General features: G+C 45.6%; 74 protein-coding genes, 1 tRNA gene and 2 pseudogenes. 63 read left to right on the top strand and 14 right to left on the bottom strand.

Annotation, left to right across the window (positions count from 1 at the left end; all coding sequences use genetic code 11):
• Positions 1 to 136 precede the first annotated feature (136 nt).
• Positions 137 to 673, top strand: a complete 537-nt coding sequence (locus WH37_RS03545) for a ClbS/DfsB family four-helix bundle protein (protein WP_046229204.1) — start codon at positions 137 to 139, stop codon at positions 671 to 673.
• Positions 674 to 704: 31 nt separating this feature from the next.
• Here WH37_RS03545 and WH37_RS03550 read toward each other — a convergent pair whose 3' ends face one another.
• Positions 705 to 1,301 (bottom strand): TetR/AcrR family transcriptional regulator, encoded by a 597-nt coding sequence (locus WH37_RS03550; RefSeq protein ID WP_046229205.1) that lies wholly within the window; start codon positions 1,299 to 1,301, stop codon positions 705 to 707.
• Positions 1,302 to 1,398: 97 nt separating this feature from the next.
• Here WH37_RS03550 and WH37_RS03555 point away from each other — a divergent pair, with 97 nt between their 5' ends.
• The 5 genes from WH37_RS03555 (at position 1,399) to WH37_RS03575 (ending at position 5,840) form a co-directional block, all read left to right on the top strand.
• Positions 1,399 to 1,950, top strand: a complete 552-nt coding sequence (locus WH37_RS03555; protein ID WP_046229206.1) for a hypothetical protein — start codon at positions 1,399 to 1,401, stop codon at positions 1,948 to 1,950.
• 233 nt (positions 1,951 to 2,183) lie between these two features.
• Positions 2,184 to 2,864: a response regulator transcription factor gene (locus WH37_RS03560; RefSeq protein ID WP_046229301.1), complete on the top strand. Its 681-nt coding sequence runs from the start codon at positions 2,184 to 2,186 to the stop codon at positions 2,862 to 2,864.
• The gene (locus WH37_RS03565) at positions 2,861 to 4,627 is read left to right on the top strand and encodes a sensor histidine kinase (protein ID WP_046229207.1); all 1,767 of its coding nucleotides are present in this window, start codon (positions 2,861 to 2,863) and stop codon (positions 4,625 to 4,627) included. The genes WH37_RS03560 and WH37_RS03565 overlap by 4 nt, the downstream gene beginning before the upstream one ends.
• Positions 4,628 to 4,793: 166 nt before the next feature.
• Positions 4,794 to 5,198, top strand: a complete 405-nt coding sequence (locus WH37_RS03570) for an Rrf2 family transcriptional regulator (RefSeq protein WP_046229208.1) — start codon at positions 4,794 to 4,796, stop codon at positions 5,196 to 5,198.
• Between the two features lie 90 nt (positions 5,199 to 5,288).
• Complete coding sequence (locus WH37_RS03575) at positions 5,289 to 5,840, top strand: methylated-DNA--[protein]-cysteine S-methyltransferase (RefSeq protein WP_046229209.1); 552 nt, start codon at positions 5,289 to 5,291, stop codon at positions 5,838 to 5,840.
• Between the two features lie 139 nt (positions 5,841 to 5,979).
• On the opposite strand, the gene WH37_RS03580 is transcribed toward WH37_RS03575, so the two are convergent.
• The gene (locus WH37_RS03580) at positions 5,980 to 6,924 is read right to left on the bottom strand and encodes a helix-turn-helix transcriptional regulator (protein WP_046229210.1); all 945 of its coding nucleotides are present in this window, start codon (positions 6,922 to 6,924) and stop codon (positions 5,980 to 5,982) included.
• Between the two features lie 202 nt (positions 6,925 to 7,126).
• Between WH37_RS03580 and WH37_RS37210 the strand changes: the two genes are divergently transcribed.
• From WH37_RS37210 to WH37_RS03620, 9 genes are all read left to right on the top strand, one after another.
• Positions 7,127 to 7,282: a hypothetical protein gene (locus WH37_RS37210; protein WP_156182217.1), complete on the top strand. Its 156-nt coding sequence runs from the start codon at positions 7,127 to 7,129 to the stop codon at positions 7,280 to 7,282.
• On the top strand, positions 7,269 to 7,685 hold the full coding sequence (locus WH37_RS37215) for an MFS transporter (protein WP_046229211.1): 417 nt from the start codon (positions 7,269 to 7,271) through the stop codon (positions 7,683 to 7,685). The genes WH37_RS37210 and WH37_RS37215 overlap by 14 nt, the downstream gene beginning before the upstream one ends.
• A gap of 152 nt (positions 7,686 to 7,837) precedes the next feature.
• On the top strand, positions 7,838 to 10,414 hold the full coding sequence (gene uvrA, locus WH37_RS03590; protein WP_046229212.1) for an excinuclease ABC subunit UvrA: 2,577 nt from the start codon (positions 7,838 to 7,840) through the stop codon (positions 10,412 to 10,414).
• Positions 10,380 to 10,700, top strand: a complete 321-nt coding sequence (locus tag WH37_RS03595) for a hypothetical protein (RefSeq protein WP_046229213.1) — start codon at positions 10,380 to 10,382, stop codon at positions 10,698 to 10,700. Before uvrA ends, WH37_RS03595 begins: the two co-directional genes overlap by 35 nt.
• 21 nt (positions 10,701 to 10,721) lie before the next feature.
• The gene (locus WH37_RS03600; RefSeq protein ID WP_046229214.1) at positions 10,722 to 11,327 is read left to right on the top strand and encodes a pentapeptide repeat-containing protein; all 606 of its coding nucleotides are present in this window, start codon (positions 10,722 to 10,724) and stop codon (positions 11,325 to 11,327) included.
• Between the two features lie 211 nt (positions 11,328 to 11,538).
• On the top strand, positions 11,539 to 12,027 hold the full coding sequence (locus WH37_RS03605) for an EVE domain-containing protein (RefSeq protein ID WP_046229302.1): 489 nt from the start codon (positions 11,539 to 11,541) through the stop codon (positions 12,025 to 12,027).
• Between the two features lie 196 nt (positions 12,028 to 12,223).
• Positions 12,224 to 13,174, top strand: a complete 951-nt coding sequence (gene pelA, locus WH37_RS03610; protein WP_046229215.1) for a pectate lyase — start codon at positions 12,224 to 12,226, stop codon at positions 13,172 to 13,174.
• Between the two features lie 795 nt (positions 13,175 to 13,969).
• Positions 13,970 to 14,920, top strand: a complete 951-nt coding sequence (gene pelA, locus WH37_RS03615; RefSeq protein WP_177218051.1) for a pectate lyase — start codon at positions 13,970 to 13,972, stop codon at positions 14,918 to 14,920.
• Positions 14,921 to 15,135: 215 nt separating this feature from the next.
• Positions 15,136 to 16,128, top strand: coding sequence for a DMT family transporter (locus WH37_RS03620; RefSeq protein ID WP_231594109.1), 993 nt, complete (start codon positions 15,136 to 15,138; stop codon positions 16,126 to 16,128).
• Here the strand turns inward: WH37_RS03620 and WH37_RS35315 are convergent.
• The gene (locus tag WH37_RS35315; RefSeq protein ID WP_156182219.1) at positions 16,125 to 16,289 is read right to left on the bottom strand and encodes a hypothetical protein; all 165 of its coding nucleotides are present in this window, start codon (positions 16,287 to 16,289) and stop codon (positions 16,125 to 16,127) included. The genes WH37_RS03620 and WH37_RS35315 overlap by 4 nt on opposite strands.
• A 119-nt stretch (positions 16,290 to 16,408) precedes the next feature.
• Here WH37_RS35315 and WH37_RS03625 point away from each other — a divergent pair, with 119 nt between their 5' ends.
• The 11 genes and pseudogenes from WH37_RS03625 to WH37_RS37325 all read left to right on the top strand — a co-directional run.
• Complete coding sequence (locus tag WH37_RS03625; protein ID WP_046229217.1) at positions 16,409 to 17,242, top strand: histidine racemase CntK family protein; 834 nt, start codon at positions 16,409 to 16,411, stop codon at positions 17,240 to 17,242.
• A 26-nt stretch (positions 17,243 to 17,268) separates the two neighbouring features.
• On the top strand, positions 17,269 to 18,063 hold the full coding sequence (locus tag WH37_RS03630; RefSeq protein ID WP_046229218.1) for a nicotianamine synthase family protein: 795 nt from the start codon (positions 17,269 to 17,271) through the stop codon (positions 18,061 to 18,063).
• Positions 18,064 to 18,092: 29 nt separating this feature from the next.
• Positions 18,093 to 19,406 (top strand): opine metallophore biosynthesis dehydrogenase, encoded by a 1,314-nt coding sequence (locus tag WH37_RS03635; RefSeq protein ID WP_046229219.1) that lies wholly within the window; start codon positions 18,093 to 18,095, stop codon positions 19,404 to 19,406.
• Between the two features lie 31 nt (positions 19,407 to 19,437).
• The gene (gene cntA / locus WH37_RS03640) at positions 19,438 to 21,045 is read left to right on the top strand and encodes a staphylopine-dependent metal ABC transporter substrate-binding lipoprotein (RefSeq protein WP_046229220.1); all 1,608 of its coding nucleotides are present in this window, start codon (positions 19,438 to 19,440) and stop codon (positions 21,043 to 21,045) included.
• Positions 21,046 to 21,068: 23 nt separating this feature from the next.
• Entirely contained in the window at positions 21,069 to 22,001 is a 933-nt protein-coding gene (gene opp1B / locus WH37_RS03645; RefSeq protein ID WP_046229221.1) for a nickel/cobalt ABC transporter permease, read from the top strand.
• Positions 22,002 to 22,895, top strand: coding sequence for a staphylopine uptake ABC transporter permease subunit CntC (gene cntC, locus WH37_RS03650; protein ID WP_046229222.1), 894 nt, complete (start codon positions 22,002 to 22,004; stop codon positions 22,893 to 22,895). It begins immediately after the preceding gene.
• A 4-nt stretch (positions 22,896 to 22,899) separates the two neighbouring features.
• Entirely contained in the window at positions 22,900 to 23,721 is an 822-nt protein-coding gene (gene cntD, locus WH37_RS03655; protein ID WP_046229223.1) for a staphylopine uptake ABC transporter ATP-binding protein CntD, read from the top strand.
• Entirely contained in the window at positions 23,708 to 24,451 is a 744-nt protein-coding gene (locus WH37_RS03660; RefSeq protein WP_046229224.1) for an ABC transporter ATP-binding protein, read from the top strand. Before cntD ends, WH37_RS03660 begins: the two co-directional genes overlap by 14 nt.
• Before the next feature lie 62 nt (positions 24,452 to 24,513).
• The gene (cntE, locus tag WH37_RS03665) at positions 24,514 to 25,701 is read left to right on the top strand and encodes a staphylopine family metallophore export MFS transporter CntE (protein WP_046229225.1); all 1,188 of its coding nucleotides are present in this window, start codon (positions 24,514 to 24,516) and stop codon (positions 25,699 to 25,701) included.
• Between the two features lie 176 nt (positions 25,702 to 25,877).
• The gene (locus WH37_RS03670) at positions 25,878 to 26,168 is read left to right on the top strand and encodes a hypothetical protein (protein WP_052736786.1); all 291 of its coding nucleotides are present in this window, start codon (positions 25,878 to 25,880) and stop codon (positions 26,166 to 26,168) included.
• 409 nt (positions 26,169 to 26,577) lie between these two features.
• Positions 26,578 to 26,826, top strand: a pseudogene (locus WH37_RS37325) (helix-turn-helix domain-containing protein); the annotation flags it as partial.
• 51 nt (positions 26,827 to 26,877) lie between these two features.
• Here the strand turns inward: WH37_RS37325 and WH37_RS03675 are convergent.
• Positions 26,878 to 27,624: an EcsC family protein gene (locus WH37_RS03675; RefSeq protein WP_046229226.1), complete on the bottom strand. Its 747-nt coding sequence runs from the start codon at positions 27,622 to 27,624 to the stop codon at positions 26,878 to 26,880.
• Positions 27,625 to 27,871: 247 nt separating this feature from the next.
• Between WH37_RS03675 and WH37_RS03680 the strand changes: the two genes are divergently transcribed.
• Positions 27,872 to 28,054, top strand: coding sequence for a hypothetical protein (locus tag WH37_RS03680; protein ID WP_046229227.1), 183 nt, complete (start codon positions 27,872 to 27,874; stop codon positions 28,052 to 28,054).
• 269 nt (positions 28,055 to 28,323) lie between these two features.
• Here WH37_RS03680 and WH37_RS03685 read toward each other — a convergent pair whose 3' ends face one another.
• Complete coding sequence (locus WH37_RS03685) at positions 28,324 to 28,986, bottom strand: helix-turn-helix transcriptional regulator (protein ID WP_046229228.1); 663 nt, start codon at positions 28,984 to 28,986, stop codon at positions 28,324 to 28,326.
• A 167-nt stretch (positions 28,987 to 29,153) separates the two neighbouring features.
• Between WH37_RS03685 and WH37_RS03690 the strand changes: the two genes are divergently transcribed.
• The 4 genes from WH37_RS03690 (at position 29,154) to WH37_RS03705 (ending at position 32,593) form a co-directional block, all read left to right on the top strand.
• Positions 29,154 to 30,554, top strand: coding sequence for an MFS transporter (locus WH37_RS03690; protein ID WP_046229229.1), 1,401 nt, complete (start codon positions 29,154 to 29,156; stop codon positions 30,552 to 30,554).
• Positions 30,555 to 30,628: 74 nt separating this feature from the next.
• Positions 30,629 to 31,663, top strand: coding sequence for a hypothetical protein (locus WH37_RS03695; RefSeq protein WP_052736787.1), 1,035 nt, complete (start codon positions 30,629 to 30,631; stop codon positions 31,661 to 31,663).
• A 51-nt stretch (positions 31,664 to 31,714) separates the two neighbouring features.
• Positions 31,715 to 32,071 (top strand): HesB/IscA family protein, encoded by a 357-nt coding sequence (locus tag WH37_RS03700; RefSeq protein WP_046229230.1) that lies wholly within the window; start codon positions 31,715 to 31,717, stop codon positions 32,069 to 32,071.
• Positions 32,072 to 32,353: 282 nt separating this feature from the next.
• Positions 32,354 to 32,593 carry a DUF362 domain-containing protein gene (locus WH37_RS03705; protein ID WP_046229231.1) on the top strand — a complete coding sequence of 80 codons (240 nt, stop codon included), beginning with the start codon at positions 32,354 to 32,356 and terminating at the stop codon, positions 32,591 to 32,593.
• 289 nt (positions 32,594 to 32,882) lie between these two features.
• On the opposite strand, the gene WH37_RS03710 is transcribed toward WH37_RS03705, so the two are convergent.
• Positions 32,883 to 33,554: a GntR family transcriptional regulator gene (locus WH37_RS03710; RefSeq protein ID WP_046229232.1), complete on the bottom strand. Its 672-nt coding sequence runs from the start codon at positions 33,552 to 33,554 to the stop codon at positions 32,883 to 32,885.
• A 216-nt stretch (positions 33,555 to 33,770) separates the two neighbouring features.
• Between WH37_RS03710 and WH37_RS03715 the strand changes: the two genes are divergently transcribed.
• From WH37_RS03715 to WH37_RS03780, 14 genes and pseudogenes are all read left to right on the top strand, one after another.
• Positions 33,771 to 34,457: a GntR family transcriptional regulator gene (locus WH37_RS03715; RefSeq protein ID WP_046229233.1), complete on the top strand. Its 687-nt coding sequence runs from the start codon at positions 33,771 to 33,773 to the stop codon at positions 34,455 to 34,457.
• Between the two features lie 2 nt (positions 34,458 to 34,459).
• Positions 34,460 to 35,380: an ABC transporter permease gene (locus WH37_RS03720; RefSeq protein ID WP_046229234.1), complete on the top strand. Its 921-nt coding sequence runs from the start codon at positions 34,460 to 34,462 to the stop codon at positions 35,378 to 35,380.
• Positions 35,381 to 35,401: 21 nt separating this feature from the next.
• Positions 35,402 to 36,256 (top strand): carbohydrate ABC transporter permease, encoded by an 855-nt coding sequence (locus WH37_RS03725; protein ID WP_143088635.1) that lies wholly within the window; start codon positions 35,402 to 35,404, stop codon positions 36,254 to 36,256.
• 63 nt (positions 36,257 to 36,319) lie between these two features.
• On the top strand, positions 36,320 to 37,816 hold the full coding sequence (locus WH37_RS03730; protein ID WP_046229235.1) for an extracellular solute-binding protein: 1,497 nt from the start codon (positions 36,320 to 36,322) through the stop codon (positions 37,814 to 37,816).
• 90 nt (positions 37,817 to 37,906) lie between these two features.
• Positions 37,907 to 39,067 (top strand): galactonate dehydratase, encoded by a 1,161-nt coding sequence (gene dgoD / locus WH37_RS03735; protein WP_046229236.1) that lies wholly within the window; start codon positions 37,907 to 37,909, stop codon positions 39,065 to 39,067.
• Between the two features lie 19 nt (positions 39,068 to 39,086).
• Positions 39,087 to 39,890: an SDR family NAD(P)-dependent oxidoreductase gene (locus WH37_RS03740; protein ID WP_046229237.1), complete on the top strand. Its 804-nt coding sequence runs from the start codon at positions 39,087 to 39,089 to the stop codon at positions 39,888 to 39,890.
• Positions 39,887 to 41,920, top strand: a complete 2,034-nt coding sequence (locus tag WH37_RS03745; protein WP_046229238.1) for a hypothetical protein — start codon at positions 39,887 to 39,889, stop codon at positions 41,918 to 41,920. The genes WH37_RS03740 and WH37_RS03745 overlap by 4 nt, the downstream gene beginning before the upstream one ends.
• Positions 41,921 to 41,944: 24 nt before the next feature.
• Positions 41,945 to 43,909, top strand: a complete 1,965-nt coding sequence (locus WH37_RS03750) for a glycoside hydrolase family 5 protein (protein WP_046229239.1) — start codon at positions 41,945 to 41,947, stop codon at positions 43,907 to 43,909.
• 324 nt (positions 43,910 to 44,233) lie between these two features.
• Complete coding sequence (locus WH37_RS03755; RefSeq protein WP_414811808.1) at positions 44,234 to 45,946, top strand: spore germination protein; 1,713 nt, start codon at positions 44,234 to 44,236, stop codon at positions 45,944 to 45,946.
• A gap of 26 nt (positions 45,947 to 45,972) precedes the next feature.
• Entirely contained in the window at positions 45,973 to 47,076 is a 1,104-nt protein-coding gene (locus tag WH37_RS03760) for a GerAB/ArcD/ProY family transporter (protein WP_046229241.1), read from the top strand.
• The gene (locus WH37_RS03765; protein WP_046229242.1) at positions 47,069 to 48,259 is read left to right on the top strand and encodes a Ger(x)C family spore germination protein; all 1,191 of its coding nucleotides are present in this window, start codon (positions 47,069 to 47,071) and stop codon (positions 48,257 to 48,259) included. Before WH37_RS03760 ends, WH37_RS03765 begins: the two co-directional genes overlap by 8 nt.
• Before the next feature lie 472 nt (positions 48,260 to 48,731).
• The gene (locus WH37_RS03770; protein WP_046229243.1) at positions 48,732 to 48,911 is read left to right on the top strand and encodes a hypothetical protein; all 180 of its coding nucleotides are present in this window, start codon (positions 48,732 to 48,734) and stop codon (positions 48,909 to 48,911) included.
• A 319-nt stretch (positions 48,912 to 49,230) separates the two neighbouring features.
• Positions 49,231 to 50,430: an MFS transporter gene (locus WH37_RS03775; protein ID WP_046229244.1), complete on the top strand. Its 1,200-nt coding sequence runs from the start codon at positions 49,231 to 49,233 to the stop codon at positions 50,428 to 50,430.
• Between the two features lie 121 nt (positions 50,431 to 50,551).
• Positions 50,552 to 51,290, top strand: a pseudogene (locus tag WH37_RS03780) (DUF2935 domain-containing protein).
• 120 nt (positions 51,291 to 51,410) lie between these two features.
• Here WH37_RS03780 and WH37_RS03785 read toward each other — a convergent pair.
• The 3 genes from WH37_RS03785 to WH37_RS03795 all read right to left on the bottom strand — a co-directional run bounded on the left by WH37_RS03785 (position 51,411) and on the right by WH37_RS03795 (position 53,245).
• Positions 51,411 to 51,497 (bottom strand) — tRNA-Leu (locus WH37_RS03785).
• Between the two features lie 113 nt (positions 51,498 to 51,610).
• Positions 51,611 to 52,366, bottom strand: coding sequence for a hypothetical protein (locus WH37_RS03790; RefSeq protein WP_046229245.1), 756 nt, complete (start codon positions 52,364 to 52,366; stop codon positions 51,611 to 51,613).
• Positions 52,367 to 52,414: 48 nt separating this feature from the next.
• On the bottom strand, positions 52,415 to 53,245 hold the full coding sequence (locus tag WH37_RS03795; RefSeq protein ID WP_046229246.1) for a hypothetical protein: 831 nt from the start codon (positions 53,243 to 53,245) through the stop codon (positions 52,415 to 52,417).
• Positions 53,246 to 53,448: 203 nt separating this feature from the next.
• Here WH37_RS03795 and WH37_RS03800 point away from each other — a divergent pair, with 203 nt between their 5' ends.
• Positions 53,449 to 54,366 carry a divergent polysaccharide deacetylase family protein gene (locus WH37_RS03800; RefSeq protein WP_231594110.1) on the top strand — a complete coding sequence of 306 codons (918 nt, stop codon included), beginning with the start codon at positions 53,449 to 53,451 and terminating at the stop codon, positions 54,364 to 54,366.
• Here WH37_RS03800 and WH37_RS03805 read toward each other — a convergent pair.
• Positions 54,331 to 55,068: an N-acetylmuramoyl-L-alanine amidase family protein gene (locus WH37_RS03805; RefSeq protein ID WP_231594111.1), complete on the bottom strand. Its 738-nt coding sequence runs from the start codon at positions 55,066 to 55,068 to the stop codon at positions 54,331 to 54,333. The genes WH37_RS03800 and WH37_RS03805 overlap by 36 nt on opposite strands.
• A 63-nt stretch (positions 55,069 to 55,131) precedes the next feature.
• On the opposite strand from WH37_RS03805, the gene WH37_RS03810 reads away from it, so the two are divergent.
• The gene (locus tag WH37_RS03810; protein WP_231594112.1) at positions 55,132 to 55,401 is read left to right on the top strand and encodes a YqzE family protein; all 270 of its coding nucleotides are present in this window, start codon (positions 55,132 to 55,134) and stop codon (positions 55,399 to 55,401) included.
• Here WH37_RS03810 and WH37_RS03815 read toward each other — a convergent pair.
• From WH37_RS03815 to WH37_RS03825, 3 genes are all read right to left on the bottom strand, one after another.
• The gene (locus WH37_RS03815) at positions 55,392 to 56,312 is read right to left on the bottom strand and encodes a hypothetical protein (protein WP_143088633.1); all 921 of its coding nucleotides are present in this window, start codon (positions 56,310 to 56,312) and stop codon (positions 55,392 to 55,394) included. The genes WH37_RS03810 and WH37_RS03815 overlap by 10 nt on opposite strands.
• A 157-nt stretch (positions 56,313 to 56,469) precedes the next feature.
• Positions 56,470 to 57,672 carry a YqhG family protein gene (locus WH37_RS03820; protein WP_046229248.1) on the bottom strand — a complete coding sequence of 401 codons (1,203 nt, stop codon included), beginning with the start codon at positions 57,670 to 57,672 and terminating at the stop codon, positions 56,470 to 56,472.
• Entirely contained in the window at positions 57,665 to 59,515 is a 1,851-nt protein-coding gene (locus WH37_RS03825; RefSeq protein ID WP_082110650.1) for a DEAD/DEAH box helicase, read from the bottom strand. The genes WH37_RS03820 and WH37_RS03825 overlap by 8 nt, the downstream gene beginning before the upstream one ends.
• Positions 59,516 to 59,817: 302 nt before the next feature.
• On the opposite strand from WH37_RS03825, the gene WH37_RS03830 reads away from it, so the two are divergent.
• On the top strand, positions 59,818 to 62,583 hold the full coding sequence (locus WH37_RS03830; protein WP_046229249.1) for an adenosylcobalamin-dependent ribonucleoside-diphosphate reductase: 2,766 nt from the start codon (positions 59,818 to 59,820) through the stop codon (positions 62,581 to 62,583).
• Positions 62,584 to 62,678: 95 nt separating this feature from the next.
• Here the strand turns inward: WH37_RS03830 and WH37_RS03835 are convergent, their stop codons facing one another.
• Entirely contained in the window at positions 62,679 to 63,281 is a 603-nt protein-coding gene (locus WH37_RS03835; RefSeq protein WP_046229311.1) for a TetR/AcrR family transcriptional regulator, read from the bottom strand.
• Between the two features lie 172 nt (positions 63,282 to 63,453).
• Here WH37_RS03835 and WH37_RS03840 point away from each other — a divergent pair, with 172 nt between their 5' ends.
• The 15 genes from WH37_RS03840 to WH37_RS03905 all read left to right on the top strand — a co-directional run.
• Positions 63,454 to 64,005, top strand: a complete 552-nt coding sequence (locus tag WH37_RS03840; protein WP_046229250.1) for a pyridoxamine 5'-phosphate oxidase family protein — start codon at positions 63,454 to 63,456, stop codon at positions 64,003 to 64,005.
• A 37-nt stretch (positions 64,006 to 64,042) separates the two neighbouring features.
• Positions 64,043 to 64,486, top strand: a complete 444-nt coding sequence (locus tag WH37_RS03845) for a hypothetical protein (protein ID WP_046229251.1) — start codon at positions 64,043 to 64,045, stop codon at positions 64,484 to 64,486.
• Between the two features lie 873 nt (positions 64,487 to 65,359).
• A complete protein-coding gene (locus WH37_RS03850; protein ID WP_082110642.1) occupies positions 65,360 to 66,229 on the top strand; it encodes an ABC transporter permease in 870 nt (289 codons plus the stop codon).
• Positions 66,230 to 66,256: 27 nt separating this feature from the next.
• Complete coding sequence (locus tag WH37_RS03855) at positions 66,257 to 67,126, top strand: carbohydrate ABC transporter permease (RefSeq protein ID WP_046229252.1); 870 nt, start codon at positions 66,257 to 66,259, stop codon at positions 67,124 to 67,126.
• Positions 67,127 to 67,207: 81 nt separating this feature from the next.
• Entirely contained in the window at positions 67,208 to 68,761 is a 1,554-nt protein-coding gene (locus WH37_RS03860) for a type 2 periplasmic-binding domain-containing protein (protein WP_046229253.1), read from the top strand.
• A gap of 144 nt (positions 68,762 to 68,905) precedes the next feature.
• Positions 68,906 to 70,339: a family 43 glycosylhydrolase gene (locus WH37_RS03865; protein WP_046229254.1), complete on the top strand. Its 1,434-nt coding sequence runs from the start codon at positions 68,906 to 68,908 to the stop codon at positions 70,337 to 70,339.
• Positions 70,308 to 71,075 (top strand): family 43 glycosylhydrolase, encoded by a 768-nt coding sequence (locus WH37_RS03870; RefSeq protein ID WP_074904952.1) that lies wholly within the window; start codon positions 70,308 to 70,310, stop codon positions 71,073 to 71,075. The genes WH37_RS03865 and WH37_RS03870 overlap by 32 nt, the downstream gene beginning before the upstream one ends.
• Positions 71,076 to 71,087: 12 nt before the next feature.
• Positions 71,088 to 72,041, top strand: coding sequence for a glycoside hydrolase family 43 protein (locus tag WH37_RS03875; RefSeq protein WP_231594113.1), 954 nt, complete (start codon positions 71,088 to 71,090; stop codon positions 72,039 to 72,041).
• A gap of 213 nt (positions 72,042 to 72,254) precedes the next feature.
• Positions 72,255 to 73,997: a sensor histidine kinase gene (locus tag WH37_RS03880; RefSeq protein ID WP_177218050.1), complete on the top strand. Its 1,743-nt coding sequence runs from the start codon at positions 72,255 to 72,257 to the stop codon at positions 73,995 to 73,997.
• Positions 73,990 to 74,898 (top strand): response regulator transcription factor, encoded by a 909-nt coding sequence (locus tag WH37_RS33325; protein ID WP_052736793.1) that lies wholly within the window; start codon positions 73,990 to 73,992, stop codon positions 74,896 to 74,898. Before WH37_RS03880 ends, WH37_RS33325 begins: the two co-directional genes overlap by 8 nt.
• A gap of 213 nt (positions 74,899 to 75,111) precedes the next feature.
• Positions 75,112 to 76,047, top strand: coding sequence for a glycosyl hydrolase family 28 protein (locus WH37_RS03890; RefSeq protein ID WP_231594114.1), 936 nt, complete (start codon positions 75,112 to 75,114; stop codon positions 76,045 to 76,047).
• 44 nt (positions 76,048 to 76,091) lie between these two features.
• A complete protein-coding gene (locus tag WH37_RS36290) occupies positions 76,092 to 76,550 on the top strand; it encodes a hypothetical protein (protein ID WP_231594115.1) in 459 nt (152 codons plus the stop codon).
• Between the two features lie 31 nt (positions 76,551 to 76,581).
• Complete coding sequence (locus tag WH37_RS03895; RefSeq protein WP_046229256.1) at positions 76,582 to 78,972, top strand: alpha-L-arabinofuranosidase C-terminal domain-containing protein; 2,391 nt, start codon at positions 76,582 to 76,584, stop codon at positions 78,970 to 78,972.
• 355 nt (positions 78,973 to 79,327) lie between these two features.
• Complete coding sequence (locus WH37_RS03900) at positions 79,328 to 85,108, top strand: LamG-like jellyroll fold domain-containing protein (protein WP_046229257.1); 5,781 nt, start codon at positions 79,328 to 79,330, stop codon at positions 85,106 to 85,108.
• 160 nt (positions 85,109 to 85,268) lie between these two features.
• A partial coding sequence (locus WH37_RS03905; RefSeq protein WP_046229258.1) for an Ig-like domain-containing protein occupies positions 85,269 to 87,336 on the top strand: 2,068 nt, incomplete at its 3' end.

Below are 87,336 nucleotides of genomic sequence, written 5' to 3' on the forward strand. Positions count from 1 at the left end.
GCCTAGGTAAACTTGGAACGTTAGTTCTATTGACTAGGAAGCACCCACCTCTAAGCGTTAGCGTAGGTGGTGTGTAGTTCACTGCATAATTGTACATAGATGTGGTATAACCGAAATAAAAAAGAGGAGTGTTATTATGGCGAGCTATGAATATACGTCCAAGAAGGAATTGTTGGAAGTCATCCACTCCAATTATTTACTGCTGGACAAGGAGTTTGATGAAATCAGCAATGATCAAAAGGATGACAGAATACCGGACGTGGATAAAACGCCTGCTGAAATAATCGCTTACCAGTTAGGCTGGCTTGGTGTTGTGATGGGCTGGGATATGGATGAGAAAGCAGGGCGCCATGTCATTATGCCAACTCCAAATCATAAATGGAACCAGCTTGGTAGCCTGTACCAGTCCTTTTACGAGCGGTACACTGCCCTTTCCCTGACTGAGCTTAGAGACTTATTCCGGAAGGAGGAGCAGCGCTGGCTGGAATGGATTGACACATTGACCGAGGACGAGCTGTTTATACAAGGCGCTCGCCATTGGACGGGCAGTAAGGAAAACTGGCCAATGGCCCGGTGGATTCATATTAATTCGGCTGCTCCATTTAAATCATTCCGTGCGAAAATAAGGAAATGGAAAAAATATAATATAAAGCGGGAAACATTAGCCCCATAGTACGCTCCTATATTTTAAAACATCCGGATGTTCAGGGGATTTTAACCAGTGTGTCGAGATGTCTTGTAACGATGCTTTTCATCAATTCCTTGCTGAATCGCTCTGGATAGGTAACGCCATGCACGACAAGCCCGTCCACCAAGGCGTGAAGCCTTGCCGTTTCGTATTCAGCATCTATATTTGCTGTCGTTACGCCTTGCTGGATAAGGAGCTCTAACGACCTTCTTAGGCCGCTGTAAATTTCCTCATAGGTGTTGAGGCTTATCGCTCGTATCGCTTCGCTAACAGACGCCCTCCCTGCGAAGGCTAGCCATATTTGCGCCTCTTGCATGCTTACTTCCTCCAGTGGCATTAGCTCCCAGATGACCAGCTCCATATCGTGGCGGAGCATTCCGGTAAAGGGCAGCGCTTGTATGCGCTGATTCACCCGCTGCGAAACAAGCTGCATGGAAAAGGCCAGCAGCTCATCCTGCGAATTAAAATAATGTCTAATGGAGCCAAGCGACATGGTCATCTCATCGGCAACGTGGCGCACGGAGACGCTGTCCAGTCCTTCCCTCACAATAATGCGCCATACGGCTTCAGCAATTTGTTCTTTTCGTTTGTTGTGATCGACAATTTTAGGCATGAGTGTATTATAGCGCAGTTGTTTTTTTAATACAATTGAGCTATAATAAAATCAACTTTTAAATAATACATTCGTACTAAAAAGGTGAGGGATACAAATGGCCGTGTTTATTATTGGCTGTGAAATTGCTTTCTGGGTGTTTGTGCTGGCAGGTTTAGTCAGCCGCTATATGCTGCGCTCCCCGAAACTGGGAGCGTTTCTGCTGCTTTGTACCCCTGTTATCGATCTGGTGCTGCTTGCCGCGACTGTTATTCATCTCCGTGGCGGGGCGGAGGCAAGCTTCGTTCACGGTGTTGCCGCCATATATATCGGCTGCTCGATCGCTTATGGACATTCTATGATTCGCTGGGCAGATGTGCGGTTCGCCCATCGCTTTGCCGGAGGACCGGCACCACAGAAGAAAGTGAAAATGGGTGAAGAGCATGCCCGCAATGAGCGGGTAGGCTGGTTTCGCCATCTTGTCGCTTGGGCTATTGGATGTGCAGTGCTGTATGGCATGATTGTAATGGTTAACGAGCCGACCCAGACAGTGGCTTTAAAGCAAATCATGGAATGGTGGACATGGGTGCTGGGCATTGATTTTGTTATCAGCTTCAGCTATACGATCTGGCCAAGAAAGGCTAAAGCGACTAATGAAAAAGCCAGTTAACTAATGAGCAGGTGAAGTGTGAACAAAAAGAACGAAGCGGAGGCGCTTCTTCCTCTTGGAAGAGCAGCTCTGCTTCGTTCTTTTTGCTATACGGCTATGCAGCATGCCCCACCTCCTGAAAAAAGATTGGGTATAATAGCTATGATCGAACCGCTCTGAATAGAATGGGCACATAAAAGCCATAGCTGATTGTTAAAGTAAGGATCAATATGGGTAGAAGAGGAATTCAAATGATGAATAAAACTTTATTGCTAGTTGAAGATGAAAGCTTGATTCGGGAAGTGATAGCCGATTATTTCAAGATGAGCGGCTGGCGCGTATTTGAGGCGGAAAATGGCAAGGAAGCGCTGCTCTGGCTGGGCACCGTGCAGACCGATCTGATCATACTTGACATTATGATGCCGCAATTGGATGGCTTCGAGGTATGCCGGCAGGTGCGGAGCCGTTTGGCCATTCCGATTATTTTATTAACGGCTAGATCAAGCGATGAAGATAAAATTATGGGGTTTGAGCTAGGTGCCGACGATTATGTGACTAAGCCGTTTAGTCCTAAGGTGCTGCTGGCGCGGGCAGCCGCCTTAATGAAACGGGTGGAGGGCAGCGTCGTGCTGCAGCCGAATATTTTAAAATTTGGTGAAGCGCTGCTTAATTTGACGGCTCACCGTTTGGATGTGTTCGGTGCCGAGGTGGTGCTTGCGCCCAAAGAATACGAATTGCTGTTGTTTTTAATTAAAAATAAAGGCATTGTTCTGCGCAGGGACGTCATTTTGAACCAAATTTGGGGGATGGATTTTGAAGGGGATTCCCGCGTAGTTGATTCCCATATTAAGAAGCTCCGGAGCAAGCTCGGCTTTGAGGCTCGGCATATTCGTACCGTTATTGGTACGGGATATAAATTTGAGGAGGAGCCGTGAAGAAGCGGGGAGTTACTTTTAAACTATTCATTATGACCGTTGTTTTTTTTCTTTGTTTTTACGGCATGGTCATTCTTTGTCAGCTGCTGCTCTTTGACCAATTCTATGAATATCAGAAAATAAACGGCAATGAAAAGCAGCTGGCGAAATTTGCCCAAAACTATGCCCAGACGGGCTGGAGCTCCAGCAAAACGTCTAATGAAGCTGCCCGTTTTATGCTTCAAAATAAAACCCAGCTCGCCATTCTAACACTGGAGGGAAAAGTGAGAATGGATGATCCTTATCACATCACATTGAAAACGGACGATCATAATTTATATGTCGTTCCCTTGTCCTTGTTCTTGAACAACTACGAAACGGAATTTCGGGCAGCCGGCATTCAGACGGGGAACCTTGTAACGGTGGAAGGGGAGATGGAACCTGTAGCACAATCGATGAATCAGGTGCTTTATCCGTTAAGCATCCACAAAACGGGCCGGCCTAGTGTAGGCTACACATCCAATGAGACGCTAGGGGGAGAGCATAAGAAGGTTACCGGCATCGTCACCGAATTGATTCAGCCTGTTTCGAGGACGTATACGACGCGGCAAGGTATTATGCTGGATGCGATAAGCGAATGGTTTCCACTCAGTGAGGAGCGGATGGCAAAGCTTGAAAACATGGAGGTTGTAGAGGAGAAGTGGACGCAAACATGGTCCGGTGTCCGCAATTCGGTCATGATTTATCCTGTTAAGCAGCAATCGGGAGAAGTGGATTTGCTGTTTTCAGTGACCTCTCTACAGGAAATCGGCGAAACGAATCAAGCTTTGCGTTGGTTTTACGTCTATTTAGGCGTGGGGGGATTTCTCCTAATCGTCGTTCTATCGTTCTTTTTCTCCAAAATGGTTACACGACCGCTCATTTCGATGAACAATGCGGCCAAAAGAATGGTGCAGCTCGATTTCAGCATGCATGAGCCGATTCGGCAAAACGATGAGCTGGGAAGTTTATCCAGCAGCCTTCATACGCTCTCACGCAGCTTGGACACTGCCTTAGGGGAACTGAAGGAGGCAAATCAGCAGCTCGTGAAAGACATTGAGGAGAAGCAAAGGATGGAGCAGGTTCAGCAGGAGTTTTTCGCAAATGCCTCTCATGAGCTGAAAACGCCGCTTAGTATTGTGAAAAGCTTCAGCGAAGGGCTTCAGGATGGCGTAGGTGCTGGGAAACAGGACCACTATTTAAAAGTGATTGTAGAGGAAGCGCAGAACATGGAAATGCTCGTGGAGGATATGCTCAATTTGGCTACGCTGCAATCCGATACGTTCAAGCTGCGAAAAAGCACATTTATGCTTAGCGAGCTGCTTGAGGAAGTGACAGGAAATTATGTCCATATTCTACAAGGCAAGCAGCTTGAAGCTACCGTTATGACGAGCAACGAGCTCCCGCTGTATGCCGACGTGAGATGGATGAAGCATGTGCTCTCGAATTTTATAAGCAATGCGATTCAGCATGCGCAGGAAAACAGCGCCATTACGATTCAGATCGAGGGGAAAGGGAGGCGGCTGCTTTTCTCCATTGAAAATGTTGGCGATACGATTCCCGAGGAAAAGCTGGAGAAAATATGGCAGCGTTTTTACCGCGTCGAAAGCTCGCGCAATCGGCGAACGGGAGGCACGGGACTGGGGCTCTCTATTGTGAAACGGATTTTAGAGCTCCATGAAAGCGAGTACCAGGCTCAAAATACCGAAAATGGCGTGAAATTCACGGTTATTTTTAAAGGCTGATGCCTGCCTTAGTGAAATCGATCCCGCTGGCAGTGGAAGAGCGGTATTTTCATAGCCGAATTTCCCTGCAAAACCTGGAAGGCCAGCCACTTGGCAAGCTTGACTAGCCAGGCTGATAACAGCTAATATAGATAAATGAAGTCTTGTATTGAGGGGAATGACCCGCATGAAATATTCAAAAGCTACTAACTATGCTCTTCATACGATGCTGTTTCTTGTGGCGACCAGCCCGGATAAGCCGGTTGGGGTTCAGCAGCTGGCAGAGCGGCAGCAGGTATCGCCTACCTATTTGTCCAAAATATTGACCAAGCTGGTTAAGGCGGGTATGATTGAATCCGCTTCGGGCGCTAACGGTGGATATAAGCTAAAGCGCAATTGGGAACAAATATCGTTTTTAGATATTATTCATGCCATTGAAGGCACGGCCTCCTTGTTTGATTGCTCGCTGAATCATAATGCCGCTTGTTTAATTCAACAGGTGATGGTGTCGGCTGAGGAGAAGATGGAGGAGCATCTAAGAAATCAAACGATATTCGAGCTTGCTCAAAAAATGCCGAAACATTTAGCATAGACGGATGCCCATAGACTGGACGCTTGGATTAAAAGCGCTTAGGCTGTGGGTTTCTTTTTCGTGATATATATTAGGAAAGGACGAGGGCTGATGAGAACGGATATGATGTGGATGAAGCTGGAGCTTGCCAGGCAAAGGTGGGTATTGCTTGCAACGGAGCGTGGGCTGTGCCGAATTGTATTCCCGCATGAGGATCTGGAAGGCTGGCGCGATTGGATGAACAAAGTAGCGCCCGGTAAGGAGCCGCGGGAAGATGCGGAGGCGATTAGACGCATGGGCATTGTGGAATGGCTGGAGCGTTATTTTGCCGGGGAACGCTGCTCGTTTGCGGAAATACCGCTCGATTTAATCGGGACGACCTTTCAGCAGCAAGTGTGGACCGCGCTTGGTCAGGTGCCTTACGGTGAGACTCGAACCTATGGCGATATTGCAGCAGCCATCGGACGGCCTCAGGCAGTACGGGCTGTCGGTGCTGCGAATGGCGCCAACCCGATTCCGATTTTGCTGCCCTGCCACCGAATTGTTGGGGCGAATCGCAAGCTGACAGGCTTTCGCGGGGGTCTGGAGATGAAGCGCAGGCTGCTTGCGCTGGAGCGCATTGAAGGCATAGCAGACGGTGGGCATGCGAGGTTTCAATTTTAGCGTAAAACAGTTGGATTTGAAGTTGAGGTTTGTTATTTTGAAAAAGCGTCAAGCTTGGACAGTTTCATCTCGTCCAAGCTTGACGCTTTTATTTGCTTACGGTTTATTAGGATTTGTTGCTTTCAAACTCTTTACAAGCTTATTTCTCATTGTTTGCTTGCGGGACTGTACGCAGTTTGTAAATATCCATTAATTTATTGATTCTTCGAATAAGCTCCAATCGTACATGTTCAGGCTCGAGACATTCGCATTTATCGGCAAACCCAAGCAAATAACTGTAGCCAAGGTCATTTTCTTTGAATGGAAAAGAAACGAGCCATTTATTTTTTGCATAAGGTTCGACGTTTTCCTCCCCGCAGTACTCCACCATAAAGTCACGAAGCGATTCATCAATAAGAAGCTTAATGGCAATCGTCTGTTTCTCGGTTGTTTCGAACATTTCGGGCCCAATTTCCCTAGGTACAAAGCTTTCATTAAGGGGTTTAAGAGAGGAAATGCGAGATAATTTAAACGTACGAAAATCCTGTTTGGCCGTACAATAGCCCTGTAAATACCAATTCGAATTTTTCAGTACTAAACGATAGGGCTCGATTTTTCTCTGAGTCCGCTTGCTATTTTGGTCAGAATATTTAAACGACAATAGCCTCTTCTCATTAATCGCATTTTTCATTTCCTCGAAGTTTGGCTTTACGCTTCGGTTACCTAGCCAAGGCGTATGATCGATGGATATTTGATTTTCAAAATCCTTCATTTGCTCTTCGGAAACGAGCCCCTTTACTTTTGCAATCGTATTTAGAATTTCTTCACTAGACATAGAAGACTGAATGCTGTTGAGCCCAATTAATAAGGCCGTGATATCCGAAACCGTAAATAGCTTTTTTTCTATTTTGTAGGCTTCCATAATGCCAATACCACCATGAACACCGGGGTGGGAAATAATGGGAATTCCAGCTCTGTTTATGGCTTCTATATCTCGAAAAATCGTGCGAGGGGTGACTTCAAACATTTTCGCAAGGGTAGAAGTACTGACCTTATTACGCTCAAGCAGCAGCATAACGATAGATAATAATCGATCAATCTTCAATGGATTCACCCTTGTTTTTTTATTTTTTTTACGAAAAAAACTATGACATACTGTTGTCATAATTCTATATGATAACTTTAAATATGTCGAGGGACATAAACGAACAAATCCAAATTTATAAGGGAGCATGAAGGGCGTTTTTCAATGTATGTAGTTTAATCTAGGGGCTTACCTAAACTCTCAATTAATGGAGGTATGAAGTATGAAATTAATGGTAACCGGGGCAACGGGACAGCTTGGAGCATTAAGCGTCGAATCATTGCTGCAGCTAGTACCTGCAATCAGCCGGGAATGGCAAAGTAGGATGGGCCGGCTGCCGCGATTATGCAGAGGCCGCAGCTCGCGTGCTGGCTGGTGAAGGCCATGAGCATACGATTTGGTTCTTCTCGGCTATTACGCCGGTATCAACGATTGCTTTCATTGTCATGCTGCATATTTGTCTTATGATTGGCGTTTTATTGGTGTGGATGCCTGCCCAAACGAATGGGATGAATCAGCTTCCGCGTCACATGCACCCAGATGGAACAGCTATTATGAATACGCTCATTCAGATTGCAGGCGCAATTGGAATGGCAGTGGCGGTGAGCGTCATGACTTCCGGTGCAAATCATTATATGAAAACAGTGGCTGGGGAAGTCGGTTCGCCATTTACACCAGCAGCGCTTACTGCCGGAATTCAGAATGCCTTTTTGTTTGTCCTGTCCGTTGCAGTAGCAGGGGCCATCGTTGGACTGTTTATTAAACGTGTAAAAGCTGCCTAATTAAATCAAGACCAAATAAAATAGAGACATAATCAACGGATAACTAGTTTAGTTAGCTAGCCGTTGATTTTTTTCATGAAAAGACGTGGAAAGTGGGAAATGGTTGTTTTGAGCTTTTTCCAACCTGCTTGATTCGTTTAGGAGGTTAACGGATGGACCATTTTATACAGGTGAGTGGCGCAAGAGAAAATAATTTAAAAAACATTAGTATTAAAATTCCCCGCGATCAAGTCGTCGTATTTACAGGGGTGAGCGGTTCTGGCAAATCCAGCTTGGCGTTTGATACTCTTTATGCGGAAGGGCAAAAACGTTATGTGGAGTCACTATCTTCTTATGCTCGGCATTTTTTGGGACAAGTCGGCAAACCGGATGTAGACGCCATAGAAGGGCTTTCGCCAGCAATCGCCATTCAACAAAAAACGACCTCCAACAACCCGCGCTCTACAGTCGGGACGCTAACGGAAATTTATGATTATTTGCGTCTGCTATGGGCCAGAGTCGGAACGCCACATTGTCCGTCTTGTAAGGATGAAATTAGCCGGCAATCTGTGGATGAAATCGTTGATCAAATTTATAGTCTGCCGCAAGGAACGAGGTTTGCGGTGCTCGCCCCTATCGTCCAAAATCAAACAGGCGAGCACGATAAAATACTGGAGCAGGCCAAGGCAAGCGGTTACGCGCGTGTCCGGGTGGACGGTTCCTTTTATCAGCTGAATGATGATATTCCACTTCATAAAAACGAGAAGCATACGGTGGAAATTGTAGTAGATCGGCTTACGGTCAAAGCAGATGACTCACAGCGGATGACGGACTCTCTTGAAACCGCGTTTTCGCTATCTGGTGATATCGTCATTATTTATCAGTATGAAAGTCAAGAAGAGGCTTGCTTCTCGCAGAGCTACAGCTGTCCACGCTGCGGTATATCATTAAACGAGTTAACGCCTCGCATGTTTTCATTTAATAACCAAGAGGGGGCTTGCCGTACTTGCTCCGGACTTGGCTTTCATTTCAAAGTGGTTTCACTGAAAGGAGCTTCTGCGATACAGCAGGAGGAGGTCGATGAAACGCTCGCGCCGCCATGCCCAGATTGTCACGGTGACCGCCTTGCTCCAATGCTCCTTGCTGTCACGGTTGGCGGTATGAACATCGCTGAATTTTGCAGATTATCCGTTTCGGGTGCCCTTGATTTTATTGCGAATTTGAGGCTGCCTGGAGCGAAAGCGACGATTGCTGAATTAATTCTGACCGAAATTTATTCCCGGCTTCAGTTTCTGGACAATGTGGGCTTGGAGTATTTACAGCTCTCCCGAACGTCCGGTACCCTTTCTGGCGGTGAGAGCCAGCGCATTAGGCTGGCTTCTCAAATCGGTTCAGGCTTAACCGGCGTATTATATATTTTAGATGAGCCTTCCATTGGACTTCATCAACGAGACAATGCGCGCCTGTTGTCGGCATTAAAGGACATGCGCGAAATGGGGAATACGCTCATTGTAGTTGAGCATGATGAAGAAACGATTAGGCAAGCAGATTGGATTGTAGATATTGGGCCCGGCGCAGGGAAAAATGGAGGACATGTTGTCGCGCAAGGAACACTCGACGACATTACCATGGAGCCAAGCTCGATAACCGGCCAATATTTATCTCGCAAAAAACAAATTGCCGTGCCTGAATACAGACGTAAAGGCAATGGGAAATCTTTAACGATTATCGGTGCGGCGGAAAATAATTTGAAAGAAATTGATGTGTCCATACCACTGGGCACATTCACATGTGTGACGGGTGTTTCGGGTTCTGGAAAATCAAGCCTAATCAATGAAATTGTATATAAAAGACTGGCTGCGGAGCTCAACCGTGCCCACACGAGTGCCGGAAATCATCAGCAGATGCAGGGAATCCATTTTCTGGATAAGATCATTAACATTGACCAAAGCCCGATTGGGCGCACGCCACGCTCCAACCCGGCTACGTACACCGGACTTTTTGACCAAATTAGGTCGCTATACGCACTGACGAATGAAGCAAAGGTTCGCGGCTACGGTCCGGGAAGATTCTCGTTTAATATAACGGGAGGCCGCTGTGAGGCGTGTGCCGGCGACGGAATGATGAAGCTGGAAATGCATTTTCTTCCTAGCGTATTTGTAGCCTGTGATGCATGCAAAGGGAAACGTTATAATCGTGAAACACTGGAGGTTCATTATAAAGGTAAAAGCATTGCGGAAGTGTTGGAAATGACGGCGGATGAAGCGGTCGATTTTTTTGGCAACGTTCCTAAAATTCGTAAAAAGATCGAAGCGCTTTGCAAGGTAGGGCTGGGTTATGTTCAGCTGGGACAATCCTCCACCACGCTGTCAGGAGGTGAAGCACAGCGAGTGAAGCTTGCAGCAGAGCTGCAGAAGCCGGCTACAGGCTCAACCCTATATGTTATGGATGAGCCTACTACAGGGCTGCACGTTGCGGATGTGCATCAATTGGTTCATATTTTACATGCGCTCGTTGATGGTGGTAATACGGTAGTTGTCATTGAGCACAATTTGGATTTGATTAAAAACGCAGATTATATCATCGATTTAGGCCCCGAAGGCGGTACACATGGCGGCAGCATCGTTTGCACAGGTACTCCAGAGGAGGTAGCCAATTGCGAAGTCAGCTACACCGGACATTATTTGCGAGCTGAGCTGAAAGGAAACGAAACCAATGAATATAATGGATCAACAAGTTACCCATATTAAATTTGGTGTTGGACACGTAGTGGGCAAGGAAAATGGCAAAATAAACGTCTTATTTTCAAGCGAAATCGGGCAAAAATCATTCCAGTATCCGGATGCCTTTGCTCAATTCCTTCATATGAACAGTTCCGCTCTCCAAGACTTTATTATGTCGGAATATCAATCGAAGCAAGAACAGCTGCTCAGAGAAGAGGCGGAGCAATTGGCTGCTATACTAGCCGAGCGAAAAACGCCAGAAAAACCAGCCAAGCAATCGAGGAAAAAGGCTGAGTCCAAGAAGAAGCAATAGAACAGGGCAGGAGGGTTAATTTTGTACCAATACAAGGAGCAGTCCTATAATGAAGTTCGGTTTGATGGACGTGATTTGCGTTATGGCGAATTATTTCGCTGTACGTTTACGAAATGCACGTTTACGAACACTTCCATGGAAGAAGTAGTTACGACTAACTGTCGTTTCGTCGAATGCAGCTTTCGCGGAACGTCTTTAAACGGCTCCGTTCATACGGGGACAGCATTTGAAAATTGTAAGTTCAACGATGCAAACCTCTTTGTATCCATCTTCAACGCTTGCAAGATGACAGGTTCCGACTTTTCGAGTGCCCAAATGGACGGGATTACGATTGCTCAAGGAGACTGGGCTTACACGAACTTAAGGCATGCCCGATTTGCAAAACAAGATTTAAGAGGCGTTCGCTTTTTCGAGGCTGATTTTACGGATGCTAATTTGGAAAAGGCGGATTTAAGAGATGCCGATCTGACCCGAATATCTTTAAGCAAAGCTAGGCTCAAGGGAGCCGATTTAAGAGGGGCCAAGCTGGATGGGATTGATTTGAAGGGCCTTGATTTGAAGGGGGTACGAATGGATAGTGAACAGGCCGTAATTTTTTTGCGATCCTATGGAGCCATTATCAATTAATCCGAAGTAAATGGGATGAGCTTGAAAAGATGATCAACACTACTGACATCATGTTGTCAGTAGTGTTTTTGTATAGTTAGCTTAACAAAGTGCGAAGGAGAGAGCATGCATGTCACGGAATGAAGTATATGATACGAAGGCGGTAATGAGGAAGCTCGAAGAAATGACGGAAAGTGGACGCAATGAGCGACCAGCGCAGCTTGCATTGTCCATGGAGCAGGACGGTTTAGCAGTTGTAGCAAGCGATCCGTTGGAGCAGCGCCGTTATTGGATTGGCGTCGTATCGGAAGCGCATGTGCGGCTTGGTGTGGAAGAGGGCTTTGCCCAGCTTTGCCACGGCAAGGAAGCTGCGTTGAAGCGGATGCGCGCTGGAGATTGGCTCATTTATTATTCGCCACGTACGGAGATGAACGGAGGAGAAGCGCTGCAGGCGTTTACCGCAATTGGGCAGGTGATCGATGATCGGGTTTATCCGCACCAAATGTCGGAAACGTTCATTCCTTTTCGGCGGGACGTTCGCTTTCTGCCCTGCCAGACCGTAAAGATCGCGGATCTGCTGGACGACTTGACGTTTACTAGCGGAAAGCGCAACTGGGGCTATAGCTTCCGCTTCGGACAAATTAAAATTAGCCAGGCGGATTTTTTGGCCATTGCCACAAAAATGTTGGGGGAAAGCATGGAGGAAGCGCTTAAGACTTAATGTGAGTGTGCCAAGCGATAAACGGCCTCTAATCAGCAAAGGCCTTCTTGTGCCACGGTTAGACATTCTTCTACACGCAGCGACAATTTTTTACAAGGATATTATTGACAAATTTATGAGATGTAAGTAGAATTGAATAGGTAATTGTATATCAATAATTACAACTATTTGAAATTTTAGGAGGATGATTTGTTCGATGAAAAAAAGTACGGTATCCGTAGCTCTAGCTTTTACTATGCTGCTCTCGGCTCCAGCAGTGCTGCTGCAGCCAGCTGCAACCGTTATGGCGGCAGATGCGTCGGGTACGACAGCAAGCATCTCGAATGTTCTGAAGAACCAGCAAAGTGATGGAGGGTGGAGAAAAGATTACACAGAGAGTAGCGGAGAGTGGGCTAAATCTACAATCGACAATAAGGCAACTTATTCGGAGATTCGCAGATTAGCTAGTGAGTATAAGAAAACGAAGGACAGCAAATATTCCGCTGCGGCGATCAAGGGTATTAACTTTCTGATCAATATGCAATATGCTAATGGCGGATTCCCGCAAGTTTACCAAAGCTCAGGCTATCATAAACATATTACTTATAATGATAATGCGATGATTAATGTGTTGATTTTGCTGGATGAGGTTGCGAACAAAAAAGGCGATTTCTCTTTTATCGACAGCAGCCTGGCTAGCAAAAGCAAGCAAGCGGTGGACAAAGGGGTAGACTGCATTTTGAACACGCAAGTTACGGTTAGCGGCAAATTGACAGCTTGGGGGCAGCAGCATGATTCCAGTACGCTGAAGCCAGCCGGAGCAAGAATTTATGAAGTGCCGTCCCTCACCGCTCAGGAAAGTGTAAACATTGTGAAGTTTTTGAAAACCAGAACATCCAATTCCAAAATCGCCGCTTCGATTAAGGGCGCTGAAGACTGGTTCAAAGCTGTGCAGATTACGGGAATCCGGGTCGAGAAGAAGAGTGGTGATGTCGTTGTAATCAGCGATCCGAGTGTGAAGACGCCGATCTGGGCACGGTTTTACGAAATAGGCAGCAACAAGCCAATCTTTGTAGGGCGTGACGGTATAGTGAAGTACAAGCTTAGTGACATTGAGAAAGAAAGAAGAACAGGCTACGCATGGTATGGCAACTGGCCAGCCAAGTAAGGGGACAATTGCCTTAGTCATAGAATTAGGAATAGGAACCAGCCGAGATATTGCGCAGCTGGTTCCTATTTTTATAGCAGCATCCTTTTGCTATTGTTCCTGACATTCAGATCAAGTCAAGGAAGCTTTTTTATAAAAAGCTCGATCTGGTCCATATATTCGCTGACGGTTATCTTTCTTGGTGCAAACAGACTAATAAAAGTTGCTTTTAGATCCGAATTAGCGGTGCTCGTGCTCAGCATGGAGTCCTGCAGCGTCGGATAAAAAGTTTTTGCTCACAAATGTCCATCTATCCTTTGTTCATTGACTTGTTGTTCATACGCTATGCGGGCTGCGCTCTTTACGATGATTTTGAAAGGAAAGCTGTTCATATAAACGTTTAGCGCCCGGGTTATGGCCCGAAACGTGCAGGCTCAGAACCTTAAAAAGTGGACGGGCACGGGCATAATGCTCCGCCCACCCCAGCATCAGCATGAACAGATTCATGCATTATTTTAGCCAGACTGTTAATGGTAATTTCATTTTTCATTAGGTCGCTCCTAAGATTTGTGATGGGGAATAGCTTCATTAGCTTCACTATATATCTTAGGTCAGTCCTCAGGTCAAGCTTGTGCTCCATTTATATTGCTTAGCTTACCTACTTAGAAAAACGACAAAGGTAGACACGCCTCTACATAAAGATACAAATTTTTACAAGGATATTATTGACAAATTACCGGGCGATGAGTAAAATGAAGAGGTAATTATGTATCATATTTTACAACTATTTGAAAAAATGAAAGGGGAATTTGTTCGATGAAAAAAAGTACAGTATCCGTAGCTTTAGCTTTTACCATGCTTCTCTCTGCTCCAGCCGTAATTTTGCAACCGCTCACAACGGTTATGGCAGCCGATGCTTCGGGTACCACAGCAAGCCTATCCGATGTTTTGAAAAACCAGCAAGCGGATGGAGGATGGAGAAAGGATTATTCTGAAACTAGTGGCGAGTGGTCCAAGTCTACAATCGACAATAAGGCAACTTATTCGGAGATTCGAAGACTGGCTAGCGAGTATCAGAAAACGAAGGACAGCAAATATTCCACAGCAGCAATCAAGGGTATTAACTTTCTAATCAATATGCAATATGCTAATGGCGGATTCCCACAAGTTTACCAAAGCTCAGGCTATCATAAACATATTACCTATAATGATAATGCGATGATTAATGTGTTGATTTTACTAGATGAGGTCGCAAGCAAAAAAGGCGATTTCTCCTTTATCGACAGCACTTTGGCTGCCAAAAGCAAGCAAGCGGTGGATAAAGGGGTAGACTGCATTTTGAACACGCAGGTTACAGTTAGCGGGAAATTGACAGCGTGGGGCCAGCAGCATGATTCCAGCACATTGAAGCCAGCCGGGGCGAGAATTTATGAAGTGCCGTCCCTCACTGCGCAAGAGAGCGTAAACATTGTGAAGTTTCTGAAGACGAGAACGTCCACTACGAAAATCGCTGCCGCGATTAAAGGGGCCGAAGACTGGTTCAAGGCAGTGCAAATTACAGGAATTCGGGTTGAGAAAACGAGCAATGATGTCGTTGTGATCAGCGATTCGAGCGTCACAACACCGATCTGGGCACGTTTCTACGAGATAGGCACCAACAAACCAATCTTTGTGGGCCGTGATGGTGTAGTGAAGTACAAGCTTAGTGACATCGATCAAGAAAGAAGAACAGGCTACGCATGGTATGGCAACTGGCCATCCAAATAATAGGACATACTTGATGCACAATAAACAATTGCTTTTGTTTTAGGAATAAGGAGATCTATTCGGCGAGCAGCCCGGAAAAACCTTGATTTTACAAGGGACTTTTCCGGGCTTATTCGATTTTTTCGTTACAAGCAGTGTCGAATTATGATATGGTCGTTGAAGGCGGATTGCGGGAGCAGTCGCTTGGGATATGAATGATGAGGAGAAGATTTACTGTGAAGGAACAAATGGTACAAAAGGAACAAAACAATCGAAGTAAGTTTAGTGATCCGAAATTTGTAGCGCTAATCGCTACTTTGTGCTGCTTATTGTGGGGGAGTGCCTATCCATCTATTAAGCTGGGCTACCTCGCCTTTGACATCATGCCAGAGGACATCGCTTCAAAATATGTATTTGCCGGCTATCGCTTTGTGCTCGCAGGGCTGGTGCTGCTGGTGCTATTCCGGGCAACGGGCAAGAAGGTGCTTGCCTTATCCAAAAGCCAGATGACAAGCTTGCTCGTTCTTGGCCTAATGCAGACAGGGCTCCAGTATATATTTTTTTATGTGGGGGTAGGCAATACGACAGGCGTCAAAGGCTCTATTATGAATGCCACGACGACCTTTTTCAGCGTCATTTTTGCACATTACCTCTATAAAAATGACAAGCTAGGCAAAAATAAAATTATCGGCTGTCTGCTCGGTTTTATCGGCGTCATTTTTGTTAATTTTCATACGGATTTGCTGGCGTTCTCTTTCTCCTATAAAGGTGAGGGATTCGTCATCCTGGCTGCCCTCATCTTCTCCATCACCGCCATTTATGCCAAAAAGCTGACAGCCACGATTGATGTTTTGCTGGTCACGGGCTTTAGCCTGCTAATTGGCGGTCTGGCCCTAACCTTGCTGGGACTCGGACTTGGGGGCCGTGTGACCCATTTTACACCGGAGTCGGCTGGCAATCTTATTTATTTGGCTCTGCTGTCCTCGGCCGCTTTCTGCCTATGGAATCTGCTGCTGAAGTATAACAAAGTCGGGCAGGTATCCGTTTATAACTTTCTGATTCCCGTGTTTGGGACATTGCTGTCAGCATTGTTTCTCGGTGAACAGATTATGGAGTTTAAAAATCTCGTGGCCCTGCTGTTCGTATCTCTTGGCATTTACATGGTCAATCGGACGCGGAAAGAGGTCATAGTCCCGCAAGGCTCGGAAGCATTGCGAAGTAGTCGTTAATAATAGTCGTTAATAGACGATACTTCAGCGAAAAATACGTCAAAGCGACAGAAGTTAAAACCCGTCAAGAGCCTTGTGAAATCAAGGCTTCTGACGGGTTTTTTTTGATCGTTCCATTTTGAAGCCTGCCAGTCCGAGAACAATCTGCCTATTTTCATCATTGACACTGCTCCAAATTATGGTTATGATGAACTCGACTGTTAATAGTAATCATTACTATTAAACGATAAAAAAGCAAGAGGAGCACGGGATCAAAAAATTTAATTAGAGGGTCGTTGTGATGAAACGAGAAATCGATTTTGTAAAGTTCAATCCCACGCAAAATATGACTATTCTTGTGAAAACGAATCATTCTGCTTCCGAGTACAAGCACATTGCTTCAAAAATGATGTCTTATGACAGTGTTTATGCTGAACAAGTAGGCTTCATCGAACAACCGAATAAACAAGAAGCTGCTGCCTATTTGCAAATGGCGGGAGGTGAGTTTTGCGGCAATGCTTGTATGGCGCTCGCTGCTTTTCTTGCATCTGAACAAGGAATCCATCAGAACGATGTAATGGAAATCGTATTAGAAGCCTCGGGGACCGATCAGTTAGTCACATGCCAAGTGAAAAAAATCAAAGAAGAATATTTCTGCCAAGTGGCGATGCCTATGCCTCGAAAAATAGAGCAGCAGACCGTTGTGTATGAAGGCGGTGATTTGAATATTGCCATTGTAAGATACGATGATTTTTTTCATATTGTCATTGAAGTAGACCAATTCGATAGGGCCGAGAAGGAAAGAGCACAATCATTAGCCAAGCTGCTTGGCATAACGTTAGGAGCCAACTTGATCGGCATATTATTGTTTAAGTCCGAGTCTAATGAAATGGCTCCGCTCATTTATGTTCCTCCTTTAGACAGCATGATTTGGGAGAGGGGCTGCGGATCAGGCACGGCTTCACTTGGAGCATACCTTTCTTGGAAAAATAAAGGGGCTATTGCTGCGCAGGTTAAACAGCCCGGCGGCACGATTCATGTAACGGCTGATTGTTATAAAGATGAGGTAACAAGCTTGAAAATTGAAGGATCTGTTGGAATCGTAGCACAAGGCAAAGCATTTATTTCGGTTTAACGATTAAACGGTAGGGAGAGAAGCGAATGAATCAGTTAACAACATTTGAACAAAGCTTGACCTTGTTTCGAGATCGGTTTACAGATTTAGTAAAGGGTTATGACGGCACCACTCACAATAGCTCGGAGCTAGAACGGGTAATAGATGACTATTCAGCTTTCATCCTAGACGAAGGGAACAAAGCATCGTGGGAAACCATGGAGCAGCAAGCCGCAAATGAGCTTCCTCAGCTTCTCGCCGACTTAAGGAAGATGTCTTCGTTATGTGTCGCTATTATGGAGAAATATCGCGCCTTGAAGCTGCTTGCTGGGGAAACGGACAAAACCGATTATTTTAAAAATATAGAGTCCTGCATTGAACAAGAGTTTGGAAGCTTTCAAGTCACTGCGGATTCCACCGTATTGTTGATTGGCTCAGGCTCGTTCCCCATGACGCCATTATTTATTGCAAAGCGGACGGGCGCACAAGTAGTTGGCATTGATATTGATGAGGAGGCTATCGAGCTAGGGCGAAGGGTGGTACATAGATTAGGAAGCGGATTAAACATTCGCTTAGAGAAAGCGTTTGTAGAGCAGCTTGATGTCACCAAGGATGTGACCCATATCATTTTCAGCTCAACCGTTTCCAATAAATATGAGCTGCTGGAGCAATTGCATGCCTTAACGAATGAGCAGGTGGTCGTGGCGATGAGATATGGCAATCAGCTGAAATCCTTATTCAATTACCCCATGCAAGCAGTGAAAGAGGGCAAATGGAGTCTGGTGGACACGATATTGCGCCCTGATCATGTGTTTGACATTGCTTTGTACAAAAAAGCATAGATTTCATATTGATCCATAAGGAGGCTTATATGAGTAATTTCAAACGAGTCTTAATCGTAGGCACGGGGCCCGCGTCCATTCAACTTGCTGTCCTGCTGAAAAATAATTGGAATAGCTGCATCGGCATTGTGGGGAGAGAATCGGTTCGTTCTGCACACTTTTTCAAGGCACTTAAGCAAAGCCAGAATCAAGTTGAGGTAGACATTCAAAATAAAAAGCATCGGCAGATGGAAGGCAATTGTATTATCGATCATGTTTATCATGGATATGGGGCCATTACAGGACAATGGGATACGCTGATCTTTTCTGTCACAACCGATGCGTATATGGAGGTTTTGAAGCAACTTAGTGAGCAGCTGCTCAAGCAAGCAAGGTGTATCGTATTAATTTCTCCCACCTTCGGTTCAAACAGCTTAGTACGCCATTATATGAATACGATTTTGCCAAATGTAAATGTGGACATCATCAGTTTTTCTACCTATCTCGGCGATACACGCTGGATGAATGGCGAGCCTTCAACCCAAGTTTTGACGACAGCGGTTAAGAAAAAGGTTTTCATTGGCTCCTCGAACCATGCATCGTCAAATGTCGAACGACTCTGTGCATTATTTGAACGATTGGGCATTAGGCTGGAAGTCATGAGCAGTCCCATAGAGGCGGAGACGAGAAACATCTCTCTCTATGTCCATCCGCCGTTGTTTATGAATCCATTTTCACTTAACGTCATATTCGAATATTCAGCTGTAAGGAAATATGTCTATAAAATGTTTCCCGAAGGACCTATTACGCAATATTTAATTCGCGATATGCTGGCCGGGTGGAAAGAGATGACGAGTGTAATCGAAAAGCTGAATTTGAATGGCGTAAATCTGCTGAAGTTCATGACCGATGACAATTATCCGGTTAGATTAGAGAGCTTATCGCGTCATGATATCGATAATTTTATTCAGTTGGAGACGATTCATCAAGAGTATTTATTGTACATACGCTATACGTCCCTGTTGATTGATCCATTCTCAGAGCCTGATGACGATGGGAAATATTTCGACTTCTCCGCTGTCCCCATTCGTCAAATCTTTGTCAACCAGGAACAATATTGGGATGTTCCACGAATGCCCAAGGAAGATTACTATCGGATAAAAATCATACAGGGCATTGCGAGATTTGTAGGTTCAAGCTGCCCAACCATTGATAAATTCATTGCAACCTATGAGCATAAAATCACGGAAGCTGCACAGGCGCTTAAGGGCGAAAAAATATCGGATGCATTCATGGTACAAAGCTTCGAAGAAGATTTGAAGATGATCTGTAGTGAAATCGGCAATAGCATAGGACATAGGTGATTGAGTTCGCACTTATACAGGAGGATATGACATGACAAGAAAAATCGTTGTTTTATTATCTGCTTTCATCGTTTCCATTGTACTATTGGCAGGCTGCAGTGGCGGAAATGCTGCGAAAACAGGAGCAGCTGATTCAGGCAAAGAGCTGGTGTACGCCACAGCAAAAGATATTAATGATATGAACCCCCATTTGTATCCAGGCTCATTGCCAGCGCAAGGGATGGTGTACGAATCATTAGTTGAAAATACGGAGGATGGAATTAAGCCATTGCTTGCCGAATCTTGGGACGTATCTGAGGATGGCAAAGTATACACCTTTCATTTAAGAAAGGATGTGAAATTCCACGATGGCGAGCCATTTAACGCCGATGCCGTAAAGCAGAATATAGAAGCGGTACAAAGTAATGCAAGCAAGCATTCCTGGATCAAGCTTTCAACGAAAATTGTGAGCGCAAGCGTACTCGATGAGCATACGTTTGAATTGGTGCTGTCAGAGCCGTATTACCCGGCTTTGCTTGAATTATCGATGACTAGACCTTATGTATTCATCTCGCCCAAAGATTTTGTTAACGGGGAAACAAAAGATGGTGTAAGCGGCCATAATGGAACGGGACCCTATAAGCTATCCGAACATAAAACTGATCAATATGCCACCTTCGAAGCGAATGAAAACTATTGGGGCGGCGCGCCTAAGGTGAATAAGATTACAGCGAAAGTGCTTCCGGCAGGGGAGACGACATTTTTGGCGCTGCAAAAGGGAGAGGTCAACTTTATATTTACAGATGATCGGGGCTCAGACAGCATTGATGTCGATGCCATGAATCAGTTAATGGATTCGGGCGACTTCCAGCTTGTCAGAAGTAAAGCGATGAATACGAAGATGATCGTTGCCAATAGCAGTAAATCGGACAGTCCCGCCCATGAAACGGCTGTTCGTGAAGCGATTTGGTATTCGATTGACAGAGAAACGATCAGCAAGCAAATTTTTAGCGGCACGGAAACAGCAGCCAATACGCTATTTTCCTCTAACGTCAATTATGCCAATGTCGAGTTAAAGAAACGTGGCTTTGATCTGGATACAGCAAAGCAGCTTTTGGAGAAAGCAGGCTGGATGCTGGAGAAGGGCAGCGAGGTTAGAACGAAAGACGGCAAGCCATTAGCCATGAAGCTTTATTATGACGTCAGCTCCTCCTCTCAAAAAACAGAGGCTGAATTCATTCAAAACACATTAAAAAAGGTAGGAGTCCAGTTGGAGCTTATCGGCGAAGAATCTTCTTCCATCGCAAACAGAAGAGCAACGGGAGATTATGATTTGCTGTTCAATCAAACATGGGGACTCGCCTATGATCCGCAGAGCACAATCTCTGCTTTTACTTCCGAGTCGGCTTATTACCACACGACAAGCGGCATCTCCAAAGCGGATGAGTTGTACAAGAACATTGATGAAGTGATGGTCACTATGGATGAGGAGAAGCGGAAATCGTTGTATGCAGATATTTTAACCATTGTCCATGATGAGGCCGTCTTTATTCCCCTTACAAATGGCAGCGTTACGATTGTAGCTCCAACAGGCTTGCAGGGTATTTCATTTAAACAAACGCAATTTGAACTGCCCTTTGAGCAAATGTATTTTGAATAGATAACCAAAACAAGGAGATTGCTATGGTCAGCTATATTATCAAACGGTCACTCCTTTCGATTCCTTTGCTTGTGATCATATCCTTTCTAACGTTTGGCTTGAACAATCTGTCTCCTTTAGATCCGGTCGAAGTCATATTGCACGCGCAAGGTGTGCCGACCATAACAGATGAATTAATAGTAGAAACGAAAGCAGCGCTCGGGATGGATCGGCCATTTCTCATTCGTTATCTGAATTGGTTCGTATCATGCTTGCAGCTCGATTTCGGGAACTCGTATGTCACCGGCAAGACCGTGTGGTCATTGCTGGCCCCCGCTTTTCTAAATACGTTAAAACTGACGTTGATTTCAGCGGCTGCGATTATTGCGCTGTCCATTGGATTAGGTGTAATTAGTGCGCTTAGAGAAGGGAAAATGACGGACAAATCGATTAGAGGCGTCTCCTTTTTTCTAACCTCTATGCCGCCTTATTGGCTCGCGGCGCTTATGGTTTGGTATTTTTCCGTGCAATTGGATTTGCTGCCGACAAGTGGGATGGACTCGTACGAAAGCTATATTTTACCGGTCATTGTAATCACGATCAGTTATACAGGCATTTATTTTCGAATGGTTAGAAGCTCCATGTTAAGTAATATGAATGAAGACTATGTGCTGTACGGCAGGGCGAGCGGCTTGCCAGAGAAGAAAATAACGATGCATATATTGAGAAATTCATTGCAGGTCGCTATTTCTGTGTTTTGTATGGCGATCCCGATTATTTTAGGCAGTACAGTCGTTGTGGAAAATATATTTGCCTGGCCGGGTTTAGGAACGCTGAGCGTTAAATCCATTCTTAGCAGGGACTTTCCAATCATTCAGGCGTATGTCCTTGTACTCGCAATGGCTTTTGTTCTGTTCAATACCGTTTCTGACATTATTAATGCGGCGATGAACCCTAAATTAAGGAAGGGCCACTAAATGAAACGATTACAATTTCTATTGAAAGATAAGCTGGCCGCTGCATCTTTATCTATTCTTGTCGTAACCATTGTTGCCGGAATATTTGCCCCTTTGTTTGCGCCGCATGATCCCGAAGAAGTACATATGGAGCTTCGATATGCTGCTTCATCGTGGGAGTATCTGTTAGGGAACGACCATCTGGGGCGCTGCATTTTATCGAGATTAATTTTTGGAATCCGTCCGAGTGTGCTTTGGGTGCTTGCTGCGCTTGCCGTATCAGTAGGGATTGGAGCGATTTTAGGCTTTATAGCGGGTTACTTTAGAGGGTTAACCGATGCCGTTGTGATGAGGATTTGTGATGTAATGCTTTCTTTTCCTGGCTATGTCATGACATTGGCCGTGATCGGTATTTTGGGGGTAGGTCTTGAAAATATTCTGATCGCTTTTGTACTGATGAAATGGGCATGGTTTACTCGAATTATTAGAACGTCTGTGATGCAATATGCCGAATCCGACTATGTGAAGTTTTCCAAGGTGCTCGGTGTCAGCGACATCAAAATTATAACGAAGCATATGGTTCCTGTATCGCTTCCGGATATTGCGGTCATTGCAAGCAGCTCCTTCGGTTCAATGATATTGCAATTATCAGGATTTTCGTTTCTCGGTTTAGGCATTCAAGCTCCAAACGCGGAGTGGGGCATGATGTTAAATGAGGCAAGGGAAGTCATGTTCTCCAAGCCGGAGTTTATGCTCGCGCCCGGTTTAACGATTATTGTTGTCGTCTCGGCGATCAACTTTTTGTCGGATGCGCTCCAGGTTGCTTTAGATCCTAAATTATTGGCCTCCAAATATAAGCTGCAAGGACAGGGGCCCGCTTCCACTGCCAGGCTTCAAGGAAAAGAGGTGGCTTGATTTTATGGCTATTTTGGAAGTAGCGAATTTGAAAATTTGGGACAGCCAGACGGGTAAAGTGATTGTTCCGGGTAGTTCCTTTCACGTCAAGCAGGGCAGTTGTCTAGCCATAGTCGGAGAAAGCGGAAGCGGGAAATCTCTGACATGCAGGGCTATCATGAGATTAAATAAAACGGGTATCCGCCAATCGGGGGACATTCTGTTTAACGGAGTCAATCTAACCGAGCTTCCGGAAAAAGATATGAGGAAAAGACGAGGAAAGCAGCTGTGCATGATTTTGCAAAATGGCATGCGTGCCTTTGATCCTTCTTGTGTGGTCGGCGTTCATTTAAGGGAAACGCTGGCCTGCCATTTCGGTTGGGGCCGCGAAGAAATAACGGCTAAAATGAAACGCGCTATGGAAAGCGTGATGCTGAAAGACCCGATCGCAGTGATGAATATGTATCCGCACCAGTTGTCTGGCGGCATGCTGCAGCGGATTATGATTGCGCTCACCCTCGTGTTAGAACCAGCTATCGTTATCGCTGATGAGCCGACGACGGCACTTGATACCATCTCGCAATTCGAGGTCGTTGAACAATTTATTCAATTGCGGGAGAAAATGGGCTGCTCGATGATTTTTATTTCTCATGATTTAGGTATCGTCCGAAAAATAGCGGATGACGTTCTGGTCATGAAAGATGGGGAAATTGTAGATAGAGGAACGAGCCAGATTATTTTCTCTGAAGCTGCGCATGAATATACCCGATATTTAGTATCCTCGAAGCAAGCGCTGAATGATCATTTCAAGCGATTAATGGGAGGCGTTAGCCTTGTTGAGCGTTGACCGTGTTCATAAATCTTATATAAAAGGCGGTTTTTTTTCTAAAGAAATACAGCAGGTGCTGACAAACATGAGCTTCGAATGCGGGCAGGGGGAATGTTTGGGCATTATCGGGGAAAGCGGGAGCGGCAAATCGACATTGGGACGATTACTATTGGGGCTTGAAAAGCCCGATAGCGGAAGCGTTTTATTTGAGGGGAACAAAGTAGAGGACCGAAGGGCCAGAATGGGCAATATTAGCGCCGTATTTCAGGATTATTCCTCCTCTATTAATCCCTTTTATACGGTAGAACAGGCGCTGATGGAGCCTTTGAAGCAGCAAAGTAGAGATTACCAGGAGAATCAAGACAAGATTGATCTGCTCTTGCATCAGGTGGGCTTAAACCCGTCCTATCGAAAAAAATACCCGCATGAGTTATCGGGTGGGGAGGCTCAAAGGGTGTGCATCGCAAGAGCCGTTGCAACAGAGCCGAAATGTATTTTATTAGATGAAGCGATCAGCTCTTTGGATGGTTCCGTGCAAATGCAGGTGCTTGAATTGTTAAAGAGCTTGAGGAAAATTTACAACATGGCCTATATTTTCATCACCCATGATATTCAGGCTGCCGCTTATATTTGCGATAGAGTCATGATTATTAGAAATGGCGAGATCGAAGAAATGGTCAAAATCGAACATTTAAAAGACGTACAGTCAGCGTATGCAAGGAAATTGCTGCAGATGATCATTACGTAACGATAGCAGCAAGATGAGTCCCAGATACGGTCACAAGGAGAATAGAGGAAGGAGCAGGAGTAGTGAGAGGAGCTCTATCATGGCCTTTTATGCGGTTATATATTTTGACCCTGTTGTATTTCAGCGCTAACTCTATACTTAATGTCATTATCCCTTTAAAGGGCGAATCGCTTGGCGCCACCAATACAACGATCGGTATCATTATGGGGGCGTATTTGTTTACAACGATGTTTTTTCGGCCATGGGCGGGCAAAATGATTCAAAAGCACGGACCCATCCGTGTTCTGCGCACGATTCTTATTATAAATGGCTTTGCTTTAATCCTATACACATTCACTGGATTAGAGGGCTATTTCGTCGCTCGTATGCTGCAAGGCGTATGTACAGCCTTTTTCTCCATGGCTTTGCAATTGGGCATTATTGATGCGCTGCCAGAAAAGGACCGTTCACAAGGGATTTCCATGTATTCCTTATGTGCTTCTATGCCGGGGATTATTGGTCCCCTACTTGCTTTAGGCATTTGGCAAGCAGGGAATATGAATGCTTTCACAGTGGCCATGATCGCCATTGCTATCCTTACAGGGGTTGTAGGCTATAGCGCCAAAATGGACAAACAAGCGGCTGAGCCAGTTTCGGGTCAGACAGGGCAGGGTGCAAAGATGTCCGAGTCGTTTGGCCAGTTAGTCAAAAACCCGCATTTGTTCAAATGCAGTGTGCTGATGCTGGTCGCTTCCCTTGTATTTGGAGCGGTGACCACCTTCATACCGCTATACGCTGCACAAATTGAAGGCGGAAATGCGGCTATTTATCTCATGCTGCAGGCGGGGGCCGTAGTGGTGGCCCGCTTTGTATTACGAAAGAAAATTCCTTCAGACGGCAAATGGCATTCTTCTTTTGTCATGGCCATTATGCTGATGTTAGCTGTAGCAGCGTTATGTGTCAGCTTTTCTGTGATGGGCGGAGCCGTGTTTTTCTATGCTGGCGCAGGTTTGATGGGGATAGCACAGGCGCTTCTCTATCCTACATTAACGACGTATTTAACTTTTGTATTGCCCCAATTGAATCGCAATGTATTAATTGGTTTATTTATTGCTACGGCGGATTTGGGCGTTTCGCTCGGTGGGGTCATTATGGGGCCAGTAGCGGATATTTTCACTTATTCCGTTATGTATATGATTTGCGCGATTTTAGGCGTGTCGATGATTATTTTTTCTTATGAGCGCCGTAAAATTTTTGTTGGGTCAAGATAAAGCCATTAATATGGAAGGGGCATAACTCCTTGTGAAATCAAGGTTCGGGCTGTGATCCTGCCCTCCTAACCGCAGAAACATTGGAGGCCATAGCCTTCCATGTCAAACATACAGACCGCATGACCTTTCTGCGAATACAATAACGTGTATTCTAATACCGGAAGGGGATAATTATTTTGAATCGAAATAATTACTATAATATGGGTAATGTAGGCGGCATGAATGACACTAACTTTTGTCCCGATTGTCCAACGCAGACGATCTATGATCCTCCGATAACACAATACGAGGACTACTACCATCCGCAGCTTGTGAATGTCATTCAAAATATTGAAACAGTGAAGCAGCATCATTGTTGTCCTGTCTATAAGCAATATTTCACGCATACGGAGAAAAATGTTATGGTTTCGAGTGTGAAACGCGCGAAGCAGGCTAAAGCATCTTCCAAGAAACGTTCAAAAAAATAGCCTAATCCTTAAATAAGGACCCTTAAGAACGGACGCTTGGTGAGTGTAGCGACCATCTTACGGGTCTTAATTTCATTTTTAAGATGATGCAATAAATAACTTATTTTTTATGAAATTGTTCTCTAGGCAATTTCCCGCCGGATGGTGGGCGGACGCGTGTTGGTCACGAGACATGTCTGGAAGGGCAGCAAAGAATGGGTATGAAACAGGCCATGATGACGGCAGCCGTGCAGAACATGAAGAAGATAGCGATCCACATTTGTGTATACGTATAACAAAAATCGTTTGTCAAAAAGCCGGGAAGGAAATTTGGTTACGTATACTTACGATGATGAATCTAGACTGATTTCTGAAATTAGAGACAGCTCTACTTTTGTATATTACTACGATTCTATGAGTTTTAAAGAATATAAAATACTGGGCAATCACAATCAGTAGCTTGTATGTGGTAGGCATGCCACTCTTCTATCTTATGACGGAGAAAGACGATGCCCCAGGTATCATAATAATCGGAATGGTCATGATTTTTGCCTCCAAGGCGATCATAATCAATATTGATGTGATGTTGGCTAAAAGAAAAATGAGCGTAACAGAACTTGCGGAGAGGGTTGGAATAACAATGGCTAACCTTTCTATATTGAAAAATGTAAGGAGCAGGATTGCAACCAGTCGAAACGATCGGCTGCGACGGTGGAGGAGGAGGAGGCGATTAACCCCCGGTTTCATTAGCCTCGTTCAATCTTCGCAACCGATAAGCGTTTGTTGCAGATTCGCCAAGCTCCTCGAGAATGGAGTAGTTCGCCCAAGCACCCGCTACCGCTCCAATCCCCGGCACCATCTGCAGCATTTTCCGAAAGTCGATTGCGTCGCGGTATTCCTTCTGGAACGTCTCCCAGTCCATGTTTTTGGAGTACTCGGTATCCGAGAACCACAGCTCCTTTTCAGTATCCCAACGCTTAATCGAGTCTAGCAGCTTGGCACGCTGTTCGGGCCCGGAGAACGCCATTTGGAACACCTTAAGAATGAAAACTCGCTCGGGAAAATGCTTCGTGTCATACCCGTAGATATGAGCCAGTTCAAACAAAAATTTCATCTTGATCGCGATTAGCGCAGGGAAGTCCACGATGTTAAGCACAATGCCGCCCGCTCCTGTGCCTGCGCCTTCGGCAGCCGCGATTTTTTGGTATAAGGACAACAAACGTTTCGCCTCTTGATCGGCGAGTTCTAGTTGGAGAGCCCGCTGAACCGGTCTCTGAGGAGTATATTCCGCGCCGAACAGTGCTGTACGCACGATCGACTTTATGGTGGCCGTAATGACGTTGTGCACTTTGGGTGGAATCAAGTCGTTAATTCGCTTACCGATCGTCTTCGATGTCCTCTCCAGCCATCCGGGCGGCTTGAAAAACCGGCGCTCCCAAGCGGCAATTTCGTTGTACACTTTGTGTTCGTAATTCATTGTCAATCGCTCCTCCAAAAGATTTGGCTATATTGTACCAGAGAACGCCGCGATTCGGAACAGACTGCGGCAGGTGGCGGAACCAGACGAAAGTCGTGGACACGCCTAACTCTTAGCCTGCCACTGCTATCATTTCCTCGTAATAACCGCGTATTATCTATATAGTAAAATCTGAAGGAAATGAATAAATTAATTGAAATTCACCATAATAGTCAAGTACACCTACCTATCGAATGGAGGATAAAACATGCTCGATAACCTCGAGAGTAATTATGATTGTGCAAATGCAGGAGATGATCTGCATCAACTCAAGCAGGAGCTCGAATCCCTTCGTGAACAGCAAGCAGAAGACAAAGAATCACAGGAAACGATCAATCGACTTGAAAATCAAATCTCGTTCATATTAAACAAATGTGATATCAACCATTAGACTGAATTTGAATAAACGATGAATCCCCTTCTTTACCCGATTAAGCGGTGAAGTAGGGGATTCGTTGTTTCAAATGCTTAATCATATACGTTCTTGCCATTTCTTCATAACATGAACATATGGTATTGAACAACCGGTCAAATTGAAGATCAGCATGTCGCTTTAGAGGCGAATTTTAACGAAAAAAGACACCGAGCTGCTGGTGTCTTTTCCGTCTATTTAATGGCTATATACATTTGTACCTCCGTATTGGCAGAGCATAAGCATTACTACGTTTGTTCGCCTTCCCTAACCCTGTAAACACAGTTTCTGCCTCCCACCAAAATATGCTCCACCCGTTCGATAAGAACATGATTTCCGAGGACGGTTCGAAATAAATTTAACTCATACTTACATAACCCGGTACAGACAACAGCAGCCTCGCAAATCGGACAATGCTTCTCAATAAACAGAAAGCTCCCATCGTCTTGATCTTTAATTTCAGCCATATAGCCTTCATTTGTTCGAATCTCGGCCAGTTTCCCGAGTTTTTCCCTTATGTCCGATGCGTCACCAATGTGCTGAAGATATTGCTCCTGCATATTTTTATCTCGGACAGCGAGCAGCTTGTCTAACCCCTCGTTTCCGAAAGCCTCTCTCATCGAGTAGATCAAACTGACTGACAACTCCGAATAACCGCTTGGAAAGAACTTATTAGCTTCGGGAGTTAATCTCCATAGCTTGGCCGGCCGACCCATGGGGCGGGCTTCTTCTTCATGAGTAACTAATCCTTCTTCTTTCAGGGCATTTAAATGCTGGCGAATCGCCATTCCAGATAGCGAAAATTCGGAGGCTAGTGCCATCACGTCCATCCCGCCCTGCTGTTTTAGCAGATCAATGATCGCTCTTCGGGTTCTAGTTGAAGAATCCTTATTTGTTTGATTTCGGCTCATGGTGCCCCTCCTTTTTAAGCAACTGGATCTACATCGCTCCTTACATTTTAAATAAAAATGTTGACAAAGTCAAAGTCGAACTGTACCGTATACTTTGTAAAGAAAAATGTTTACTAAGTATCCGGATACGGTGTATACATAACAATCTTATTTGGAGGTCAAATCTAATGTCTAATTCTCAAAGCATTTTCAGCCCGCGTTACTTTGCATTGTCTATAGGTATTATTCTGTCTGTGATGGCGGTTGGATTCGAAGGCCTCTCGGTAACGACGATTGCCCCTTCCATCGCTGGCGACTTGAACGGCATTGATCTATTTGCCTGGATATTCAGTACGTATCTGCTTGCGCAAATTATTGGCACCTTGGTCGTCGGTCGTATTATTGATAGAAAAGGGCCGGCAGCACCGTTCACTTACGCCCTTCTTTTGTTTATCGTCGGGCTGATCGCTGCCGCGACAGCAAGCGATATGTATATGATGATTTTGGCGCGAGCCATGCAGGGCCTAGGTGCCGGCGCTATGATGACTTGTGTTTACACGGCAATATCCTTAAGTTACCCCGATGAATTACGCGCCAAAATACTCGGAGCATTCGGTACTGCCTATGTTCTTCCATCCATGCTCGGTCCATATGTCGCAGGTCTTATCGCAGATCAGTGGTCTTGGCGGTTTGTTTTCTGGGGAATATTACCGATCCTGGTTGTTTCAGCACTGCTTAGTCTGCCTGCTTTTAGAAAGTTAAAGACACAGCAGGCACAAGGGGAAAAGGGAGCTGCAGCTACATGGATGGCGTTGCTACTAACGATCGGTACAGGGGTTTTATTAGTAGGTCTTAGCAAGCTGCCGACAATTACAGGGTTTGTTTTAACGATTATCGGCTTAGTGCTGATGGTATATCCGCTGCGCAAACTGCTGCCCAAGGGAACTCTAGCTATGAGAAGAGGCATGCCTGCTATTCTCGCAACACGTGGGCTGTTCTTCGCTGCTTATACGAGCACACAGAATTTCTTGGTATTGGCGTTAATAGATGTGAAAGGTATTACTCCTTCTCAGGCCGGATTAATTGTAGCAAGCGCCGCACTGAGTTGGTGCGTCATTGCTTATCTGCAAGGACGTTGGGATTCGGCAGACCAGGGCCGTGGACGTCATACAAGAATTATTCTTGGTGTGCTGCTGCTTGCAATTGGGATTGCCTTCGTATTTTGGGTACCTGTTGTAACCGTTGCTGTGGCGGTTATTGGTCAAATCATAGCGGGAATCGGAATTGGATTGGCGCATCCGATTAGCGGCGTCGTGGCCTTTTCCCAAACAGGCGAAGAAGGGGTTGGCAAAACCTCGGCAAATCTGCAATTTGCGGATTCTTTTACACCGGGCGTCGTTATCGGGATAGGCGGTTCCATCCTTGTTGTTTGTCAAGCTGCAGGGATGTCGATGCAAGCTGCATTAACTGTAACGATGGGTTTTCATCTCTTGTTAATCGTCATGAGTTTATTGGCCAGCACGCGGATTACACCAGCAACTGAACAAATAAGAGCAAGTCTTCAATCTTTAGGTTTGAAAAACAAATAAACGAAAAGAGGAAACTTTAACAATTATTATTTATAGTCGAAGGATATCGGGAGACCTTTTGAGGAGTGTTCGCATTGCTTTCGAAAAATCGGAAAGAGGCAAATCGTAGAATATATTTCCGACCTGAATTTACTCATTGCCCGCATTGTGAGAAGAAATTACAGCGTGCCCATACAGCCTGGCACAAAAAAATTACGACGTTAAACGGTGTCATTGATGCTTGGAGTATGGCCTATACATGCAGAAATATGACTTGCTCGCACAAAGGTATCTTCTACAAATCAGCGGAAGCCGAAATGCTCAGCATGAAACAGTCATCTTATGGTTGGGATGTGCTAAGCCTCTTAGGCGAGTTGTGCTTTAAGCATCATATGACCGTAAGCGAACTCACTGCGGCTCTCCACGATCGAGGGATTCAAACGAATGAGCAGCAGGCTCAAAAACTCTATGAACGGTATCAATTACTCTTAGCTGTTAGCCTGAATGAGCATGTTCATCGAGTTCTGCATGAAACGACTGAGCTTAATGGCGGCATTCTTTTGTCTATGGACGGTGTGCAGCAAAAAAAGGGAAATGAAACGCTCTACATCCTACGTGAAGTATTTAGCGGCACGGTAATTGCTGCCAAAAACATGAAAAGTGAAACGGTTGCTGAGCTTCAAGCTTTCATTTTGCCAGTCATTGAATTAGGTTTTCCTATTGTAGGTATAGTGTTTGATGGCCAGTATGGTCTGCGCTTGGCCTTCGAAGACTTGCTTCCCGGTTTACCTTACCAATACAGCCAATACCACTATATCTCTAAACCAATAATGGGTGTAGATCGCAAACTGAAAAAGCGACTGAAAAAGAATATGCGGGTCATTCGGGATTTCGAAAGAAAAATCGAGCAAGTTGAAAAATGCATCAGCAAGCAACCAAATGAAGCCGACACTTCATCTGGTGGAATGGCTGAAATTAAAATGGCCAAGAGATATATGGAAGCTGCTCGGGCTTTATTGTTGGAATGCGGGGATCCCCCGCCTAACCTACCCGGTATGCTGATCTATGAACGAGCGCAAGCCATTCAAGCTTCGTTATCTCGATACTTGAATAACAATCCCTATTCTTAAATTTCTAATCAGAATTTCAGTGAAAATGATTAGATGGGAGGAGTGACTGAGATGATAGAAATCAGTGAGAAGGCCGAATCGGTTATTCATCAAATGATCTTGGACAAAAATATTGCAGATCTGTTTCTTCGAATAGGCATTGAAGACGGCGGATGCAGCGGATTATCTTACAATATTAAACTGGACGACCTATTAACCGAGGAAGACGAGGTATTGCCGACTGAAACCTTCAACATCGTATGGGATAAACGGAGCATCGAATTTTTGGAAGGTATCAAAATTGACTACCAAAATCAAGGCATGACTGGCGGTTTTACGATCGATAATCCTAATGCTAAAGCCTCCTGCGGCTGCGGTGCGAGCTTCAGAACGGCGACCTACAAAGGAAGCCGTAAAAAGTGTGACTGATCATAAATAGGGTCATGAAATTTAAATTCCATACACTGGAGATACATCCTGAACATCGAAGTAAGAACACCGAGGCACTCATTCAAGAACTCAATCTTGTTTCCTAGGAGATTCGAGCTATAGCACGAAATAATGGGGCGGACACGCGAATCATAGCTTGTTTTGTGAAACGTTGGCCCTGATGGAGGAGGTTCTCCAGCGGGGGGCTGCATCTGCCATTAACGCGTTCGGTGGCTTTGAAGCATTTAAAACTAAATTTGCTATAGAAGGGTGCGGAGCAGGATGCCATTTGTAATAACAGGAGCTTGTATTCTTGAAAAAGCAGCCGATTGTGTAGACGTTTGTCCCGTCGATTGTATTGTAGAAGGCGGCGATCAGTACTTCATAAATCCTGATATATGTATTGACTGTGGCGCTTGCGAAGCGGCTTGTCCGGTTGGGGCGGTCTACTACGAAGAAGACCTGCCTGAGCAGCAAATAAAATATATGGATAAGGCACTTGAGTTTTTTAAAACGCAATAATTTGCACAATGCATCTATTATAAAAGGTCGAGGCATCACGCCCCGACCTTTAATATAGGATTGCCTATACTCTTTTGACAACGTAGAAAAATAAATAGAAGGCGCTTATGCTAAATACCTAAAGCGCCTTCTATTTCAGTTAAAACCCGTCAAGAGCCTTGTGAAATCAAGGTTTTTGACGGGTTTTTTCGATTTTCCTAAGGCGCAGCAAGGCTGCCCAAGGAGACACCAAAAAGCATCCACTATTGGTCGTTTGTGAGAACTCGGAGAGAATCGAAACAAAAACCGGTTATTGATTTCTTAATTTCATTCTATTAATAAGATCATTTTTAGCTTTGGTTACATGCTCCAATGTCACCTGCGCAACCATATCGGCATCCCTTTGTTTTAACGCTTGAAGAAGCAGACGATGCTCCTGGATGGTTTCGGCAATTCTGATTTCGCTAAAGCCAAATTGATGGCGCATGCTATCGATCAGTCCCCAGTGGCGGTTAATAATTTGTACAGCCTCGGGGTTATTGGCAAGGTCATTAATTTTTCGGTGCAGCTTTTCATTCCATTGCAAAGCGGAGGTTGTGTCGGTGTTATGGACCGCTTTCTCATAGTTATCTTCAATTTCGGATAATTCATTGTACAAATGATCCGTCAAATGGATAACCCCTTTCTGAGCCAGCATCGTTTCAATTGCAATACGGATATCATACATGTTCATGACAAATTGTTCATCGACCTCACGTACGCTTGCACCTTTCTGAGGGTTTAAAATAATCAGCCCTTCTCCTTGCAGTTGCTGCAAGGCCTCACGTATAGGCATCTGACTAACCTGGTAACGGTTGGTCAACTCGACGATCCGCAGCCGAACGCCTGGTTCAAAAAAGCCGCTTAATATATCTTCTCGCAGTTGTTTGCACACTCTGGAGTATGTAGTTCGATTTAACTCTGTATCAGTTGGATGGTGCATGCTTCTTTTCACTCCTTGTGTTTCAATAATACCATCATACCATTAAATGGCTGCAGCAACTACAGTATGGGAACGGAAGGGAACCTGCATTAGATTGGATTCCTCTTCATAAAGTATCAAATATCAATAAAATATATACAATATATATTGACACTAAAATATATATTGTATATATTTTAAGTGAGGAAAATTTACTCGAAAGGTTCTGAACTCACAATGAAGAATATGACCATCAATATGAACGAAACTATTTATGTAAGGGTTTGCAACCGACTTCGTAATGATATTTTGAATGGGGTTTTTGATTCGGGAATGAGATTGGTGATTGCCGATTTGGTAAAAAGGTATGGAGTAAGCCAGATGCCAATTCGTGAAGCGCTGCAGCAGCTGCAGGGGGAGGGGGTGGTGGTGATGTTGCCGCAAAAAGGCGCTCATGTATGCAAGATCGATGAGACCTTAATATCCAACATGTACGATATCAGAGCCTGTATTGAAGTTATGCTTGTAATGAAAGCGCTACAATTTATGTCGAATGAACGTATTCAGCAATTGGAGCAGATTGAAGCGGAATTTGAGTCCGCTGTTATTCGAAACGACTTTTCCGCCTTATTGATGCACAACGAAAATTTTCATCGTGTCATCAACAGCTGCGCAGGCAATCCCGAGGCTACACGAATTATTGATCATCGTTGGGGATTGATTGATAACCTGCGCCGCAAGTTTGGTTTTAGCAAATCGCGACTGGAGGAAGCAGTCCAGGATCATCAAAATTTGATACGCGCTATAAAAGAAAGGGATGAGCAAAGCTTGGTAAAACTAACCAGAAAGCATGTGCTGGAAGCCAAAAGTGATTTAATTATCCGGATGCAGGAAGCTGCTTCCGAAGCTCGGTCGGAGGGGTGACGATGAGAGCGCAGAACATGTGGAGGCAAATCAGAAAAGACAAAATTTTATACGTAATGGTTATTCCCGGTATTTTATATTTTTTTGTATTTGATTACATCCCAATGTATGGCGTGTTAATGGCCTTCAAGGATTATTCGATTTTTGAAGGCTTTATGGATAGCGATTGGGTAGGTCTGGCCAACTTTCAGCAATTGTTCAACACGTACGGGTTTACCCGTGCATTGCGCAATACCATAATTATTTCCATCTACCAGTTAGTATTTGCTTTCCCTATTCCCATTCTGTTGGCTATTTTGTTGAATGAGCTGCGAAGTGTGCTGTATCAACGATTTGTACAGACAGCGATTTATTTGCCGCATTTTGTATCATGGGTCATTATTGGCGGGATCATGTTTGCCATCTTGTCACCTTCGACCGGAGTTATTTATGAAATCGCTTCCTTCTTTGGTTACGAAGGAAAGGTGACCAACTTTTTGAACAGCAAGGAATATTTCCGGGGCTTACTGGTCGTCTCGAATATTTGGAAGGAAGCGGGATTTGGTACAGTGCTGTATATGGCTACAATTGCTACAATCAATCCTCAGCAATATGAGGCGGCAAAAGTGGACGGAGCAGGGAAGCTGCGGCAGATGTGGCATGTTACGCTGCCGGGCTTGCGGACAACAATTGTGATCCTGCTTATATTCAGGGTAGGTCAGCTGCTGAATGCCGGGTTGGAGCAGGTGTTTGCACTGTATAGCCCGCTCGTATATGAAGTTTCCGAAATTTTGGATACCTATGTATACAAGCTCGCTTTTAATGAGGCTAAGTTTGCGCTGGCAACTGCAACGGGTGTATTTAAAGCACTTGTCTGTCTGGTGTTAGTGTTGATTACCAATTATATTGCCAAAAAGATTGATTCTGAAAGTGGGTTGTTTTAAGTGGGAGTAAAAAAAATATCATTGGGTCAAATCATCCTGGTTATGTTTATGCTTCTTATGGCTCTGCTGACACTGTACCCGTTTTGGCATGTTCTGATGTATTCGCTTAGTGACCCAAGACGAGTGCTTGGGGGAGGGATTTTGCTGATCCCCCGTGGTTTTTCCTTAACCTCTTATCAATTATTGCTTGACAGCAAAGGGGTTTTTGACGCTTATAAGAACAGTCTAATTCGTCTTGTGGCAGGAACATCAATCAATATTTTTATGACGACACTATTTGCCTATCCATTGTCAGTGAAAAGATTTATAGGTCGAAACAGTATTACCTTGCTCGTATTCTTCACCATGCTGTTTCAGGGAGGCATGATACCTTCCTACCTGTTGGTGAAATCGCTTGGAATGCTGGATACATTATGGGCTTTAATTATACCCGGAGCGATTAGCGCGTGGAATTTTTTCATTATGAAAAACTATTTCCAGACTATTTCCCCGGAAATTGAAGAGTCGGCAAGTATTGACGGGGCTTCGCCGCTCCGGACATTATTTACGATAATTTTGCCATTATCCAAGCCCGTAATTGCCGCAATTGCTTTGTTTTATGCCGTGTATCACTGGAATGCCTATTTTGATGCCGTATTATATATACAATCGCAGGATACGCAGGTTCTGCAAGTGTTTTTGAGAAGCATGATGAACACCAGCTCGCTGCAGCAGCTTGGTGGCGCGGACAGCTTTATGACCAGTATTCATGCTGTAACCGAGGAGTCTGTAAAAATGGCAACGGTAGTTATTTCCGTATTGCCTATGCTGATCGTATATCCATTCATTCAGAAATATTATGTCAAAGGCATTATGATCGGATCGGTGAAGGGGTGATGCGGGGGAAAAGAAACAGGACATAAAATCGAAATAAAAAAACAAGCCTGGGAGGTCAAAAACATGAAAATGCTAAAGACAATGAGTATGCTGCTAGTGCTGGTATTTGTAATTTCGGCGTGCGGCACAGTAAATGACCCGGCGGTCAACCATGAAACTTCAGAAAATAAAGGCGAGGAAAGCGTCAAACCCGTCACGATTCGGGTATTACACCATCGAACAACTAATTTCCCTGAAGAAAATCCGGTACGCAGCGAAATTATAAAGCGTACAGGGATTAACTTTGAAGCGATAACAGTGGATGCGGCAGAATTGCAAAACCAGCTCAATGTAATGATTGCGTCCAATTCTCTTCCCGACATCATTGCCTTTAATTCATACCAGCTGGAAGAGCTGATCGACAACGACGTTATTATTCCATTGGATCAATTGCTGGAGCAGTATGGTCAAGAGATTCTCGACAATAAAGGTGAATATTTAGGGAATCGGGCAACGCAAGACGGACAAATTTATGCCTTGCCTATGGGACACGGCTATCCCTCCATGCTGGCGCTGAGAAAGGACTGGCTGGATCGTGCAGGGTTGCAAGTGCCAACAACGATTGATGAATATTATGAGGTTCTGAAAGCCTTTACAAAAGGGGATCCCGACAAATCAGGTAAGGACAATACGTTTGGTTTGGGAGCAACTCTGGAAAACATGAATACATTCCAGCATATTTTCAGCGCGTTTGGAGTTACGTACGACAGACCGCAGATGATTGATGGTCAGTTAAAGCCATATATCCTTCAACCCGGCTATCTGGATGCAGTCAAGTTTATAAATAAACTGTATGCAGAGGGGGTGCTGGACCCTGATTTTGCAACGATTCCGCAAATGCAGGCTTTTGAACGTCTGTGGAACGGGAATGTCGGAGCTTTTGATTTTTCACCTGTCGGGACGTCTAACAATTGGTTGTCCCGCTATACCGAGCCGCAGCCGGAATGGGTATTTCCGATTATTGCCGGACCTGAGGGACAAGGAGGACCACTTAGGGTTATAAGGGATAACGGAATGTTCTATGCCATTACAAAGTCATCCAAAAATCCTGAAGAAGCAATGAAATTGCTTAACTTTTTAAATAGCGAGGAGGGTGACCGGTTAACTTATCTTGGCATTGAAGGTGTCCATTACAATATGGTCAATGATTCCGTAGAGTATATTGCTCCCTATGACGATGCTACTCAACATAGAAATGAAGGCGCCTTTGCTTATTATGCAATCAGTTATCGGATTGGCGGCATGGAGGATAAAATGTTGAATCAGGTAACACAAGCAGCCATTAAGCTGGGCAATGAAAAGGCAGTGGCAGATGATATGATTTACGGTCAGCCAGCTGTCGAGAAAGAACTGGGGTCTGTCCTGCGCAATTTGGAGCTGGAAATTTTCGCAACATTAGCTGTTTCCAAAGGTGATTTGGATAAGGAATATGAAGCATTTGTTAAAAAATATATGGATGCTGGCGGACAACGCTGGGTTGAGGAAGCAACGGAAATTTACCATCAGGAGCATGCCAAATAAAAAAAGCTTCTTCTGACACTTGCTAGAAATCGCAAATCTCTCAATCCTTGAGCGATCAAGGATTGAGAAGTTCAAAAACTGAGGTGTCTTATGAAAATTACAAAAATAAAAACCTACACGGTTTTTGCCTATCGAACGAACTGGATATTTGTTCAGGTTCACACGGATGAGGGAATTGTTGGGGTAGGCGAAGCAACATTGGAATATAACGAAATGGCATTATTGGGAGCAATCCAGGATTTAGAACGTTATTTGATTGGGCAAAACCCGCTGAATATTGAACATCTTTATTATACCTTGTACCGGGATAGTTATTTCCGCGGAGGCGCGGTACTTATGTCTGCAATAAGCGCTATTGAAACCTGCCTTTGGGACATTAACGGCAAGGCATTGGGCGTTCCTGTCTATCGTCTGCTCGGAGGGAAGTGCCGGGATAAAATAAAAATTTACGCAAATGGCTGGTTTGCCAATGCGAAAACGCCCGACCAATTTGCAGAAAAGGCTAAAGAAGCATATTCCCGCGGCATCAGAGCGCTGAAGTGGGACCCGTTTGGCAAAGCCCATTTGTCAATCAGTACAGCGGAAATGGACCATGCTTTAAATTGCATCGGCGCTGTTCGTGATGCAGTAGGCAGCGAGGTGGATCTGTTGATTGAAGGCCATGGCAGATTTAATATTCCTGCTGCCATGCAAATTGCTAGAGAAATAGAGCCGTTTAAACCGCTATTTTTTGAAGAGCCGCTTCCTCCTGATTATATCGAGGGGCTGGCTCAAATTAAGGAACGGTCCAATGTAGCTATTGCAGCAGGGGAACGCTTATACACCAAATATGCTTTCCGGGATTTGCTGGAGAAGCGGGCAGTTGATTTTATTCAGCCTGATGTTAGCCATGCAGGGGGAATTATGGAACTTAAAAAAATTGCGGCTATGGCAGAGGCATACCATATTCCCTTTGCGCCGCATAATCCTAGCGGACCCGTTGCAAATGCAGCCACGCTGCAGCTTGCTGCTTGCGTTCCTAATTTTTTTATACTGGAAATTATGTATAACGATATCCCGTGGAGAAAGGACTTGACGGACGAGGATCTTGTGTTCGAGGATGGCTGTATTCGTATTCCTGACAAACCAGGTATCGGAATTTCATTGAATGAGGAGGAGGCGCTCAAGTATCCGTTTCAACCGATAAAGCTGCGGCATTACAGCGGAAACCTGACTAATATCAGACCACCGGAAGCCGTGCCCTATTTTTAGTGAAGGAGGAGTGAACACGATGGACTTTAAAGATCAAGTCGTGCTGGTAACAGGCTCGACACAGCATACGGGATTAGCATTGGCAACGGCATTTCTGACTGCGGGTGCAACGGTAATCGTTAATGGGGAAGAGGAAGGAATGGTTGATCAGGTTATTCGAGAGCTAAAGAAGGAATACGGGGAGAGGGTTGCGGGGGTTAAAGCAGACTTGGCACAGCCTCAAGAGGTTGAACAATTATTCAAGCTTATCAATGATAAGTGGGGAAAATTAAATGTCCTTGTGAATAATGCTTGTATGCAGGCTGTAGGCTTTCATTTTCTTGAGTCTTCCTATTCCGAATGGAAGCAAGTCATTGATGTTAATCTGAATGGACTGTTTGCGGTGTCACAGCAAGCCGCTCGGATGATGAAAGCGCAAGGCGGTGGAGCAATCGTTAATATAGGTTCAAATGCTGCCGCGCATGCGCTGAGAAGCCGAAGCCCTTATGTAGCGAGCAAGGGTGGAGTGGACGCATTAACCAGAGCAATGGCACTGGATCTGGCGGAGTTTGGAATAAGAGCCAACAGCGTTGTGCCGGGTTATGTTCGCACCTCGCGCTGGGATGACATTTCAGCGTCTGAGGCTGAACGGCGCCGCTCCAACATTCCTTTAGGGATAGAGGTCATGTATGAGGATGTTATACATGCTGTTCTATTCTTGGCCAGTCATCTAGCGAAAAATATAACCGGTACCTCACTGGTGGTGGATGGTGGTATGGCAGCTCAGCTTGTACCGTCACATTGTGAAGCTGCAATGCCCAAATTAAAGGAGCTGGCAGAATGAGCGATATGCAGGTTGCCCTTGTTGAGCATAACGGGAAATTGATGATTTCCGCCGATGATCGTTTGTATCCCCCGCTTGCTTTCCGCTCTTTTCGGCCAGATGAACAAAATGTCACTGCCTTTTATGAGGCCGGCGTAAGGGTAATGTCGCTTTTAGTCAGTGGGTTGAATTGCTCATTAGGTGTTCCTTACTCTTCGTTTGGTGAAACATGGATTGGGGAAAACAACTATGATTTTGAGGCGCTGGATAGACAATTGGAGCTTTTTCAAACCTGTGCGCCGGAAGCAAAGCTTTTTTTAATGGTACATCTGGATACGCGTGAGTGGTGGCTGGCTGAGCATGAAGGCACGCCGAATTCATTTTCCCATTTAAGCCAGGTTGCCGGATATGATAAATGGCGCGAGGATACAGCTTTATATTTGGAAAATCTGATTGCTTATGCGGAGAAAAAATACCCGGACCTGGTGCTGGGTTACTTTCTAATGGGCGGGCGCACAACGGAATGGTTCAGCCATAGCGATTATGGTGAGTCGCATCCCCTAAAAGAAAAGGCCTATCGAAAGTATACAGGAAATGATACACGGTCTATCCCGAATGCAGAAAGCCGGAATGAAACAGAGCTTGGCATTTTTCGGCATCCGGTCAAGCAGCATGAAGCTCTGGATTACTGGAGATTTCATCATCATCTAGTAGCAGACACTGTTTTGTATTTTGCTGAAAGAGCCAAGCAAGCTATGGAAAACCGGAAGCTTGTAGGCGTGTTTTTCGGTTATTTGTTTGAATTGGCTTTTGACCGGCTGCTTCATGAAGGACATCTGGCTTACGAAAAGCTGTTTAACTCGCAGCATATTGATATTTACTGTGCCCCATCTTCCTATGCGCATCGTGGCTTCTCGGGCGTAGGCGCCTATATGAATACCATTGATTCATTGCTTAGACGCAAAAAAATGTTTTTTCTTGAGTTTGATCATATTACACATCAGTCGCCAAAACAGATTGAAGGAAAGAATATTCCTGGTTATGACAGCAAATTTCTTAGTGAAACACAGACTTTGTCCGTGATGAGAAGAGATTTCTGTATGGCTATGGCAAAAAGGACCGGTTTATGGTGGTTCGACATGTTCGGCGGATGGTTCGATTCTCCGAATATGAAGAAGCAGATTGCGAGTATGCAAGACATTGCCAACAAGCTGCTGCCAATCCCAATGGCATCCGCAGCGGAAATTGCTGTATTCGCGGATGCTGAATCCATGTATTACGCCGATGCTGGGGCAGATATCAATACCGATTTGCTGCTGCGGCAAATGGATGGATTGGGCCGTATAGGCGCTCCGTATGATTTGTTTAGCCTTTCCGAGCTTCATGACCCGGAATTTAACCGTGATAAATACAAGTTCGTTATTTTTTTGAATGCCTTTTATTTAAGTCCGCAGTCCAGGAAGCAGATTCAAGTGCTGGCAGAGAAGGGAACAGCTATTTTATGGATGTACTGTCCCGGTTTGATTACAGAAGGCGGTTTTTCTGCAGATGAAGTTACCAAAATAACAGGCTTTGAAGTTGAGTTGTCGGATTCAGCGGAACAGGTTATTGCAGTTGAACATTCCCACTATTCATTAAAGTATGGCTTCTCGCGTTCCATCTCGCCTATTTTGCACGTATCTGATCCGGAGGCTTCCATCTGGGGGACTTATGAAAAAAGCAAGATGCCTGCTTTGGCAAGCAAGCTCATTCACGGCGCACCTCATTTTTTCTCAGGCATGGCTCCTATCCCGGGCGAATTGCTGCAAAGGATGGCCGTAATGGCAGGCGTTCATCTCTATTGTGAAACAAATGATCCTCTGTATGTAAACGATAGATTAATTGGCATACAGGCTCAGAAAGGGGGGATGTACCGCTTCCATTTTCCTAAATCGGAAATGACAGGAGCAGTGGAACTTTTTGATGGAGCGGAGATCACTGCGATGAACGGAACAACGTTTGAGGTCGAGATTAAAGCCGGTGAAACCAAGCTTTTTCTGTTGAAGGATTAAACGACTCCAAGGGAGGTTTGATTGATGAGACGATTGGCGGCTATTTCTATGGGATTATTACTGTTAGTGGGCTCAATTCCCTTTATTTCTCCAACAAACATTGTCAGCGCTGAAGATTCATTGTCTAGGCCTGCGACCATCAGAGGCTTTAATACATTTGGACGCAGCGTCACTATGGAAAATGCAGCACAATTGCGGGAAGAGTATGGCGTTAATGCGGTGAGGCTGCAAATTCATCCTCGTCAATGGCGAGAAGGGAAAGCCTTGACCAATTCCGAGGCGTGGGATGCCGTGCTTGACCAAACGGAAGCGGGGCTGGAGGAGGCCGCAAGGCAGGGAATGGTGGCGATTATTGACATGCATTCTCTTCCCATGGACATTTCCGATAAATCTTCGGCTTTTTGGGGTGATGAAGACAATCTGGATGTGTGGATGGAGTCATGGGAGGAAGTTGTCCAGCGTTTGGAGCCATATCGAGATTATATCTGGGGTTATGATATTTTAAATGAGCCGCATAATATCGACGAGCTTCCTGTAAGCTCTCCCAATTGGCAAGCCTGGACACAACAGGTTGTGGATGCCATCCGACAGTTGGATTCCACCACTCCGGTCATTATCGAGCCTGATCCCGGCGCTCTGCCGAGAGTCTTCAAAGAAAATGTATGGATTGATGCCGGACCAGGGTATCCCGTGAAGTATCAAGGCGATTTTCCGCTAATAGATGATGAGCATGTTATTTATAGTGTCCATTTTTATGAGCCTCATGTGTATACGCATCAAGGAATTGGCTATCATAACGGCCAGCCTGAGACAGAGGTTTGGCCGGATCAGCTTGTTTATCCGGGAATAATTAATGGGGTATATTGGGATAAAGAGAAACTAAGAGAGGTAATGCAGCCTATTGTTGATATTCAAAATAAATATAACGTACCCATCTATGTTGGTGAATTTAGCGCTGTAAGATGGGCTCCAGGCTCTGCACAATACATTCGCGATGCCATCGAATTATTCGAAGAGTTTGGCTGGAGCTGGACGTTTCATGCGTATGGCGATTGGAATGGGTGGAGTGTCGATTATAATGACCAAATGACAAGCGATGCCAATAAAGAAGCAGCACGTGCCATCGAACCGACAGATCGTGAATTGATTCTAAAAGCATTTTTCTCAAAAAATGCAAATCAATTTGTTGCTCCGCTAGATTCGCCGCGTTCTCCTGTAAATTTAATTAAAAACGGAGATTTTACGCTTGACGGCAACGAAGATGGATTAGGAAACAATTGGATCGCGGGTGCTAATGCTGAGACATCCATAGTAGAGCTTAATGACAATCCCGTGCAAAAAATAACAACGGGATCTGACAAGATAGGCATCAGTCAAGAATGGATGAATGCTACAGATCAAAATGTATACCGATTAAAGGCAAACATTCGTGTGGATCAAGGAACTGCCCGCTTCTGGCTTTATACGGTCAACAGCTCCTATAGCCCAACAACCCCGAATCACAGAGTTGTCGCCGATCTTGGACCAACAAATGGAGAGTTTGAACAAGTGGATCTGGATTTTATTGCCCCTGAGCAAACCGCGAAGCTTAGCGTTCGCTTCTGGAGCACCACTGCGAACTCTTCCTTTTATGTGGATGATGTGGAACTTATCGATTTGGGAAAAGCCAATCCGGAAAATCCTCCACAAACGGTTGCGACGATTACGGGTGAGCAAATAAGTCAGGGAACCTATTATGCACCGGTTAATGTACAGTTTGCGGCAGAGGCATTTGGCGGAGCATCGATGGATCACATTGCTTTCCGCATTGCAGGAGAAAATAGCGGCTGGGCAACGGTGCCGGGGGATGAACTTTTATTGGAAGAGCCGGGACAATATGTTGTTGGCTTCTATAGTGTAGATTCGGCAGGAATACGAGAACCGGCTCAATCCATACTGCTGAACGTTATTCAGTCTGAGGATGAGGAGACATGCGAAGGGGAGAACTGATAAGGCACAGTGGATTTTAAATGAAAAAGAATACTACAACAAGATTTACGGATTGCGGATGAGCCAACCTCTCTGAAGCATATTCCGGCATTGAATATTAATCCGGAAGACTACCAGATCAGCCCCAATGTAAATGTAGAAAATAAGTCAAAGTAAGAGAAGTTAAACCGGTCAAAGGCCTTGTGAAGTCAAGGTTTTTGACCGGTTTTTTCGTTTTTCAAGCGCAGCAAAACTTCTCGAAGAGACAACAAAACGCAGCCGTTTATTACTTAGATCGTCAACTTCGATCTAAATAGGTTTTTTTGATTTTCTGAAAAATTGTGCATGAAAAGAAAAGAAAGGGACAAGTTAAAATTGAGCTTTATTAAGAAAGGATGGACTAGCGTGTGGTCTGTTATAATATCGCACCTCCCTAATTGGAAAGTTTGTGCGCAGGCGATCCTAAGCCTGGTAATTGCGATTGGTTTTTATTATCTGAATAAATATATGCGGTCATTAGTTGAGAAGAAAAATGCATCTGCGCAGAAAGCAAGGAAGGGCCAGCATCTTGCCGCCCATACGAATTTATCTGACCATTATAAAGATAATTTGCAGGCAATCAAACAAGCTATTAGCAGCAACAGTGATGTCCATTTTCGAGAATTTCAAATAGCAGAGCTTCATGCTCGGGCTACGCTCATTTTTGTAGATGGGATGCAGAATGAGGAGCTGATCAGTAAGTATGTAATGAAAATTTTAATGGCTGATGTTAAGCAGGCTGCCTCAGACAGAAGTCATTTATTTGATCCATTGGAGTTGGCTTCTTATCTTCAAGATGAAGTACTTCCTGTTTGCGAGGTCTATGAAGCTGCAGAGCTTCATGGATTAAATCAATCCATTTTGATGGGTTTTACGGCCTTGCTTGTTGAAGGTATGCCTCACGCCCTGCTTATTGGCTCGTTAGGCATGACGACCAGGGCAATCAATGAACCAAGCTCTGAAGCTTTGCTTCGAGGTCCTCGTATCGGATTTACCGAGGTACTAAGTGAGAATACATCGATGCTGCGAAGACAAGGTTACAGTGAAGAGCTGGAAATAAATATGTATGAGGTAGGAACTCGAATTAAAAGGAAACTGGTTATTGCTTATATGAAGGATATTGTTAATCCAGACCTGCTTCAGGAAGTAAGAGATCGAATTGGAAAAATCAATATGGATTTCATCGCTGAATCTGGTTATGTTGAACAGCTCATTGAGGATGATTACCTAAGCCCGTTTCAGCAATCTCAAAATACAGAGCGTCCGGATCGGGTCATTAGTGGATTATTAGAAGGAAGGATAGCCATTCTATTGGACGGGACTCCTTTTGCTCTAATTGTGCCAGTAACGTTTAGCATGCTGCTGCAATCGCCTGAGGATTATTATGATCGCTGGCTGCCAGGAACTCTTTTGCGTATGCTGCGATTTTTCGCTGCGTTCTTGGCACTTATGGCACCAGCTTTATATATTTCGTTTATTTCCTTTCATCCGGGCTTAATACCGACAGAGCTTGCAGTTACGATAATTGAAACCAGGCAGGGTGTCCCTTTTCCTTCATTAATAGAAGTGATGATCCTAGAAATATCAATTGAAATATTACGTGAGGCGGGTATTCGGTTGCCCAAACCTATTGGACCGGCAATGGGCATTGTTGGCGGTTTAATCATTGGCGAGGCCGCTGTGCAGGCAGGAATTGTCAGTCCCTTTTTGGTAATCGTAGTAGCCGTGACAGCTATATCTTCTTTCTCGATACCCGTATATAGCGCGGGCATTACCTTGCGTATTTTACGTTTCGGAGGCATGTTATGTGCAGCTGTGCTGGGGATGTTTGGAACCATTTTGTTTATTTTGATCATTTGCGGTCATTTAAGCAAGCTGAAAAGCTTTGGAGTTCCTTATGTGACACCGATCTCACCGTTTCGCCTTAATGACTGGAAGGATTTATTTCTGCGAGCCCCACTACCCTTTATGAATAAACGACCAGACATGATGAAGACGCAAGACAAGAAGCGAAGATAGTGATGGCTTAGAGAGGAGGGGCAAACGTGTTTATTCGCAACGATGATAAAATCACCACAACACAAACCTCGATCTTTATAACAGATACAGTACTGGGGGCCGGTATCTTGACCTTGCCCCGAGGTGTAATCGAAGCTGCAAAAACACCGGATGTCTGGCTATCTGTGCTATTAGGTGGTTTTATCGTCATTATGGTAACGATGGTTATGGTGAAATTAAGCCAGCAATTTCCTAATCATACGGTGTATCAATACTCTAAACGAATTGTCGGCACTATACCTGGCGGAATTTTAGGTGTTTGCTTGATTGGTTATTACATCATTATTGCCGGTTTCGAGGTAAGGATATTTGCAGAGATCACCATGTACTATTTGCTGGAAGGAACCCCCATTTGGGCAATTATCATTCCCTTTATTTGGGTAGGCACCTACATTTGTTTTGGAGGGATTAATGCCATCGCACGGGTTTTTCAAATTATTTTTCCAATCAGTATTTTCATACTGGTGCTTTCGTATTTCCTGAGTATTCGATTATTTGATATCGACAATTTACGTCCTGTTTTGGGTGAAGGTGTCCTCCCCGTATTTAAGGGGTTGAAATCTACGGTACTTATATTTACAGGATGTGAAGTGATCATGACTCTCGTTGCACATATGCAGCATCCAGAGCGGGCAGTCAGAGCGACATTTGCAGGTATCGGCATTCCTTTTGTGCTCTATCTGATGACTGTAATCGTCGTTGTAGGAGGAATGTCTGTAGATTCGGTGATGAATAGCACCTGGCCTACCATCGACCTTCTTCGCAGCTTTGAAATTACAGGATTAATTTTTGAGCGTTTTGAGTTTCCATTTCTAGTCATTTGGATGATGCAGTTGTTTTGCAATTTCACCAGTTTTTACTTCAATGCTTCGTTAGGCATTTCACAGGTTTTTCGTTTAAAGATTCACCCGGTGATCTTTGGATTAATCCCCGTTATTTTTATCACTACGATGCTTCCGGAGCGAATAAATGATGTTTTTAAGCTAGGTGATACGATAGGCAAGATGGGGATCTTTTTATTTTTTCTCGTGCCTGTCCTGCTTACTGTCATATTGCTCTTTAGAAAGAAGGTTTTGAATCATCATGTATAGATGTAAAAACTTGCTTACTTTACTTCTTTTATCGTCACTTGTTGTCACTCAAGGCTGCTGGAGCAGTAAAGAAATTGAGGATTTAAGTGTTTATGCAGGTCTGGCTCTAGATGTAGGTGAACGGCCTGAAGTTGAACGCAATCTGGAAAGAGAAGGCGCAACGTACTATAAAAAAAATCTATTGACAGCTACGATACAAATTGTTCCGATAAAATCGTTCGAAAGGCAAGAAAAGTCAAGCGAGAAGCAGCTGCTGAAGTATTCAAATTTGCGCCTGACAGGGGATTCTGTATTTGAAATTATGCGTCAATACTCAACAAGAAGAGAGCGTCCAGTCATTGGGCATCATCTTAAAGTCATTGTAGTATCTACAAAATTGGCACAACAGAATCAGATGGATCAATTAATGGACTTCGTGCTGCGTGATAACGATATACGTCCAAGCTGCCGGGTATTTTTGAGCAAGGGGAAGGCTTATGATACCTTTATCAGTAATCAGCCGGAAGAGGTCCCTGCTTTTCGGATAAACTCGATGACACAAAATAGATACAGAACCAATAAGGTAATGAAAGATGTTAATCTAACTCAGCTGGATGGATTGCTTCACTCACAACAAAGCTTTTTATTGCAAAATATCGTCTCTACAAAGGGGGAAATAGAATTTTCAGGTGCTGGAATTATTAAGGGGGAAACAAGCAAGTGGATTGGCGATTTGAATCAAGAAAATGTGGAAAGCCTATCCTGGATTCAAGGGACAGGTCAAGGAGGCGTAATTAAAAGCTATGATTGGAGAAATAAAAACATTACCTATGAGATTAAATCTATGCACAGTAAAACGACTGCCAAATTACAAGGTGACGCGATTTCGTTTCACGTTGCGATTGAATCAAACGGGAGATTAATTGAAAATTGGGATACGAAAGAAAACCCATCCGAGCTAGCTTATTTAGAGGGAGCAGAGAAGGTTTTTGAAGAAAGATTAACAACAATGCTTGATCATCTTATGCGGAAAATGCAGTCGAAATACAAAGTGGATGTAGCTGGTTTTGGGAAAGTGCTCTCTATTAAATATCCGAAGAAATGGAAAAGTGTTAAAGATAATTGGGATGAAGTGTTTAGTCAGGTCCCCGTAACCTTTGAGGTCAAATTGACGATTACTGATTTTGGTTCTTCGACAGAATAAACGCGTTCAAAGGGAATGTGGTCGCTGAGCGTATTTACGAACTTGACCATTCCTAAATCAAAAATGAATTAGGGGCAGCCCCAACGTACAAGCAAGCTTGGAATGGTTAGAATATGATGCTGCTGTCTTAGTGCCTATAGCAGTTGCTAATTTGTGCATATGAACAGGATGTATGGACATAATATTTTTAGCTAACTCCTGAATCCGTGAAGCCCATTTTTGAAAAATGAGATTACGGGAGATCTAACGAGGGAGTACAAGAAAATTATGAGAAATCAGCACTTCTAATTTTTCACCCATTGGGTGAAAAGTCAAAAAGTTAGGAAACTGCATTTTCTCTCACATATACTTCGTTTTTCTCTTAAATCCGCATTCGTTTTTCACTGTCACGGATTCAGGTAACTGCTAACTGCGAAAAAGAATATTGTCAGGCGCAACAATCTATCTAGAAAAGAGGGGAGGCGCTAAGTTAATGTCGAATAAAAAAAGTTACTATGCATTTGAGGATCCGTTTGGGACCACGATTGAATTTCAAGCCACTAGTTTACAACAGGCCATGGTGATCAAAAAGAACAAGGCTCAGGAATTGGGAATTCCTAAAGAGGCTTTTGAGCTCATAAGCATAAGTAAAAAACCAAGCCAGAGCGCATAGCCTGGCTTTCTATGAAGATACGCTCATTTTTTGTTGGTTATTTATTTTCGTTAGAGGGAGATTACAGAAAAAGGAAGAAAGGTTCTGTTTCCCAAAAGTATTTTGGAGCAGTACCTTTTTTATCTGTAAAATGAAAAGCATCGCTGCGAAAGGACTAAAGCCCCTTATTCAGAAAACGATGTTGAAAAATTGCGCCTTCGATTGATCTGGATGCTTTTCATCTTAAATTTAATTTTTTGAAACCTGACTTTTTATGAAGGAATGTGGCTTGAATGATTCATGATTTAGAAACGAATCGTCGGATTGGAGAATGGATGTAATGGATAAGAAAAAATGGGATTTGGCAGCATTAGCTACAATACCACTGATGATGACGCTGGCTAATTCAATGCTGTTGCCTGTGTTACCTCTTATGCAGAAAACGCTAGGTATCTCTGCTATACAGACAAGCCTTATCATTACGGTATATGCAGGTATTTCCATTCTCTGTATCCCTATTGCAGGTTATCTTTCCGATCGGTACGGCAGAAAAAAAATCATTTTGTTAGGACTAACTATTACGGCTATTGGAGGTGCAATTTCCGGTTTTGGAGCATGGTTGCTAAGCAGTCATATCTATCTGACAATATTGGCTGGACGATTGATTCAAGGTATCGGAGCGGCTGGAGCATTTCCGATTGTGCTTCCTCTCGTCGGGGACATGTACAAAAGAGAAGATCAGGTTAGCAGCTCACTTGGAATCGTTGAGACATCGAATACATTTGGTAAAGTACTTAGTCCTGTACTCGGTTCAGCACTTTCTGTAGTTGTCTGGTTCCTCCCACTTGCCGTTATTCCGATACTTTCGTTTATCTCGATTGTTGCAGTCGCTATTTTTGTTAAAGCACCAAAACAGAAGAAGAATAATCGCGACCTTCAGTCTTTTCTTGGTACGCTTAAAAATATTTTTTTCAAAAACGGCCTCTGGCTTTATGCAATCTTTTTCATAGGTTGTATGGTTATGTTTATTATGTTTGGATTTTTGTACTTTTTGTCTAATACGCTAGAGGATCAATATCACATCAAAAATATTTATAAAGGACTTGTACTTGCTATACCTTTATTTGCAGTATGTGTTTCAACTTTTATTACCGGCAAATTAATTGGTAAGAACAAGCATTTCATGAAGTGGATTACAATCATAGGATTATTGGTATTGGCTGTAGGGATGTTCGTATGCGGGCTTAAAAATAATGATTCACTTATATTATTTCTTTTTTTACTATTTATTGGAGGAATAGGCATTGGATTGACGCTTCCTAGTCTAGATGCATTGATAACAGAAGGTATTGAGAAGGAAGAAAGGGGAACCATTACTGCCCTCTACAGTAGCGCCAGATTTATTGGAGTAGCGGGAGGACCTTTAATTGTGTCAACATTAATGAAACATGATCATTGGCTTTTCTATATGTTTGCCGCTGTTGGATTGGGTTGCTGTCTGTTGACGTTAGCTGCAATAAAGCCGAACGCTAGTCAATAAAAAAACCGCTTAGACATTTAATGTATCCACCAAATGTATACATACGGGGGTCTCAAAAAGCATAAGTATTGGTTTTAGAGTACTTTCTTTTTGAGGGGAGAATAACGTGATGGATGTACAAATGTGGTTTGAGCATAAATTCTGGTTGCAAATACTAGGTGATCATTCAAGATTTATCTATCATGCCTTATCGACAACACAAACAAAAGAAGTTCAGCTTGCTCGGCAGTTTATTGAAGAATATGACAGGTTACTTTACACTGCGCGGAAAGAGGAAAATGCTGATTTATCGCAAGTCAATCGGCAAGCGCACGAACTGACGATTAATCTTCGTTTATATAAATTAGAATTGTTGGACAAATTGCTTTTAGGTCAAATAAATATTAGCCTTACACCAACCTTTCTTAATCATATGCTTAATGAATTAGAGGAATATTTAAGAATTCTACAGGCAGTTGTTGGAGGCAACCCAGTGCCGAGGTATCCATCGCTGCATCATGACTTGCTGTGGCTTCCTGATGCAGCAGGACACGCTGCTTCAATTGGTATGGATTTGGATATTGTTGAAAAGAGATTAATAAAAAAAGCATGCAATTTGAAAAGGATATTTTCGAACGATGCGAGAACACTATCCAGCACTAACTAAGTTCTATAAAGATGTGGACATGGAAATGAAAATATTCATGGCATTTTTACAGGAAGTTGAGGAGCAAGATATTAGTGCGGAGTTATTGAGTAGATTAAATCCACTTGTACCGGATCATATGTATAGGGAAGAATGTTACTATTTACTAAAACTATCCCAAAATGAATCAGTTCCGCCACCTGGCTGTGACCCTGCGAAGCCGAGAGTAGAATAATTTAAACATCAGAAACTTCGTAAGCTCAGGTTATGAGTAATAGCCTGAATTTCATTCGCATATAAAAAGGTTCGTTAAACCGCTTTGTGAGCAATTCAACGAACCTATTAATTGAAGGGTTGGTGCGGTCGAGAGGACTCGAACCTCCACGGCTGTTACACCACTAGAACCTGAATCTAGCGCGTCTGCCAATTCCGCCACGACCGCAAATGCAAAATTTACATTTTTAATTTAGCATGTTGTCATGGGGGAAGTCAAGTTTGCTTAAAAAGTTGAAATTTTCAGATTAATGCACTGCGTAATCACTGGCGTGTATCCCATTACTTTGGGCTCTCATATATGTTAAACCAAATACCATGACCGTCTACGCTGCTAATGGAGTAGGTTATTCCTTCTTCTTCAACCCAATTATCCATGTTGTAGTAATCAAAATTGGAGTCCTCATATAAAAGAGAAATTAATATGTCCTCAACATTCGTATTAATTTTCGAGAGCGGATTAGCGGCTGCTACAGCAATGTGGATAGTATTTAGAAAATAATCTAACGTTTCAGGTGTTGCATCGATAGGGATATGGATAGTTAATCTTCCGATACTACCGTCTACTGGATTAATTATTCCGTCCAGCTTATGAGTATCCGAGAAATAATAATTATAAAATAAACTTCCAGCGCTGCCCTCTTTAACGGTTATTTCACCTAATTGAATCGAAGGATACATCAGCAAAGCGGCCTCATTAAATGTCGCTTGCAAATCATCCAAGTCATCCCAAATTTTGAAGGTGCCTGTTTCTCCCTCCATTTCCGCTACTTGTTCGGGCCGTTCTTCTTCTGCCTCATTGTCCCAATACTCTTCTACAGACAATGGGGAGTAAGTTTCATCTTCGAAAGCTGAAGCTTCCTCTTCAAATGCTGGAGTTGCTTCTATACTTACTTCTGTATTCGCGGCCTGCTCGGTCGGAAAAGTCCTCATTGGCGCGAAGTAGCCTAGCAACGTTTTGTTTATTAAATAGCCAAGTAAAATGGAGCCAATCAATAATATGATGATCGTCCAAATAATATAAAATGATTTATGCAAATGATCACGCTGCCTTTATGTAGAATGAGGTAGAAAAAAGCTTTATTTTTAGTCATAGAGGGCAAGCAGCTGCTCCCAAATACGAAATTCCTCGCCACAGGCAGGGCAATTCATATGTCCAGCCAGATAGGGCAGCTGTGCCTTAAGCTGCTCATCCTCCAAACACTCAGCTCGACTATGCACATAACGAAGGCTGGATTCCTCTGAGCTGGCAGGATCAGCAGGTATAATGGGCGCAGGAGCATCCTTGCCGTTAAATACGGGATCCGCCTTGTACGCGACAAGCTTCTCCCCGCTTTCATCCGGCCAAATGAACGTTTCGTTATCGCAAGCAGGGCATGCAGCCACATATTCATCACCCTCGCTGTGGGTTTGCAGCATGCCCGCAGCCGCTCGTTCCCCGTGAAAAGCAGCATCGGCGATTGCGATATAACGTTTCTCGGAATCATCTTTATGGGGCTGGGCGTAGGCGGCGACCTGCTCGGACATTTCACCAAGCCTTTTAATCGCATCATAATAAGAAAGATAAATATCAGCCCGTACATTTGTATCAATATCAGGTACTAATTCCTCAAATACTGCTGGCATTTCCGATGTTAAATCACAAGTATTATTTGCTTCAAATAAACCGCAGGTGATGTAAATATCCAGCTTCACTTCTGGATCGTTAGAGAGACGGGCGATTTCCGCCAAATAAGGGACCGCAGCGTAGGTACACGGGTAAATCGTATTTTGATGATAAAGCTGTTCCCAGTAAAGCTCATCTTTGACCTCTGAGTCATAATTTTGCGTTAACTGCTGCAGCATTTCCGGTACGGAATCGGCGAAGCCATAAGGACCTTCCAGTTTCGACCAAATAGAGCTATTTAAATCGAGCATAACGAATCTCCTCCTCATAAATGAATAGCCAGCGTCCTTCCTAGCTATTTTACTATGGAATTGGTCATTTTGGCGATATGTGACAAAGGATGCAGAAAAACGGCGAATTAATTTCCAGCATTCAGCATATTTTGCCGCAAGTTCACAAACAATGAAAGGGAATGAGTGATGACGCATTGATAGCGAATGAGGAGTGTTGAAGAATGAACGCCAAGAGAAGCTATTTATGGAAAAAAAGGACGGTTAGGCTGCTTGGACTAATCCTCCTAGTTTTATCCATGAGCAATGGAACGGGAACCGCTTCTGTATTTGCAGCCCAGCAGCATTCGCTTTCTTCCGAGCAGCGGCAATGGATTTCGGAATCGCACCCGCCTGGGCAAGGGGCATCAAATGCAGCAGAATCTCAGGCGCAGGAGCAGCGCCATCTTGCCATCGTCATTGACGATTTCGGCAATGATATGGCTGGCACGGAGGAAATGCTGAAGCTGCCGATCAAGTTTACAGCGGCGGTTATGCCGTTTATGCCATCTACACGCAAAGATGCGGAGGAGGCACATCGGCTCGGGCATGATGTCATCGTGCATATGCCAATGGAGCCCAATAAGGGCTTGCGAAAATGGCTCGGTCCCGGCGCCATTACGGCAGACCTAAGCGATGCCGAAATCCGCAAGCGGATTAATGCAGCCATTGACAATGTGCCTCATGCGATTGGCATGAATAATCATATGGGGTCCAAGGTGACTGCGGATGAACGGATTATGCGGATCGTGCTTGACGTTTGCAAGCAGCGCGGGTTGTTTTTCCTCGACAGCCGGACGACCTATAAAACCGTTGTGCCGAAGGTATCCAAGGAGCTTGGCGTACCGCTGCTGTCCAACGATGTTTTTCTCGATGATGTGTATACATTGCAGCATATTGGCAAGCAAATGAACGAAGTGCAGAAGCATCTCGCTACGCATGTTACATGCGTCGTAATCGGTCATGTGGGGCCTCCGGGAAAAAAAACAGCGGCTGTTCTAAGGCAGTCGATAGCTGATATGAACGCCGCCGTTTCCTTCGTCAAGCTGTCGGATATGGTCCTGCAATCATTTGGTGATCAGCTTGTACTGCCGAATCCCTGAAGCGATCGCTGATGCTATCTGCAGCTGCCCGCGGGGGTCGGTTAGCATCGTTCGATCATCAACATTGCTGACGAAGCCCATCTCGACAATAACGGCTGGCTGATATACGCGTCTGAGCAAATAAAACGGCTTGCCCTCCCTTGGGAGAAAGCGTGTGCGCTGCTGGCGATTAAGCGTGTCCTGAATGCAGAAAGCAAGCAGGGCGCTTTCCCCGCTGCTCTGATGCAGCACCAGCGGTCCGCGCTCCGAGCGGTCGGGTGTCCAATTAACATGGAGGCTGACAAGCAGCTGCGTAGGTATCTCCTCGGTGAGCTGCCTTCTTTGGGACAGATCGCGCCGATGCCGGGAGCCGCTAATATGCCAGCGATTATCGTCGCTAAGCGCATAATCGTCCGTGCGGTTCAGCACGGCGGTAATGCCTTGGCTGTTTAGGAGCAAGTAAAGCTTTTTCGCTACAGCAAGATTAATGTCCTTTTCCATTACGCCTCCTGCCGTTGCCCCGCCATCAATGCCGCCATGTCCTGCATCAATGAGTACGACAGAAGAAGGCATCGTCCAGTGTCCAGCATGGGATTCGGAAAGCTGAGAGGGTGAGGCGGAATCGTCTTCTGGAGCGTTGCTATTTCCTGTTGCCGTTGCTGTGGAATGGGCAGGAAGGCAGAAAAGCAGCGTAATCATCAAACATCGAATGTAAGCAAGCACATGCCATCCTCCTTTTGAAAGGCTTTTGTCCTAGCTATAGCGTGGCTTAAAGGAGGAAATCTCATGCATGTTTATGATTGGAGATGGCAGGGCAAACTGATATCATCAACGACTCAAGCAAAAAGGGGAGCGGCAGAAATGGCTAGCGGGGATGATTTAATTAAATATGTAACCGTTCAGGTTGTACAATATATGGAGAAGCCGAAAGATGAACGCAAGCAAATGAAAGCGTCAGCGAAGGCGATAAGGGAGCCATGGCTGACGCGTTGGTTTGGCTGGGGGCCTGTCAGTCTTATAATGTGGTGGCGGGGAAAAAGCGAGCGTCAGCGATAAAAATCACCTAGCTCTGCAAGCAGCGAAAGTGGCACATAACGCTGGCTTTCGCCAAGCTCATCCGTTTCAAGGGCGACGTAGACAGCGCCGTTATCCCAGCTGTGATAGCCAGTTGCCGACCACACATAAAGCATTTCGCCATTAAACCTTGCCGCTGTATAGGTAAGGTGTTTCTTTTTGTCCAAAATGTGCAGCACCTTTATGAAGGCTTTAGATTCTGCCTTACTTACAGGCGCATCTGTCAGCCATTGCAGCTTCTCGTAAGGGCTGAATGAAGGATTGGAAACCGCTTTAGTAATACCCGCGGTGGAGGTCATAGGCGGCGTTTCGTCTTGAATAAGCTTAAGCTCTTGGCTTGCCTCGGCGTTCCAGAGAGACGCAGTCAGCGGCACCGCTTCACCGCTCATGGCATCGGTGTATGCGGTAGCCTTGCCGGAAATTTTCCAGACGGACAGCAGTGGATGAATATATAGCGGCGTACTCGTGGTGGTAGATGGAATAAGTTCAAGCCGCTGAAGCGATTGCTGCAGCGTCGTTAAGTTATATAGATAGTCGCCAAGCCCATATTCACCTAAAATAAACCCGCCGCTCTGCGTTGCATGGACAACGAGGTAGCCGACGGTTTTTTTGTGCTGGATAACGCTGGCCATCCAGCTGTGTGTGCCAGGGCCGAGTGCGGAAATATCGAGCGTTGCGCCTTGCCAGCTCTTGAAAGCAGGCTGCGCGGAGAGCTGCGCTGTCCATGCTTCAACATGGGCGAGGAGGGCAGTATCAACAGCATTTTCGGTTTCCGGCATGGCGGCAGCTTGCGGGAGCTGAAGGCTGCTTGTCCATAATAAAGCGCTTAATAATAATGCGCCGATCATTAGCTTGCGAATATGGCTCAGCAATAAATTCACCCTTTTCTTCATGAGGCAGATCGCTAAAGTAGCGAATGCTGCCTATTATTAACTCGCAGCTTCATTATAAAAGGCGGAGCGGGAGAAGGCTGTTGGAATGTGTCAGGCATTCGGCAGCCTGTCCCGTTCTTTTTTTGCCGCAATGGTGCGGATCGGGTCTGATCTTCGTTTATTCAATACCTTCCAGGTGGAAAATACCGCAGTTAATGGCGGAAGCCGTCACGCGGGGCTCATATTGCCAGCGGATTTCCGATTGGCGCTGTTCATATTGCTCCCGTACGCTTTGTTTGAGCTCGTCATCAGCCGCATGCTCGATTAACGGCTCATAATACAGCCGAATGCGTTCCAGCTCCTCTTCTAGCCGCTCGGTCGCGGCACCTGCCCATTCATAATCGTAGCTTTTCAGCTTGCGTTCCAGCGCCTGCTCCATAATGGACAGTGCCTTGTTAAAGGAAAGGCCATTTTTCGCCAGATGAATGTTTGCGGGCAGGCGTGGCGTGAGCTTCAAGCGCTGAAGCCGATCATGGAACTGCTCGGTGCAATACCCCGTTGCCAGCGAAATGCCATAGCTGTGTATTTCCTCGCGCTTGCGGTCGCAGGCGAACTCCACGCGCATATTGATGCCAAGCCAGGCGGTGTAAGGGGTAGAGCTGTAGGGCGAGGCGGCACCGCGTTCCGGTTCTTGAAAAAGAAAGACGTAGCTGCCCTTCGATTTTGCCGCACCAAACAGCTGATCCAGCTTGCGCGAGCCGAAATACATTTCCTCGCGCGGAATGCGCAGCCCCGTCTGATTGATATTGCCGTGCACGAAGCCGAGCGAGCGGCCAAGCGCTGCATCAGCTGCTGCCGCTTGGCCCGTGTCGGCTGCCGCTGTGCTGGCACTGCTATCAGCACTTTCGGCAGGGCCGGCCGCCGCAGAACCAGAACCCGCTGGCACCGTCGAGGTTGATGCTAAACCTGCCGTATCACCGTGGACGGTTGGACTTGCAATTGTATTTGCGGGGCCTATGCCCGCATCAGGCCTCACGCTGCTTGCTGCACCGGGAAACGCTGCTGCACCTGCGCTTCCTATAGAGCCCGCTGCGGTGCCCGCCGCCCCGAATGCGCCGCCCGGCAAGCGCTGCTGCGCGGGCAGTGTCCCGGCTTGAGCGGCGTCATATTTTTCGCGGTCGGTTACGAGCAGGTAGGTCATCGTCTCGGGAGCGGCATTCGTACGGTCAACGAAGCTCCAGTAGTAGGGGCGGTTCGTCAGCTCCCGATCCGCATCAGGAGACAGTTTTACGGTGAAATGGCAGGGCGATTTCTCCAAAACCTGGCACTGCGTCGCCTCCAAATATCGCTGTACAAACTTGTGTACCTGCTTCTCATTCATGTCTAATCTCCACCGTCTGCCCAAGGGCCGTCATTTGTGACACTATTTGCGTTCCTGCCTGCAGCTCAGGGCCTTGTTGCACCTCATCGCGAATTTGCGTAATCGAGGAGGCGAGATCGCTAATTTTCTCGCGCAGCTCCGTATCGCTGCCGCCTGATTCGAGCAGCATGCGGGCAAGCTGCTGCTCCAGCGAGCCATCCTTTTTCTCAAAACGCTCCAAAATATGATCCAGCTCGCCAATCACAAGCTCAAACATATTAATTTTTTCATGCAGCAAATGCACAATATGCTCTTCTATCGTCCCGAGGGTGCATAGGTTGTAAATCTTGACATCCTCGGTTTGTCCGAGCCGGTGGACGCGGCCAATTCGCTGCTCTACGCGCATCGGGTTCCACGGCAGATCGAAGTTGATCATATGGTGGCAAAACTGCAAATTGATGCCTTCGCCGCCCGCCTCTGTTGCAATCAATACTTGGGCCCGGCCGCGGAACAGGTCCATCATCCAATCCTTTTTGCCGCGGTTCATCCCGCCCCTGTAAGGGACGGCAATCATGTCGTGAGAACGGAAATATTGCAGCAAATACTCCTGCGTAGCCCGATACTCGGTGAAAATAATAACTTTATCGTTCATTTCCTTCACGAGCTCAAGCGCCTTCTCCGCCTTCGTATTGGCTTCAATTTTTTTAATAAACTCGACGAGCTCCCATATTTTTGCGCGGACGGGTGAATCCTCAGCCGTCTTTTTGAACATATTGACGAGAGTCAGGAAGACAGCATCGCGGCTGCTGCAAACTTCGCGCTGGAGCGTGACCAAGGGCAGCATGCTGCTCAGGTCGGGGCCGCTCTCATCGTAGCGTTCATGCACGAAGGCAGTCACGGCGTCGTAAAGCGCCTGCTCGTCAGCTGACAGCTGCAGCGGAATATTTTTCACAAAACGTTTCGTAAAAGAAATGCCGCCGTCGCCGCGGCGATTGCGGATCATAATGCTGGACAGCGCCGTTTGCAGCTGCTCCTCGTTTTTCGGAAGACGCTTGTCCACGACGAAGTTTGCGGCGAACTCGCTTTGGCGTCCGAGCTGGCCAGGCTTGAGCAGAGTGATCAAATTGTACAGCTCGTCCAAATTGTTTTGCACCGGCGTTGCGGTGAGCAGCAGACAATATTTTTTGCGCAGCTCGGTGACGAACTGGTAGTTGGTCGTTTTTTTGTTTTTGAGCTTATGCGCCTCGTCGATGATGACCATATCGTAGTCGGTACCGAGAATGACGTCGCGATGCGGATCGCGTTTAGCCGTATCCATCGAAGCGACGACGACGTCATAATGCCATGTGTGGGCTTTTTTCTGAGCGACGGCGGAAATGCCGAATTTTTGATTCAGCTCGCGCACCCATTGCAGCACAAGCGAGGCTGGCACCAGAATGAGCGTACGGCGCACGAGCCCGCGAACGATGTATTCCTTTAGCACGAGCCCAGCTTCAATCGTTTTGCCGAGTCCCACCTCATCAGCGAGAATGGCGCGTCCGCCCATTTCATGCAGCACCTTGCGCGCGGTCGAGATTTGATGGGGCATCGGTTCGAGCATCGGCAGACTGCGCAAGCATTGCAGCTGCTCGAAGCTTTCAATTCTTTTTGCTTGCTCCGCCTCCATCGATAGCTGATATAATGTCCAGTCGTCCCATGGCCCGTTTTTGGCGATACGGTTTTGCAGCTCGTCAAAGGTGGAACGGTCATATTGCAAATCTACGAGCGGATGAAGCTTGCGGGTGACGAGAGCAGCATCTGGAGCGGCGGAAGATCCGTGTAGCGGTTGTTTATTATCTAAAGACAAGGGAGCAGCTCCTTTCATCGTTAAAGCCAATCATTCATCGTCCAATCGAACAAAATGAGTAGGTTGCAATCTTTGTTTCTAGTATGGCCCTTTCATCGCCTATTCATAAGAAAGGGCCAAAAAAAGCGTGAGGACAAGCAAAGGAAAGCGCAGGCTTTGGCCAACGAGAAAATTGGGCGTTTTTGGCTGGAAATGAAGGAGAAACACAATATGTAGTATGTTATAATGATATTTAGACACAATATATCGGATTTGTGGGACGCCGTGTTAGCGGGCAAATAGGTGGGTTTTTGCAAATGTGAGGAGAGGCGGCGTTACTTATGGAGAAGAAACAAACCTTAAAGGAAAATAGGATAGGCAGCGGCAGGCTGGAGGGGCTCAGCGAGAAAATTTTTCTCGATCGTTATGCCTGGAAAAATGCTGATTCCAGCAGCGCTAAGCCCGGAGACATCGTGCTGGTGCTGACAAAAGATGATCCGAAGTTTCCGACGAAGGAAGTCGGAGAGATCGTTGCCCGTGAGGGGGAGCAGGTGGAGGTGAAGCTCCGAAACGGTGAGCGTATAACGGTTGCAGTTGAGAAGCTGACGCTGACCATTGAGCAGACCCCGGACGAAATGTGGGATCGTCTGGCGAAGGCGGTGGCCGGAGTCGAGGGCAGCGAGCAGAAGCGGGGGGAATGGACGGAGCGTTTTCGCTATATTTTGGACGACTGGAAGCTCGTGCCGGGCGGCAGAATTGCAGCGGGGGCAGGTGCCAGCGAGGAATTAACGCTGTTTAACTGTTATGTGCTGCCTTCTCCGGCAGATAGCCGTGGCGGCATTATGCAGACGCTGACGGAAATGACGGAAATTATGGCGCGCGGGGGCGGCGTTGGCATAAATCTATCGTCGCTTCGCCCGCGCCGCGCCATTGTAGCAGGGGTAAATGGCGCATCGAGCGGAGCGGTATCATGGGGCGGTCTGTTCAGCTATACGACGGGGTTGATTGAGCAGGGCGGCAGCCGCCGCGGCGCCTTAATGCTGATGATCAACGATTGGCATCCCGATGTGCTGGATTTTATTACAGTCAAGCAGACGATGGGCCAGGTGACGAACGCGAATTTATCGGTATGCGTCAGCAACGCTTTTATGAAAGCTGTAAAGGAAGATTTAGAGTGGGAGCTCGTATTCCCCGATACGAAGGATGCACAGTACAACGAGCTTTGGACAGGGGATTTGGATGCTTGGCGGGCACTTGGCAAAAAGGTGATTTTGTACAAAACGGTCCGCGCCCGTGATATCTGGCACATGATAATTGAATCAGCGTGGAAGTCGGCAGAGCCCGGCGTGGTTTTTATGGAGTATTATAATCAGATGTCGAATAGCTGGTATTTCAATCGGATTACTAGTACTAATCCATGTGGTGAACAGGGCCTGCCGGGCTGGGGTGTCTGCAATCTTTCAGCGGTCAATCTGTCGCGTTTCTATAATGAGCAGCAGCATGATGTCGACTGGGAGGAGCTGGCGAAGGTGACGCGTTGGTCGGTGCGTTTTCTCGATAACGTCATTGACACCACACCGTATCATTTTCCTGAAAATGAAGCGAACCAGAAGCGCGAGCGCCGCGTCGGGCTCGGCACGATGGGGCTTGCGGAGCTGCTGATTAAGCTGCAAATCCGTTATGGCAGCGCAGAGTCTCTCGATTTTCTCGATAAGCTATATGGGTTTATGGCCCGCGAGGCGTATCTCGCTTCGACGGAAATTGCGGCGGAGAAAGGCGCTTTTGCTGCCTTTGAGGCAGATAAATTTTTGCAAAGCGGCTTTATGCGAAGCTTGACGTCGCACTATCCTGAGGTTGGAGCTGCTGTAGAGCAGCATGGCATTCGTAATGTAACGGTGCTGACGCAGGCGCCAACGGGCAGCACGGGAACGATGGTCGGCACCTCGACGGGCATTGAGCCGTATTTTGCCTTTGAATATTTTCGCCAAAGCAGGCTTGGCTATGACAAGCAGCTCGTTCCGATTGCCCAGCAGTGGAAGGATTCGCATCCTGGCGAGGAGCTGCCGGATTATTTTGTAGCGGCGATGGACTTGTCTGCGAAGGATCATATTCGGGTACAGGCGGCAATCCAGCGCTGGGTGGACAGCTCGATTTCGAAGACGGCGAACTGCCCGAATGACTTTACAGTGGAAGAGACGAAGGAGCTTTATGAGTTGGCGTTCGATCTTGGCTGCAAGGGCGTGACCATTTATCGCGACGGCAGCAGGGATGTGCAGGTGCTGTCGACTACGGATGAGAAGGAGAAAAAACAAGAGAAGGAAGTGGAGCTACAGCCGTCACCAGGAGAGGGTAGCGAGGATAAAGCTGCTCGATTGGATGATCATGGTGCCAATGCTATTATTGAGGAAATGGCTTCTCAAGATGCTCCAAGTGCTGAGAGTGTACAGGACGCAGCAGGCCCAATAACAACTACAGCTACAACCGCTATTAGTCCGAAAACGCTGGACAAAGCATACAAAAATCGCCCGCAGGTACTGCGCGGTGCCACCTACAAAGTAAATACGCCGTTCGGCATGGCGTACATTACGATCAATGATCTCTCCGGCTTGCCGGGCGAAATTTTTCTGAATGTCGGCAAAGCTGGCTCCGACGTGTTCGCCATGGCGGAAGCGCTGGGCCGCGTCTGCTCGCTTTTCCTTCGTTATGGCGATCATGGTCATAAGGTGGAGCTGTTAATCAAGCACTTGAAGGGGATCGGCGGCACAGGTGCGATTGGGTTTGGCGCAAACCGCGTGGAATCGATTGCTGATGCTGTGGCGAAGGCGTTGGAGCAGCATATAGCGGCTGCTGACCTGCAGCAGTTGGATGTGGAACGGTCAGAGGAAAGCCGTGAAGCAGCTCAAGGAACTGAAGCCAGTAAGGGCTTAAAAGTAGTTTCATCCGCAACAGCTGCATCAATAGCGGCTGCTAACGTCATTCCAGACTCAGCAAAAAGACGCAGCAGCGCAAGCTCGCTCGATCTTTGCCCTTCTTGTGGGTCAGCGTCGTTGATTAATATAGAAGGCTGCAAGCAGTGCAGCAATTGCGGGTACAGCCGATGTAATTAACGATTCCTTATAGGGAAAGTCTTGAAGCAATTGCCCCCGCCTCATTGAGAGGTGGGGGCAATTAATTCTGTAGATCCTCCTAACGAACGAACAACTTAGTTTAATATATACGCATCCAAAAAAACACTAACACCGCGTTCAACAAACATTCTGATTTGAGCATCGGGTGGATCTTCAATAATACCGAATAGACATTTTTCCACTAGCTCTGATTCGATCAGGGCTATATAGTGTGACACAACCATTCCTATATCCCTCTTTTTTACCTTTTGAGCGTCCATTTCTTTCTCAAAGTGCGCGGATAACATATCGAGAATTTTCCTTTGACCCTCCTCAAAGAATAAAATCCCAATGTCAGAGCGCGTGGACTCAGCAATTAGCATGCGGTTAATGGCAATCGTATCCGGACTACATCGTTGATGCAAATAATGTTCCCCGAAATTCTGTAGCACAGTCTTAAGATCATCATTTTCTGTCAATATGGACTTTATTGTGGTTAATTCGGGTTGAACGGACTGTTTGACCATTTCTACAAATACTTCTTGTTTTGATGAAAAGTAGTTATATAAAGTTGCTTTGGAACCGCCTACACGCGCAGCGATTTCGGACATGGATACGTCATATGAAGCACTTTCCTTTAGCAATTGTAAGGCTACATCAATTATTGCTTTCCTCTTGTTTTCACTTTTGGTTCTCAAAAAAACCGCTCCCTGTATAATCTGCAAATTTTTAAATTCATTATAAAATTTGAAACCATTATCGTCAAATAAGAAAATGTTAGCTCGCAAGCAGAAAGAGAATATTGACGGTTAATAATTCCTTCATTATAATTAAACTGTACAGTACAGTTTAATTATTGGAGGTCAGATTATGAGGGATATTAAATCAATGTGGATTGAAAACAGATTGGAACAGAAAGATCTTATGCCTAAGTTAGTTAAACAAGAAATTGAAAATGAAATTAGGCAAGACATTTTGGACTTTTTAAAAGTACAAGAGGTTGCTAATCTGGCGACAGCAACTCCGACAAATTGGCCACTTATTCATGCTATGCATTTTGCCACAGTTGCAGATAAAGAATACAGACCTGTCTTCTACCTATTTTCTGTTCCAGGCACCAGAAAGTTGCATAATATCACTGTAAATCCACAGGTTGGATTATCAGTATATAATTTACTGGGATATGAAAATAAAAAGCAGGCAAAGGCATTTCAATTTATAGGAATCGCCGAAGTTATCAATGACGAAGAGGAATTTAAAAAAGCACTGGCAGCTCAAAGAAGTAAGCTGGGGTATGAATTTACTGAATATTTACCTCTTGAAAAACAACCTTGCATACGAGTAGATGTTCTATACGGCACGTGGATGGATCAATCGAGGAAGCACCCATTTGTATCAATAGACTATCTGCGGCAGGTATAGCATCTTACGTCTGTTATAAAGATGAGGGGATTTATATATGAAGAAACTACATGCGTTTGCTAGCATTATATCTTTTCTATGTATCGCCAGTTTTTTAAGTTCTACTATTATAGTAGATTTATTCTGTAGTCATGAAACGATCGCTAAACTAAAAAGTTTGATTGTTCTACCAGGATTGATCGTTTTGATTCCGGCCATGGCAATAACTGGGGCAACGGGCTTCAAAATATCTAAGGGGAGGAAAGGAATGATTATTGAAAAGAAAAAGAAACGAATGCCTTATATTGCCTTGATTGGTGTATTAATTATGATACCGTCCGCAATATTACTTAATATGTGGGCATCAACAGGTCAATTTGGCACAAAATTTTTGTTGGTTCAGCTGATTGAGCTCATGGGCGGTGGTGTCAACCTATTCCTAATGAGTATAAACATGAAGGATGGATTCGTACTTACCGGAAAATTAAAACTCAAAAGATAGTTTTGCCAAATTTGTCGAGGGACGAGAACATAGTACCATACAAATCCGCTAAAATTGCTACTTATAAAGGAACCAAGTCCTTATTCCAACAAAAGTTAATCAAGATAAATAGAATGAACGAATCGCCTCAGGCTCCTTCAAGGAGTTTGAGGCGATTCGTTTGCTACGTCCGTTTCTTTTCATATGGATAAAACTTATACCAATATGGACAGATAATAGTGTTATTAAATTTTGTTGCTAGATAGGACACTGAATCGTCCATATTTCCCTAACTGTGTGGAATACTCACAAACTCCAGAATTCATTATGATGGAATTAGTAAAGCGCTTTCTTTTTTGTGTGTAGAAGAAGGACATCCTTTTTGCAGCTTATGAGGAGGTTTTTATGAAATGACTGTTCGAGCCTATCGTGTTCGGCGTTTTCCTAGCGTTATGCCTTATTCAAGGCGTTATGGTGCGGGCAAAATAAGACTAAGCATTCGATCTCTACTTATGGAACGAGGCGATTGAGTGCAATTACGATATCTACCATTTGTTGAGAAGCCAAAGAGCAGGTGAGGATATGGAAGAGATAGCGCAGCTGATTATCCGAAATTTGGAATGCAAGCTCCGAAGCTTGGCAGCGCCGACTGAGCATTTGCAGCTGCCGGAGGAAATCGCAACTGAGTAACCAATAAAACAACATTATATGAAAGCGGTAATAAACGGTAGACAGCGGGTAGCGTATTCGCGATAGGCGAATATAACGTCAATATGATTGCGGAAAGGATTGTTGGATTTGAAAAGTGGAAATGTGGAGAGCGTCCTTAAAGCGCCTAGGCCTAAGAGGTCAAAATGGACCCATACCTGGAGAGAATACAAAAAAAATAAATATATGTTTTTTATGCTTTTCCCCATATTGGTGTGGTACGCGATTTTTCATTATGGACCGTTATACGGTGTCCAGTTGGCGTTTAAAGATTTTAGTCCGATACGCGGAATTTGGGGAAGCGAATGGGTCGGATTTGAATATTTCAAATTTTTGTTTTTCCAATCGCCAGACTTTCTAAGAATTCTGAAAAACACGGTCATCATTAGCTGTTATAATATTATTTTTGGATTCCCGGCGCCGATTATTCTGGCGTTATTGATGAACGAGATACGATTTGGCTTATTCAAGAGAGTAGCCCAGTCGATCTCGTATATCCCGCATTTCTTTTCCTGGGTCGTCCTGTCCGGCATCATCATGATGATGCTTTCGCCAACCCATGGACCGATTAACTATTTATTGTCGCTCGTGAACATCGATCCGATCTACTTTTTAGCCGATTCCAACTACTTCCGATCAACGCTGGTTGTAACGAATATATGGAAAGAAATAGGCTGGGGCACGATCATTTATTTGGCTGCGTTAACGGGGGTCGATCCAACCTTGTTCGAAGCGGCCAAGATCGACGGAGCCGATCGGTTCAAGCAAATAAGGCATATTTCCATCCCATCTATTTTGCCAGTAATTACTATCATGTTTATCTTATCGCTGGGAGGCATTCTCAACGCGGGCTTCGATCAAATATTTAATTTGTATTCGCCTACTGTATACAACGTTTCCGACATCATCGACACCTACGTATATCGAGCCGGTATCGTTAACGGCCAATTCGGATTAACGACAGCGGTCGGCTTGTTCAAGAACATTATTGGCATCACGTTGGTGCTCGGCACGAATTATGTTGTGAAAAAAATGGGACAAGAAGGGGTTCTGTAAAGAGCCGTCAGGAGGAGAGCGAACATCATGAAATCGTCAGTTGGAGAAAATATTTTCCAGTTTATACTTATTGCATTTATATGTGGCTTGTGCACTGCTATGATCTATCCGTTTATTCATATCGCGTCCGTATCGTTAAGCGGGCCGGCGGAATCGACGCGCATGGGATTTCACTTATATCCGAAAGACATCGACTTGTTCAGTTGGAAGCAGGTTGTGAGCCAGCAAAAAATATGGTGGGGCTTCGGCAATTCGGCTTTTCGGACCGTGGTCGGCACCTTGTTGACGCTCGTCGCGATGTCCATGGTCGCGTATCCGTTATCGCGCAAAACGTTGCCTCATCGCTCCTTCTACACGATGATCATTTTATTTACGATGTTTTTTAGCGGCGGCCTCATTCCAAGCTATTTGCTTATCAAAGAGCTGCACTTGATGGACAGCAGATGGGTGTACATCATTCCGGGATTGGTGCCGACTTTCTCCATGCTCGTATTGCGCAACTTTTTCATGTCTATTCCGCAGGAAGTCGAGGAATCGGCAAGAATTGACGGAGCGAACGATATTCGCGTTCTGGTAACGATCGTATTGCCGCTGTCGAAGCCCGTATTGGCGACGCTGGCGTTATGGACTGCCGTCGGGCATTGGAACGCTTGGTTCGACGCGGTCTTGTACATTTCCGATCAATCCAAGCAAGTGCTCCAATTTTTTTTAAGAGAAATCGTTATTCTTAATGCGGACAAAGAGACATTCGGCAGCACGGTTGTCGGGAACTACAAGTATGAAACTTCTATCAAAGCCGCTACCGTGATGTTCGCCGTACTGCCGATTCTAATCGTGTATCCGTTCCTGCAAAAATATTTCGTTAAAGGGACGATGATCGGCTCACTTAAAGGTTAGCGCGATTTATCCAGGGAATGACAAATGCAATCATTCCTTGTTTTAATAAATTTTATTGGCACATAAAAGGGAGGAAAAGAAATGAAAAACAGAAAACGATTGATTGTTGCGGCTATGTTGTCTATGACATTGGTTGCAACGGCTTGTTCGAACGGGGCGGGCAGCGAAACGAACGCGCCTTCGCAGAGCAATGCGCCGGACAAAGAAGAAACGATTGTACTTACAATCAACCCAAGCACATGGAGCATTCCGACAAATGATGACAACGAAATTCAGAAGTATGTCGAGGAAAAGTATAACGTCAAAATCGTGAATATGAGAGCGACCGACGAGAACTTCAAGGTCAAAGTGTCGGCGGGCGAAATTCCCGACATTTTTCCTCACAATATTAGCGAAGGAGATATGGTGAATTACGCAAGACAAGGCGTAATCGCCAGCATTTCGGTAGACGAAATCAAGCAATATATGCCGACATACACGGCGGACGTGGAAACTGTCGATCCGAATGCGTGGGATATCGGATTTTATGACGGGAAGAACTGGGGCGTTCCGCGCGTATGGCTGAACGGCTCCTACGGATTCATTCCGACTTACAACGGCGCATGGTTGAAAGCAATCGGCTATAACGAAGCCCCGAAGACGCTTGAGGAATACGAGGATGTCGTGTACAAGTTCCGGAACAACGATCCGGACCGCAACGGTCAAAAGGATACGTACGCTTTTACGACCCGCGGTACAGGCAATCAGCAATTCAACGAGATCTATGCGGCTTACGGCGTAAATCCTTATCAATTCATGTTAGCCGATGACGGGACCGTAACGTGGGGAGGTCTCTCCGATCAGGCCAAAGAAGCGTTGAAGCTTCTGCAGAAGTGGTATAAAGACGGCGTTCTTGATCCGGAGTTCTTAACGGACAATAACGATACCATTACGCAAAAGTGGAACAACAAAAAAATCGGCATACTCGACCACAATATGTACCATCATCTGTTCAACCAAATCGAGACGAATAAGGCAAACGGCATAGAGCCTGTTTATGGCAAAGGTTTGATTGGACCTGCCGGCAAGTCGCTGGCTATGTCCAACGGCGCATTGCAAGTGCCGCTTCTATTCGGCGCGCAAGTTGAGAAAGATGAGAAGAAAATGATTAAAATTTTGCAAATTCTTGAAGACTTGGTGAGCAACGATGATGCTTATCTAAAGACGGCGTTTGGTCTCGAAGGCGTTTCCTATGAACTTAAGGACGGCGCGGCGGAGGCGTTGGAGCCTTATAAGAGCAATAACGACAAGGTGCTCGAATTGGGCTACGGTGGCTACTACAATCCGCTCGTTGAGCGTAGTCTGTCGATGTGGAAATACCATTTCTCCCCTGCAAAGATGGAATTCAGAGAAACATTGAATGAAGGCATTGAAACGATTTCGGATCTGCTAGGACCGACGCCATTGGAAGCAAAGTCCAAATATTCCGCAACGCTCAATCCGCTTCAAGACGAATATTATGTAAAAGCGATTATCGGAACTGATCATATTGATAAAACATTTGAAGAGTTCAAACAAAATTGGTTGAAATCCGGCGGAGAAGAGATGCTGGAAGAAGCGACTAAAGTGTATCAAGAACGTCAAACTGCGAAATAAGGGTTGGTAACATTGTGATGTAACAGTAATAGGATCGGACTGCCGAGATGGTTGTTAGCCTTCGGGATGACAATTGGTCAGAGCAGTCCCTTGGTCTTGGCACGAAACGTTTAAACTTCGAGATAAAAAGAAAGGATCTTTCTCATGCCCCCATCCAATACTGGGTTTCCCATTGTAATTCTTCCCGGCGATTATCCCGATCCGTCCATTGTACGCGTAGGGGACGACTATTACATGACCCACTCTTCATTCGATTATATGCCGGGACTGCTCGTATGGCATTCCCGCAATTTAACGGTATGGGAGCCTATCGGACATGCCGTTCATCAGCATGTGGGTTGTATTATGGCACCGGAAATCATCTGGCATGACGGCCAGTTCTATATATATTTTCCGGCAGCGCGTACGAATTGGGTCGTAACCGCGGAATCTCCCTCAGGCCCATGGAGCGAACCGATTAATTTGCACGTCGGTCTGATTGATCCCGGGCATGCCGTGGACTCGAAAGGAAGCCGTTATCTCTTTCTGTCTGACGGATACAGAATCCGGTTGGCGGCCGATGGACTCTCGACGATCGGCGAGCTCGAGAAGGTATATGAAGGTTGGCGCTACCCTAACGAATGGCGGACCGAAGGCTTTTATCTGGAGTCGCCCAAGATTACGTATCAGAATGGATATTACTACATGACGTCCGCGCAAGGCGGAACGGCTGGTCCGGCAACCAGCCATATGATTATATCGGCCAGATCGGAATCGATTGATGGGCCTTGGGAGAACTCGCCCTATAATCCAATCGTACGAACCGAGAACCGCATGGAGCGCTGGTGGTCGAAAGGTCACGGAACGCTTGTGGATACGCCCGAGGGAGAATGGCACGTCATATATCATGCTTATGAAAATAACTTTGCGACGCTTGGAAGACAGACGCTTATGGAGCCTGTGCAATGGGAAGATGATGGCTGGTTCCGAACGTCGGAGCAACTTGGCGTAAGCGATTTGCCATCGACCGGAGAAATCGCTTTATCCGACCGGTTCGAGTCAGACCGCTTGAAGCCGCATTGGCATTTCTATGGCCGTTCAACCGTGACCGGTTACAATGTCGGAAAAGGGAAACTAGAATTGCAAGGTCTTTCCGCTGAAATCGTCGAGCCTTTGTTATGTATTCCATACCATCACGCCTATGAAGCTATCGTTTCCCTTCAATTGGATGCAAATACGGAAGGTCGCTTAAGCCTGTTCTACAAGCCTGGCTTCCAATGTGGTGTCGGCTTTAACGGCACGCATGTGTTTTCATTCCGCGATCAATATCGGTCCGAGAATACGGAAGTTTTAGAAAATGTCATCATGCTACGTATTGTAAACGATTCCCATGACGTCGATTTGTATTACGGTTCAGACGGGTCTAATTGGAAGAAGCTGGACCATGGCTTTGAGATGTCCGGGTTTCATAATAATGTGTTAGGGAAGTTTTTAAGTTTAAGAATCGCTTTGGATGCCGTTGGAAGCGGTAGGGCTTCATTTAGTCATTTCATTTACAACGGTCTTGATGGGAACGTACGGCAAGAGGAGGGCAAATAAACATGGACAACGTGATGAAGGTTACAGAGGCACGATAGAAGGGTTAGACATTGAATGGGGAAGAAATACGTTTTGGGCTCCGGAAATCTATTGGCACGAGGGTACTTACCATATGTATGTTTCTTATATAAGAGGCGTGCCCGATCGTTGGGGGCACCAAGCGGATATGCTTCATTATACAAGCTCGAATCTTATCAAGTGGACATTTCAATCCAAATTGAAGATTAGCGACACCAATATCATAGACGCTTGCATTTATCAAATGCCGGACGGCATGTTCAGAATGTGGTTTAAGGAAAGCAATCACACCTATGCCGCCGAGAGCAGCGATTTGTACGAATGGAAACGGATTGGACCGGTAATCGAGGGACGTTGGCATGAAGGGCCTAACGTATTCCGGTTCGAAGGGTTTTATTGGATGATCGTGGACGAGTGGAGAGGACAGGGCGTATACCGCTCCAATGATTTGCTTCATTGGGAACGCAACGGGCTTATTCTCGATCAACCGGGTTCCCGGGAGGATGACGGCACGAACGGCCTTCATGCGGATGTTGTCGTTCAAGGTGAGCATGCGTACATCTTTTATTTCACGCATCCCGAGAGAACGAACGGTAACGAAGAGTCAACCTACGGAACAAGGCGATCATCGATACAAGCAGCCGAGCTGGAAGTCGTGGGTGGCGTTCTCATTTGCAATCGAGATAAACCGTTCGATCTGAAGCTATTACCAGAATAATAGGAGGGTTTAATGAATATGCAGGCTTATTTATTTGTGCATTTTAAAGAAAAGAGAACGCCGGATGGTGAGCAGGTTTACTTCGGTGTCAGCACGGATGGCTTTAACTGGGAGAAAGTGAATGACGGAAATCCAGTGTTGTGGAGTTATTACGGCGACAAAGGCGTCAGAGATTTTACAATAACGAGAACAAAGGAAGGCAAGTTCGTTATTCTGGCCACAGATTTAAGTTTGTCATACGGTATGCTGAATCAATATAACCATTCATGGGGCGAAGCCGCCCGTAACGGGAGCAAATGTCTGTCACTTTGGGAGTCGGAAGACTTGATTCATTGGTCGGAGCAGAGGATGATCAAGCTCGGAGATGAAGATTTCGGCTGTTTATGGGCACCTGACATTATATATGACAACAAACAAGATGACTACGTTATTCATTGGTCGTCGGCTCATGCTCGCAACAATTATGGATTCAAGGGAATTTTCTATTCCCGTACCAAAGATTTCAAAAATTTCACCAAAGCTCAATTGTTATATCAAAAAGAAGACAGCGGTGTCATCGACTCCGCAATGTACGAGGAAGACGGAAGCTATTATATGTTCTTAAAGAGCGAACAAAACCCCGGCAAAAATATTCTAATGAAGTCGGAGGATATAACCGGTCCATTCAAGCGAGTGGATACGTTTGATAAAAGTATGGAAGATGTAGAGGCTGGATTATATGAAGCGCCAACGGCGGTAAAATTGGAAGACGGAAAATGGTGCCTGTTCCTGGATTTCTACGGTTGTTCGGCAGAGCAACAAGGGTATGTGCCGTTTATTGCAAACAGTTTGGCAAGCGGGCAGTTCGTAAGATCGGACAAATCCTTTACATTCCCATATGGCTTCAAGCACGGTACAATTCTGACCATTACGATGGAGGAATACGAAATATTGAAATCCTACCAAAAGATTCCTTCGAAATACTAGCCATACATGATTGACCGAGCAGGGATGGACAGCGATGCTGCCTATTCCTGTTTTTGTCGGTTATTCCCTGAGCGGCACGAAGCTTTTTCCTTTACAATTGGCGCTTCATCATGCAATCATAAATAGATACTACTTCCAAGTACAGAAAAGGCAAAATTGACAAGAGGTTGTGTTGAGATGTTCAGTTTAAAGTTCGCGAGGAGCAGGAAGGCTTTGAAGAGCTTGCCGATTGGGATTCAGCTTTCCGTTCTTGTAGCTATTATATTCGTCATTGTCTTGGTCATTGTATATACCAATTATTTGAAAGCAGCTCAAGTTGTGGAGAAGAAAAACAGCGAATATCATATGGAGATGATTGCTCAAATTAATCAGACCATCGCTTCCAACACCGATGCAATTAAACGAATCTTACTAAGCATCGCTTACAATCCAAAAATTGTGCAGCCATATTTGAACGAGAAGGATCCTGTCAAAAAATATACCCAGTATACGCAATTAATGAGCTATATGGCAGACATGAGGAACATGAAGGACGGAATACTGGATATTGCCTTGATCGGCGGCGACGGAACAACGTTTATTTTAAATGGAGATGTCAATATTCTGACTCCGTTTATAGATGAAATACCTAAAAATCAATTTTTTAATTTTACAGGTGTGCAAAAGCTGCAAATTCATAACATCAACCGGGATGTTTTAATAGTGGGCAGTCCCATTAATCCGACGATAGATTTCGATGACAACAAGAGATACGGCGTTATATTGATCGTGCTAGATGCCAAGACTATATTAGGATCGCCGCCTAGTATGGTTAATATGGGAGGGAGCAAGCTTTATGCATTGGACCGCAACGGGAAAGTGTTCTATACCAATGATGAAGAAGTAAAGACAGGCACGCCTTATTCACAGATCAGTTCTGCCGATTCGGACTCCAGCTTTTATATTCAGAGGGGGGAAATTCCTGATATTGGGGGAGAGCTTGTGTTCAAGCTACCGAAAAGCGAATTGCTGCGGGGGCTGGAAGATATCCGCAAGCAATCGTTGCTGATCCTGCTTGCTTCCTTGCTGGTGCTGTCTATTCCGTTTTTACTTGTCATCAACAATATTTTGCGTCCACTGAAAAAGTTAATGCGATTCATGAACGACTTTAAGCTGGGGCATCTTCGCAATCTAAATAACCGAATCAGCCTTCAGGGATATGCCGAGATCACCAGCATGGCAAGCGATTTCAATCGCATGCTGGATGAGATTGATACGTTAACCAGGCAACTGCTCGATAGCAATACGAAGCTTTATCGCGCTGAGCTTGTAAAGAAGCAGTCTGAATTGGCATTTCTGCAAAGCCAGATCAATCCGCATTTTTTATATAATACATTTGAGTCAATCAAAGGATTGGCCGTAGAGGAAGGTTCGGATAAAATCTTTCATATGGTGAAAGCGCTTGCTTTCGTTTTTCGATACAGCATCAAAGGCACGGATTTTGTAACGCTGCAGGAAGAATTGACGTTGGTCAAAAGCCATGTACACATCCAGCAAATCCGGTTCGGCAACCGGTTTCGCGTCACCTATTGTATTCCCGATGACTTGTTGTCCCACAAAGTTCCGAAGATGATTCTTCAGCCGCTGGTTGAGAACGCCATATTTCACGGTATCGAGCAAAGGACTGGGAACGGGCTTCTCGAGATTACTGTCGAACAACTTGAGGGGAACCTTGTGCTGTCCATTTCAGACAATGGAATAGGCATAGACGAGGAGCAGCTTCGAGCGCTGAAGTCCAAATTGTCGGTTATACAGGATATGACGGACGATCAGAGGACGAATATCGGTCTCGTTAACGTCAATAACCGGATCAAACTGAACTATGGCGAAGCATTTGGTATAACCATTACAAGCAAATATGACACTGGAACGATGGCGGTCATTAATCTACCGCTTCGGAGGGATAACGATGTATAAAGTGTTTCTTGTTGATGATGAGGAGCTGGTCATTAAAAGCTTGATCGCAAGCGTCGATTGGGGGGCGTACGGATTCGAAATAACCGGTTACGCATTAAGCGGGTCGGAGGCATTCGATGCGATTCAGGCAATCGAACCGCACCTTGTTTTTACTGATATTCGTATGCCCGGGATTAGTGGATTGGAGCTTATCAAGCAGTTAAAGGATACATCTTCTAGGGCGCTGGTCATCGTGCTCAGTGGATATGCCGAATTTGCGCTTGCCCAAAAAGCGATCAACTACGGAGCTTTCGGCTATTGCTTAAAGCCGTTTGACGAAATCGAAATTTCCGGTTTTCTCAAGAATGCCGCAAAACTCATAAAAGATAAAGAAATGACCAAAGACGTAAATATCTTTGAATACTTGGAAACGGGATCTCCGGAATATGCGGAGCAGCTAAAGAAAATGCTGCTTGCCGCGGGAATCATTCAGAAGAGTGAAGAGGTGGATCGGAACTTTACGGCTGGATTGTGCTTCTCCCCCCCCGTTTGCGACGGTACGATGTCAAGCAAATCGCGGCCGGGAGCTCAGCAAGTAAGGAACAGGTCATTCAAAGGCATATTGCAATATGTTGACGAGCATTATCGCGAAGACCTTACGATTTCATTTTTATCTGAGCATTTTAATGTCAACGCCAATTATATTAGTCAATTGTTTAGGAAAGAAATGGGTACGACCTTTACGCAATATATAACCGCGCTGCGAATGGATTATGCTTGCCGCCTTTTGTCGGAAACGGATTTGCCGATTAATGAGGTTGCGGAGCAGTCGGGATACAGCGACTATTTTTATTTTACCCGAATCTTTAAGCGAGCGAAGGGAACGACCCCAAGCAGCTATCGGGCATCAACTCTATACTGACTTTCAAATCCCGTCATCGACGGGATTTTTTCTTTACTATTGATAATGATTAGGAGAACATGGACGATCATTAGCACTATTAGACAAGCAACACAATTAAACAATAAATTGTCCATATTTCCCTAATTGAGCTAAATACTCATGCGGAAAGATTTTATATATGATAACTTGTAAAGCGCTTTCAATAAATGGGATTAGCGAGGTGTATGGCGAGTGAGCAGCGTAGTGACCTATGCTGCCCCGAAGGGGGCGGTTTTGCTAGATGATTTTAAAGTAAAGGTGCGGGTTCCCGGCGAGGCTTGGCAGCATGTGCCTGTCTATAAGGTCAAGGTAGATATGCACGATGTGCGGGAAGCATCCATGTCTAGTTTCGATATGGAGGGAACTGTCGAAGCGGAAATTACGTACCGTCGAGGTGAACTGAAGGATGTTGCTATTCGTCCTTTGTCGCATTCTATTCGTTACGCAGTCGAAGAAGACACCATTCGATTGACGCTTAATCAACCAAGAAAGCTAGTTATCGAATGCAATGGCGAACGGTTCGGCAATTTGCATCTATTTGCGAACCCTATGGAGACGGATGCTCCGAATCCCGACGATTCGAATGTGCTCGCGATTCAGCCGGGAATTCATCGCTTACCAGATATTTTACAACAGTTCAATAATAGTACGAACGAACGTCAAGCTCCTGATATTTTGTATTTTGCACCGGGCATGCACTATATCGAAGAGACGGTGCTTCCCGTTTCATCGGGCAAGACGGTCTATATCGCAGGCGGCGCTATTCTCGTCGGCTCGATCGTATGCGATCATGTGCGGGACGTTGTCATTCGCGGGCGCGGGTTTATCTACCTAGCTGATTTCCCTCGTTTTTCGGCATTTCGGGGTGTTCGGGTCATCTTCTCCGAGAACATTGCGATAGAAGGGATTACGGTCATCGACCCGCCGCATTACAGCGTTTTTATTGGCAAATCGCAAGGAATCTCGATCTGGAATTTCAAGTCGTTCAGCACGCGAGGCTGGTCGGATGGCATCGATATCATGTCAAGCGAGCGGATTCACATTGACGATATCTTCATGCGGAATTCAGACGATTGCATAGCCGTCTACGGTTCGCGCTGGGATTTCTACGGGGACACCAGGGGGTAACGGTACGGAATTCCATTCTTTGGGCCGATGTTGCTCATCCCATCATGATTGGCACGCATGGAGATCATCACCGCAATGGCGATGTTATCGAAGAGCTTCGATTCGAAAATATTGACATTCTTGAACACCATGAACCTCAACCCAACTATTGGGGAGCCATGGCTATTAACGCGGGGGACCGGAATACAGTTCGGAATGTTGTATTCGAGAACATTCGCGTCGAAGCGATCGAGCAGGGGCAATTGCTCGATATCCGCGTCGTTCATAACGAGGATTATAATCCCGTGCCTGGCAATCGAATCGAAAATGTTGTATTTCGAGACATTCATTACGCTGGTAAAACGCCGCATCCGTCCCGAATACATGGGTTCGATAATGAACGTATTGTAGATGGCGTCTTGTTCGATAACTTACGGTTCGGGGATGAACGCGTGGAAGGAAACGGCCACCGAGCTCTTGATATAAACGGTTATGTCCGCAATATCGTATTCGTCAAGAAATAAACAGACAATGTAAATGAGGGGAAGAAGGACAATGGGCAATACGGGAAAAATTTTGATTTATACAAAAGACCAGGGGGCTGCTTTGGGCGATCTATTCGGCATTTTTTTCGAGGATATCAATCATGCCGCGGATGGTGGTCTATACGCCGAGATGGTTCGAAACCGTTCTTTCGAATTCGATCCGATTGACCGGCATGATTATGATGGCTTAACCGCGTGGGAGAAGGTAGAGCTTGGAGAAGGGAAAAGCAGCATACAAGTGGAGCAGGAGCACCCTATTCATCCACGCAACCCTCATTACGTTGCGGTTGAGATCATAGAGGCTGGAGAAGGAGTAGGCATCAAAAATCTGGGCTTCAATTCGGGATTGCCATATCGCGAAGGCGAAACGTATACGTTCTCCATGTACGCCAGGCGGAGCGCAAGCTTCGATGAGCCTGTAGCCGTAAGGCTGGAAGGGATTGACGGTACGGTATACGGCGAAGCGAAGGTAATGGTTACATCGGAGTGGACGAAATACGAGGTTGTCGTTGCTTCATCGGCTACCGACTTCAGCGGCAGGTTGGCAGTTGTGACTAAGGGAAATGGCACCCTATATTTGGACATGATCTCGCTCTTCCCGACCAAGACGTTTCGGAACAGACCGGGGGGACTGCGAGACGACATCGCGACAATGTTGGCCGATCTGAAGCCGAAATTTATGCGTTTCCCTGGCGGTTGCCTTATTCATGACGGCTCGTTAAACGCCGGGGACCGCGACTCCATGTACAGATGGAAAAACACGATCGGGCCTGTCGAACAAAGACCGCCGCGCAAGAACAACTGGCGATATCATCAGACGCTGGGGCTCGGTTATTTCGAGTATTTTCAATTTTGCGAAGATATTGGAGCAAAGCCCATTCCAATTTTGCCTGCGGGCTCTGATCCGCATAGCCAACGCTATGTTCCGATTGATGAGCTGGGACCATGGATTGACGATGCACTCGATCTGATCGAATTCGCGAACGGCGACGCTTCGACCGAGTGGGGCAGCTTGCGCGCGCTGCTCGGGCATCCAGAGCCTTTCAACCTGGAGTATATCGGTATTGGCAATGAAGAGATCGGGGAGCAGTTCTTCGAGCGGTATACTTATTTCCATCAGGCGATTAAAGCGAAATATCCCGACATTCAGATTATCAATTCAAGTGGGCCGTTCGCTGCCGGGGGCGAATATGAACGCGGATGGCGTTCCGCGCGGGACAACGGCTCGGATTTCGTGGACGAACATTATTATCAATCTCCGGACTGGTTGCTGGCTCATTATCACCGATATGATTCATTCAGCGCCGACGATCCTAAGGTGTTCCTCGGGGAATACGCTTCATGGGGCAATACATACTACAACGCGCTTGCGGAAGCCGCGTTTATGACCGGACTCGAGAAGAATGCTCATGCCGTCGGATTGGCGTGTTATGCGCCGCTTCTTTGCAACATCGATTATGTGAACTGGAAACCGGATTTGATTTGGTTCAATAATCATCAAGTTTTCGGTACGGCCAACTATTATGTGCAGCAAATGTTCATGCACCATCAAGGAGACCATTTGCTGCGCATGGTTACCGACGGGTTCGCAGTTCCGGCCCAGCCTGCCGGCAATAAAGAACGAATTGAAGGCAAGCTGCTCGTGGGGGCGAATCTCAATGAAGTTGTTTACCGCGATATTCGCTTGATTAACCACGAGACTGGTGAAGTGAGGACGCTGACGGACAAGGTCGAAATAGGCGAGACGGAAGAAGATCGACGCCACCGTTCCGAATTTGGCCGCAATGCGGTAGTTGGCGAAACTGGCTTGAAGAGCTATTCGCTGAGCATGAAGGCGATAAGGAAAAATGGTTCGAGAGGATTTATCATGTTTTTCGGGTTTCAGGATGAAGCCAATTATGTGGTGTGGGAAGCGGGCAGCCACTCCAATCAGGAATCGATGGTTCATGCCGGCTCGAAAGGGTACAGAGGTTGTCTGACGCAAAGCCTGTTCTCGCCGGAGACTGGCGTGGAATATCACCTGGAAGTGCGAGTAGATGGACGGAGGATACGCACCTATGTCGACGGCGCTTTGATCAATGATACGGAACACATTGCACCAGTCATTGAACCCCTATACTGTTCTGCCAGTATTGAAGAGGCAACCGGAGATGTGATTGTCAAAGCCGTGAACGTACATGATGTCGACGTTCAAGCGCAGCTCCAATTTGCCGACTTGCATTCGGACAGCCTTTTGATCGATGTATATGATATGTCTGGTTACGGTCTGGATGAGATGAACAGCTTGGAGGCGCCGGCAAAAATTGTACCCAAGTATAAGAGGATGCAAACGTCAGGCAATCAAGTAAGCTACGAGTTCCCTAAGCATTCAGTTACTGTGTTCCGCGTTAGGAAAGGATGATCGCTCTTCATTTTTCGATAGAATCCACTTAGGATTTCGATTGAATAACAATTCTGAGAATGATGCTGTTCAGTACGGCATCATTCTCATGATGTGAGACTACAACCCGGGTAATGGACAACTGGTGAAAGATATGAAAACAACTGACATGATGGTTAGTCAAGTGATTCGAAGTATTATTATTTTGTAGAAGAAGCCAACATATAAACATTTCGGTAAATTGTCTCTACATTTTTGGTTATAAGAACCATTGATAGGGGGTGATTTTTATGATTGGAACTGTAAGCGTTTTCTTAATTGTAATGGTTTAGGGGAAGAGAGTAATTTGAAGAAATTTTAAAATTGGAGGAACGAAATGAAAATCGTAAATGTTATTATGCAATCGCGCAGGCTGATAGCCCTGATTCTATCCCTGATCATGCTGTTCTCTCTTGCATTGCCTGTGCAAGGCGAAGAATCCGCAGGTTCAGGCGTAACGGTTACGGAATCAACTTACGAGCAGACTGTCACGGAGTCAACTTACGAAAGTACCCCGAAGCCGATCGTTTACGAGTTTGAAGGGAACGCCAATAGCTCTGACGGATCGGTTAACGGTACGGTCACCGGCACTCCCGCATACGTGGACGGGGTAGTCGGGCAAGCCATCCAGCTGAATGGAACATCCTCTTACGTGACGCTGCCGGCTGAGCATCCGATGTCAGACTATGAAGCCATTACAATATCTACATGGGTGAAATGGAATGGAGGAAGCAACTGGCAGAGGATTTTTGACTTCGGCAAAGGCACAAGCAATTATATGTTCCTGACACCGAAAAGAGGGACACTTATGCGGTTCGCCATTATAAACGGCGGCTCCGAGAAAGTTTTGGATACGGCACAGCTCCCAGTAGGACAGTGGACTCATGTGGCCCTGACGCTGGGCGGTGGAGAAGCTACACTTTATGTAAACGGGGAAGCAAAAGCAACGAATAGCAATGTTGCGATTAAGCCAAGTGATTTTGCGCCGAATTTGAACTATATCGGGAAAAGCCAGTTCGCTAGTGATCCGTTGTTTAACGGCTTGATTGATGAATTCAGTATCTACGACTATGCCTTAAGCGCGGCCGAGATTGAGAGGGTATATAAGGGGACCCAGTTTAACTCCGTGCTTCATCAAGCCGCCAATATGATTGTGGCCGGACAGCAATACTACTCGGATGAAACTTGGGCTATACTGCTGGAAACAAACAGTCGCGCACTGGCGTTGAAAGCAGATCGGGAAGCGACTCAAGATCAGATTGACGCCATGGCAGCAGAATTGCTTGCAGCGATTCAGGGTCTCGCCGAGCCCTTGCCGACCTTCGTCAACAACACGGGTACAGAGCTTATTCATCCTGCCGTCAGTGTAGCGCCAGCGGATCTGTTTCGCATACGGGAGCATATCCGCAACAAAGAACAGCCGTGGTACGGTTATTTCGAAAATTTTGCGGCCAGTTCGTTCGCGTCCAAATCGTACGGGATTAGAATCGATAAAAATCCGTCCGCCGGTTTTGACGCGCTTGAGGCGAACTACACCTATGACAGCTATAGCACCAGCCTCTTTAATGGGGCAATGACGCAGGATGCCCTTGCAGCGTACTATCAGGCGATCATGTATTTCATGACAGGGGATCCCGACTATCGGGAAAAAGCGATGCGGATCGTCCTGCTGTGGGGCAGCCTGGATCCGTCCAAAGCGAAGTATGTGACGGATGCGCATATTCATCAGGGACGACCCATGTACTATATGAATGCGGCCGCGGAATTGCTGCGTTATACGAGTACAGGACACGAAGAGCTGAAATGGAAGGATGAGTATTCACAAAAATATAGCGATAACTTTCAGAAACCGGCGCTAAGTCTCTGGATGGAGCGAAATACCAACTGGATGAATCAACACCAAACTTCTGTCATGGCAACATTATCCTCCTATGTTTTCATGGATAGCAAGGCGGATTACGAGCGTGTGTTAGAGTGGGCGACAATAAACGCCAGCACTCCATCTGGGCACGCATACCATAACGGTGCGATAGCCAACGCCATGTTTGAATACTCCACGGACAGCAAAGGGAATGTGCTGGACGAGCCTGTCGTGGCGGTCAAAGAAATGGTAAGGGATCAACCGCATTCGTTCGATAACGTGATGAACTTGTCCATTCTGGCTCAAATCATTTCGGCACAAGGCACTTCACTCGACCCGGTCAACGGGACAGCTACTGTGGCCAGTGATGGAGTGGACGTCTATTCCTTCTTGAACGACCGGCTTATCAAAGGCGTCAATACCTATTATAAATACAACCTGGGATACGCTATTCCATTCAATGACGGCTTGAATAATTCGGTTAGCGCAGACAGACGGGGACGCCTCGGCGCCAGCGAGGACTACTACTACATCTATAAATATGGCAAGGGCTATACGGATAACAATCCCGACTTTAAGTATGTAGCAGAAGCGATGAATAAGTATTGGGAAATTTATGGTTTGAGAACCAGCGATTTGTGGCTCTATATTCCTGATGGCGCTTTAGGCACACCCGTACCTGCTGTTATTGCCCATGAGAATGGGAGCACGGTTCCGTACCAGTTTGAAACACATTTTACCCCGTTAGACAGCGGCATTACGAGAACAAACGATTCGATCCTCATCGAGGCCGAAGAAGCCGGCTCCCTATTCGCTGTTCCTAGTGTGGGCATCTGGCGTAATGGTGACTTGGCGTTCCGAATCAAGAGCAATGCGATTACGACGCTGAAGTTCCATGGCGATATTGGCAAAGAGCCGTTCGCCACGGTTAACCTGCCCGATACCGGAGGGGAATGGAAGTATGTGATCGTCAACTTGGCAAGTGTGCCTAGCACCGCTTTCCAAGCAGACTCCATGATCTATTTCAATGTATACGGCAAGACGGGGGAATATGTCGAGTTTGATCATCTATTGCTCAACAGCACAACGGTGAAAGCCCCTCTCTTCAAGGGAGCCGTAAACGAGCTGCAACTGGACTCTTATACGTCGGCGCGGCTGCAATATGATTTGTCCAATTCCGCAAGCAATGCAGGACAAACCATAACATACAGCATAGTCGAAGATAACACCGAATTTGTTAGCCATGCAAATATGACCGTAGATAGCAACGGCATACTGTCGGGGAACATTCCGGCATCCATCCCAATGGGTGATTATTCATTCTATGTGTCGGCATCTAATGGCACAGCCATGAATATTTTGGCGGTCACCGTCTCGGTCACAGGCAGCTATAGTGAAGCGATTAAAAATGTAATCCAAGCTTATGATCCTGCTCAAGTGTATGAAACAGCTAGCTATACCGTATTCCGGACGAAGTATGAAGCTGCGCTGACTCTTGTCGAATCCGGCGACGCGGCTGCCATGAATCAGGCATTGCTTGATTTGAAGGTAGCTGTTAGCGGGTTGCGCCTGTTAAATCCGTTGATAGCGGATGGAGCCCTTGATTTAACGGGGATCGCAGTCGGGGCGCCGGACAGCCCCAATGTCAATCCGGCATTTTTAGTAGACTATGGTGGCGCAGGTATTCCCATCAGATGGATAGTTGACGAGAAGCAGTTTACATTGGATTTCGGTGAGAATTTTAAGGTAAAGCCCAGCAAGTTCCTGATGTTGCCCGACTTTGGCTTCCCGGCACGGTCAGAGGGAGCAATCATTTTGGCATCCAATGACTATACGAACTGGGTGCGAATCTCCGACGATATGTCGGAATATACCACAGATTGGTTCACTTATACGGTAAAAGACGAGTACAAAAATACCGGATTCCGTTATTTTAGAATGAAGGATCTTACCGCCGGCGTATTAAACAAGGATGATTATACGGAGGACCAACCGTTCTATATCTCTGATCTCCATATTTTTGGCGAACGCTTTGAAACGGGCAATGTGGTGAAAGATATAAGCTTGAAACTGGAAGCTGTTTCGCCTGTCCAGGATACGCTCGATATTCCGCCTAGTGCCGTCATAGGCGATAAGGTGATTCTCACATTCAAAGCAGATGAACAGATCGGCAATATTCGGGCGACCATTCAGGGTGAGGCGGTTGGCGTGACAAATAACGGGGATGGTTCCTATACCGCTGAGTATGTTGTTCATGCCGGATCGAAGTCAGGCTATGCTGAGCTTTCCATTGATTATACCTTTGCAGACGGTACACCAGCCTATACTGTCTACAGCTACCCGGAGAAATACATTACGAATGTGAATAACGCACAAGTGTCCCAGAAAGTGTTGATTTCCAATACTTCCAATGAGATTAATGTGAGAGCTGAAGCACAATTAAGCGGTTCAAGCAATACGTTGGAAGCGACTGAAGCTACTTACTTGTTCGATGGCAAAATATCAACCTTCGCCGACGTAAGATATAATGGTAACGCTTACGGTTACTACGACATTGATTTCGGCACGAGCAACAGTAACAAGCTGATGCAGCTTGACCGAATCGAAATTTTGAACCGTAGCGGCTTTCCTGGCAGGGCAGCAGCTGTGAGTGTAAGTGCTTCTGATGATGGAGTAAACTGGCGAATAATTTCCGAAACATCGAAGGGCTATAGCTATGATATCTGGCAGCCGATTAAAGTGAAGGATCAATTTAAGGATTACGCCTTCCGATATTTCCGCATTTATGGAGGAGCCTGGTATGGAAATATATCGGAACTGCGTATGTTTGGGAAAGTCGGCGAGGATCTGAAGCGCTACGATCCTACGTATACGATCACGACATCGTCGAGTGATCCCGCGGCAGGAACGACCTTGGTTTATGTCAATTCGAACGGCCTTCCTCCTGCTCCAGCACCGACAGGAAATGAGGGAACCTCGCTGACGGTGCATGGCGATCAAACGTCCGTTACCGTGGTGGCGAAGCCGGCTGAAGGCTATGAATTCGTCAAATGGGTGGAGCCGACGATTACCTATGGGATGACGGCAGATTATTTATGGTCGGAATACCCCGTGTTCAACCTGACAACCTATTCAGGCGGTTATTTGGGCGGCGGAAAAACGTACAATGTAGTCAGAGACTGGCATTTGAAGGCGGTGTTCAGAAATATCTCAGCTCCTGCTGATGCAACTTTCGTTGCAGACGTTACGGACCCGACCAACGGCGACGTCACCTTAACGATCAGCTATCCGAATGACACTGCGGTGAAGGAATACAAAGTAGGCGACAGTGGCGAATGGATCGCGTACGGTGGTCCGGTGGTTATGTCCGAAAACGTTACGGTGTTTGCACGGGGAACGAATGCTGTGGGCAATGTTTCGAATGTCAGCAGCTATGCGGTCGGCAATATCGACAAGATCTCTCCAACGGCAACCGTGGCTTACAATGGACCGTCCACGATAGATCATACTGTGATAGCAACGATTACGCCAAGCGAGCCGGTATCCATTACAAACAATGGCAGTTCAGAAAGTTATACGTTCATTAGGAATGGCAGCTTCACATTCGAGTTTGTTGATGCGGCCGGAAACCAAGGATCAGTTGCCGCGACAGTAAACAATATCCCTGCAAAGAGCACAGGTGTACCAGGCAAACCAGTTCTGTCCGACGACAATGGGGATGATACAGGTCAGCAGGACGGCAATTACAATATTATTATGAATATGTGGTACGGAAATAATGGCAGGATCTACAAGCTTTACGAGAATGACGTATTAATCGATACCAAAATTTTAAAGGATGACTCCCCGAGCGCTCAGAAAGCGATAACTTCCATTGCAAATAAGCTGAATGGGACCTATGCCTATCGCGTGGAGCTGACCAACGCGTATGGGACAACAACAAGCAGTACGCACACGGTAAACGTAACGCATGCAGCGCCGGCCAAACCGGTATTATCTGTAAATAACTGGGACGGCGACGGGGATTTCAATGTCAGCATGAATATGTGGTGGGGCACCAATGGTACAACGTACAATTTGTTCGAAAATGGCGTTCTCATCCATACGCAAGAGTTGACGAGCAATACACCGTCTGCCCAATCGGCAGTAACCGCTATTACGGATCGGACGATTGGCATATATGAATATCGCGCGGAACTCATCAACTATGCTGGTGCAATCTCCAGCGATACGATGACTGTTACTGTGACCAAGTAAGGTTTCGGTCCGGTCATTCAGGCAACAATGGTCAATTAGGATATTATTAATAATCGTACTAGTTTCGGGAGGAAGGCCTTAATGCCTTCCTCCTTTAATAAATCGGGGGCGGAATTGCAATATTTTCATGGAAAAAGAATAAAAGGAGGGTAATAAAATAATGAGTAGAAAGCGTTTTCGACAATTTGTTTCCTGCATTCTTTGCGCTATGTTGGTCGTTTCGGGCGTTATCTTCGTTGGCGGCCAGACAGCGAAAGCGGCTATTTCGCCGCTTATTACTTCTTACAAGCCTCAGGTCGTAAATACCGATGTCAATGCTTCTTATATTGATTCTTCCGGGAACACGATATCGGCAATCATCCACCATCCGGGCATTGCAATGAGACAGGCAGATTTGGACAATATGCGCGATCATGTAAGAGCGGGCGACGAGCCTTGGAACACGGCATTTAATACCTTTTCCAGCAAACCCCAATCCAGCGAAAATCCAAGAATTTATTATGAATCCGGGTATGATTTATTCGTCAATATTCCGGGTCCATGGGCCTTTACGGACGCAAACGGTGTATATCGGTCCAATCCCAGCGATTATGTAGGTACTCGGGCCAATACAGATTCCGAAACCGCTTTCATACAGGCGATTATGTGGTATGTTACCGGTAATGAAACGTATCGCTCGAATGCCATGACGATCATCAGAAATTACGCAGCAATACAGTCTGTTGTTAAACATACGAACTTCCGTTTTGCAACGTCGACTTATTTGCTTGCGGCAGCGGCAGAAATTTTGCGCTATTCCGATACGCCGACGCAGAGTCTGAAATGGTCGGATACCGATACTCAAAATTTCACAAATATGATGGAGCTTCTTAGAAACACTTATGATCAACCTGAGGATCCTAATCAAGCCCATAATTTCTTCATGAATCAGCATCAGTTTGCCATCATGGGGATGATTGCGCGAGCTATCTTCAACAATGACCTGCAGCTTTATGCGGAGGCCGTGGAAGCAACGACAGTTAACTCAGCAGGTAACCCGGGAGGAAGAAACGGTTCGATCAAGCATCAGATGCGTTGGATGACGGCAAATGAAATAACAGGAGAACCGTTGGCTCCATTGGATTACCACGTGCAGTTAATGGAAATGGGGCGCGATGCGGGACATACTTATGGCAATGTGGGTGGACTGTCTACATTGGTGAAAACCATCGATGCCCAAGGTACGAAAGTTGACCCGATGAATGGAACGATTTCTACTGCTTCGAATGCGGTCAATGTATTCAATTTCCTAGATGATCGGTTATTGGCAGGAGTGACATACACTCTGAAGTATCATCTTGGTCATGATGTTTTATGGACCCCTGCGTACTCGGACGGATACACAGCCGGAGCCGCATATTATGACAAGATCAACCCGGACGGCAGGGGCAGAATCGATCCTTACTTAAGTGTTTTATATAACTATTATAAATATATTGAACAAAGGGATATGACCCAAGAAAAATATAAATACCTGGCCTATGCCTATGAAACGGGAATGCCGGAAGTTGCAGCAAAGGATTATCCGCTTGCTACTTTGTTGTACACACCTGATGCAGCACAAACTGTCGGCTTGAGCAACCAGATCACTTTAGGCTCAATATCGGGCTTGACGGCAACGGCAGCAGGCCCGGCTACGATCAACTTAAGTTGGACGGCTGTACCGGGAGCACTAGGATATAACTTATATAGATCAATAACAGCAGATGGAACTTATACAAAGATTAATAGTGCACCAATTACAGCAGCCTCTTATAGCAATACCGGGTTAGAATCGAATACGATTTACTATTATCAGGTAAGCGTAGCCGGGGGATCGACGTCAGCTGTCGTATCCGCGGCAACGGGAGGAACCGGAGTTCCGGTTTTGGATGCAAGCAGTTATACCATTATGCTGAATGATACGCATACGACGGCATTAACGGTCATGGATTTTGATAGGAGCGTTCAGGATCTTACAGCTCAGGCGAGTTATTCTTCATCTAACCCGGTCGTGGCAACAGTGAATGCAGGAGGCGTAGTTACGGGTTTAAGTTTAGGTACAGCTACGATTACAGCTGCCTACAATGGACAGACTTACAATGCCGCCGTAAAAGTAGTCATGGATACCAACTTAAATACCTGGTATAAATTTGACGAAACGAGCGGTACTACAGCCGCGGACTCGTCCGGCTACGGAAATAACGGAA

Origin of the sequence: Paenibacillus algorifonticola (assembly GCF_000971975.1) — a bacterium.
GTDB classification, from domain to species: domain Bacteria; phylum Bacillota; class Bacilli; order Paenibacillales; family Paenibacillaceae; genus Pristimantibacillus; species Pristimantibacillus algorifonticola.

What these genes read in the sequence shown, in the direction of transcription:
- WH37_RS03715 (WP_046229233.1), top strand. Translation starts at nt 33,771, where the DNA reads ATGAAGAATATGACCATCAATATGAACGAAACTATTTATGTAAGGGTT.
- WH37_RS03750 (WP_046229239.1), top strand. Translation starts at nt 41,945, where the DNA reads ATGAGACGATTGGCGGCTATTTCTATGGGATTATTACTGTTAGTGGGC.
- cntD (WP_046229223.1), top strand. Translation starts at nt 22,900, where the DNA reads ATGGCTATTTTGGAAGTAGCGAATTTGAAAATTTGGGACAGCCAGACG.
- cntC (WP_046229222.1), top strand. Translation starts at nt 22,002, where the DNA reads ATGAAACGATTACAATTTCTATTGAAAGATAAGCTGGCCGCTGCATCT.
- WH37_RS03605 (WP_046229302.1), top strand. Translation starts at nt 11,539, where the DNA reads ATGGAGCAGGACGGTTTAGCAGTTGTAGCAAGCGATCCGTTGGAGCAG.
- WH37_RS03595 (WP_046229213.1), top strand. Translation starts at nt 10,380, where the DNA reads ATGAATATAATGGATCAACAAGTTACCCATATTAAATTTGGTGTTGGA.
- WH37_RS03830 (WP_046229249.1), top strand. Translation starts at nt 59,818, where the DNA reads ATGGAGAAGAAACAAACCTTAAAGGAAAATAGGATAGGCAGCGGCAGG.
- WH37_RS03690 (WP_046229229.1), top strand. Translation starts at nt 29,154, where the DNA reads ATGTCTAATTCTCAAAGCATTTTCAGCCCGCGTTACTTTGCATTGTCT.
- WH37_RS03685 (WP_046229228.1), bottom strand. Translation starts at nt 28,986, where the DNA reads ATGAGCCGAAATCAAACAAATAAGGATTCTTCAACTAGAACCCGAAGA.
- WH37_RS37210 (WP_156182217.1), top strand. Translation starts at nt 7,127, where the DNA reads ATGAAATTAATGGTAACCGGGGCAACGGGACAGCTTGGAGCATTAAGC.
- WH37_RS03545 (WP_046229204.1), top strand. Translation starts at nt 137, where the DNA reads ATGGCGAGCTATGAATATACGTCCAAGAAGGAATTGTTGGAAGTCATC.
- WH37_RS03740 (WP_046229237.1), top strand. Translation starts at nt 39,087, where the DNA reads ATGGACTTTAAAGATCAAGTCGTGCTGGTAACAGGCTCGACACAGCAT.
- WH37_RS03775 (WP_046229244.1), top strand. Translation starts at nt 49,231, where the DNA reads ATGGATAAGAAAAAATGGGATTTGGCAGCATTAGCTACAATACCACTG.
- WH37_RS03635 (WP_046229219.1), top strand. Translation starts at nt 18,093, where the DNA reads ATGAGTAATTTCAAACGAGTCTTAATCGTAGGCACGGGGCCCGCGTCC.
- WH37_RS03745 (WP_046229238.1), top strand. Translation starts at nt 39,887, where the DNA reads ATGAGCGATATGCAGGTTGCCCTTGTTGAGCATAACGGGAAATTGATG.
- WH37_RS03815 (WP_143088633.1), bottom strand. Translation starts at nt 56,312, where the DNA reads ATGAAGAAAAGGGTGAATTTATTGCTGAGCCATATTCGCAAGCTAATG.
- WH37_RS03850 (WP_082110642.1), top strand. Translation starts at nt 65,360, where the DNA reads ATGTTTTTTATGCTTTTCCCCATATTGGTGTGGTACGCGATTTTTCAT.
- WH37_RS03700 (WP_046229230.1), top strand. Translation starts at nt 31,715, where the DNA reads ATGATAGAAATCAGTGAGAAGGCCGAATCGGTTATTCATCAAATGATC.
- WH37_RS03825 (WP_082110650.1), bottom strand. Translation starts at nt 59,515, where the DNA reads ATGAAAGGAGCTGCTCCCTTGTCTTTAGATAATAAACAACCGCTACAC.
- WH37_RS03705 (WP_046229231.1), top strand. Translation starts at nt 32,354, where the DNA reads ATGCCATTTGTAATAACAGGAGCTTGTATTCTTGAAAAAGCAGCCGAT.
- opp1B (WP_046229221.1), top strand. Translation starts at nt 21,069, where the DNA reads ATGGTCAGCTATATTATCAAACGGTCACTCCTTTCGATTCCTTTGCTT.
- WH37_RS03840 (WP_046229250.1), top strand. Translation starts at nt 63,454, where the DNA reads ATGAGGGATATTAAATCAATGTGGATTGAAAACAGATTGGAACAGAAA.
- WH37_RS36290 (WP_231594115.1), top strand. Translation starts at nt 76,092, where the DNA reads ATGATTGGCACGCATGGAGATCATCACCGCAATGGCGATGTTATCGAA.
- WH37_RS03675 (WP_046229226.1), bottom strand. Translation starts at nt 27,624, where the DNA reads ATGAATTACGAACACAAAGTGTACAACGAAATTGCCGCTTGGGAGCGC.
- WH37_RS03855 (WP_046229252.1), top strand. Translation starts at nt 66,257, where the DNA reads ATGAAATCGTCAGTTGGAGAAAATATTTTCCAGTTTATACTTATTGCA.
- uvrA (WP_046229212.1), top strand. Translation starts at nt 7,838, where the DNA reads ATGGACCATTTTATACAGGTGAGTGGCGCAAGAGAAAATAATTTAAAA.
- WH37_RS03720 (WP_046229234.1), top strand. Translation starts at nt 34,460, where the DNA reads ATGAGAGCGCAGAACATGTGGAGGCAAATCAGAAAAGACAAAATTTTA.
- WH37_RS03895 (WP_046229256.1), top strand. Translation starts at nt 76,582, where the DNA reads ATGGGCAATACGGGAAAAATTTTGATTTATACAAAAGACCAGGGGGCT.
- WH37_RS03870 (WP_074904952.1), top strand. Translation starts at nt 70,308, where the DNA reads ATGGGAACGTACGGCAAGAGGAGGGCAAATAAACATGGACAACGTGAT.
- pelA (WP_177218051.1), top strand. Translation starts at nt 13,970, where the DNA reads ATGAAAAAAAGTACAGTATCCGTAGCTTTAGCTTTTACCATGCTTCTC.
- WH37_RS03710 (WP_046229232.1), bottom strand. Translation starts at nt 33,554, where the DNA reads ATGCACCATCCAACTGATACAGAGTTAAATCGAACTACATACTCCAGA.
- WH37_RS03755 (WP_414811808.1), top strand. Translation starts at nt 44,234, where the DNA reads ATGAAAAGAAAAGAAAGGGACAAGTTAAAATTGAGCTTTATTAAGAAA.
- cntA (WP_046229220.1), top strand. Translation starts at nt 19,438, where the DNA reads ATGACAAGAAAAATCGTTGTTTTATTATCTGCTTTCATCGTTTCCATT.
- WH37_RS03555 (WP_046229206.1), top strand. Translation starts at nt 1,399, where the DNA reads ATGGCCGTGTTTATTATTGGCTGTGAAATTGCTTTCTGGGTGTTTGTG.
- WH37_RS03800 (WP_231594110.1), top strand. Translation starts at nt 53,449, where the DNA reads ATGAACGCCAAGAGAAGCTATTTATGGAAAAAAAGGACGGTTAGGCTG.
- dgoD (WP_046229236.1), top strand. Translation starts at nt 37,907, where the DNA reads ATGAAAATTACAAAAATAAAAACCTACACGGTTTTTGCCTATCGAACG.
- pelA (WP_046229215.1), top strand. Translation starts at nt 12,224, where the DNA reads ATGAAAAAAAGTACGGTATCCGTAGCTCTAGCTTTTACTATGCTGCTC.
- WH37_RS03625 (WP_046229217.1), top strand. Translation starts at nt 16,409, where the DNA reads ATGAAACGAGAAATCGATTTTGTAAAGTTCAATCCCACGCAAAATATG.
- WH37_RS03865 (WP_046229254.1), top strand. Translation starts at nt 68,906, where the DNA reads ATGCCCCCATCCAATACTGGGTTTCCCATTGTAATTCTTCCCGGCGAT.
- WH37_RS03570 (WP_046229208.1), top strand. Translation starts at nt 4,794, where the DNA reads ATGAAATATTCAAAAGCTACTAACTATGCTCTTCATACGATGCTGTTT.
- WH37_RS03820 (WP_046229248.1), bottom strand. Translation starts at nt 57,672, where the DNA reads ATGAATGAGAAGCAGGTACACAAGTTTGTACAGCGATATTTGGAGGCG.
- WH37_RS03630 (WP_046229218.1), top strand. Translation starts at nt 17,269, where the DNA reads ATGAATCAGTTAACAACATTTGAACAAAGCTTGACCTTGTTTCGAGAT.
- WH37_RS35315 (WP_156182219.1), bottom strand. Translation starts at nt 16,289, where the DNA reads ATGATGAAAATAGGCAGATTGTTCTCGGACTGGCAGGCTTCAAAATGG.
- WH37_RS03860 (WP_046229253.1), top strand. Translation starts at nt 67,208, where the DNA reads ATGAAAAACAGAAAACGATTGATTGTTGCGGCTATGTTGTCTATGACA.
- WH37_RS33325 (WP_052736793.1), top strand. Translation starts at nt 73,990, where the DNA reads ATGTATAAAGTGTTTCTTGTTGATGATGAGGAGCTGGTCATTAAAAGC.
- WH37_RS03575 (WP_046229209.1), top strand. Translation starts at nt 5,289, where the DNA reads ATGAGAACGGATATGATGTGGATGAAGCTGGAGCTTGCCAGGCAAAGG.
- WH37_RS03810 (WP_231594112.1), top strand. Translation starts at nt 55,132, where the DNA reads ATGCATGTTTATGATTGGAGATGGCAGGGCAAACTGATATCATCAACG.
- WH37_RS03550 (WP_046229205.1), bottom strand. Translation starts at nt 1,301, where the DNA reads ATGCCTAAAATTGTCGATCACAACAAACGAAAAGAACAAATTGCTGAA.
- WH37_RS03730 (WP_046229235.1), top strand. Translation starts at nt 36,320, where the DNA reads ATGAAAATGCTAAAGACAATGAGTATGCTGCTAGTGCTGGTATTTGTA.
- WH37_RS03900 (WP_046229257.1), top strand. Translation starts at nt 79,328, where the DNA reads ATGAAAATCGTAAATGTTATTATGCAATCGCGCAGGCTGATAGCCCTG.
- WH37_RS03845 (WP_046229251.1), top strand. Translation starts at nt 64,043, where the DNA reads ATGAAGAAACTACATGCGTTTGCTAGCATTATATCTTTTCTATGTATC.
- WH37_RS03875 (WP_231594113.1), top strand. Translation starts at nt 71,088, where the DNA reads ATGAATATGCAGGCTTATTTATTTGTGCATTTTAAAGAAAAGAGAACG.
- WH37_RS03795 (WP_046229246.1), bottom strand. Translation starts at nt 53,245, where the DNA reads ATGCTCGATTTAAATAGCTCTATTTGGTCGAAACTGGAAGGTCCTTAT.
- WH37_RS03680 (WP_046229227.1), top strand. Translation starts at nt 27,872, where the DNA reads ATGCTCGATAACCTCGAGAGTAATTATGATTGTGCAAATGCAGGAGAT.
- WH37_RS03765 (WP_046229242.1), top strand. Translation starts at nt 47,069, where the DNA reads ATGTATAGATGTAAAAACTTGCTTACTTTACTTCTTTTATCGTCACTT.
- WH37_RS03560 (WP_046229301.1), top strand. Translation starts at nt 2,184, where the DNA reads ATGAATAAAACTTTATTGCTAGTTGAAGATGAAAGCTTGATTCGGGAA.
- WH37_RS03770 (WP_046229243.1), top strand. Translation starts at nt 48,732, where the DNA reads ATGTCGAATAAAAAAAGTTACTATGCATTTGAGGATCCGTTTGGGACC.